Source organism: Bradyrhizobium sp. USDA 3315 (genome assembly GCF_054056795.1).
This window is the reverse complement of the sequence record NZ_JBSRYP010000001.1, coordinates 7298469-7410372: the sequence shown is the minus strand read 5'-3', so window position 1 is coordinate 7410372 and position 111904 is coordinate 7298469. Positions and strand designations below refer to the sequence as shown.

General features: G+C 65.1%; 110 protein-coding genes (1 of these 110 running past the window's edge). 51 read left to right on the top strand and 59 right to left on the bottom strand.

Features of this window, described 5'->3' with window-relative positions; all coding sequences use genetic code 11:
* Window positions 1-109: 109 nt before the first annotated feature.
* Window positions 110-754: a DUF47 domain-containing protein gene (locus ACVIYL_RS34855; protein WP_057019846.1), complete on the top strand. Its 645-nt coding sequence runs from the start codon at window positions 110-112 to the stop codon at window positions 752-754.
* Window positions 755-767: 13 nt separating this feature from the next.
* On the top strand, window positions 768-1772 hold the full coding sequence (locus ACVIYL_RS34850; RefSeq protein ID WP_092088304.1) for an inorganic phosphate transporter: 1005 nt from the start codon (window positions 768-770) through the stop codon (window positions 1770-1772).
* A 59-nt stretch (window positions 1773-1831) separates the two neighbouring features.
* On the opposite strand, the gene sugE is transcribed toward ACVIYL_RS34850, so the two are convergent.
* Window positions 1832-2146 carry a quaternary ammonium compound efflux SMR transporter SugE gene (sugE, locus tag ACVIYL_RS34845; protein WP_016839884.1) on the bottom strand — a complete coding sequence of 105 codons (315 nt, stop codon included), beginning with the start codon at window positions 2144-2146 and terminating at the stop codon, window positions 1832-1834.
* A 153-nt stretch (window positions 2147-2299) separates the two neighbouring features.
* Between sugE and ACVIYL_RS34840 the strand changes: the two genes are divergently transcribed.
* Window positions 2300-3919, top strand: a complete 1620-nt coding sequence (locus ACVIYL_RS34840) for a peptide chain release factor 3 (protein ID WP_028335130.1) — start codon at window positions 2300-2302, stop codon at window positions 3917-3919.
* Window positions 3920-3982: 63 nt separating this feature from the next.
* On the opposite strand, the gene ACVIYL_RS34835 is transcribed toward ACVIYL_RS34840, so the two are convergent.
* The gene (locus tag ACVIYL_RS34835; protein ID WP_456780682.1) at window positions 3983-5128 is read right to left on the bottom strand and encodes an FAD-dependent oxidoreductase; all 1146 of its coding nucleotides are present in this window, start codon (window positions 5126-5128) and stop codon (window positions 3983-3985) included.
* An 87-nt stretch (window positions 5129-5215) separates the two neighbouring features.
* Here ACVIYL_RS34835 and ACVIYL_RS34830 point away from each other — a divergent pair, with 87 nt between their 5' ends.
* The 9 genes from ACVIYL_RS34830 (at window position 5216) to ACVIYL_RS34790 (ending at window position 14183) form a co-directional block, all read left to right on the top strand.
* Window positions 5216-5902, top strand: coding sequence for a TetR/AcrR family transcriptional regulator (locus ACVIYL_RS34830; protein WP_253608943.1), 687 nt, complete (start codon window positions 5216-5218; stop codon window positions 5900-5902).
* A 99-nt stretch (window positions 5903-6001) separates the two neighbouring features.
* Window positions 6002-6613 carry a hypothetical protein gene (locus ACVIYL_RS34825; RefSeq protein WP_225159105.1) on the top strand — a complete coding sequence of 204 codons (612 nt, stop codon included), beginning with the start codon at window positions 6002-6004 and terminating at the stop codon, window positions 6611-6613.
* Window positions 6614-6806: 193 nt separating this feature from the next.
* A complete protein-coding gene (locus tag ACVIYL_RS34820) occupies window positions 6807-7391 on the top strand; it encodes an NnrU family protein (protein WP_092088328.1) in 585 nt (194 codons plus the stop codon).
* Window positions 7392-7393: 2 nt separating this feature from the next.
* Complete coding sequence (gene panB / locus ACVIYL_RS34815; RefSeq protein WP_016839889.1) at window positions 7394-8215, top strand: 3-methyl-2-oxobutanoate hydroxymethyltransferase; 822 nt, start codon at window positions 7394-7396, stop codon at window positions 8213-8215.
* 10 nt (window positions 8216-8225) lie between these two features.
* Window positions 8226-9824: a class I adenylate-forming enzyme family protein gene (locus ACVIYL_RS34810; RefSeq protein ID WP_456780681.1), complete on the top strand. Its 1599-nt coding sequence runs from the start codon at window positions 8226-8228 to the stop codon at window positions 9822-9824.
* A gap of 267 nt (window positions 9825-10091) precedes the next feature.
* Window positions 10092-10748, top strand: coding sequence for a tetratricopeptide repeat protein (locus tag ACVIYL_RS34805; protein WP_456780680.1), 657 nt, complete (start codon window positions 10092-10094; stop codon window positions 10746-10748).
* 37 nt (window positions 10749-10785) lie between these two features.
* On the top strand, window positions 10786-11343 hold the full coding sequence (locus ACVIYL_RS34800; protein WP_225159102.1) for a hypothetical protein: 558 nt from the start codon (window positions 10786-10788) through the stop codon (window positions 11341-11343).
* A gap of 213 nt (window positions 11344-11556) precedes the next feature.
* Window positions 11557-12939: a ribosome biogenesis GTPase Der gene (der, locus tag ACVIYL_RS34795; protein WP_456780679.1), complete on the top strand. Its 1383-nt coding sequence runs from the start codon at window positions 11557-11559 to the stop codon at window positions 12937-12939.
* Window positions 12936-14183: an MFS transporter gene (locus ACVIYL_RS34790; RefSeq protein ID WP_456780678.1), complete on the top strand. Its 1248-nt coding sequence runs from the start codon at window positions 12936-12938 to the stop codon at window positions 14181-14183. The genes der and ACVIYL_RS34790 overlap by 4 nt, the downstream gene beginning before the upstream one ends.
* Window positions 14184-14220: 37 nt before the next feature.
* Here the strand turns inward: ACVIYL_RS34790 and ACVIYL_RS34785 are convergent, their stop codons facing one another.
* Window positions 14221-14613: a nuclear transport factor 2 family protein gene (locus ACVIYL_RS34785; protein ID WP_456780677.1), complete on the bottom strand. Its 393-nt coding sequence runs from the start codon at window positions 14611-14613 to the stop codon at window positions 14221-14223.
* 200 nt (window positions 14614-14813) lie between these two features.
* On the opposite strand from ACVIYL_RS34785, the gene ACVIYL_RS34780 reads away from it, so the two are divergent.
* From ACVIYL_RS34780 to ACVIYL_RS34765, 4 genes are all read left to right on the top strand, one after another.
* Complete coding sequence (locus ACVIYL_RS34780; protein WP_456780676.1) at window positions 14814-15071, top strand: hypothetical protein; 258 nt, start codon at window positions 14814-14816, stop codon at window positions 15069-15071.
* A gap of 168 nt (window positions 15072-15239) precedes the next feature.
* The gene (locus ACVIYL_RS34775) at window positions 15240-15914 is read left to right on the top strand and encodes a TetR/AcrR family transcriptional regulator (protein WP_456780675.1); all 675 of its coding nucleotides are present in this window, start codon (window positions 15240-15242) and stop codon (window positions 15912-15914) included.
* 392 nt (window positions 15915-16306) lie between these two features.
* Window positions 16307-16969 (top strand): DUF3313 domain-containing protein, encoded by a 663-nt coding sequence (locus ACVIYL_RS34770; protein WP_456780674.1) that lies wholly within the window; start codon window positions 16307-16309, stop codon window positions 16967-16969.
* Window positions 16970-17020: 51 nt separating this feature from the next.
* The gene (locus ACVIYL_RS34765) at window positions 17021-17590 is read left to right on the top strand and encodes a DUF2147 domain-containing protein (RefSeq protein WP_456780673.1); all 570 of its coding nucleotides are present in this window, start codon (window positions 17021-17023) and stop codon (window positions 17588-17590) included.
* A gap of 124 nt (window positions 17591-17714) precedes the next feature.
* Here ACVIYL_RS34765 and ACVIYL_RS34760 read toward each other — a convergent pair whose 3' ends face one another.
* The 13 genes from ACVIYL_RS34760 to ACVIYL_RS34700 form a co-directional block, all read right to left on the bottom strand.
* Complete coding sequence (locus tag ACVIYL_RS34760; protein WP_456780672.1) at window positions 17715-18941, bottom strand: ABC transporter substrate-binding protein; 1227 nt, start codon at window positions 18939-18941, stop codon at window positions 17715-17717.
* 149 nt (window positions 18942-19090) lie between these two features.
* On the bottom strand, window positions 19091-20230 hold the full coding sequence (locus ACVIYL_RS34755; RefSeq protein ID WP_456780671.1) for a hypothetical protein: 1140 nt from the start codon (window positions 20228-20230) through the stop codon (window positions 19091-19093).
* 195 nt (window positions 20231-20425) lie between these two features.
* Window positions 20426-21166 (bottom strand): SDR family NAD(P)-dependent oxidoreductase, encoded by a 741-nt coding sequence (locus tag ACVIYL_RS34750; RefSeq protein WP_456780670.1) that lies wholly within the window; start codon window positions 21164-21166, stop codon window positions 20426-20428.
* 152 nt (window positions 21167-21318) lie between these two features.
* Complete coding sequence (gene purF / locus ACVIYL_RS34745; protein WP_456781918.1) at window positions 21319-22845, bottom strand: amidophosphoribosyltransferase; 1527 nt, start codon at window positions 22843-22845, stop codon at window positions 21319-21321.
* 34 nt (window positions 22846-22879) lie between these two features.
* Entirely contained in the window at window positions 22880-23515 is a 636-nt protein-coding gene (locus ACVIYL_RS34740) for a CvpA family protein (RefSeq protein ID WP_026192677.1), read from the bottom strand.
* Between the two features lie 204 nt (window positions 23516-23719).
* On the bottom strand, window positions 23720-25210 hold the full coding sequence (gene radA, locus ACVIYL_RS34735) for a DNA repair protein RadA (protein WP_456780669.1): 1491 nt from the start codon (window positions 25208-25210) through the stop codon (window positions 23720-23722).
* A 96-nt stretch (window positions 25211-25306) separates the two neighbouring features.
* Window positions 25307-25921, bottom strand: a complete 615-nt coding sequence (locus tag ACVIYL_RS34730; protein WP_456780668.1) for a hypothetical protein — start codon at window positions 25919-25921, stop codon at window positions 25307-25309.
* Window positions 25922-26095: 174 nt separating this feature from the next.
* Window positions 26096-26383, bottom strand: coding sequence for a hypothetical protein (locus tag ACVIYL_RS34725; protein WP_253608927.1), 288 nt, complete (start codon window positions 26381-26383; stop codon window positions 26096-26098).
* A gap of 441 nt (window positions 26384-26824) precedes the next feature.
* On the bottom strand, window positions 26825-27550 hold the full coding sequence (locus tag ACVIYL_RS34720) for a sulfite exporter TauE/SafE family protein (protein ID WP_028335150.1): 726 nt from the start codon (window positions 27548-27550) through the stop codon (window positions 26825-26827).
* Between the two features lie 359 nt (window positions 27551-27909).
* Window positions 27910-28680 carry an exodeoxyribonuclease III gene (locus ACVIYL_RS34715; protein ID WP_057020052.1) on the bottom strand — a complete coding sequence of 257 codons (771 nt, stop codon included), beginning with the start codon at window positions 28678-28680 and terminating at the stop codon, window positions 27910-27912.
* Between the two features lie 30 nt (window positions 28681-28710).
* Window positions 28711-30015 (bottom strand): alanine racemase, encoded by a 1305-nt coding sequence (alr, locus tag ACVIYL_RS34710; protein ID WP_310879500.1) that lies wholly within the window; start codon window positions 30013-30015, stop codon window positions 28711-28713.
* Between the two features lie 48 nt (window positions 30016-30063).
* Window positions 30064-31566 (bottom strand): replicative DNA helicase, encoded by a 1503-nt coding sequence (locus ACVIYL_RS34705; protein ID WP_057019871.1) that lies wholly within the window; start codon window positions 31564-31566, stop codon window positions 30064-30066.
* Window positions 31567-31858: 292 nt separating this feature from the next.
* The gene (locus ACVIYL_RS34700; protein ID WP_256520498.1) at window positions 31859-31981 is read right to left on the bottom strand and encodes a hypothetical protein; all 123 of its coding nucleotides are present in this window, start codon (window positions 31979-31981) and stop codon (window positions 31859-31861) included.
* A gap of 184 nt (window positions 31982-32165) precedes the next feature.
* Here ACVIYL_RS34700 and ACVIYL_RS34695 point away from each other — a divergent pair, with 184 nt between their 5' ends.
* Window positions 32166-32336, top strand: a complete 171-nt coding sequence (locus ACVIYL_RS34695; RefSeq protein ID WP_194295401.1) for a hypothetical protein — start codon at window positions 32166-32168, stop codon at window positions 32334-32336.
* Between the two features lie 20 nt (window positions 32337-32356).
* Here ACVIYL_RS34695 and ACVIYL_RS34690 read toward each other — a convergent pair whose 3' ends face one another.
* Window positions 32357-33610, bottom strand: a complete 1254-nt coding sequence (locus tag ACVIYL_RS34690; protein WP_456780667.1) for a class I SAM-dependent methyltransferase — start codon at window positions 33608-33610, stop codon at window positions 32357-32359.
* 258 nt (window positions 33611-33868) lie between these two features.
* Between ACVIYL_RS34690 and ACVIYL_RS34685 the strand changes: the two genes are divergently transcribed.
* From ACVIYL_RS34685 to ACVIYL_RS34675, 3 genes are all read left to right on the top strand, one after another.
* A complete protein-coding gene (locus ACVIYL_RS34685) occupies window positions 33869-34828 on the top strand; it encodes a hypothetical protein (protein WP_253608923.1) in 960 nt (319 codons plus the stop codon).
* 89 nt (window positions 34829-34917) lie between these two features.
* Window positions 34918-35523, top strand: a complete 606-nt coding sequence (locus ACVIYL_RS34680) for a TetR/AcrR family transcriptional regulator (RefSeq protein ID WP_456780666.1) — start codon at window positions 34918-34920, stop codon at window positions 35521-35523.
* Window positions 35520-35981 (top strand): PaaI family thioesterase, encoded by a 462-nt coding sequence (locus tag ACVIYL_RS34675; RefSeq protein ID WP_456780665.1) that lies wholly within the window; start codon window positions 35520-35522, stop codon window positions 35979-35981. Before ACVIYL_RS34680 ends, ACVIYL_RS34675 begins: the two co-directional genes overlap by 4 nt.
* A gap of 49 nt (window positions 35982-36030) precedes the next feature.
* On the opposite strand, the gene rplI is transcribed toward ACVIYL_RS34675, so the two are convergent.
* The 4 genes from rplI to rpsF all read right to left on the bottom strand — a co-directional run bounded on the left by rplI (window position 36031) and on the right by rpsF (window position 38490).
* Window positions 36031-36633 carry a 50S ribosomal protein L9 gene (gene rplI, locus ACVIYL_RS34670; RefSeq protein WP_168856970.1) on the bottom strand — a complete coding sequence of 201 codons (603 nt, stop codon included), beginning with the start codon at window positions 36631-36633 and terminating at the stop codon, window positions 36031-36033.
* Between the two features lie 51 nt (window positions 36634-36684).
* The gene (locus ACVIYL_RS34665) at window positions 36685-37653 is read right to left on the bottom strand and encodes a hypothetical protein (RefSeq protein WP_456780664.1); all 969 of its coding nucleotides are present in this window, start codon (window positions 37651-37653) and stop codon (window positions 36685-36687) included.
* A gap of 126 nt (window positions 37654-37779) precedes the next feature.
* Entirely contained in the window at window positions 37780-38019 is a 240-nt protein-coding gene (rpsR, locus tag ACVIYL_RS34660; RefSeq protein ID WP_016844287.1) for a 30S ribosomal protein S18, read from the bottom strand.
* Between the two features lie 6 nt (window positions 38020-38025).
* Window positions 38026-38490: a 30S ribosomal protein S6 gene (gene rpsF / locus ACVIYL_RS34655; protein ID WP_029083529.1), complete on the bottom strand. Its 465-nt coding sequence runs from the start codon at window positions 38488-38490 to the stop codon at window positions 38026-38028.
* 338 nt (window positions 38491-38828) lie between these two features.
* Between rpsF and ACVIYL_RS34650 the strand changes: the two genes are divergently transcribed.
* The 9 genes from ACVIYL_RS34650 to gmk all read left to right on the top strand — a co-directional run bounded on the left by ACVIYL_RS34650 (window position 38829) and on the right by gmk (window position 47786).
* Entirely contained in the window at window positions 38829-39545 is a 717-nt protein-coding gene (locus ACVIYL_RS34650; protein ID WP_456780663.1) for a TetR/AcrR family transcriptional regulator C-terminal domain-containing protein, read from the top strand.
* A complete protein-coding gene (locus ACVIYL_RS34645) occupies window positions 39542-40567 on the top strand; it encodes a fatty acid desaturase family protein (RefSeq protein WP_456780662.1) in 1026 nt (341 codons plus the stop codon). Before ACVIYL_RS34650 ends, ACVIYL_RS34645 begins: the two co-directional genes overlap by 4 nt.
* Window positions 40568-40950: 383 nt before the next feature.
* Complete coding sequence (gene fabD / locus ACVIYL_RS34640) at window positions 40951-41904, top strand: ACP S-malonyltransferase (RefSeq protein ID WP_456780661.1); 954 nt, start codon at window positions 40951-40953, stop codon at window positions 41902-41904.
* Window positions 41905-41925: 21 nt separating this feature from the next.
* The gene (fabG, locus tag ACVIYL_RS34635) at window positions 41926-42663 is read left to right on the top strand and encodes a 3-oxoacyl-[acyl-carrier-protein] reductase (RefSeq protein WP_076831958.1); all 738 of its coding nucleotides are present in this window, start codon (window positions 41926-41928) and stop codon (window positions 42661-42663) included.
* Window positions 42664-42952: 289 nt separating this feature from the next.
* Entirely contained in the window at window positions 42953-43192 is a 240-nt protein-coding gene (locus ACVIYL_RS34630) for an acyl carrier protein (RefSeq protein WP_002716125.1), read from the top strand.
* Between the two features lie 96 nt (window positions 43193-43288).
* Window positions 43289-44554: a beta-ketoacyl-ACP synthase II gene (gene fabF / locus ACVIYL_RS34625; protein ID WP_092088244.1), complete on the top strand. Its 1266-nt coding sequence runs from the start codon at window positions 43289-43291 to the stop codon at window positions 44552-44554.
* Between the two features lie 225 nt (window positions 44555-44779).
* The gene (gene mltG / locus ACVIYL_RS34620) at window positions 44780-46030 is read left to right on the top strand and encodes an endolytic transglycosylase MltG (RefSeq protein ID WP_076831963.1); all 1251 of its coding nucleotides are present in this window, start codon (window positions 44780-44782) and stop codon (window positions 46028-46030) included.
* Between the two features lie 211 nt (window positions 46031-46241).
* The gene (locus ACVIYL_RS34615) at window positions 46242-47129 is read left to right on the top strand and encodes a YicC/YloC family endoribonuclease (protein ID WP_141343071.1); all 888 of its coding nucleotides are present in this window, start codon (window positions 46242-46244) and stop codon (window positions 47127-47129) included.
* Window positions 47130-47132: 3 nt separating this feature from the next.
* The gene (gmk, locus tag ACVIYL_RS34610; RefSeq protein WP_456780660.1) at window positions 47133-47786 is read left to right on the top strand and encodes a guanylate kinase; all 654 of its coding nucleotides are present in this window, start codon (window positions 47133-47135) and stop codon (window positions 47784-47786) included.
* A gap of 58 nt (window positions 47787-47844) precedes the next feature.
* Here gmk and ACVIYL_RS34605 read toward each other — a convergent pair whose 3' ends face one another.
* The 8 genes from ACVIYL_RS34605 to lptF form a co-directional block, all read right to left on the bottom strand.
* Window positions 47845-48939 (bottom strand): hypothetical protein, encoded by a 1095-nt coding sequence (locus ACVIYL_RS34605; RefSeq protein WP_456780659.1) that lies wholly within the window; start codon window positions 48937-48939, stop codon window positions 47845-47847.
* A 289-nt stretch (window positions 48940-49228) separates the two neighbouring features.
* Window positions 49229-50287 carry an alcohol dehydrogenase gene (locus tag ACVIYL_RS34600; protein WP_456780658.1) on the bottom strand — a complete coding sequence of 353 codons (1059 nt, stop codon included), beginning with the start codon at window positions 50285-50287 and terminating at the stop codon, window positions 49229-49231.
* 19 nt (window positions 50288-50306) lie between these two features.
* Window positions 50307-51161 (bottom strand): 16S rRNA (adenine(1518)-N(6)/adenine(1519)-N(6))-dimethyltransferase RsmA, encoded by an 855-nt coding sequence (gene rsmA / locus ACVIYL_RS34595; protein WP_057019884.1) that lies wholly within the window; start codon window positions 51159-51161, stop codon window positions 50307-50309.
* Window positions 51162-52163 carry a 4-hydroxythreonine-4-phosphate dehydrogenase PdxA gene (gene pdxA, locus ACVIYL_RS34590; RefSeq protein ID WP_456780657.1) on the bottom strand — a complete coding sequence of 334 codons (1002 nt, stop codon included), beginning with the start codon at window positions 52161-52163 and terminating at the stop codon, window positions 51162-51164. It abuts the gene before it with no gap.
* Window positions 52164-52180: 17 nt separating this feature from the next.
* Window positions 52181-53128 carry a SurA N-terminal domain-containing protein gene (locus tag ACVIYL_RS34585; RefSeq protein ID WP_225159077.1) on the bottom strand — a complete coding sequence of 316 codons (948 nt, stop codon included), beginning with the start codon at window positions 53126-53128 and terminating at the stop codon, window positions 52181-52183.
* An 86-nt stretch (window positions 53129-53214) separates the two neighbouring features.
* Window positions 53215-55632: an LPS-assembly protein LptD gene (locus ACVIYL_RS34580; RefSeq protein WP_253608914.1), complete on the bottom strand. Its 2418-nt coding sequence runs from the start codon at window positions 55630-55632 to the stop codon at window positions 53215-53217.
* A gap of 77 nt (window positions 55633-55709) precedes the next feature.
* The gene (gene lptG, locus ACVIYL_RS34575) at window positions 55710-56807 is read right to left on the bottom strand and encodes an LPS export ABC transporter permease LptG (protein WP_028335173.1); all 1098 of its coding nucleotides are present in this window, start codon (window positions 56805-56807) and stop codon (window positions 55710-55712) included.
* Window positions 56804-57970 (bottom strand): LPS export ABC transporter permease LptF, encoded by a 1167-nt coding sequence (gene lptF, locus ACVIYL_RS34570; protein ID WP_456780656.1) that lies wholly within the window; start codon window positions 57968-57970, stop codon window positions 56804-56806. Before lptF ends, lptG begins: the two co-directional genes overlap by 4 nt.
* Window positions 57971-58341: 371 nt before the next feature.
* Between lptF and ACVIYL_RS34565 the strand changes: the two genes are divergently transcribed.
* The 4 genes from ACVIYL_RS34565 (at window position 58342) to ACVIYL_RS34550 (ending at window position 62676) form a co-directional block, all read left to right on the top strand.
* Window positions 58342-59844, top strand: a complete 1503-nt coding sequence (locus tag ACVIYL_RS34565) for a leucyl aminopeptidase (RefSeq protein ID WP_456780655.1) — start codon at window positions 58342-58344, stop codon at window positions 59842-59844.
* Between the two features lie 15 nt (window positions 59845-59859).
* Window positions 59860-60312: a DNA polymerase III subunit chi gene (locus tag ACVIYL_RS34560; protein WP_456780654.1), complete on the top strand. Its 453-nt coding sequence runs from the start codon at window positions 59860-59862 to the stop codon at window positions 60310-60312.
* Window positions 60313-60413: 101 nt separating this feature from the next.
* Complete coding sequence (locus tag ACVIYL_RS34555) at window positions 60414-60968, top strand: hypothetical protein (RefSeq protein WP_083715152.1); 555 nt, start codon at window positions 60414-60416, stop codon at window positions 60966-60968.
* Window positions 60969-61431: 463 nt separating this feature from the next.
* Window positions 61432-62676, top strand: a complete 1245-nt coding sequence (locus ACVIYL_RS34550) for an IS4 family transposase (RefSeq protein WP_456781775.1) — start codon at window positions 61432-61434, stop codon at window positions 62674-62676.
* A 51-nt stretch (window positions 62677-62727) separates the two neighbouring features.
* On the opposite strand, the gene ACVIYL_RS34545 is transcribed toward ACVIYL_RS34550, so the two are convergent.
* The 3 genes from ACVIYL_RS34545 to ACVIYL_RS34535 all read right to left on the bottom strand — a co-directional run bounded on the left by ACVIYL_RS34545 (window position 62728) and on the right by ACVIYL_RS34535 (window position 65355).
* A complete protein-coding gene (locus tag ACVIYL_RS34545; protein ID WP_253608912.1) occupies window positions 62728-64590 on the bottom strand; it encodes an ABC-F family ATP-binding cassette domain-containing protein in 1863 nt (620 codons plus the stop codon).
* Between the two features lie 107 nt (window positions 64591-64697).
* Window positions 64698-64880, bottom strand: coding sequence for a hypothetical protein (locus tag ACVIYL_RS34540; protein ID WP_038377182.1), 183 nt, complete (start codon window positions 64878-64880; stop codon window positions 64698-64700).
* 211 nt (window positions 64881-65091) lie between these two features.
* Window positions 65092-65355, bottom strand: coding sequence for a hypothetical protein (locus ACVIYL_RS34535; protein WP_018271306.1), 264 nt, complete (start codon window positions 65353-65355; stop codon window positions 65092-65094).
* 347 nt (window positions 65356-65702) lie between these two features.
* On the opposite strand from ACVIYL_RS34535, the gene ndk reads away from it, so the two are divergent.
* Both ndk and ACVIYL_RS34525 read left to right on the top strand, forming a co-directional pair.
* Complete coding sequence (gene ndk / locus ACVIYL_RS34530) at window positions 65703-66125, top strand: nucleoside-diphosphate kinase (protein WP_016847423.1); 423 nt, start codon at window positions 65703-65705, stop codon at window positions 66123-66125.
* A 112-nt stretch (window positions 66126-66237) separates the two neighbouring features.
* Window positions 66238-67077, top strand: a complete 840-nt coding sequence (locus ACVIYL_RS34525; RefSeq protein ID WP_076831988.1) for a TerC family protein — start codon at window positions 66238-66240, stop codon at window positions 67075-67077.
* Window positions 67078-67191: 114 nt separating this feature from the next.
* Here ACVIYL_RS34525 and ppx read toward each other — a convergent pair whose 3' ends face one another.
* The 4 genes from ppx to ACVIYL_RS34505 all read right to left on the bottom strand — a co-directional run bounded on the left by ppx (window position 67192) and on the right by ACVIYL_RS34505 (window position 72351).
* Window positions 67192-68694: an exopolyphosphatase gene (gene ppx, locus ACVIYL_RS34520; RefSeq protein WP_225159070.1), complete on the bottom strand. Its 1503-nt coding sequence runs from the start codon at window positions 68692-68694 to the stop codon at window positions 67192-67194.
* 12 nt (window positions 68695-68706) lie between these two features.
* Complete coding sequence (locus ACVIYL_RS34515; RefSeq protein WP_076831991.1) at window positions 68707-70911, bottom strand: RNA degradosome polyphosphate kinase; 2205 nt, start codon at window positions 70909-70911, stop codon at window positions 68707-68709.
* A gap of 131 nt (window positions 70912-71042) precedes the next feature.
* Window positions 71043-71720 carry a P-loop NTPase family protein gene (locus tag ACVIYL_RS34510; protein ID WP_310879486.1) on the bottom strand — a complete coding sequence of 226 codons (678 nt, stop codon included), beginning with the start codon at window positions 71718-71720 and terminating at the stop codon, window positions 71043-71045.
* 88 nt (window positions 71721-71808) lie between these two features.
* Complete coding sequence (locus tag ACVIYL_RS34505) at window positions 71809-72351, bottom strand: CDP-alcohol phosphatidyltransferase family protein (RefSeq protein WP_028332358.1); 543 nt, start codon at window positions 72349-72351, stop codon at window positions 71809-71811.
* A 160-nt stretch (window positions 72352-72511) separates the two neighbouring features.
* Here ACVIYL_RS34505 and purM point away from each other — a divergent pair, with 160 nt between their 5' ends.
* Both purM and purN read left to right on the top strand, forming a co-directional pair.
* A complete protein-coding gene (purM, locus tag ACVIYL_RS34500; RefSeq protein WP_456780653.1) occupies window positions 72512-73585 on the top strand; it encodes a phosphoribosylformylglycinamidine cyclo-ligase in 1074 nt (357 codons plus the stop codon).
* Window positions 73582-74232 (top strand): phosphoribosylglycinamide formyltransferase, encoded by a 651-nt coding sequence (gene purN, locus ACVIYL_RS34495; RefSeq protein WP_456780652.1) that lies wholly within the window; start codon window positions 73582-73584, stop codon window positions 74230-74232. Before purM ends, purN begins: the two co-directional genes overlap by 4 nt.
* A gap of 77 nt (window positions 74233-74309) precedes the next feature.
* On the opposite strand, the gene ACVIYL_RS34490 is transcribed toward purN, so the two are convergent.
* Window positions 74310-74513, bottom strand: a complete 204-nt coding sequence (locus ACVIYL_RS34490; RefSeq protein WP_016847412.1) for a cold-shock protein — start codon at window positions 74511-74513, stop codon at window positions 74310-74312.
* A 360-nt stretch (window positions 74514-74873) separates the two neighbouring features.
* Window positions 74874-76022, bottom strand: a complete 1149-nt coding sequence (gene rnd / locus ACVIYL_RS34485; protein ID WP_456780651.1) for a ribonuclease D — start codon at window positions 76020-76022, stop codon at window positions 74874-74876.
* Window positions 76023-76783: 761 nt separating this feature from the next.
* On the opposite strand from rnd, the gene ACVIYL_RS34480 reads away from it, so the two are divergent.
* Window positions 76784-77254: a hypothetical protein gene (locus ACVIYL_RS34480; protein WP_456780650.1), complete on the top strand. Its 471-nt coding sequence runs from the start codon at window positions 76784-76786 to the stop codon at window positions 77252-77254.
* A 632-nt stretch (window positions 77255-77886) separates the two neighbouring features.
* Window positions 77887-81354 (top strand): ATP-binding protein, encoded by a 3468-nt coding sequence (locus ACVIYL_RS34475; RefSeq protein WP_456780649.1) that lies wholly within the window; start codon window positions 77887-77889, stop codon window positions 81352-81354.
* A 151-nt stretch (window positions 81355-81505) separates the two neighbouring features.
* On the opposite strand, the gene ACVIYL_RS34470 is transcribed toward ACVIYL_RS34475, so the two are convergent.
* The 6 genes from ACVIYL_RS34470 to ACVIYL_RS34445 form a co-directional block, all read right to left on the bottom strand.
* Entirely contained in the window at window positions 81506-82660 is a 1155-nt protein-coding gene (locus ACVIYL_RS34470; protein WP_456780648.1) for an acyltransferase family protein, read from the bottom strand.
* Window positions 82661-82730: 70 nt separating this feature from the next.
* Window positions 82731-83954 carry a chromate efflux transporter gene (gene chrA / locus ACVIYL_RS34465; protein ID WP_456780647.1) on the bottom strand — a complete coding sequence of 408 codons (1224 nt, stop codon included), beginning with the start codon at window positions 83952-83954 and terminating at the stop codon, window positions 82731-82733.
* A gap of 335 nt (window positions 83955-84289) precedes the next feature.
* Entirely contained in the window at window positions 84290-84811 is a 522-nt protein-coding gene (locus ACVIYL_RS34460) for an OsmC family protein (protein ID WP_456780646.1), read from the bottom strand.
* Window positions 84812-85090: 279 nt separating this feature from the next.
* On the bottom strand, window positions 85091-85585 hold the full coding sequence (locus ACVIYL_RS34455) for a YciE/YciF ferroxidase family protein (RefSeq protein WP_092086421.1): 495 nt from the start codon (window positions 85583-85585) through the stop codon (window positions 85091-85093).
* Window positions 85586-85621: 36 nt separating this feature from the next.
* A complete protein-coding gene (locus ACVIYL_RS34450; RefSeq protein ID WP_076832011.1) occupies window positions 85622-85825 on the bottom strand; it encodes a hypothetical protein in 204 nt (67 codons plus the stop codon).
* Between the two features lie 116 nt (window positions 85826-85941).
* Window positions 85942-86841 (bottom strand): LysR family transcriptional regulator, encoded by a 900-nt coding sequence (locus ACVIYL_RS34445; protein ID WP_456780645.1) that lies wholly within the window; start codon window positions 86839-86841, stop codon window positions 85942-85944.
* 101 nt (window positions 86842-86942) lie between these two features.
* On the opposite strand from ACVIYL_RS34445, the gene ACVIYL_RS34440 reads away from it, so the two are divergent.
* A complete protein-coding gene (locus tag ACVIYL_RS34440; protein WP_456780644.1) occupies window positions 86943-87932 on the top strand; it encodes a zinc-dependent alcohol dehydrogenase family protein in 990 nt (329 codons plus the stop codon).
* A 109-nt stretch (window positions 87933-88041) separates the two neighbouring features.
* Here the strand turns inward: ACVIYL_RS34440 and ACVIYL_RS34435 are convergent, their stop codons facing one another.
* Window positions 88042-89514, bottom strand: coding sequence for a protein adenylyltransferase SelO (locus ACVIYL_RS34435; protein WP_456780643.1), 1473 nt, complete (start codon window positions 89512-89514; stop codon window positions 88042-88044).
* Window positions 89515-89714: 200 nt separating this feature from the next.
* Between ACVIYL_RS34435 and aspS the strand changes: the two genes are divergently transcribed.
* A complete protein-coding gene (gene aspS, locus ACVIYL_RS34430; protein WP_253608901.1) occupies window positions 89715-91490 on the top strand; it encodes an aspartate--tRNA ligase in 1776 nt (591 codons plus the stop codon).
* Between the two features lie 117 nt (window positions 91491-91607).
* Here aspS and ACVIYL_RS34425 read toward each other — a convergent pair whose 3' ends face one another.
* On the bottom strand, window positions 91608-93599 hold the full coding sequence (locus ACVIYL_RS34425; protein ID WP_253608900.1) for a hypothetical protein: 1992 nt from the start codon (window positions 93597-93599) through the stop codon (window positions 91608-91610).
* Between the two features lie 232 nt (window positions 93600-93831).
* Here ACVIYL_RS34425 and ACVIYL_RS34420 point away from each other — a divergent pair, with 232 nt between their 5' ends.
* Together ACVIYL_RS34420 and ACVIYL_RS34415 are read left to right on the top strand one after the other, a co-directional pair.
* A complete protein-coding gene (locus tag ACVIYL_RS34420; protein WP_057019906.1) occupies window positions 93832-96141 on the top strand; it encodes an NADP-dependent malic enzyme in 2310 nt (769 codons plus the stop codon).
* A 156-nt stretch (window positions 96142-96297) separates the two neighbouring features.
* Window positions 96298-96750, top strand: coding sequence for a DoxX family protein (locus tag ACVIYL_RS34415; RefSeq protein ID WP_253608899.1), 453 nt, complete (start codon window positions 96298-96300; stop codon window positions 96748-96750).
* A 91-nt stretch (window positions 96751-96841) separates the two neighbouring features.
* Here the strand turns inward: ACVIYL_RS34415 and ACVIYL_RS34410 are convergent, their stop codons facing one another.
* The 5 genes from ACVIYL_RS34410 to ACVIYL_RS34390 all read right to left on the bottom strand — a co-directional run bounded on the left by ACVIYL_RS34410 (window position 96842) and on the right by ACVIYL_RS34390 (window position 101455).
* Window positions 96842-97270 carry a hypothetical protein gene (locus tag ACVIYL_RS34410; RefSeq protein WP_253608898.1) on the bottom strand — a complete coding sequence of 143 codons (429 nt, stop codon included), beginning with the start codon at window positions 97268-97270 and terminating at the stop codon, window positions 96842-96844.
* Window positions 97271-97287: 17 nt separating this feature from the next.
* Entirely contained in the window at window positions 97288-97845 is a 558-nt protein-coding gene (locus ACVIYL_RS34405; protein WP_253608897.1) for a dihydrofolate reductase, read from the bottom strand.
* Window positions 97846-97862: 17 nt separating this feature from the next.
* The gene (locus ACVIYL_RS34400; protein ID WP_253608896.1) at window positions 97863-98864 is read right to left on the bottom strand and encodes a polysaccharide deacetylase family protein; all 1002 of its coding nucleotides are present in this window, start codon (window positions 98862-98864) and stop codon (window positions 97863-97865) included.
* A gap of 171 nt (window positions 98865-99035) precedes the next feature.
* Window positions 99036-99605, bottom strand: a complete 570-nt coding sequence (locus ACVIYL_RS34395) for a glutathione peroxidase (protein ID WP_253608895.1) — start codon at window positions 99603-99605, stop codon at window positions 99036-99038.
* A gap of 128 nt (window positions 99606-99733) precedes the next feature.
* On the bottom strand, window positions 99734-101455 hold the full coding sequence (locus ACVIYL_RS34390; protein WP_253608894.1) for a L,D-transpeptidase family protein: 1722 nt from the start codon (window positions 101453-101455) through the stop codon (window positions 99734-99736).
* Window positions 101456-101678: 223 nt separating this feature from the next.
* Here ACVIYL_RS34390 and ACVIYL_RS34385 point away from each other — a divergent pair, with 223 nt between their 5' ends.
* Window positions 101679-102236 carry a CreA family protein gene (locus ACVIYL_RS34385; RefSeq protein ID WP_253608893.1) on the top strand — a complete coding sequence of 186 codons (558 nt, stop codon included), beginning with the start codon at window positions 101679-101681 and terminating at the stop codon, window positions 102234-102236.
* A 49-nt stretch (window positions 102237-102285) separates the two neighbouring features.
* Here ACVIYL_RS34385 and ACVIYL_RS34380 read toward each other — a convergent pair whose 3' ends face one another.
* Window positions 102286-102510, bottom strand: coding sequence for a hypothetical protein (locus ACVIYL_RS34380; protein ID WP_456780642.1), 225 nt, complete (start codon window positions 102508-102510; stop codon window positions 102286-102288).
* A gap of 212 nt (window positions 102511-102722) precedes the next feature.
* On the opposite strand from ACVIYL_RS34380, the gene ACVIYL_RS34375 reads away from it, so the two are divergent.
* Both ACVIYL_RS34375 and ACVIYL_RS34370 read left to right on the top strand, forming a co-directional pair.
* Window positions 102723-103103 carry a hypothetical protein gene (locus tag ACVIYL_RS34375; protein ID WP_253608892.1) on the top strand — a complete coding sequence of 127 codons (381 nt, stop codon included), beginning with the start codon at window positions 102723-102725 and terminating at the stop codon, window positions 103101-103103.
* Window positions 103104-103142: 39 nt separating this feature from the next.
* Window positions 103143-103550, top strand: a complete 408-nt coding sequence (locus ACVIYL_RS34370) for a hypothetical protein (RefSeq protein WP_057019915.1) — start codon at window positions 103143-103145, stop codon at window positions 103548-103550.
* A gap of 51 nt (window positions 103551-103601) precedes the next feature.
* Here ACVIYL_RS34370 and ACVIYL_RS34365 read toward each other — a convergent pair whose 3' ends face one another.
* The 3 genes from ACVIYL_RS34365 to pdxR are packed head-to-tail and all read right to left on the bottom strand — an operon-like array spanning window position 103602 to window position 105569.
* A complete protein-coding gene (locus tag ACVIYL_RS34365) occupies window positions 103602-103847 on the bottom strand; it encodes a DUF6719 family protein (RefSeq protein WP_210262764.1) in 246 nt (81 codons plus the stop codon).
* A gap of 11 nt (window positions 103848-103858) precedes the next feature.
* Complete coding sequence (locus tag ACVIYL_RS34360) at window positions 103859-104008, bottom strand: hypothetical protein (protein WP_167350431.1); 150 nt, start codon at window positions 104006-104008, stop codon at window positions 103859-103861.
* 46 nt (window positions 104009-104054) lie between these two features.
* A complete protein-coding gene (pdxR, locus tag ACVIYL_RS34355) occupies window positions 104055-105569 on the bottom strand; it encodes a MocR-like pyridoxine biosynthesis transcription factor PdxR (RefSeq protein WP_253608891.1) in 1515 nt (504 codons plus the stop codon).
* 105 nt (window positions 105570-105674) lie between these two features.
* On the opposite strand from pdxR, the gene ACVIYL_RS34350 reads away from it, so the two are divergent.
* Together ACVIYL_RS34350 and ACVIYL_RS34345 are read left to right on the top strand one after the other, a co-directional pair.
* Window positions 105675-106367, top strand: a complete 693-nt coding sequence (locus ACVIYL_RS34350; protein WP_375167144.1) for a pyridoxamine 5'-phosphate oxidase family protein — start codon at window positions 105675-105677, stop codon at window positions 106365-106367.
* Between the two features lie 54 nt (window positions 106368-106421).
* A complete protein-coding gene (locus ACVIYL_RS34345; RefSeq protein ID WP_456780641.1) occupies window positions 106422-107699 on the top strand; it encodes an ArgE/DapE family deacylase in 1278 nt (425 codons plus the stop codon).
* 105 nt (window positions 107700-107804) lie between these two features.
* On the opposite strand, the gene ACVIYL_RS34340 is transcribed toward ACVIYL_RS34345, so the two are convergent.
* The gene (locus ACVIYL_RS34340; RefSeq protein ID WP_253608889.1) at window positions 107805-108593 is read right to left on the bottom strand and encodes a cobalamin-binding protein; all 789 of its coding nucleotides are present in this window, start codon (window positions 108591-108593) and stop codon (window positions 107805-107807) included.
* Window positions 108594-108742: 149 nt separating this feature from the next.
* Between ACVIYL_RS34340 and ACVIYL_RS34335 the strand changes: the two genes are divergently transcribed.
* Both ACVIYL_RS34335 and ACVIYL_RS34330 read left to right on the top strand, forming a co-directional pair.
* The gene (locus ACVIYL_RS34335) at window positions 108743-109141 is read left to right on the top strand and encodes a PaaI family thioesterase (RefSeq protein WP_253608888.1); all 399 of its coding nucleotides are present in this window, start codon (window positions 108743-108745) and stop codon (window positions 109139-109141) included.
* 140 nt (window positions 109142-109281) lie between these two features.
* Window positions 109282-109905, top strand: coding sequence for a GNAT family N-acetyltransferase (locus tag ACVIYL_RS34330; RefSeq protein ID WP_253608887.1), 624 nt, complete (start codon window positions 109282-109284; stop codon window positions 109903-109905).
* 136 nt (window positions 109906-110041) lie between these two features.
* Here the strand turns inward: ACVIYL_RS34330 and ACVIYL_RS34325 are convergent, their stop codons facing one another.
* The 3 genes from ACVIYL_RS34325 to ACVIYL_RS34315 form a co-directional block, all read right to left on the bottom strand.
* Entirely contained in the window at window positions 110042-110350 is a 309-nt protein-coding gene (locus tag ACVIYL_RS34325; RefSeq protein ID WP_016843036.1) for a hypothetical protein, read from the bottom strand.
* An 89-nt stretch (window positions 110351-110439) separates the two neighbouring features.
* Window positions 110440-110739 carry a putative quinol monooxygenase gene (locus tag ACVIYL_RS34320; RefSeq protein WP_024581535.1) on the bottom strand — a complete coding sequence of 100 codons (300 nt, stop codon included), beginning with the start codon at window positions 110737-110739 and terminating at the stop codon, window positions 110440-110442.
* A gap of 107 nt (window positions 110740-110846) precedes the next feature.
* Window positions 110847-111530 carry a DUF2161 domain-containing phosphodiesterase gene (locus tag ACVIYL_RS34315; RefSeq protein WP_253608885.1) on the bottom strand — a complete coding sequence of 228 codons (684 nt, stop codon included), beginning with the start codon at window positions 111528-111530 and terminating at the stop codon, window positions 110847-110849.
* 134 nt (window positions 111531-111664) lie between these two features.
* Between ACVIYL_RS34315 and ACVIYL_RS34310 the strand changes: the two genes are divergently transcribed.
* Window positions 111665-111904: the 5' portion of a GrlR family regulatory protein gene (locus ACVIYL_RS34310; protein ID WP_035634127.1), read on the top strand. Its footprint extends 105 nt past the window's final position; 240 of the gene's 345 nt are visible here — the first part of the coding sequence; it begins with the start codon at window positions 111665-111667; its stop codon lies beyond the right edge, outside the window.

Below are 111904 nucleotides of genomic sequence, written 5' to 3'. Positions count from 1 at the left end.
GACGACCGCCCGCTCGGGCGGTCGATCCCGATGCTTTCCCCGCCAGATGCTCTATGACAGTTCTGTGACAGTCGCTAAAAGGGCTGTCCCGGAATGATGGAACTGAGACATGCTGCGCTGGTTTCGCGCCTTCCTGCCCAAGGAAGAGCGGTTTTTCGACCTGTTCGCCCGACACGCCCGGACCTCCGTGCAATGCGCATTGGCGTTGCAGGACATGCTGAAGGGCGGGGAGGAGACTCCGGTCTTTTGCCAGCGCGTCAATCAGTTCGAGAACGACGCCGATAGCGTCACCCGCGAGGTCCTGACCGCGGTTCGCCGCACCTTCATCACCCCGTTCGATCGTGGCGATATCAAGAACCTGATCACCTCGATGGACGACGCGGTCGACCAGATGCAGGCGACCGCAAAGGCGGTCATGCTGTTCGAGGTGCGCGAGTTCGAGCCGCCGATGCGCGAGATGGGCGGCCTGATCGTCGAATGCGCCAATCTGGTCGGCCGCGCGCTGCCCCTGTTGCAGTCGATCGGCCACAACGTCTCGATGCTGACCCAGATCACCGAGGAACTGACCAAGCTCGAGGGCCGGGTCGACGATCTCCAGGATATCGGGCTCAAGGAGCTGTTCCTGAAGCACCGCGACGCCAACACGATGGACTACATCGTCGGCGCGGAGATCTACGACCATCTCGAGAAAGTGGCCGACCGTTTCGACGACGTCGCCAACGAGATCAACTCGATCGTGATCGAGCAAGTGTAGAGCGGGGCATCACGTGGACGCCACGCTGGGTCTTCCAATTCTGACCATCCTGATCGCGGTCGCGCTGCTGTTCGATTTCCTGAACGGCCTGCACGATGCCGCGAACTCGATCGCGACCATCGTCTCGACCCGCGTGCTGCGGCCGCAGTATGCGGTGTTCTGGGCGGCGTTCTTCAACTTCGTCGCGTTCCTGGTGTTCGGCCTGCACGTTGCCAACACGATCGGCACCGGGATCATCGAGCCGTCGGTGGTGGATGCGACCGTGATCTTCGCAGCATTGGTCGGCGCGATCGTCTGGAACGTGATCACCTGGGCGCTGGGCATTCCGTCGTCGAGCTCGCACGCGCTGATCGGCGGCCTGGTCGGCGCCGGCATGGCGAAGGCGGGGATTTCGGCGGCGGTGTGGAGCGGGCTCTCCAAGACCTTGCTCGCGATCGTGCTGTCGCCGCTGGTCGGCTTCCTGCTGGCGCTGGTGCTGGTCGCGATCGTGTCCTGGCTCTCGGTGCGCTCGACGCCGTTCGCGGTCGATCGCGCATTCCGCATCCTGCAATTCGCCTCGGCGTCGCTCTATTCGCTCGGCCATGGCGGCAACGACGCGCAAAAGACCATGGGCATCATCGCCGTGCTGCTCTATTCGCAGGGCCATCTCGGCGACACCTTCGAAATTCCGTTCTGGGTGGTGCTGGCCTGCCAGGGCGCGATGGCGCTGGGTACCCTGATGGGGGGCTGGCGGATCGTCCGCACCATGGGGCTGCGGATCACCAAGCTGACGCCGATGCAGGGTTTCTGCGCCGAAACCGGCGGCGCCGTGACGCTGTTCATGGCGACCTATCTCGGGGTTCCCGTATCGACCACGCACACCATCACCGGCGCCATCGTCGGCGTCGGCGCCGCACGGCGGCTCTCCGCCGTGCGCTGGAATGTGGCGAGCTCGATCGTCTACGCCTGGGTGATCACGATCCCGGCGTCGGCCGCGGTCGCAGCCGCGAGCTATTGGGCGGTGCAGATTCTGAAGTAGCGTTTTGAGCGAAGTGGAAGCCGGTTCGCGTTAAGAAAACGCGTCTCAAAAAGGAGCAATCAGCCAACCAGCTTCAGCCCGACGATGCCGGCAACGATCAGTCCGATGCTGGCAAGCCGCATCGCGGTCGCGGGTTCGCCGAGCAGGATGATGCCGAGCGCCGCGGTGCCGACCGCGCCGATCCCGGTCCAGACCGCATAGGCGGTTCCAATCGGCAGCGTCTTGAGCGCGAGGCCGAGCAGGATGACGCTGCCGGCCATCGCCGCCAGCGTCAGCACCGACGGCACCAGCCGCGAGAAACCTTCGGTATATTTCAGCCCGATCGCCCAGCCGATCTCGAGCAGGCCAGCGGTGAACAGAATGGTCCAAGCCATCACGAACCCTCCAGATAAGGCAGGGTCGTCCCCGCGAACGGTATGGTGAGGAGAAGGTCGTCCTTCCGGTGCCTATATGGGGATGGTGCGGGCGTTCCGCATTGCGACAAAACGCCCTTGATTGCGCCCGTTTTCCCTGCCAAATGCCCCGCCATGTCCGACATTTCAGTTTCAGCCGAATCGCCGTCCCGCTCGCCGCTTTCTGAGGAAGTGGCGCGACGGCGCACCTTTGCGATCATCTCGCACCCGGACGCCGGCAAGACCACGCTGACGGAAAAGCTGCTGCTGTTCGGCGGCGCCATCAACCTTGCGGGCCAGGTCAAGGCCAAGGGCGAGCGGCGCAACACGCGCTCGGACTGGATGAAGATCGAGCGCGAGCGCGGCATCTCGGTCGTCACCTCGGTGATGACCTTCGAGTTCAACGACCTCGTGTTCAATCTCTTGGACACGCCGGGCCACGAGGACTTTTCGGAAGATACCTATCGCACGCTGACCGCGGTCGACTCCGCCGTGATGGTGATCGACGCCGCGAAAGGCATCGAGGCGCGCACGCGAAAGCTGTTCGAGGTGTGCCGGCTGCGTGACATCCCGATCATCACCTTCATTAACAAGATGGACCGCGAGAGCCGCGACACGTTCGAGCTTCTGGACGAGATCGAGAAGACGCTGGCGCTCGACACCACGCCGATGACCTGGCCGGTCGGCCGCGGCCGCGACTTCCTCGGCACCTATGACGTCGTCAATGGCGGCGTGCGGCTGCTCGAGGGCGGCGGCGCCAAGACCGGCGCCACGGAGCAGATCGATATCGCCGATCTCGGCAAGCGCAACCCCAATCTCGACGTCGCCGAGGTCAAGGACGAGCTCGCGCTGGCGTCGGAAGCCTGCAAGCCGTTCGAGCTCGCGGCGTTCCGCGAGGGCCACCTGACGCCGGTCTATTTCGGCAGCGCGCTGCGCAATTTCGGCGTCGGCGATTTGCTGGAAGGCCTCGGCAAGTTCGCGCCAGCGCCGCGCGCGCAGGACTCGGATTTGCGCAAGGTCGAGGCATCGGAGCCGCGCATGAGCGCGTTCGTGTTCAAGATCCAGGCCAACATGGATCCGAACCACCGCGACCGCATCGCCTTCGCCCGGCTGTGCTCGGGCAAGCTCAGCCGCGGCATGAAGGCCAAGCTGGTGCGCACCGGCAAGAACATGAGCCTGTCGAGCCCGCAGTTCTTTTTCGCGCAGGACCGCTCGGTCGCCGACGAGGCCTTTGCCGGCGACGTCGTCGGCATTCCGAACCACGGCACGCTCAGGATCGGCGACACCCTGACCGAGGGCGAGGATCTGACCTTCGTCGGCGTGCCGAGCTTCGCGCCGGAAATCGTCCGCCGCGTTCGGCTGACCGATGCGATGAAGGCGAAGAAGCTGAAGGAAGCCTTGCAGCAGATGTCGGAGGAGGGCGTCGTGCAGGTGTTCCGCCCGCGCGACGGCGCGCCCGCGCTGGTCGGCGTGGTCGGCCCGCTGCAGCTCGACGTGCTGAAGGCGCGGCTCGATGCGGAATATTCGCTGCCGGTCGAGTTCGAGATCTCTGAATTCTCGCTGGCGCGCTGGATATCGTCCGACGACCGCAAGCAGCTTGACGCCTTCATCTCCGCCAACAATTCCGGCATCGCCGACGACGTCGACGGCGATCCCGTGTTCATGGCCAAGAACGAGTTCTATCTCGGCTACACCCGGGAGCGCGCGGAGGGCATCACCTTCTCCAACGTCAAGGACGTGAAGAAGAAGGCGTAGTGGCGCTTGCTCCTGTGTCGTCCCCCGGGAAGGCGGGGGGCCCGGTACGCCGCGGCTTCTCCGTCATTCGCTACGGTTCTCGGCGGGGAGGTGACTGCCCAAAAAGTCGATCAAGCTCTGCGGCGCGTTAGCGCCGTAGCACAACTCGAGGAGTTCCGCCGCATCAGCGGCTTCGGACGCGCTGCGGGGAAACAGTTCCTCTTCATAGGCGGCGAGCGCGGCCTCGACATTGCCGGGGTTGGCGACGATCGCCGCTGCTAGTTCGGCGCCATCGTGCATTGCGAGATTGGCGCCTTCGCCCGATGGAACCATCAGATGCGCTGCATCGCCGAGCAGCGTGACGCCGGGCACGCGGTCCCATTGATGCGCGACCGGAAGCGCATGGATGAGGCGCAGCACCGGCGCCGTCTCGCCGTCGGTGATCAGCGCGGTCAGCGCCCGGGCCCAGCCATCGAATTCCTCGGCGACGCGGGCGAGGGCGCTCGTAGGGTTGGAGAAGTCGAGGTTGGCAAACCATTCCTCAGGCTTGGTCAGCGCCACATAGGTGTGCAGCACGCCGTTCGGCTCACGATGCGCGGCGATGCCCTTTCCCGGCGCCAGCGCGAACATCGCGCCGCCGCCAACCGCTTCCGCGCTCGCTCGGTGACGGACATCGGCGTCGAACAGATATGTCTCGATGAACGAAGTGCCGACATAGGCCGGCTTGTCTGCGGAGAGAAGCGATCGCACGCGCGACCAGGCACCGTCGGCGCCGACCAGAAGCTCAGTCGTCACCGTCGTGCCGTCGGCAAAGCTCAATAGGTGCCTTCCACCGCCGAGCGGAGTGGCCGCGGTGACCTTAGATCCCCAATGCACCGTGCCCTCGGGCAGCGAGTTGAGCAGGATCCGACGTAGCTCGCCTCGGGGTACCTCGGGGCGCCCGCCCGTGCCGTCATCTGGATGATGCAGCAGGACATTGCCTTGGGTATCGAGCGCGCGGGTTTCCTGGCCGCCGGGGTGGATCAGCTCGCGGAACTCCTCAAAGAGGCCTGCGGCCTTCAGCGCGCGTTGGCCGTTGTGCTCATGGATATCGAGCATGCCGCCCTGCGTTCGTGCCTCTGCGGAGGCTTCCGCTTCGTAGACGATCGTTGCGATCCCGTGGACGTGGAGGACGCGGGCAAGCGTCAGGCCGCCGAGGCCGGCACCGACGATCGTGACGGGAGATTTCATGCGGAGTCCTTCCGGCGCGGAGACTGAAAGTTATGGAACGTCGTTCCATATACTTGGAATGCCGTTCCAGACGTGTCAAGATGCGGCATGGTCAAGAAGGCGCGCAGCAGCCAGCGACGCGAGGACTCGCTCTCGCGGGATCGCATCATCGAGGCTTCGATCGAACTCCTGGACGAAAGCGGCGAGGACGGTCTGACGTTCCGCGCCCTGTCCGAACGGCTCGCGACCGGTCCCGGCGCGATCTACTGGCATATCGCCAACAAGAGTGATCTGCTGGTCGCCGCCTGCGACGCCATTGTCGCGCGCATGGTGGATGCGCACGCGATCAGCGGATCGCCGAAGGCCACCATTCGCGCCCTTGCGCTCGGCATGTTCGACGCAATGGAGGCGCATGCGTGGGTCGGGACAGCGCTGATCCGTGCCGCCGGGCAGTTGCCGACCGTGCGCGTTCTGGAGTGCATCGGCCAGCAGGTTCGCGCGCTTGGCGTGGCTGCCGACACGCAGTGGACGATCGTCTCGGTCCTGCTGAACTACATCCTTGGCGTCGGTGGCCAGAACGCAGCCAACGCGCAGTTCGCGCGGACGCATGGCCTGGACCGATCGAGCTTCCTGGATGCGGTGGCGACCGACTGGTCCGCGCTCGACGCAAGCGACTACCCGTTTGCACGCAGCGTGGCCGGCGCGATGCGGGACCACGACGACCGTGTCGACTATCTCGCCGGCATCGATCTCATCCTCGCCGGTATCAAGGGGACACGAACCGGCCGAACCTAGGTTTTAGTATTGACAAGCGCGAGGAATTGAACGCCGCCCCGCTTGATGCGGTCCGGCCGCGGACCCATTTTCTCCGGAGTGCAATCCGGGTCCGCCTGCATGCTCCGACGCGTCGCCATCTGCCTCGCTTTTGCCGTGCCGGCCTTTGCGCTCGCGAGCGCGGCCTCTGCGCAGCAGCGGCAACAAACCAACCCGGCGCCCTTCGCACACACGCCTTGCAGCGTGCTCGACGAAGGGCCTTGCATCCCGTCCTATTGCAGCGTGTTCAACCACGGGCCATGCCTGCCCGAGATGGATTATCCGTACGGCGAAAATCTCCAGCTCACGATCCTGACCGTGCCACCGCAGGATCAGGCCGAGAAGTACCGCAAGCCGGATCATGATCTCAATACCATCGGCGATCTGTTCGCCGCGCTGCGCGCCTGCTGGGCGCCGCCACCGCCGGACGACGCGCGCGCGGGCATGCAGATGTCGGTGCGATTCAGCTTCAAACGATCGGGCGAGATGATCGGCGCGCCGCGCCTGACGTTTTCGACGCGGGGCATCCCGGCCGACACCCGCACCACCTACCTCAACGCGATCAACGCCTCGCTGGATGCCTGCCTGCCGCTGAAATTCACCGGCGGATTGGGCGGCGCGCTGGCCGGCCGGCCGATCATGATCCGCTATGTCGACAACCGGGAGCTGGCCAAATCGGCCAACAAGCCGTGAGACACGTCATTCCGGGGCGCGCTGGAAGCGCGAACCCGGAATCCCGGGATTGGCTTGCGCGCCCGGCAACCTCGAGATTCCGGGTCTGGCCCTGCGGGCCATCCCGGAATGACGGAGTCGTGGCGTGACGCATTGCCACCCGCCCGGCGAAGGTGATACGCGAAGGCATTAATTCGATCAGGGGAGGAACATCGTGGGACTGCTCGTCATGATCCTGGGTCTCGTGCTGTTCCTCGGCGTCCATGTGCTGTCAAGCCTGCGCGAGATGCGCGCCGGCCTGATCAAGGCGATGGGCGAGGGCGGCTACAAGATCGCCTATTCGCTCGCCTCCGCGGCCGGGCTCGTGCTGATCATCTGGGGCTTTGCGCATTATCGCGCGAGCGGATGGATCGACGTCTGGACCCCGCCGACAGCGTTCAAGCACATCACGGTGGCGCTGATGCTGCCCGCCGTCATCCTCGTCGTCGCCTCCTATATCCGCGGCCGCATCTACACCACGCTGAAGCATCCGATGCTCGCCGGCGTGAAGCTGTGGGCGTTCGCGCATCTGCTCGCCAACGGCGACCTCGGCTCGATCATCCTGTTCGGCTCGTTTCTCGGCTGGGCGGTCTATGACCGCATCTCGCTGAAGCGCCGCACGGATGCCGGCGCGCCGCCGATTCCGGTGGGCGGCCCAACCAACGACCTGATCGCGATCGCGGTCGGTGTCATCGTCTATCTGGCGCTGGCGTTTGCGTTCCACCCGGTCGTGATCGGCGTGCCTGTCATGGGAGCCTGACTATGTCTGTTCAATCCGCCATCAAGCGCAAGACCGCGCCCGATCTCCGCGCCCGCAAGAACGGCGAGCCGATCGTGATGCTGACGTCCTATCATGCGCACACCGCGGCGCTGGTCGACCGTCATTGCGACGCCATCCTGGTCGGCGATTCCCTCGGCAACGTCATGCACGGCTTCGAGACCACGGTGCCGGTCACGCTCGACATGATGATCCTGCAGGGCCGCGCGGTGATGCGCGGCTCGCAAGCTGCGCTCGTCGTGGTGGATATGCCGTTCGGCTCCTATGAGGGCTCGAAGGAGCAGGCGTTTCAATCCGCGGTGCGGATCATGAAGGAGACGCTGTGCGGCGCGGTCAAGCTCGAGGGCGGCGCGCGGATGGCGGAGACGGTGGCGTTCCTGTCCGAGCGCGGCATTCCGGTGATGGGCCATATCGGCCTGACGCCGCAGTCGATCAACACGCTCGGCTCGTTCCGCGCGCAGGGCCGCGAGGAGGAGACCTGGGCGCCGATCGAGAACGACGCCAGGGCGATTGCGGAAGCCGGCGCCTTCTCGATCGTGGTCGAGGCGGTCGCCGAGCCGCTGGCGCGCAAGATCACGCAGTCGATCGCGGTGCCGACCATCGGCATCGGCGCCAGCGCGGCCTGCGACGGCCAGGTGCTGGTGCTGGAGGACATGCTCGGCCTGTCGCCGCGGGCGCCGAAATTCGTGCGCCGCTACGGCAATCTCGGTCCAATGATCGAGGAGGCGATCGCGGGCTATGCGCGCGACGTGAAGAGCCGCGCCTTCCCGGGGCCGGAGCACGTCTACGGCATGAAGAAGAGCTGACGGGGCGCGCATGGACTGGTCGCAGCACGCAATTCCACCGATGCGGCTTGAGCCGCGGTTCGGCGACCGCGTCGTGCCGGCTTTCCCGGAGCGGCCGGGCAGCCTGTGGGGGATGATCGCTGACGCCGTCGCGCAGAACGGCGACGGCGAGGCGCTGGTCTGCGGCGCGACGCGCCTGAGCTGGCGCGAGGTCGCAGAGAAATCGGCCAAGGTCGCGGCGGGCTTTGCAAACCTCGGCCTTGCGCCCGGCGACCGCGTCGCGATCCTGCTCGGCAACCGGATCGAATTCGTGCTGACGATGTTTGCCGCCGCGCATGCCGGGCTGGTCACGGTGCTGCTCTCGACGCGCCAGCAGAAGCCCGAGATCGCCTATGTGCTGAATGATTGCGGTGCGACGCTGCTGGTCCATGAGGCCACGCTTGCCGACCGCATCCCTGATGCGGCCGACGTTCCCGGCCTCAAGCATCGCATCTCGGTCAGCGATGACGGCGCATCGCAATTCGCTGGTCTCGCCGACAACGCTGCGGCCCAGGCGCCGGCGGAGGTGAGGGAAGAGGACACCGCGATGATCCTCTACACCTCGGGCACCACGGGCCGGCCGAAGGGCGCCATGCTCGCCCATTGCAACATCATCCACTCCTCGATGGTGTTCGTGTCGTGCCTGAAGCTGACCAAGTCGGATCGCTCGATCGCCGCGGTGCCGCTCGCGCATGTCACCGGCGCGGTCGCCAACATCACCACCATGGCACGCTGCGCCGGCGCGCTGATCATCATGCCGGAGTTCAAGGCCTCGGAATATCTGAAGGTCGCGGCGCGCGAGCGCGTCAGCTACACGGTGATGGTGCCGGCGATGTATAATCTCTGCCTGATGCAGCCGGATTTCGACAGCTACGATCTGTCGAGCTGGCGGATCGGCGGCTTCGGCGGCGCGCCGATGCCGGTCGCAACCATCGAAAAACTCGACGCCAAGATTCCCGGGCTGAAGCTTGCGAATTGCTACGGCGCGACCGAGACCACGTCGCCCTCGACGCTGATGCCGGGCGAACTGACCGCCGCCCATATCGACAGCGTCGGCCTGCCGTGCCCCGGTGCCGAGATCATCGTGATGGGCGCTGACGGCCGCGAACTGCCGCGCGGCGGGATCGGCGAGCTCTGGATCCGCAGCGCCTCGGTCATCAAGGGTTACTGGAACAATCCAAAGGCGACAGCCGAGAGTTTTACGGCCGGCTTCTGGCATTCCGGCGATCTCGGCTCGATCGACGCGGCAAACTTCGTCCGTGTGTTCGATCGCCAGAAGGACATGATCAACCGCGGCGGCCTGAAGATCTATTCCGCCGAGGTCGAGTCTGTTCTGGCCGGCCATCCCGCCGTGGTCGAGAGCGCGATCATCGCCAAGCCGTGCCCGGTGCTCGGCGAGCGCGTGCACGCCGTGATCGTGACCCGCACCGACGTGAATGCGGAGAGCCTGCGCGCCTGGTGCGCCGAGCGGCTCTCGGACTACAAGGTGCCGGAGACAGTGGCGCTGACAGCAGAGCCGCTGCCGCGCAACGCCAACGGCAAGGTGATCAAGCGCCAGATCAGGGAGAGCCTGTCCGCGATAGGCGCGTAGCGCGGCGTGGACGTACCATCCGCGAATTCGGTGCACCGCTCCCGCTTGCGGGGGTCGAGACAGCGAAGCTCGCTCTTAGGTCGGCACGTGCAGCGCGGGCTGGGGGCCTGTTGCGGCAAGTCGCAAACGTCCCCCGTTAACGCTTTGATCCACCTCGCTTTGCCTTGCCTCCGCCACACCATTAGGGTAACGCCGCCGCGATGTGGGGATCGGGTAGGGCTGGGCCCCACCGATAGCAGCGGTCCCGAGGGGATGGGATAGCCTTAAGTGTCTGAATTATTTGACGAAGTCGACGAGGAAGTCCGTCGCGATCAGCTCAAGAAGCTGTGGGACAAGTACTCGCTCTTTATCATCGCCCTGGCGATCCTGATCGTTGCGGGCGTCGGTGGCTGGCGCGGCTACCAGTATCTTGAGGCCAAGAAGGCCGCCGAGGCCGGTGCGGCGTTCGACCGTGCCGTCGAATTGTCCGATCAGAACAAGCACGCCGAGGCCGAGGCTGCGTTCGCCGCTCTCATCACCAAGGCACCGTCCGGCTACCGCAATCTGGCGCGGCTGCGCATGGCCGCCGAGGTCGCGACCCGCGATCAGCCGGCTGCCGCGAAGCTCTATGACGAGATCGCAGCCGACCGCAGCGTCGGCGGTCCCGAGCACGACTTGGCGCGGATCCGTGCCGCGCAGCTCGCGATGGAAACCACCACCTATCCGAACATGCTGCAACGGCTCGAGGCCACGGCAACGGCGAAGGACTCGACGTTCCGTCACTCAGCCCGCGAGCTGCTGGCGCTGTCGGCCTGGCGCGCCAACGATGCCACCGCCGCGCGGCAGTGGCTCGACCAGATTGCCAATGACGGCGAGACGCCGCCGAGCCTGCGCTCGCGTGCCGAAGCGCTGCAGGCCTTGTTGCCGCCGGTCGCGAAAAGCTGACTTGGCGCGAAACCCGAGTTTGAGTGAGAGATCGACCATGCGCCGCTCGCAACGCCTGATCGCAGCCGCAGTTCTGACAGCGCTTTGCAGCGTGCTGGCGGGGTGCGGCGGTGGCGGCATGTCCAATTTCGATCCGAGCGACCTGCTCGACTTCCTCGATTCCAAGAAGAAGCTACAGGGCGACCGCAAGCCCGTATTCCCCGAAGGCGTGCCCGGCCTGGAGCAGGGCGTGCCGAAGGAATTGTACAAGGGCTCGCAGCAGGAACAGCTCGATCAGCAGAACGCCGCGGCAGCCGCCGCTGCCCAGCCGGCCCCGCCGCCGGAGCCGCCGAAGGGCGCCAAGAAGCACGCCAAGGGTAGCGCAGCGCCGGCCGCGGATCAGGCGGCTGCTCCCGATGCCGCAGCCGAGGAGGGCGCGCCCGCCGCGCTGCCGCCGGAGCCGAAGCCGAAGAAGATCGTCCGCCGCCGCACCACCGCGCCACCCGCCGACGATCAGCAGGCGCAGCCTGCAGCGCCGGCTCAGCAGACCCAGACCACGCAACAATCCGGCGGCGCCTTCCCCGCACCGCTACCGAGCGGCGGATTTTCACGCTAATTGCGAGCGGGATTCTACCTCGCCCCGCCTGCGGGGAGAGGTCGGAATTCAAGCACAGCTTGAATTCCGGGTGAGGGGGAGTTTCAACCCTCTCCCCGTAAGAGCGGGGAGAGGGAGAAGATGCTCCATCATTTGCTTCGACCGCTCCCCATTCCTGCTGTAGTTCTTTCCAGCACCTTGACCCGCGGACAACAGACCGCGCCTGGATGATCCATGCCTTTCACCATCGCCATTATCGGCCGGCCCAATGTCGGAAAGTCGACGCTGTTCAACCGGCTGGTCGGCCAGAAGCTCGCGCTGGTCGACGACGAGCCCGGCGTGACGCGTGACCGTCGCGAGGGCCAGGCCAGGCTCTACGACCTCGACTTCACCATCATCGACACCGCAGGTCTGGACGAAGGCGCCAAGGGTTCGCTGACGGCGCGGATGCAGGAGCAGACCGAAACCGCGATCGAACTCGCCGACGCCCTGATGTTCGTGATCGACGCCCGCGTCGGCCTGACGCCGACCGACCGAGCCTTCGCCGACTTCGCGCGAAAAGCCAACAAGCCGGTGGTGCTGGTCGCCAACAAGGCCGAGGGCAAGCATGGCGAGATCGGCGCGATGGAATCCTACGCGCTCGGGCTCGGCGATCCCGTCCAGATCTCGGCCGAGCATGGCGAGGGCATGGGTGACCTCCACGAGGCGCTGAGCGCGCTGGTGCCGGAGACGCCGGAGGAAGACGACGAGCTTGAGGACGATGAGGAGATCTCGGAGGAGGAGGCCGCGCAGCGCCCGATCCGCGTCGCCATCGTTGGCCGGCCGAATGCCGGCAAGTCGACGCTGATCAACCATCTGCTCGGCGAGGAGCGGCTGCTGACCAGCCCCGAGGCCGGCACCACGCGCGATTCCATCGCGGTCGAGATCACCTGGCAGGGCCGCCAGTTCCGGGTGTTCGACACCGCCGGCCTGCGCCGCCGATCGCGGATCGAGGAGAAACTGGAGAAGCTCTCGGTCGCCGACGCGTTGCGCGCGGTGCGCTTTGCCGAAGTCGTCGTGATGATGATGGACGCGCAGAACAAGTTCGAGGAGCAGGACCTGCGCATCGCCGACCTGATCGAGCGCGAAGGCCGCGCCATCGTGCTCGCGGTCAACAAATGGGACCTGGTCGAGCGCAAGCCCAACCAGATCTCGCAACTGCGCACCGATGCCGACCACTGGCTGCCGCAGGTCAAGGGCGCGCCGATCGTGGCCGTCTCCGGCCTGATGGGCGAGGGCATCGACCGCCTGATGACGGCGATCCAGGAGGCCTACGCGGTCTGGAACCGGCGCTTGCCGACCTCGGCGCTCAATCGCTGGTTCGAGCAGGCGATCCAGGCCAACCCGCCGCCGGCGGTCTCGGGCCGCAGGCTGAAGCTGAACTACATCACGCAAGTGAAAGCGCGCCCGCCGAGCTTCGTGCTGTTCTGCTCGCGCGCCGATGCGATCCCGCGATCCTATCTGCGCTACCTCATCAACTCGCTGCGCGAGACGTTCGATCTGCCGGGCACGCCGATCCGGATCACGCTGCGCGAGAAGGCCAATCCGTTCGCCCACAAGCGCAAACGCCCGTCGTGAGCGAAAGGTCGGAGGGTGACACGGTTGCTGTAGCGCAACCGCGCAGCGGCGCGGTGATCTTCATCTTCATCACGTTGCTGCTCGACATGCTTGCGCTCGGGATCATCATCCCGATCCTGCCGAAGCTGATCGAAGGCTTCGTCAACAACGACACCGCAAATGCGGCGCGCATCTTCGGTGTGTTCGGCTCGATCTGGGCCTTGATGCAGTTCGTCTGCTCGCCGATCCTCGGCGCGCTGTCCGATCGCTTCGGCCGCCGGCCGGTGGTGCTGCTGTCGAATTTCGGCCTTGCCGCGGACTATGTGCTGATGGCGCTGGCGCCGAACCTGATCTGGCTGTTCATCGGTCGGGCGATCTCGGGCATCACCTCGTCGAGCATCTCGACCGTGTTCGCCTATATCGCCGACGTCACTGCGCCGGAGCAGCGCGCCGCGATGTTCGGCAAGATCGGCGTTGCCTTCGGCGCCGGCTTCATCCTCGGACCGGCGCTCGGCGGGCTGCTCGGCGAGATCGACCCGCGGCTGCCGTTCTGGGCGGCGGCGGGTTTGAGCTTCGTCAACGGGCTGTATGGCCTGTTCATCCTGCCGGAATCGCTGCCCGTGGAGCGGCGCGCGCCGTTCAAATGGAAGAGCGCCAATCCGATCGGCGCGCTGCATTTCCTGCGCTCGAACCGGACGCTCGCCGGCCTGTCGCTGGCGACGTTCTTCGGCCAGCTCGCGCATGTCGTGCTGCCCTCGGTGTTCGTGCTCTACGCCACCTATCGCTATGGCTGGGACACCGGCACCGTCGGCGCGACGCTGGCGCTGGTCGGGCTCTGCGGCATGATCGTGCAGGGCGCGGCGATCGGCCCGATCGTGCAGCGCCTCGGCGAGCGCAACGCGCTGTTCCTCGGCCTCGTCTGCGGCGCCCTGGGCTTCGTGATCTTCGGCGCCGCGCCGACCGGCCAGCTGTTCTGGATCGGCATTCCCGTGATGGCGCTGTGGGGCCTCTCGGGCGCTGCGACGCAGGCGCTGACGACGCAGCTCGTCGCCGCCGATCAACAGGGCCAGTTGCAGGGCGCGACTTCAAGCGTGCAGAGCATGTCGGAATTGATCGGCCCGTTCCTGTTCACGCTGACGTTTGCGTATTTCATCGGCGACAACGTGCCGGTGAAGATGCCCGGCGCGCCGTTCTATCTGGCCGGCGCGCTGCTGCTGCTCGCGCTCGCCATCGCGTGGCGCGCGACAGCGGCGAAGCAAGCCTAGGGCGGGCAAGCCGCCGACGGATCCACCACGAGACGTTCTATTCCGTCGCCGGCACCGAATGGTGCTCGTGCGTGACGCGCCACGCGCCGTCGACCTTGCGGAATCCGATCGTCAGCCTGAACTGGAACGCGGCATCAGGCGGGCCGCACCGCATCACCGCGACCGCGAAGGCCACATCATTGCCGGCCGTGATCGCGATCTCCTCGATGTCGAAGGCGTAGGAGGGGCGGTGATACCTGAAGAACAAGTCCCACGTCTTCCGGTACTCATCCAATCCGCGTGACTGCAATGGCGGCGGAACGTCGAACATCACGATGTCCGGATCGTGATGGGCGAAAATGCCCGGATAGTCCTGCCTGCGGACGGCGTCCGTCCAGGCATCGATGAGCGTCCTGATTTCGGTTTCCGCCGTCTGTTTCTGGTGTGTCATCGCTCGCGTACCTCCGAGTGCTGGCTGATGCTTCGAGGACGAATGCGAGCGCGCCGATCCGACACGATGATGCGTCCGGCCGCACCTGCCGGGTTGCGTCATATTGTCCATTTGCAAACCATCCGGTTGGTTTGTATAAGAACTGATACCAGTTGGAGACGCGCGCCTCGCTCCGGGGGCGCTCTGCCAGGAGCAGCATGGTGACCGACGAGGCCGTTGATATCTGCGATGAGTTGACCCGCTTCAGCGCCGCGCAGGCGGCGCTGCTGACGTCGCGCGGCGTTGTCTACCTGACCGACCTGAAGCTCGATGGCGGCAGGCACGGGACAATCGTCGCCGCCAGTTATGCCGAGGCGCAGGCCATCGCCCGCGCACGCGGTCGAGGGGAACGGGTCGTCGGCCGAATGGCCTACGGCTTCCTTCATGGCCTGCTGCAGAAGGTTCGCTTGTGTGCGTGAGCGATCGGATAGCTTGATGACCGATTCCTAAATTGATGCGTCTTCCGACGGCGACACCGCCATTCCGGGGACGCCGTTCGCGCTGCCTCGCAGATCAGATGCAGCGCTTGAGATTGACCGAAGCCGCTGAGATACTGTGATCTCAAGCGACTCCTTCCTGAGTACACCATGGACAATCCTTCCCGCTCGGAACGCTCCCGCAACGCCGCACTCGACGCCGCGATCACCATCGTGACGCGCGACGGTCCGGGGCGCCTGACGCTGGACGCGATCGCGCGCGAGAGCGGTCTCAGCAAGGGCGGCGTGATGCATCAGTTCCGCACCAAGGAAGCGGTGCTGCGCGCCTTGCTTGAGCAGCAGATGGCGCATTTCGAGGAATTCTCGAACCGCTACATCGAAAAGGTACGCGGGACCACGGACCAGCCCGAACTGTCGGCGCAGATCGCGACGCTCCGGGAGGCGATCTCAACGCCGCGGGCAGGGGCGTTCGCACTGCTGGCGGCGATGAACGAGAACCCCGAATTGATGGCGATGCCGCGCGATGTCGACATCAAGAAGGTCGCGCTGATGAAGGCCGAGGCGAGCGATCCCGATCTCGCGCTGCTGCGCTGGGCGGCGGCGCGGGGGCTGCTGCTCAGTTCGTTGTTCGGCATGTTGTCGCTGACCGAGGCGGAGCGGGATCGCCTGTTCGAGCGCTTGCTCGACGACAGCAAGTGGACCGCGATGGAGCAGGGCGCGACGGAGGCAGTAAAGCCAGCCAAGGCGACGGCGGCGCGCACGGCATCTTCGCCTCCGGCCGGCGCGCGCGCGGCAAAGCCGGCATCGGCGCGCAAGCGCGGCTGAATTTCCGGCGCTGCCGAAAGCACAACGCCGCCCAAGCGGAATATGGATCGCTTGGCGGCGTTGGATCGGCACCGGGCCCCTGAAATCCCCCGGCGATTTCTGCCGTACCACACGAGATGTCGCGGGTTTGTGACAACGCGCGGCCGCCATTCGCGAAGCCGCCTCGCCAGCCAACACGACATTTCGACCGCCGCATTTTTCTGACGCGTTTCCTGCGATTGCAACTTTACAAACCAACTGGTCGGTTTTATAGTTGATCGTACTGAGGCAAGATCTGGCGGCGCCGCGACGGCGAGCTAGGTCGGCAGTGACGGCCGCAGCCGTACTTTCAGCCCCGGACGCGGCTGCGGCCGAGCTGCTCTTCCGCTTTAGGGTCGGATGAGGAGGTTGGAATGGAGAGCTCGATCGCCGCGCGCGGTCTGGGAGCGATGGCGCTTTGCGTCCTCGCGGGAGGATGTGCCGCCGTCACGCCGGTGGCCTATTCGGAGGTGGCATCGTCGGCCTACATGACGCCGGATACGTCTGATTCTTCGGGACGTGTGCCGTATCGCTATGCGCCGCCGGTCGACTGGCGCAGCTACAACAAGGTGGTGATCGATCCGGTCGTGATTTATCGCGGCGCGGATCATCAGTTCGGCGACATGTCCGAGAAGGACAAGCAGACGCTCGCCGCCTACATGCAGACCCGCTTTGCCGACAAGCTGCGCGGCCGCTTCACGCTGGTGAACACGCGCGGGCCGAACACGTTCCGCCTGCGGCTGACGCTGACCGGCGCGGTCACCAACACGCCGGTGCTCGGCACGCTGTCGCGTTTCGACCTGGCAGGCGCGGTCTACAACGGCGTGCAGGCCGCGCGCGACGGCGAGGGAACGATGACTGGCTCCGTCATCTATGCCGTCGAGATGTTCGACAGCTCGACCTCGCGCCTGCTCGGCGCCTATGTCAGCAAGCAATATCCCAATGCCTACGACATCAAGGCCAGCGTCGGCGATCTCGCCGCGGCCACCGCTGGCATCGACAAGGGCGCTGATGCTTTCATAGCGCAATTGAAGTGAGGCGCGCCGCGCGCGTCCGCAAACCATCCCGACACTGAAAGGTCCCTTACCATGAACTTTCTGGTTCGCATGTTTCTGCGCAGCCTCGTCGCTGCCTTGCTGATGAGCTCGACCGGCCGCGCCGAAACGATCGCCCCGGCCGATCCCAGCGGCACCTGGCTGACCGAAGACGGCCGCGCACGCATCCGCCTCGAGCGATGCGGCACGGCGCGTGACCGCGTCTGCGGCTTCATCGTGTGGATGAAGGATCCGCTCGATTCACACGGCCAGCCGCTCCGCGACAGCTTCAATCCCGATCCCGACAGGCGGACGCGTGCGCTGCTCGGCCATCAGCTGATCCTCGGATTGAAGCTGACGCCGGAGGGCAGGTTCGACGGCGACATCTACAACGCCGAGGACGGCAAGTCCTATGCGGTCTCGCTGTGGCGCGACAAGTCCGACCGGCTGAAGCTCAAGGGATGCCTGCTCAAGCTGCTGTGCCAGACCCAGACCTGGACGCAGACGCTGGACGTGCAGCCGGGCCAGCTCGTCGGCCTGACCGGCGATGTCGGCGGCCCCCGTGCCGACAGGGAATCGGCATCGTTGCCGCCGCCCGTCAAGGCGAAGTCGGCGGCGAAGTAAGAAGATGCAAAAAGTCATTCCGGGGCGATGCGCAGCATCGAACCCGGAATCTCGAGAGTCCCCGATGCGCAATTGCGCATCTGAGGTTCGCGCGTTGCGCGCCCCCGGAATGACCGCTACGCGGTCACTTCTTCAGCAGCGGACAGTCGCTGGCCTCAAGCGGCTTCGCGGCGTCCTCCGGTGCGATCGTGGCGATCAGCTTGTAATAGTCCCAGGGATATTTGGACTCTTCGGGCTTCTTCACCTCGAACAGATAGGCCGGAATCAGGCGCCGGCCGTCGGCGCGCAGCGGGCCCTTGCCGAACAGCGGATCGTCGGTCGGCAATTCCTTCATCTTGGCGACGACCTTGGCGCCGTCATGCGGATTGCCGCCGAGCGCTTCCATTGCCTTGAGATAGTGCAGCACCATCGCGTAGTTGCCCGCCTGGGTCATCGACGGCATCGCGTTTTTGTTGGCCAAAGCGGAGAACCGCTTCGACCAGGCGCGGGTCTGGTCGTTCATGTCCCAGTAGAAGGACTCCGTGAACGTCAGGCCTTGCGCGGTCTTCAACCCGAGCGAATGCACGTCGTTGATGAACAGCAACAGCGCCGCGAGCTTTTGGCCGCCGGAAACGATGCCGAATTCAGCCGCCTGCTTGATCGCGTTGGTGGTGTCGCCGCCGGCATTGGCGAGGCCGACCACCTTGGCCTTGGACGATTGTGCCTGCAGCAGGAACGAGGAGAAATCGGCGGTGTTGATCGGATGCTTGACGCTTCCGAGCACCTTGCCGCCATTGGCGTTGACGACCGCGGTGGTGTCGCGCTCGAGCGCGTGGCCGAATGCATAATCGGCCGTCAGGAAGAACCAGGTGTCGCCGCCGGCCTTCGTCAGGGCCTTGCCGGTGCCGTTGGCCAGCATGTAGGTGTCGTAGGTATATGAAATCGTGTTCGGCGTGCAGGCCTTGCCGGTGAGGTCGGCGGTCGCCGCGCCCGAATTCAGCAGGACGATGTTCTTTTCCTTGACGAGATTGTTGACCGCAAGCGCCACGCCGGAGTTCGGCGTGTCGGCGATCGCATCGACCTTCTCGTTGTCGACCCATTGCCGAGCGATGTTGACGCCGACGTCGGGCTTGTTCTGGTGGTCGCCACTGAGGACGTCGATCTTCCAGCCCTTCTTGAGCAGGCCGGAATCCTCGACGGCCATCTTGATCGCGACCACCGAGTTCGGGCCGCCGATGTCGGCATAGAGGCTCGACATATCGTTGAGCACGCCGATCTTGACGGTCTTGTCCTGCGCGAACGCAGAAGTTGAAAGGCCGAGTGCGGCGCAAGCAAGAAGCGCGGCGCAGCGCCGCGCAAACGTCGTTGTCATGAAATTCCCTCCACTGTCTAAAGCCCGGGCAGCCCTCTTGCGGAGCCTTTTTGCCGGTCGCTCAAGTTCCCGCTTACCCTTTCCCGGGGGACGCGGCAATCCGCCTAAAGCCGGGTGGGCCTGCGTCGAAGCGTCATCCGGTGAAACCCTTACTTGAGCGCGTCGGAGGTCAGCTTGAATTTCTGGATCCTTTTTCCGGTGTCGACCTCGGCGGTATAGACGTTGCCCTTGGCGTCGACCGCGAGCGCGTGCACCCAGTGGAATTGCCCGGCGTTGCGGCCGTTGCGGCCGAAGTTGCCGACCACCGCGCCGTCGTCACGCCTGATGACGCGGATCTCGTTGTTCTCGCCGTCGGCGGAGAGTAGGTAGGTCTGCTTGGGATCGGGCCACAGCGCGATGTCCCACACCGCGCCGTTGCCGAGCGTGCTCTTCTCGAAGAAGAACTCCTTCACGAAGCCGCCGTCCTTCCTGAACACCTGGATGCGGTTGTTGATGCGGTCGCAGACATAGACCAGTCCGTCATTGGCGATCTTCACGCAGTGCACGGGATTGCCGAACTGTTGCGCGACCTGCGCCTTCGGATCGTAGGGCGGCTGCTTGGCGTCATCGGGCTTGTTGCCATAGGCGCCCCAGTGCCGCTTGTAGGCGCCGGTGGTGGCATCGAACACGATGACGCGCCGGTTGCCGTAACCGTCGGCGACGTAGATCTCGTTGGCCTCCTTGTCGATCGCGGTCTCGGCGGGCTTGCCGAGCTGCGTGGTGTCGTTCGACCCCTTGCTCGGTGCGATCGAGCCGATCTGTGAGACGAACTTGCCGTCGAGGGTGAACTTGAGGATCGCATTGTCATTGTCGGCGTTGCCGCCGATCCAGACGAAGCCGCGCTCGTCGACCTCGATGCCGTGCTCGCGGCCAACCCACTCATAGCCGTCACCCGGACCGCCCCAGGACCGCAGCAGATTGCCGTCAGCGTCGAATTCGAGCACCGGCGGCGCCGAGACGCAGCATTTCGAGCGAGGCGGATTGAGGCTCGCGCCCTTCTCGTCGTCGGTCAGCGAGCGCGGCCGGTGAATCATCCAGATGTGGCCCTGCCAATCCACCGTGATGCCGCCGACCTGGCCGAGGATCCAGTTGTTCGGCAGCGGCTTTGGCCATGATGCATCCACGGTGAAGGTCGGGATGTCGCCGGCTTTCGCGGGGGTTGGTGTAGCGAAGAGGGCTGATGATGCGATGCAGGCGGAGAGAAACAATCCGGACAGAATGGAGCGCGCGCGATTGAACGTCGGCGTCATTGGTTGCCTCCCGAGATTTTTCTTGGCGGTCGTCCCGCTGGGGAGCGTAGTCAATCGTGGGGATGCGAGCGAGTCAATCGCAAGGAGGTGCGTAGCCCGGATGGAGCGAAGCGAAATCCGGGGCCGGTTTCTCCGCGTAGAGATTATCCCGGATTGCGCTTCGCTCCATCCGGGCTACGGGAGAGAGAGCCGCGCTCACGCCGGCGGCTGGAAGCTGCGCAGCGTGCGCGCCTTGTAGTCGTAGAGCTTGCCGGTCTCGGTCCATGCGGGCAAACACATCGGCACGATGAATTCGGCGGCCATGTCGGGCGTATCCAGCGTCATCGGGTCTTCGCCGGGAAACACCTGCGCGCGCATCCGGGTGCGGATCGGGCCGGGGCTGAACAGGTTGACGCGGAGCTTTGTGTTGGCGGTCTCGTTGGCCCAGGAGCGCACCAGTGCCTCCAGCGCGGCCTTCGAGGCCGCATAGGGGCCGAGATAGGCGTTGGCCTTGTGGGCCACGCCCGACGTCACGAACACCGCGCGGCCGGCGTCGGATTGCCGCAGCAGCGGGTCCATGCAGCGGATCAGCTGGAAATTGGCGGTGACGTTGATCGCGAACACGTCGTTCCATGGCTTCAGCTCGATATGGCCGAGCGGCGACGACGGCCCTGCGGTGCCGGCATTGCCGACCAGGATATCGAGCTTGCCGTGGCGCTCATGCAGCGCGAGGCCGAGCCGCGCGATGCCGTCGTAATCGGTGAGCGAGAGCGGCACCAGGGTGGCGCTGCCACCCGCCTTGCGGATCTCGTCGTCGAGCTCTTCCAGCCCGCCTTGCGTGCGCGCCACCGCCACGACATGCGCGCCGGCCTTGGCCAGTGCGACCGCGGTCGCAAAGCCGATGCCGCGCGAGGCGCCGGTCACGAGGGCGATACGGGAGGCGAGGGGTGTTGTCATGGAAGGGACTCTAACAAATCGTCGTCCCTGCGAAAGCAGGGACCCATACGCCGTGACGGCGGTAATGGAAGTTCGTGTCTAACACTGTCGCCAGCCAGATAGGCCGGTGGTTATGGGTCCCTGCTTTCGCAGGGACGACAGCGCGGATGTGGCTAGCTCGCCTCCGCCAGCAGCGAGAGCTGGCGCGGCGGGGCCTCGGTTTCGCTCTGGTCGGTGAGGTGGGTCGGGTAGGCGCCGGTGAAGCAATGGTCGGCGAATCTCGGATTTGCCGGGTCGCGCCCCTCATAGCCCATCGCGCGGTACATGCCGTCGATCGACAGGAAGGCGAGCGAGTCGGCGCCGATGATGTCGCGCATCTCCTCGAGCGAATGGGTCGCGGCGAGCAGGCCGCCGCGGTCCGGCAGGTCGATGCCGTAATAGTCGGGATAGAGGATCGGCGGCGAGGCGAGGCGGAAATGCACCTCGCGGGCGCCCGCATCGCGCATCATGCGCACGATCTTCTTCGAGGTGGTGCCGCGAACCAGACTGTCGTCGATCAGGATGATGCGCTTGCCTTCGATCGCGGCGCGGTTGGCCGAATGCTTCATGCGCACGCCGAGCTCGCGCACGCTCTGGGTCGGCTGGATGAAGGTGCGGCCGACATAGTGGTTGCGGATGATGCCGAGCTCGAACGGCACGCCGGAATACTGGCTGTAGCCGACCGCGGCGGGCACGCCGGAATCCGGCACCGGCACCACGACGTCGACCTCGGGATGGCTCTCGCGCGCCAGCTGGGCGCCAAATGCCTTGCGCACGTCGTAGACCGAACGGCCGCCGACGATCGAGTCCGGGCGCGCGAAATAGATGTATTCGAAGATGCAGGGCCGGGCCGGCTTCGGCGGGAACGGCTTGTGGCTGTGAGCCCCTCGCTCGTCGAACACGATGATCTCGCCGGGCTCGATGTCGCGGACGTATTTCGCGCCGATCATGTCGAGCGCGCAGGTCTCCGAGGTCAGGATCGGACAGCCGTCGAGATCGCCGAGCACCAGCGGGCGGATGCCGAGCGGGTCGCGCGCGCCGACCAGCTTCTTGTTGGTCAGCGCGACCAGCGCATAGGCGCCCTCAATGGTGCGCAGCGCCTCGATGAAGCGGTCGATGAAGCGGGTGCGCTTGGACTGCGCCACGAGATGCAGGATCACCTCGGTGTCGGTGGTCGACTGCATCATGGCGCCGCCCTTGACCAGCTCGCGGCGCAAGGTCAGGCCATTGGTGAGGTTGCCGTTGTGGCCGACCGCAAATCCGCCGGCGCTGAGCTCGGCGAACAGTGGCTGCACGTTGCGCAGGATGGTGCCGCCGGTGGTGGAGTAGCGGACATGGCCGACCGCGGCGTTGCCCGGCAAGCGCTCGATCACCTCGCGGCGGGAGAAGGCGTCGCCGACCAGGCCGAGGCGGCGTTCACTGTGGAAGCGGCTGCCGTCGAAGGAGACGATGCCGGCGGCTTCCTGGCCGCGGTGTTGCAGGGCGTGCAGGCCGAGCGCGGTGATCGCGGCGGCCTCGGGATGGCCGAAGATGCCGAACACACCGCATTCCTCGCGGAGCGTGTCGCCATCGAGGTCGGGGTGGTATCTGAGAGGGTCTTGCAGTTCGATCGGGCCGAGGTCGAGATCCATTTGGTCGGTATGATCCGAAGGGGTCTGCATCTCGTTCATCGCCTCTCGTAAGGGCCCAAATAGTTTATCGGCCCGCGGGTTTCTCGATCAGCTTCTTCAAGCTGTCACGCGCAGGTTTGCTATAGCCATCACCCGACGCCGGCGTCGCCTGATCATTGGTATCGGCCGCAGAATCGTCGTCTGGCTTATTCTTCTTGAACTTCTTTAAGATGGTGTTCTCGGGGTCGTCAGGCAAGAGCGACATCAGCCAATCCCCGGTTCCCTGCAGCACCACGCGGGACTTCGCCCCGGTCACCCAATCGGGCCGCTGCTTGTCCGGAACCAGCCAGGTGAAGAACATGAACGCCACGACCACGATCAGGAGGCCGCGGGCGAGCCCGAACAGGAAGCCGAGGGTGCGGTCGAGCGCACCGATCCGGGAATCCAGGATCATGTCCGAGATCCGCACCGTGACGATCGAGACCACGATCAGCGTGCCGATGAAGACGCCGGCCACCACGACGACGGCCGCGACCGTGTCGTTGTTGAAGTAGGTCTTGGCGGTCGGCAAAAGCTTCGAGAACGCATACAGCGTGACCAGCGCGGCGGCGCCCCAGGCCGCGATCGACAGGATCTCGCGCATGAAGCCGCGCACCATCGCGAGCAGGCCCGAAATCAGCATCACGCCGAGCAGGACGAGATCAAGTATCGTTATGGGCATCGGCTGGTCAGGTCCGCTGGTACGTTTCTGTACGCTGTTAAGGGCTTACGTTGTTAAGGGCCTACGCTGCTAAGTGCTCTCGCGAATCGGCGAAGTCGGTGCCGTCCTAACTGAGGCGCATTGGGGGCATCCGGCAAGGCCAGAGCGCCACCTGTCCCGCGCGGCGGATGTATAGCGGCGGGGGGCTGATACGTCACGCCCGCTTTAGCTGGTCTCGCGACGGAATCGGGCCGGTGTGGCATTTTTCTCAGCCGCATCAGGGCCTCCGGAGCTGCCCGGGTCGCGCCGGTCGCCTCGCGGTGTTCCCCGGTCGCCTCTTGGCGTACCGCGTGCCGCAATTTCGGCGACCAGCGTGGTGAGATTGCCGACGCTGTTGAGGGTGAGCCCTGAATCGCCACCGCTCTCGCCGCGGGCCGATTCGGGCAGGATGGCGCGGGCGAAGCCGAGCTTGAGGGCCTCCTTGAGCCGGGCCGGGGTCTGCGCCACCGGGCGGATCGCGCCCGATAGCGAAATCTCGCCGAAATAGACCGCATCCGTCGGCAGCGGCGCGTTCACCAGCGAGGAGACCAGCGCGGCCGCCGCGGCAAGGTCCGCGGCCGGTTCCTGGATGCGCAGGCCGCCGGCGACGTTGAGATAGACGTCATGTCCGGACAATTTGACGCCGCAATGCGCTTCGAGCACCGCGAGCACCATCGACAGCCGGCTCGGGTCCCAGCCGACCACGGCGCGGCGTGGCGTGCCGAGCGAGGTCGGCGCCACCAGCGCCTGCAACTCGACCAGCACCGGACGGGTGCCCTCGATGCCGGCGAACACCGCCGTGCCGGGGCTGCCGAGCTCGCGCTCGGAGAGGAACAATTCCGAGGGGTTGGTGACCTCGCGCAGGCCGAGGCCGGTCATCTCGAATACGCCGATCTCGTCGGTCGCGCCAAAACGGTTCTTCACCGAGCGCAGAATGCGGAACTGCTGCGAGCCTTCGCCCTCGAACGACAGCACCGCATCGACCATGTGCTCGACCACGCGGGGACCGGCGATCTGGCCGTCCTTTGTCACATGGCCGACCAGGATGATCGCGGCACCCGTCTTCTTGGCAAAACGAATGAGGGCCTGCGCCGAGGCGCGGACCTGGGTCACCGTTCCGGGCGCGGATTCCACCGTGTCGGTCCACATGGTCTGGATCGAGTCGATCACGATCAGGCGCGGCACCGCGCCTTCCGACAGCGTCGCGACGATGTCCTCGACCGAGGTTTCCGAAGCCAGCTGCACCGGCGCGTCCGCGAGGCCGAGCCGTTCGGCGCGCAGCCGCACCTGGGCGACCGCCTCTTCGCCGGAGATATAGACGGCGCGGTGGCCGGCGCGCGCCATCATGCTGGTCGCCTGGGTCAGCAGCGTGGATTTTCCGATGCCGGGATCGCCGCCGACCAAAAGCACCGAGCCGCGGACGAAGCCGCCGCCGGTGACGCGGTCGAGCTCGGCCATCCCGGAGGACAGCCGCGGCGCGTCCTGGGTCTTGCCGGACAGCGATTCCAGCGCAAACGTCCGCCCCTTGCGCTTGCTGCGGATCGAGACCGGCACCGAGCCTGTGATGTCTTCCTCGGCCAGCGTGTTCCACTCGCCGCAGGAATCGCACTTGCCCTGCCAGCGATTATACGCCGCGCCGCAGTTCTGGCAGACGAAGGAGAGGGTAGATTTGGCCATGGAGCAGGTGAGTCGCGCTATCGCGCACGATGCATAGCACGGTTCGGCCGCCGCGCACGATCCATCGAAGACGGAGCGGCAGATCGCGGGGCCGGCTCAGCGCGAGAACACCCGCGTTCCGCCCGGCCAGCGCGGCTTGTCGCCGACCGGGCTTGCGCCGATTTCCCAGCCGACGCCGCCCCAAAGCACGTCGACGGCACCAAGCTCTCCGGCGCTGTCGCGTACGTAAAACACGTTCGGCTTGGCGTTGACCTCCAGCGGGCCATTGCTGCCGCTGGGCTGTCGCCTCAACGCGCACCAGACGTCGGCCAGCCTGCTCTCGTGGCTCTGACCCAGTTTGGCGAGGATCTCCTTGTCGCTCGAGGCTGCGCTCAGGATGAAGGTCTGCAACGATGCGCCGCCGCTATCGTCCTCGATCTTGTCCGTGAAGCGCTGCGCGAAGGTCGCGCCTAACCAGGAAATCCTGACCGGCGCGCTCGAGGCGATGTCCTCCTTGAAATGTTCCCGCGCGACGAATTTTTCGGCGTGGGGAATTGCCGAGGTCGACGACGGATCAGACGGTTCCTCGCTTTTTGGCTGCAGGGAACATGCAACGCGGTCAGCGGCGGCAACGGCACCCGGTTGGCCCGGTCTTGTCTCGTCTGCCGCGACGCTCAAACCCTGCGTCGCCAGAACAACGGTCAACCACAGGGTGAAGCTTGGTTGGCGCATATTGTTGTTGTCCCTGAATCCGCTGTGCTCGCGGAGACAAGGTAAACCGCATCTTGCAGATGTAAATCAAAGATCAGGTTTCTGGTTAAGGATAAAAAGTAAGTTCAACTACAGCGCGAATTTGAATCAAATGCGCTTCGCGCAAGGGAACTGCTCTCTCGTTTGTACGCGCGGTCAAACGTGGATGTCCCGCCGCGACAGCAGCAGCGGCGGTTTCTCGCGCGGCGTCAGACTCGTCGGCAGAGCGCGGCAGCATCTCGCCTGCGCGCGCAACGGATCGCTCCAGCTCCAGCGAACCCGCCACGACGGATTGTTGGCGTAGACCGGAATTCGCCAGACCCAGATCGTCTCGTAGACGCTGTCGCCGAACTGCGCGACATCGGGCCTTGCCGTCGGCCAGAACGCCGAGCCGGCAACGGCGAACGTCACAATCGCCGCAGTCGTGATCATCATCTTGCGCATCGCGCGCCTGCCTTTCCCGCCTGTCGTGGGCTTTGACGACCCGCGACTCCCAATGCTTCGACTTGCGATCCCGCATTCGTCAGGCCGACATCGGCGACATCAGGCGCCGGGCTCTGCGCCCGATCTGCACGCCATGTGTCGCTGAACCTCGTCGTCTGAACTCTCGGGACTCGCATCCGGGTCGTCGATCAACCCTGTGATGCCTGCTGGAGCAAAGTTCTTTTCCGCAAACGATCAAGTGCAAGTAATGAGATTGTCATAAACGCAGCGGCCGGACGATGGCAATCCGGATAACAACGGAAGGTGAGCGCTCAACAAAACTCTTTCGGGGTACACGCCACCCGATGCGCAAAGCCCCGTAGAATTACGACACCATCGGGAGGATGTTGGTGTTCGTCACGGTGAAATCCGTTTGCCCAGGGCCTGGTCGATGTCGGAATTTTACTGCGTCATTGCAGACCACAATAGCGCCGTGCCCGCCGCCAGCATGATGCCGTCCATGATCAGGCGGAACGACTCCGGCTTCAGCTGCAGCACGAAGCGCTTGGCGATGAAGGCGCCGGCCATCAGCGAGGCGCCGGCGATCAGGCCCTTCAGCGCGATGTCCGGCGTCAGCGCGCCGAAGCGCTCGAACGTCACCGACTTGCTGACATAGAGCCCGAGCGAGCTCGCCGCCTCGGTGGCGAGGAACGCGCCCTTGCTGAGACCGTAGAACAGGAACAGCGGCACGCTGAGCGGGCCGGTCGAGGCCACGATGCCGGTGAGGTAGCCGATGAGCGCACCGCCGATTGCGAGATGCCAGAGATTGGCCTTCAGCCTGTGCCGCGCCAGCCAGTGCCGCACCGGCACCATCGCGATCAGGAATACGCCGATCGCTATATCGACCGCATGCGAGGGCAGCGCGAGCAGGGTGCGCGCGCCGAGCGCGGCGGCCGGGATGCCCGTGATCGAGTAGGCGATGCAGGCACGCCAGTCGACCTCGCGCCACCAGGCGAGGATGCGCGACAGATTGGCCATCACGGCGGCGACGGCCATGATCGGTACCGCCTGCTTCGGCCCGTACTGATAGACCAGCACCGGCATCAGCATGATCGACGAGCCGGTGCCGACGATGCCGGAAATGGTGCCGGCGACTAGGCCGACGATGAGGACGAAGAGGAAGCCCACCTGCGCGCTCCGGTGAGGTGATCCCGAGCCATGCTGAATGCGTGCCCCGGGAGAGGGGCTCAGTGTGACCTCATGGCTCGAGACGGCGCAAGGGCGCCGCCGAACCATCGACACGCCATCGTGCGCAGCGCAGCAAGACTTGGACAAATCATGTCGCGAGAATGCGGAGGTATGACTCATAGACCGCGCAACACATTTGTTGTCGACCCTGCGAAAGCAGGGACCCATAACCACGAATGCGGATTATTGCGCGCCGCCGGAACGACAAGTCCCGTTCACAACATCGGCCGCGGAGTATGGGTCCCTGCTTTCGCAGGGACGACAGAGTGATTGTGGCGCGAGCGCGACACGCAAACCCGTCACCTCAACACCACCCACGCCGGCGCGTGATCGCTGGCGCCGTCCTCGCCGCGGATGGCGCGGTCGACGCCGGCTTTCACGAGCCGCGGCGCCACTGCGGGGCTGAGCAGGAGATGATCGAGCCGCAGGCCTGCATCGCGTGGCCAGCGCTGGCGCTTGTAGTCCCAGAAGGTGAACATCGGCGCGTCCGGATGCAGGGCGCGGATCGCATCGCACCAGCCCTGATCGACCAGCGCCTTGAAGGCGGCGCGGCTCTTCGGCTGGATCAGCGCATCCTTGTCCCAGGACCGCGTTGGGTAGATGTCGAACGGCGTCGGCGCGACATTGTAGTCGCCGGCGAGCACCACCGGGACGTCCTGCTTGAGCAGCTTGGCGGCATGGGCGCGCAGCCGCTTGAACCAGGCGAGCTTGTAATCGAATTTCGGCCCGGGCTGCGGATTGCCGTTCGGCAGATAGAGGCTGGTGACGACGATGCCGCGCACCGCGGCCTCGATGTAGCGCGCTTCGTGATCGCCGGCATCGCCGGGCAGGGCGGTGCGGATCAGCACCGGCTCGGCCTTGCGCGCGAGGATGGCGACGCCGTTCCAGGTCTTCTGTCCCTGCCACACCGCGCCGTAGCCGGCCTGCTCGATCGCGGCCGCGGGAAACTCGGCGTCGCTGGCCTTCAGCTCCTGCAGACTGACGATGTCGGGCCTGGCCGATTTCAGCCAGCGCAACAGGTTGGGCAGGCGGCGGTTGACGTTGTTGATGTTGAAGGTCGCGATCTTCATGCGCACCGGCAATCGCGAACCTTGATCATGTCAGGTGGACGTCGCTGTTGGCTCGGCGGCCGGCAGTGGCGGCGGCGCAGCGGGCGCTGCTGTTGGCAAGGCTGGCGGTGCTGCGGGCGTGGCAGCCGGCTCGCTCGTCTCGGCGACCGCGTCGCTTCTCGCGGCGACGGCATCGCCGCCCTTGTAGATGCGCACGAAGCGGCGGCCGAGGCTGGTCAGCACCTCGTAGCCGATGGTGCCGAAATGATGCGCGACCTCGTCGACCGTGATGCCTTCGCCGATCAGCGTCACCATGTGGCCGCGCCGCACGGCATTCTTGTCGAGGTCGGTGACATCGACCGCGATCAGGTCCATCGAGACGCGGCCGGCGATCGGGCAGCGCTTGCCGGCGACCACGACCTCGGCGCCGCGGGTGCCGTCATTGGCGCTGGCGGCGCGGAAATAGCCGTCGGCATAGCCGGCGGCGACGATCGCAAGCCGGGTCGGCCGGCGCGCGGTCCAGGTGCCGCCATAGCCGACGGTCTCGCCGCGGTCGATGTTGCGGATCTGCACGATGCGCGCCTTGAGATCGACCACCTGCTGCATCGGGTTGTCGGCCTCCGGCGTCGGATTGACGCCATAGAGCGCGCAGCCCGGCCGCACCATCTCGAACTGGAATTGCGCGCCGAGAAACACGCCGGAAGAATTCGCCAGCGAGGCCGGCACGCCGGTGAACAGGCTCGCGATCTCGCGGAAGCTCGCAAGCTGCTTGGCGTTGGCGGGATTGTTGAGCAATTCGGCGGAGGCGAGGTGGCTCATGACCAGCGTGATGCCGTGGTCGCCGGCATTGATCCGCGGGATGATGCCCTGCGCCTCGCTGACCGTGAGCCCCAGCCGGTTCATGCCGGTGTCGATATGGATGCCGGCGCCGCCGGACCAGCCGGAGCGGCGGCAGAACACGTCCCATTCGGCGAGCTCGTTGAGATCGCCGATCACCGGCTTGCAGTCGATCCTGGCGTAGGCGTCGCCGGTGTTCTGGAAGAAGCCGCCGAGCGAATACACCGTCGCCTCGGGAGCGGCCGCGCGCACCGCGGCAGCCTCCTCGACGCTGGCGACGAAGAAGGTCTTGCAACCGGCCCTGGCGAGCGCCCGCGAAACCTGCTCGGCGCCGCAGCCATAGGCATTGGCCTTGACCACGGCGGCGCATTCGGCCGGCACCGCGGTCTTCTCGAGCTTGCGCCAGTTGGCGATGATGGCGTCGAGGTCGATGGTGAGGATACCGCTGGCGGTCGGGTGGGCCGCCAGCAAACTGGCCTCGGGTGTCAGCTGCGATTTCGCGTCAGTCACGATGTTCATGGCTCAGTTGTACGCGGGTGCCTTGCGTCGTTCAACCGAGTCCGGATCTCAGTGGCCGTGATCTGGAACCTGACCGTCGGGTGCGAGGTCGCCGAAGCGCGTGACGCTGGCCTCGAAGTGCAGATCGACCGTGCCGGTCGGGCCGTGGCGCTGCTTGCCGATAATGACTTCGGCCTTGCCGTGGGCAAGGTCCATGTCCATCTGCCACTTCTCATATTCCGGCGTGCCCGCGCGCGGCTCCTTGTTGGCGAGGTAGTATTCCTCGCGATAGACGAAGATCACGACGTCGGCGTCCTGCTCGATCGAGCCGGATTCACGCAGGTCGGACAGCTGCGGCCGCTTGTCGTCGCGGTTTTCGACCTGACGCGACAGCTGCGAGAGCGCGATGATCGGAACGTTCAGTTCCTTGGCCAGTGCCTTCAGGTTGGTGGTGATCTCGGTGATTTCCTGCACGCGGTTGTCGTTGCCGCGTTTGCCCGAGCCCTGCAGCAGCTGGATGTAGTCGATCACGATCAAGTCGAGGCCCTTCTGGCGCTTGAGCCGTCGCGCCCGCGCGGTGAGCTGCGAGATCGAGAGGCCGCCGGTTTCGTCGACGTAGAAGGGCAGCGATTGCAGCTCGATCGAACAGTCGCGGATCTTCTCGAAATCGAGCTCGGAGATGCCGCCGCGACGGATCGAGCTCGAGGGAATGCCGGTGCGCTCGGCGAGAATACGGGTGGCGAGCTGTTCGCCGCTCATTTCGCAGGAGAAGAAGCCGACACAGCCGCCATTGACTGCCTTGGTGGTGCCGTCCGCCTGGACTTCGGGCACATAGGCTTTGGCGATGTTGTAGGCGATGTTGGTGGCGAGCGATGTCTTGCCCATGCCGGGACGGCCGGCGAGGATGATGAGGTCGGACGGCTGCAGGCCGCCCATCTTGGCGTCGAGGTCGCGCAGACCGGTCGAGATGCCCGACAGCTTGCCGTCGCGCTGGAACGCCTTCGCCGCCATGTCGACGGCGATCGTCAGTGCCTGTGCGAAGCGCTGGAAGCCGCCATCATAGCGGCCGGTTTCAGCAAGGCCGTAGAGCTGCCGCTCGGCGTCCTCGATCTGGGCGCGCGGCGCGAAGTCGACCGGCGCGTCGTAGGCGACGTTGACGATGTCCTCGCCGATCTGGATCAGGTTGCGGCGCAGGCTGAGATCGTAAACGGTGCGTCCGTAGTCCTGCGCGTTGATGATGGTGGTCGCTTCGGCGGCAAGCCGGGCGAGGTACTGGCCGACCGTCATGCCGCCGATGTCGAGCTCGGCCGGCAAGAACGTCTTCAGGGTCACGGGGTTCGCGACCTTGCCCATCCGGATCAGGCTTCCGGCGGTCTCATAGATTTGCTGATGGATGGTTTCGAAGAAGTGCTTCGGCTCCAGGAAATCGGAGACCCGGTAGAAGGCGTCGTTATTGACCAGGATCGCGCCCAGCAGGCCCTGTTCCGCTTCGATGTTGTGCGGCGCACTTCGGTAGGCCGGGGATGCGGCGTCGGGCGCGAGCTTGTGGACGTTCGAATCAATCAAGGCCATGGACGAGCTTATTCTTCTGATTTCGTCGTTACTGAGATTTTCGGCTGTGGGGCGGCGATGAAGCGCCAGCCCGGCACGAAGCGAAAGGACGGATGTTTCTTATGCACGATTCACACAACGCGAGGTGTGAATCCGAAACAGCCGGATGCATTCCGCTTGACTGGGGTTTTGTCCGAAACCGGGCGGGAGCCGGCCGATCAGCACGGTCGTTGGCAAAAATTGGACGCCGCCTGAACCTTTTGCCAGGCGAGCGGACCCATGGAGAGGCGAGGCGGCTGTTGGCGTCGATTTCTCAGACCAGGATGAGGAAGGCCAGCGCGATCAAGGCGGCCACCACGCCAGTGGCGATCAGGGCGTAGTCAGTCGCGATATCGCGCTGCGGGTCCAACATCGTCTGGTGTGTTTCTCGGGTCATTCCGGACCACTACGACAGTCCGGGACAGACCTCTGTGAAGCAGATCACATGCGCCGCACTTTTTTTGCGGCAGGTTCGCGGGAACGACCCGGCGGATTCCAGGTTGTCTACGCTCAGGCAAGATACGGCGGCGATGGCTCGAGAGTTTCAGACAGCGCGATCAAGGCTTGGCCGGGCAGATGGCATGGATCGCCGCTGGCTGGCGGCGCTTGTCGATGCCATGGAGCAGGCGGCGCGTCCCGAGGTCCGCAATGTTCCCTGCGATGCCAGCTTGATTTCGGCCGCCGCGGCCCATCTTGCGCGTCCGGCGCCGACCTTTGGCCATTGCGGGTCGGCCTACAGCCTGCGCAACTAGCCGCACCCGTTCCTTCAGACCTATTCGCCGGCCAGTTGCAGCCGGGGCTTGGCCGCGCCGGCCTCCTTCAGCCGCAGGCGGGCTTCTTCGCCGCCGATATAGTCGCGGGTTATCGGGACGATGCCCTGGCGCTTGGTGAGCTGGAGCTGGAAGTTCATCATGTTCTGCACGCGGAACGACATCTCCGAGGCAGCCAGGTAGAATTCCCACATCCGGGCAAAGGTCTCGTCGTAGAGCCGCACGGCCTCCTCGCGCCGCGCCATGAAGCGCTCGCGCCATGCCTTCAGCGTCTCGGCATAGTGCAGGCGCAGGATCTCCATGTCGCAGATCAGCAATCCGGCCTTCTCGATCGCCGGCATGACCTCGGACAGCGCCGGAATGTAGCCGCCGGGGAAGATGTATTTGCGGATCCAGGGGCTGGTGACGTCGGGGCCGGTCGAGCGGCCGATCGAATGCAGCACCATGACACCGTCGTCGCTGAGCAGTTCGGCGCAGCGCGCGAAGAAGGTTTCATAGTAGGCGACCCCGACATGCTCGAACATGCCGACCGAGACGATGCGGTCGAACGGCCCGGGGATGTCGCGGTAGTCCTCCAGCAGGAAGCGCGCCGATTGCGCCAGGTTCCGCTCCGCCGCCCGGGCGTTGGAAATTTGCAGCTGCTCGGTCGACAGCGTGACGCCGGTGACGTCGGCGTCGCTCATCTCGGCGAGATAGAGCCCAAGGCCACCCCAGCCGGAACCGATGTCGAGGATGCGGTGCCCGGGCTTGATCAGGAGTTTTGCGGCGAGGTGACGCTTCTTGGCGAGCTGGGCATCGTCCAGCGTCGCGTCCGGCGTCTCGAAATAGGCGCAGCTGTATTGCTTGTCCGCGTCGAGGAAGAGCGAATAGAGGCGGCCGTCGAGATCGTAATGACGGGCGACATTGCTTCTGGATCGGCCGCGCACATTGATCTGCTGGGCGCGGCGTCCGAGGAAGCGTACCCAGGCCTGCAGCCTGGCAAAGTTCGGCAGCATGGCTGCCTGACCCATAAGCACCGCCAACACGTCGGCAACGGTGCCTTGCTCCACCACGAACGTGCCGTCCATGAAGGCTTCGCCGAGATAAAGCTCGGGATCGACCAGCACGCGGAGTTCAGCCCCTCGCGTCATGAAGCGCACGGCAACCGGTACGCCCGTGCCGTCACCGCAGGTGAACTGAGCGCCGCTCGCGGTCGTGAACGTGATCGAACCGCGGCGGATGAAGCGCCCCAAGAAGTATCGCAACAATCGGTCCATCGAAACACCAACGGAACGGCAAGCTGCACACCGACACCACCGGAGTTGATCACTCCAATGTGTCCCCAACCTCAAGATAGGCAGGGAATTAGATCGCGCTATAGCGTTGTGGTCAAAGCCGATATTCCAAAATGTGACAATTGCGTGGATGCGTCATGGGCGCGCTTCCATTCGCGCGATAATCGGCTAAAAGGTGACCGCCGCGGCCGATCCATCAGGCGCTGGCGGCGATTTTTCCGGAATCTGGAGACTTAAGGAATGTTGAGCCGAGCCCTCAGTCTGGCGACGGTGGCGCTTCTGATTGGCTGCCTGTCAGCCGTATCGGCGCAGGCGCAAAACCTCGAGGCCGGCAAGAGCCCCTCCCAGATCTTCGCAAGCACCTGCACAGCTTGCCACAAGAGCCCGCGCGGCCTGCTGAAATCGGTCCCGGCCGGTTCGCTGCCGGGCTTCCTGCGCCAGCACTACACGACGTCCAGCGACATGGCCGGCGTGCTTGCCTCCTATCTGATTTCGAATGGTGCCAACGACCCGCGCTACCAGGCCAAGGATCAGCCCAAGGGGACTAAGGGCGGTAGGGAAGGCAGGCAGGAGGCGAACCAGTCCCCGGAGCAGCCGTCCGAGCGTCCGGCCCGCCGACGGCACCAGGATGCCGCGCCGCAGGAAGGGGCCAAACCCGATGGCGATGGCTTGAATCCCGAAGGACGTCCAGCTCACCGCGGCAAGCGGATGGCCCGCCCGAGCGAGACGCCGGAAGGCGCGAAGCCGGATGACGGCCAGACGCCGCAGGCCTTGGGCGAGGGCAAGCCGTCGCGTCAGAAGCACGGCCGTCGCGGCAAGCCCGTCGAGGAGCCGAAGTCCGAGGAGACGCCCAAGGGCGCGGCGACCAGCGACGAGCCCAAGACAGACCCCAAGACATCCACCCGGCATGATGACAAGGGTGAAGCCGAGAAGCCGGCGAAGCCTGCCGCCGAGCCCGACACGGCAAAGGTCGACGCGCCCAAGAGCAATGGCGGCGGCGAGCCGGCTGCCGTGCGATCCGATCCGGTTCCGCAGGTCACACCGGCGCCTGCCGCGGCTGCGCCTGCGGCGTCCGAGCCGGCAGCAGCCGCATCTCCCGCTCCGGCGCCAGCCGCGCCGCCGGTGACTGCGACGGCGCCGCCGCCGCCACCGCCCACGACGCCAGGCTCCGGCCCGCCGGAAGCTCCGACCTCGAAGTAATCGCCAACGCCGGGCCGCAAGGTCCGGCGTATTTGTTTGACCATCATTAGAGCAGTGCTCTAGAGTGTTAATCTAGTCAGGAGGACGACTTGAGCACGGCGCGCGAAGATCTGCTGGCAGCGGGACTGGAGGTGTTCGACCGCGACGGATTTGAGGGCGCGACGGTGGCCGAGATTCGCTCCCGCGCCCGCGCGTCCAACGGCAGCTTCTTCCACTTCTTCACCTCGAAGAAGGCGCTCGCCGGCACCCTGTTCCTGGAAATCCTGCAGGCCTATCACGCCGCCATCATCAGCTCGGTCGACGCCAGCTGCGGGGCGGGCGAGGGCGTTGAGCGGCTGATCCACGCCCATCTCGATTGGGTCGTGAGCAACCGGCGCGAGGCGCGCTTCCTGTTCGAGATTTCGCGCAGCGAGTGGGTCGAGGAGGTGCGCGGCGCGCAGCGCAGCGAGAATTCGCGGCTCACCGATGGCATCGAGCGCTGGCGCGCGCCACTGCTCGCGCGCGGCGAATTGCTGCCGATGAGCGCCGTGCTGTTCTTCAGCCAGATCGTCGGGCCGGCGCAGATCTTCTGCCGCGCCTGGCTATCGGGCCGCCATACCGGCGATCCGCGCGAACAGGTCGAGACGCTGATCGCCTGCGCGGTCCGCGCGGTGGTGGCGCCGGGTGCGCCAGAACGAACAGGAGAGACTTCATGAGCGAGACCGATTCGGACTTTGCACCGATCGCGACGCGAATTCGCGACAATGTCGGCCGGCAGGGCTTCATGGGTCTTGTCGGTGCCGAGGTAGCCGAGCTGTCGCGCGGCACCTGCACGCTCGCGGTCGACCGCCGGCCGGAGCTGTTGCAGCAGCATGGCCTGTTTCACGGCGGAGTGACGGCGTTTCTGGTCGACAACGCCACCACGATCGCAGCGGCGACGTCGCGCGGCCAGCCGGCGCTGACGGCGGAATACAAGCTGAACCTGCTGTCGCCGGCCTCGGGCGATCGTCTGATCTGCCGGGCGCGCGTGATCAAGCCGGGACGTCAGGTCGCCGTCGTTGCAGCCGACGTGTTCTGCGTCATCGACGGCAAGGAGAAGCACACCGCGACCGCATTGGCGTCGATCGCCATGCTCGACGACAAGGCGGCGGCACGAATCCAAAGCCCGGCCTGATCGAGGCCGGGCTTCGTAGCGTTTAGTCGGTTGGACGATGGAGAGAAGCTTACTTCTCTTCGGCGGCCGGAGCCGGCGCGGCTTCCTCGTCCTGCTGGGCTTCCGGATCGAAGAATTCGCCGGCGGCGGCGAGCGCCTCGGCGGCAGCGTCCTGGTCTTCCTGGCGGGTCGAGATGTCCTCGCCGCGCTTGATCCGCTCGGCCTCTTCGGCGGAGCGGGCGACCGTCACGGTGACGCTGGTCTCGACCTCGGGGTGGACGGCGATCGTCACCTTCTGCGCGCCGATTACCTTGATCGGCGAGTCGAGCCAGACCTGCGGGCGCGACACCGTCACGCCGTCGGCAGCCAGCGCGGCGACGATGTCGCGCACCGTCACCGAGCCGAACAGCTGGCCGGATTCGGAGGCCTGGCGGATGATGACGATGTCGCGGCCGTCGATCTTCTCGGCGACCTTGGCGGCTTCGCCCTTGGCCTGGATGTTGTTGGCCTCGAGCTCGGCCTTCATGCCGTCATACTTGGCGCGGTTCGCCTCGGTGGCGCGCAACGCCTTGCCGCGCTTCAGCAAGAAGTTGCGGGCGAACCCGTCCTTGACGCGCACGACTTCGCCCATCTGGCCAAGCTTGGCGACGCGTTCGAGCAGAATGACTTCCATTTTCGTTCTCCTTTAGATGCAAAGTACGGGTTTAAGTGGTTGGATCGAATCTCAAGCCGCGGGCAAAGGCGGCGGTCTTGTCTGCAGATAGCGCTGGCGCAGCCCGAACACGGCGTCGGCGATGCCGAGCGCGAACATCGCCACGATCGGCCAGCCGAACATGACGACGACCGCATAGATGCCACCGAGCCAGAAGCCGCGATTGGTGAGCGACAGCGTCAAGGTGTGCAGAACGGCGAAGCCGACGAGCGCATAGGCGATTACGAGTGCCGCGGTGACGATCTGCGCCAGCAGCGCAAGCATGCCGCCGATGAAGCTGACGGCGACCGCCGCCAGCAGCGCGACCAACGTCACGGCGGGAAGCGCCGTGGTGCGGAAATCCGGCCACGGCCGATTCAACCGCCCCGAGGTTTGCGTGATCTTGCCGGCGAGCCAAAGGTTCAGCGTCAGCGTCACCATGGAGATGACCGTTGCCGCGAGCGGCGCGAAGATCACCAACGCGTCGACCAGCCGTTCGATGTCACCGCTGGGCTGGGCTTCGCCGGCGCTGAGCATCTTGAGCAGGCCACGCCGCAGCGTGCCGGTGATCGTGTCAGTATCGGTGCCGAGCGTGAGCAGTGCGACGGTCGTGATGATGATGGCGAAGGCTGCAATCCAGAGCAGGATGCGGCCGACGGGGTACCATTCAAGTGCAGGCGGCTGCTGCTTGGCGCTGTCGCCGGCTGCGCCTGCGATCGGCCGTCCGAGCAGGGCGAGGTGGCCGAGCCACCAGCCGGGTACGGCGACCATCATGGCAAACGCGATGCTGTAGGGAAGGCCGAAGATCGTGCCGAGCACGGATGCCGCACCCACTCCACCAATAGCGGCGGTGAGGGGACCCCAGCCGAGCGCCGCCACCATGATCGGCAGCGATGCGAGATAGAACAGCAATATCGAGATCAGCGCGCCCGAACTGATCGAGGCGAACATCAGCGCCGACGCGGCGCCGGCGGCAAGTGCAACAATGAGTATCCCGATCATCAGCTGTCCCGCCCCCTTTGAGCGGTTAGGGGTCCTGCTTCGAGAACCCCAACCATCGGCGACCGGACGACCCGGAAGCCTTATGAGAATGAGCGGCCGGCGACGTATGCCGCCGGCCGGAAACGATTACCTGATCACGTAAGGCAGCAAGCCGAGGAAGCGCGCGCGCTTGATGGCGCGGGCGAGCTCACGCTGCTTCTTGGCGGACACGGCCGTGATGCGGCTCGGCACGATCTTGCCGCGCTCGGAGACGTAACGCATCAGCAGCTTGGAATCCTTGTAGTCGATCTTCGGCGCATTCGCGCCCGTGAACGGGCAGGACTTGCGACGGCGGAAAAACGGACGGCGGGCACCAGCATCAGCCATGATTCATTACTCCTCGGTCGCAGCTTCTTCTTCACGCGGACGGCGCGGGCCACGGTCGCCACGGAAACCACCCTCGCGGTCGCCACGGAAGCCGCCTTCGCGGTCGCCACGGAAGCCACCACCACGGTCATCGCGCTCGCGATCGCGGTCGGCCTTGCGCATCATCGCGGACGGGCCTTCCTCGTGCTCTTCAACGCGCACGGTGAGGTAACGGATGACGTCTTCGTTGATCCGCTCCTGGCGCTCGATCTCGGTGACGACAGCCGACGGTGCGTCGATGTTCATCAGCACGAAATGCGCCTTGCGGTTCTTGTTCATGCGGTAGGTGAGGGAACGCACGCCCCAGCTCTCGGTCTTGGTGACCTTGCCGCCGCCCTGTTCGACGATCCCCGTCATCTGGGCCGTCAGTTCATCCACCTGCTGGGTGCTCGCATCCTGGCGCGCGAGAAAAACATGCTCGTAAAGAGGCATGGTTGTCCTTTCCTGTGTTGGCGCGGTTTCCGGCGACAAGCCCTTCGAGACCTTCGGAAAGGACTCGAGCTGCTCAGAAGGCGGGAGCACGGGACGACGGGCCGACTGGCCCTGCCACATCAAAATCAACGGGTGAGTTTGCTGAGACCGTCCGTTCAGCTCCCGGCCGGAGCCCACGAATGGCGCGCTTATACGGATTTTGGCCGCGAAAGCAAGGGTTCTCGGCCCCCGGATGTGCGAGGCGTCGTAACCCTCCAGCCCGTTTGACACAACCTCAGGCGTTTTCCCGTTGATTTCTTTGTTTGTATGTCATACAAATATCTTTGGGAGGACGAGATATGGGTTCGGAGACCGCCAGCGGCATGTCTGCGCCCGATCCGAAGCACGCGGTCCGCGCGACGCGGTCGGCGGGGCGCAAGATGCGCTCGCTGCTGCTCGATGCCGCCAGCCGCCTGTTCAAGGAACGCGGGCTCTCGGGCACATCGATCTCCGATATCGCCGCGGCCGCGGACGCCTTTCCGAGCCAGATCACCTATTACTTCCGCACCAAGGAAGCGCTGTTCGTCGAAGCCGCCAGCCGCGACATGCTCTATCTCGCGCGCGCGACCGAGCAGGCCGCCCTGAATGCGCACACCCCGCGGGACTACACCCACGCTTTGGCCGAGACCGTGACCGCGACCGACACGGTCGCCTTTTTCGCGGAGGCCTTGACCCTCACGCGGCGCCGGCAGGACCTCGCACCCCTCGTCGAGCGCACCATCGAACGGCTGCACAGCGAGGGCGCGCGCGCCTATGCGGGCCAGGTCGAGCGGCACGGCTGGCGTTCGCTGCGCGCGCCCGAGGAGAGCTCGCGGCGGTTCTGGGCGATCGCGATCGGCGTGATCGTCGAAGGTTTCGCCATGGGCCGCGCTGCCGACGAGATGTGCCGCGAATTGCTGCGCGCGCTCGGCGAGCAGGCGACATCAACTTCGACGTCGGCTAATGACGGGACGCGGCTGCGCCTGGTCGGCGATCACAGCACTTCATCCTCAACGGACGGGGAGACAAGCACATGACCGCGCTTCGCATGCGAGCCCGCGATTTCCTCACCGAGGACGAATTGGTTGCTGTGCGCGAGCGCACGACGTGGAAGGGCGCGGCCCTGATCGTGCACGCCTGGGCGCTGATCCTGGGCGCGATCGCGCTGGTCGCGTGGTGGCCCAATCCGCTGACCTATCTGCTCGCCGTTGCGATCATCGGCTCGCGCCAGCTCGGGCTTGCGATCCTGATGCATGACGGGGCGCACGGCTGTCTGTCGGCGGACGAGAGGACCAACCTGACGCTGAGCCAGTGGTTCTGCGCCTATCCGATCTTCGCGGAGACCCGCGGCTATCGCCGCTATCATCTGCAGCATCATGCGCGGACGCAGCAGGAGGATGATCCCGATCTCGTGCTGTCGGCGCCGTTTCCGATCACGAAGCTGAGCTACCGCCGAAAGTTCTTCCGCGACATCACCGGGCAGACCGGCTACCAGCAGCGCAAGGCGCAATTGCTCAATGCGATCGGGCCGAAGGAGTGGCCGTTGTCGCGGCGCGCCGCCAACTTCTGGCAGAAGCTCGGGCAGCAATGCGTCACCAACGCGCTGCTGTTCGCGGGCCTTGCCGCCGCCGGCGTGTGGTGGGCCTATCCGCTGTTGTGGCTGGTGCCGCTGCTGACCTGGATGATGGTGATCACGCGCATCCGCAACATTGCCGAACACGCCGTCGTGCCCGACAGCTCCGATCCCCTGCGCAACACCCGCACCACGCGGGCCAACGTCCTCGAGCGTCTCTTCATCGCGCCGTACTACGTGAACTATCACCTCGAGCATCATTTGCTGTTCTACGTGCCCTGCTACAACCTGCCGCGCGTCCACCGCATCCTGAGCGAAAGCCGCTATGCGGATCGGATGGAGGTGCAGCCGGGCTACGCCGCGGTGCTGCGGCTGGCGACCGCCAGGCCCGCCAGCGAGGATCGTCCGGGGCAGCTGGTCAACAGCGCACGCCGGGCGAGGGCCGGCGCCGAGGTTAACGCCGACCAGAATGCCGGCGGGTTCTAGTGTGCTGAATGCGAAGTTCGTGCGATTTCGCGGCAGCCACTTTCACGAACTTCGCATTCATAAAGCACACTAGAATCATAAGTTTGCTAGTGTCCTTATCGAATCCGAAGTTCGCTCCGAAGGTGCGGCAAATGATGCGAACTTCGGATTCGGGACACTAGCCCGGAGCCGGACCGGCATTCCCAGGGTTCCTCCGGCGCGGCTTGACAGCACCGCCTCCGTCAGTGTCTTACGGCCGGGTCCGGGGCCGGTTGCAAGGCTTGGTTGCAAGGGATTGGCCCGGACCCGCTGTGGCGCGTTTTGCGCGGCGCGGATACCGTTTCCCCTGCGGCAGGCGTAAAGCGCCTGCGCGGAGATCACGCTCAACAAGGTAGGGATCGCCGATGACGGCAGCATTTACGTTTCCCGGGCAGGGCTCGCAGGCGGTTGGCATGGGCAAGGCCCTGGCCGACGCCTTTCCGGCGGCCAGGGCGGTGTTCGACGAGGTCGATTCCGCGCTGGGCGAGAAGCTGACCGCGATCATCTGGGATGGCCCCGGCGAGACATTGCAACTCACCGAAAATGCCCAGCCCGCCCTGATGGCGGTGTCGATCGCCACATTGCGCGTGCTCGAGAGCGAAGCCGGCTTTTCGGTCGGCCGCAACGCGGCCTTTGTTGCCGGGCACTCGCTCGGCGAGTATTCGGCGCTGGCCGCCGCCGGAAGCCTCTCCGTCAGCGACACCGCGCGGCTGCTCCGCACCCGCGGGCTCGCGATGCAGAAGGCGGTGCCGGTCAGCGTCGGCGCGATGGCCGCACTGCTCGGTCTCGATTACGAAACCGCCGTGGCGGTCGCCAACGAGGCGGCGCAGGGACAAGTCTGCCAGGCCGCCAACGACAATGGCGGCGGCCAGGTGGTGGTCTCCGGCGACAAGGCCGCCGTCGATCGCGCGGTCGAAATCGCCAAGACCAAGGGCGCCAAGCGCGCCATGCTGCTGCCGGTGTCTGCGCCGTTCCATTGCAAGCTGATGCAGCCGGCGGCCGATGCGATGGCAGAGGCGCTGTCGGGGGTGACCATCAAGGCGCCCGCGGCGCCGCTGGTCTCCAACGTGCTGGCCTCCGCCATCACCGATCCCGACGAGATCCGCCGCCGCCTGATCGAGCAGGTCACGGGCACCGTGCGCTGGCGCGAGTCGGTTGCCTATATGGCAGGGCAGGGCGTGACGCGGTTCTTCGAGATCGGCGCCGGCAAGGTGCTGAGCGGCCTCGTCAAGCGCATTGCCGACGGCGCGGTCGGCGTGTCCGTCGGCGGTCCGAACGATATCGCTGCGGCCAAGGACGCGCTCGCAGCTTCGGCTTGAAGCAGCCGGAAGGAGAATTCGATGTTTGATCTGACTGGCAAGACGGCGCTCGTCACGGGCGCAACCGGCGGCATCGGCGGCGCGATCGCGCAGGCGCTGCATGCGCAGGGCGCGACGGTAGCGATCTCGGGGACGCGGCGCGAGGTGCTGGACGGCTTCGCGGCCAAGCTCGGCGAGCGCGTGCACGTCCTGCCGTGCAATCTCTCCAGCAAGGATGATGTCGAGGCGCTGGTGCCGGCAGCGGAAGCTGCGATGGGGCAGGTCGACATCCTGATCGCCAATGCCGGCATCACCCGCGACAACCTGTTCGTGCAGCTGCGCGACGAGGATTGGGACGACGTGATCGCGGTCAACCTGACCGCGACGTTCCGCCTGGCGCGCGCCGCGACCAAGCTGATGATGCGCAAGCGCTTCGGCCGCATCATCGCGATCACCTCGATCGTCGGCGTCACCGGCAATCCGGGGCAGGGCAACTACACTGCGTCGAAGGCCGGCATCATCGGCCTGATCAAGACGCTGGGCGCCGAATACGCCAAGCGCGGCGTGACCGCCAATTGCATCGCGCCGGGTTTCATCAAGACGCCGATGACCGATGCGCTCAACGACAAGCAGCGCGAATCCATCCTGGCGAAGGTTCCTGCGGCGCGGCTCGGAACGCCCGAGGACATCGCCGCCGCGGCGGTCTATCTGGCCTCGAACGAGGCCGCCTACGTCACCGGACAGACGATCCACGTCAACGGCGGGATGGCTATGATTTGAGCTACTGGCCGGCTCTCGCAATGCGGCGAAAAGCCGTTTTCGGGAGCCGGTTCAGGCGTGTAGTCAAGGCTTTGGAAGTATGGTAGCTGAAGCCCCCGTGGATGGGCGAAGAACGCCATTGCAGGATTTTGAAACCCTGTATATTGGCGTGGCGACGCCTGCCGTTCGCCGGGGCTTTAATCGGCTACGACCGGGCCGAATCAAGACTATGCGCGACTGAGTAATCGAGACGACCACGATGGCTCGTATCGTCTTGGGGTCGGGTCCAATGGAACAACGAGGTTGAACGATGAGTGAGATTGGCGAGCGGGTTAAGAAGATTGTGGTCGAGCACCTTGGTGTCGAACCCGAGAAGGTGGTCGATAGCGCGAGCTTCATCGATGACCTCGGCGCCGACAGCCTCGACACCGTCGAGCTCGTGATGGCATTCGAAGAAGAATTCGGTTGCGAGATTCCCGACGACGCGGCGGAGACGATTCTGACCGTTGGCGACGCGACCAAGTTTCTCGAGAAGAACGCGAAGAGCTGACGCCGATCGCGAAGTTGACGGGGCCGGACGGACCGTGATCGAGCGGTCCCCCGGCTTCTTATTATCAGCCGCGCATTGCTGGCCGGAGACGTGGAAATGAGACGAGTTGTCGTCACGGGGCTGGGCATGCTTACACCGCTCGGCTGCGGCGTTGACGCAACTTGGGCGCGCATCCTCGCCGGAGACAGCGGCGGCAAGAAGATCGACACGTTCGACGTGTCCGACCTGCCGAGCCAGGTCGCCTGCTACATTCCGCGCGGCGACGGCACTGGCGGCACCTTCAATCCCGATCAGTGGATGGAGCCGAAAGACCAGCGCAAGGTCGACGACTTCATCGTCTATGCGATGTGCGCGGCCAAGCAGGCGCTGGACGATGCCGACTGGCATCCGAAGTCGGACGAGGACCAGTTCGCCACCGGCACGATGATCGGCTCCGGCATCGGCGGCCTCACCGGCATTGCCGAGACTGCGGTGCTGCTGAAGGAGCGCGGACCGCGCAGGGTCTCTCCGTTCTTCATTCCGGGCCGCCTGATCAATCTGGCCTCCGGCTATGTCTCGATCGAGCACGGCCTGAAGGGGCCCAATCATGCAGTGGTCACGGCGTGCTCGACCGGCGCGCATGCGGTCGGCGACGCGGCGCGGCTGATCGCGCTCGGCGACGCCGAGGTGATGGTCGCGGGCGGCGCCGAATCGCCGATCTCGCGCATCGGCATCGCCGGCTTCTGCGCGGCGCGTGCGCTGTCCACCGGCTTCAACGAGACCCCGGAAAAGGCATCGCGGCCGTACGACAAGGATCGCGACGGCTTCGTGATGGGTGAGGGCGCCGGCGTCCTCGTGCTCGAGGAATACGAGCACGCGAAGCGCCGCGGCGCGAAGATCTATGCCGAGGTCACCGGCTATGGCCTGTCGGGCGATGCCTTCCACATCACCTCGCCGCCGCCGGACGGCAATGGCGGCTTCCGCAGCATGACCATGGCGCTGAAGCGCGCCGGCCTTGCGGCATCCGATCTCGACTACATCAATGCGCACGGCACCTCGACGCAGGTCGGCGACGAGATCGAGCTCGGCGCGGTCGAGCGCCTGCTCGGCAATGCGGCATCGAAGGTTTCGATGTCGTCGACCAAGTCCGCGACCGGACATCTGCTCGGTGCGGCCGGCGCGATCGAGGCGATCTTCGCGATCCTGGCGATTCGCGATAACGTGGTGCCGCCGACCATCAATCTCGACAATCCGTCGGTGCAAACGGCGATCGATCTTGTGCCGCATACGTCGCGCAAGCGTGACGTCAATGTGGCGCTGTCCAATTCCTTCGGTTTCGGTGGCACCAACGCTTCCGTGATCGTGCAGCGCGTGACCAATTAGTAGGTCGTTAGAGCGTTTTCGAGCGAAGTGGGTGCCGGTTCGCGTGAAGGAAACGCGTCGAAAAAGAGAATCCAAAGTCCCGTTCCGATTCGATCGGGACGGGACTTTGGAACTAGTCCACCATTTTGCCGTATTCCGCGGTGACTCCTAATAGCGGGCGTATGCTATTGGCAGGGCAGGGTTTGTCCGGCCACGATTCAACCGGCAGGATATTGGTTTGCATCGATGAGTGAGAGGCCGCCCATTTCACCGAGGAGCCCACGCGCCGCGCTGGAGCCCGAACAGCTTCCGCCGCCGCCCAAGCGCTCGGATCGCGCCCGCAATCCCTTCGTGATCGTCGGCAATGCCATCTTCACCATCCTGATCATCCTGATGATCGGCGCCGGCGCGACGTATTACTACGGCAAGCAGGCGCTGGAATCGCCGGGACCGCTGCAGGAAGACAAGATCGTCAACATCCCGGCGCGCGCCGGCAAGCGTGACATCGCCGACGTGCTCTCGCGTGAGGGCGTGATCAACGTCAATCCGTGGGTCTTCATCGGCGGGGTGTTCGCGCTGAAGGCAAGTTCCGATCTCAAGCCCGGCGAATATTCGTTCCAGAAGAACGCCAGCCTGCGCGACGTCATCGCCACCATCGTCGATGGCAAGGTGGTGCAGCACGCCATCACGATACCGGAAGGCCTGACTTCCGAGCAGATCGTGACGCGGCTCTCCGACAACGACATCTTCACCGGCTCGGTGCGCGAGATCCCGCGCGAGGGCACGCTGCTGCCGGAGACCTACAAATTCCCGCGCGGCACCACGCGCGACCAGGTGATCCAGCGCCTGCAGCAGGCGCAGAAGCGCGTGCTCGCCGAAATCTGGGAACGCCGCAACACCGACACGCCGCTGAAATCGCCGGACCAGCTGGTCACGCTGGCCTCGATCGTCGAGAAGGAAACCGGCCGCGCCGACGAGCGCAGCCGCGTCGCCGCCGTGTTCGTGAACCGCCTGCGCCAGCGGATGAAGCTGCAGTCCGATCCGACCATCATCTACGGACTAGTGGGCGGCAAGGGAACGCTGGGCCGTCCGATCAAGCGCAGCGAAATCACGCAGCCGTCGCCCTACAACACCTATGTGATCGACGGCCTGCCGCCCGGACCGATCGCCAATCCCGGCCGCGCCTCGCTGGAGGCGACCGCCAATCCGGCGCGCACCCGCGACCTGTTCTTCGTCGCTGACGGAACCGGCGGCCACGCCTTCACCGAAACCTACGACCAGCACGCGAAGAACGTCGCCAAGCTGCGCGCGTCGGAAAAGCAGATCCAGAACGACACCGTCGAGCCCGCGGATGATCCGGCGCCCGCCGCCGCGACGCCCGGCGCCGACACCAATCCCACGGCGACGACGCCGAAGCCCACCAATCAAAAGAAGCCGCCGCGCGGTCGGCAGGGCGCAGCCCAACAGACCAATTCGCCACCGGTGGTGCAGCGCTAAAGCGCGATCGTCATCGCGCTTTAGCTTCTTGTTTGAGCATGATCTTTCGGAAAACCGCCATACACTTTTCCGGATCATGGTGTAGCTCTGCATTTTCCGGTGGTGAACGTAATTCCACTTTCACGGAATCCGTTTTAAGGTCGCACCGGCCCCCCACGAGTCTCGCAGGCTCCGGGTGAGTCCCATATCCTTCTGTTGGAGAGTTCACGCGATGGCGCTGTCGAGCATGACTGGCTTTGCCCGAAGCCATGGCGCAAGCGGTCCCTATACGTTCGAGTGGGAGCTGAAATCGGTCAATGCCAAGGGCTTTGACCTGCGGTTGCGGCTTCCGCCGGGCTGGGACGAACTGGAAGCGCTTGCCAAGAAGCGGGCCGGCGAGCTGCTGTCGCGCGGCACGGTCTACGCCAATCTCAGCGTCAAGCGCACCGACGCGGCGCAGACGATCCGGATCAATGAGGACGTGCTCGCCGCCGTGGTGAAGGTCGCCGGCACGCTCGCGCAGCGGATCGACGCGGTGGCGCCGAGCATCGACGGACTGCTCGGCATCAAGGGCGTCATTGAGGTGGTCGAGCCCGAGAGCAACGAGGACGAGGACAAGGCGGCGCGCGAGGCGGCGGCGATGGCCTTCGAGCAGGCGCTCGGCAGCCTTGTCGAGATGCGCCGCCGCGAGGGCGATGCGCTGGGGCAGATCCTGATGCAGCGGATGGACGAGGTCGAGCGGCTCGCCAGGCGCGCCGAGACCGCTCCCGGCCGCAAGCCCGAGGCGATCAAGGCGCGGCTGGCCGAGCAGATCGCGGCCCTGCTCGAGACGTCCGACCGCTTCGATGCCGACCGCCTGAACCAGGAGGCGATCCTGATCGCCACCAAGGCCGACATCCGCGAGGAACTCGACCGCATCGCCTCGCACATCGCCCAGGCGCGCGAGATGATCGGCAAGGGCGGTCCGGTCGGGCGCCGGCTCGACTTCCTCGCCCAGGAATTCAATCGCGAGGTGAACACCTGCTGCTCGAAGTCGAACGACGTCGAGCTGACCAACACCGGGCTTGAAATGAAGAACGTGGTCGAGCAGTTCCGCGAACAGGTCCAGAATCTGGAGTGAATGATGACGGCGCAGGGTTTTGACGGCGTAGAGCGGCGCGGACTGATGTTCGTCCTGTCGTCGCCGTCGGGCGCCGGCAAGACGACGCTGTCTCGCATGCTGCTTGAACGCGAGCCGGGCCTGAAGATGTCGGTGTCGGCGACCACGCGGCCGATGCGGCCGGGCGAGGTCGAGGGCCGCGACTATTTCTTCGTCGACAAGAAGAAATTCGAGAAGATGGTCGAGCAGGGTGAACTGCTCGAATGGGCCACCGTATTCGACAACCGCTACGGCACGCCGCGTGCGCCGGTCGAGGCCGCCCTAGCGGTGGGGCAGGATGTTCTGTTCGATATCGACTGGCAGGGCACGCAACAGCTCCACCAGAAAGCCAGCGCCGATGTGGTGCGGGTGTTCATCCTGCCGCCGTCGGCCGCCGATCTCGAGAGGCGGCTGCATACCCGGGCGCAGGATTCGGAAGAGGTCATCCGCGGACGGATGAGCCGCGCCAGTCATGAGCTGAGCCATTGGGCGGAATACGACTACATCGTCGTCAACCACAACGTCGACGATGCCTTTGCCGAGGTGCAGTCGATCCTGAAGGCCGAGCGCCTCAAGCGCGAGCGCCGCACCGGCCTTACCGAATTCGTGCGCGGCCTGCAGCGTCAGCTCGAGAAGTAGCGCGTTGCGGACGTGATGCGAGCGCATCACGTCCGTTTGCATTTTTCCTAAGCGGACCTTAGTTCGTCGCGCTGCGCGCAAGCCGCTGCAGCATTGCGGCGATCTGCTTGTTGTCCTGCTCCCTTTGATCCCGATCACGCGTAGCCTCGCGACGTGGAGCTGGCTTCTCGGCCCGGCGTGGAGCGGGCGTCTCCGCACGGCGCGGAGCGGGCGTCTCCGCACGGCGCGGAACGGGCGTCTCGGCGCGGCGCGGCGCAGCCTCGGACAGCCGCAGCGGACGGTCCCGGCTGACAACCGCCATCGGGGGCGCCGGCTCGGTGTGCAGCGAATCCCACGGCGCCTGCCACTCATCCTTGGTCTCGTAAGGCGGCGTACGCGTGCGAGTCAGCCGGAAAACCAGCGTGCTGACCAGGCCGGCCAGCGCCAGGGCTCCAACCATCACGATCAGCAGCATCTGCGTCGACGACGGTGACTTCTCCACGGACGCTTCGGCCGTGGCGGGGGCGGCAGGCGCCGGCGCGGCCGCCGGTTGCGGCGTCGTGTCTGCCTGCGCAACCGCGGTCGGCTGGTCTGCGGCGCGTCTGGTTCCGTTGGTTCCGGCCATGCTCGATGCATCCAGCCATCTGGCGTTCACGTCGGACGGCTGCGCGTTGGTACCGGTGGGCGTGGCTGCCGGGTCGGGCGTCGCTGCCGTTCCGCCGGCCTGGCCGGCGTCGGCGCTTGGCGCAGGTACGGCTGCGACCTGGGGCGAGGGCCATTCGGCATGGGCATCGGCGACTGATCTGCGCATCGCCGGCTGCTGCGGCGCGGGCTGGCTCTGCGGCGTCGGCTGGCTCTGTGGCGGCGTCGCGTCGGCCGTTGTGGTATCGGGCGCTGCTGCCGCCGGCGGCTGCTGCGTGCTCGTCGTCGCCGTCTTGGCGGCCTTGTTCTTGGCCTCGCCGAGATACCAGCACTTCTTCTTGCTGCGATCGAGATGGTAGAACCAGTGGCTTCCCGCAGGCGCGGTTCCCTTGGGCGCGGCCAGGCAGGTGTCCGCCGTGTTGTTGGTGCTATTGGCCGTATTGGCGGCGGTCTGGGCCATGGCGCTGCAACTGGCGCCGGCCAGGATGCTGGCGGCAAGCGCCGCAGCGAATTTCGCTGAACGATTTGACATACGCGTCCCCGGTATCTCTTTTTTAACGCAAACGCTGGAGATCCCAATCTCGGCAAAGAGTTGGGTCGCAATGCGCCGCAAATCCGGAACGGGTGGGGCTTAATTGGGGCTCGCGGCGTGCCGCAATTGCGGCGAGCCCGAGGCCGCGGAACGTGAACCGAACGATGGCTTGGTTCGACCGTCAGGTTCCATCGGAGCGGCCGCGTCCCGCCGGCGGTAGCAGCACCGGCGGGACGTCATGTCTCAGCGTGATCTTTCGGAAAAACGCGTCACGCTCTTCCGGAATGCTCTAGTTCTTCAGGACGATGCGTCCGACGACCTTGCCGGCGCGCAGCTCGTCGATCCATTTCTGGACGTCGGCCATCGGCTCTTCCTTCATCGGCGTCGGCTTGATCTTGCCATCGCGGGCGAGCGCCATCAATTCCTGACCTTCGGCCAGCGTGCCGACCATGAAGCCTTCGATGGTCATGCGCTTGTACACCCACTGCACCATCGGCAGCGTGAACTGGCCGCCCATCAGGCCGGACACCACGATCTTGCCGCCGCGCGCGACCGTCGACACCGCAAACGCCATCGACTTCTCGTTGCCGGCAAAGTCGACGACGCCGTCGAAGCCGCCGTCGCTCTCCTTCAGCATGCGCTTGACGACATCGGGCTCTGCCGGGTCATAGGCGGCCGCCGCGCCGTTCTTCAGCGCGGTCTCGCGCGCCGCGGGGCTGAGATCGGCAACCGTGATCGGCTGCTTGAACATCGCCTGCGCGAATGACAGGCCCATCATTCCGACGCCGCCGAGACCGATCAGCAGCAGATTGCGCTGGCGCGGACGATCGACCAGGCGCTTCAGCGCGCCATAGGCGGTGACGCCGGAGCACATCAGGGTGGCGGCCTGGTTGACCGGCAGCGCATCGTAATCGAGCAGGTATTTTGCGTCGGGCACCAGCACGTGGGTGGCGAAGCCGCCGTCGATCGAGACGCCGAGGAAGCGCTGCTTGACGCAGAGATTCTCGTCGCCGGCGAGGCAGTCGCGGCACTGGCCGCAGCCGATCCAGGGGAAGACGGCCTTCTTCGTCCCGATCAGATCCTTCGGCGCATCGGGGCCGACCTCGTCGACCACGCCCGCGATCTCATGGCCGAGCGTGAAGGGCAGGGTCATGCCGCGGGTGGTGTCGAGCTTCTTGCCGCCGCCGAGATCGGCGTAGCCGTCCTGGATGTGGAGATCGGAATGGCACAGGCCGCAGCGCTCGATGCGCACCAGCACTTCGCGTCCCTGGGGCTTCGGCGTGTCGACGATGGTTTCGCACAGCGGTGCATCGAATTTGACGAGGGATTGGCGAACCATACGCGCCATTACGTTTTCTCCTGTTGTTCTATTTTGTGGCCCGTATATCGGCCAATTCCCGGGCCATGGCAACAAAGCCCGCGACCGGAATGGTTTCGGCGCGCCGTGTCGCGTCGATATCGGCTGCGGCAGCAAGCCGCGCCGGATCGACCGACAGCGATTTCAAACTCTGGCGCAGCATCTTGCGGCGCTGGCCGAAGGCGGCGGCTGCGACCTGCTCGAGCATGCGGCGGTCGCACGGCTCGGGCGCGGCGCGCGGTATCAATCGTACCACCGAGGACGTGACCTTCGGTTGCGGCACGAAGGCCGCGGGCGAGATGTCGAACAGGATCTTGGTCTCGGCGCGCCAGTTGGCGAGCACCGCGAGCCGGCCATACGCCTCCTCGTCCTCATGGGCGACGATGCGCTCGGCGACCTCGCGCTGGAACATCAGGACCATCATGTCGTACCAGGGCGGCCACGGCTCGATCGACAGCCAGTCGACCAGCAGCTGGGTCGCGATGTTGTAGGGCAGGTTGGCGACGATCTTGGCCTTGGCGCCATCGAGCAAGGGACGCGGGTCAAAGCGCTGCGCGTCGCCATGCACGATCTCGATGCGGCCGGGATAGCGCTTGGCGATATAGTCGAGCGCAGCCAGCGCCCGCTCGTCGCGCTCGATGGCGATCACGCGCTTGGCACCCAGCGCAAGCAGCGCGCGCGTCAAGCCGCCGGGACCGGGGCCGACCTCGATCACGGTGGAGTCTTCCAGCGGGCCCGCGGCGCGGGCAATGCGCGCGGTGAGGTTGAGATCGAGCAGAAAATTCTGGCCGAGCGATTTGCGCGCCGACAGCGAATGCTCGCGAATGACGTCGCGCAGCGGCGGCAGATCGTCGATCGTGCTCACTTAGCTTGATGCCGCGGCCATGCGCGCGGCGAGCCGGAGGGCGGCGATCAGGCTCGACGGATTGGCCTTGCCGGTGCCGGCGATATCGAATGCGGTGCCGTGATCGGGCGAGGTCCGGATGAAGGGCAGCCCCAGCGTGACGTTGACGGCGTCCTCGAACGCGACGGTCTTGATCGGGATCAGCGCCTGGTCGTGATACATGCAGATCGCGCAGTCGTAGGTCTTGCGCGCGGCTGCGTGGAACATGGTGTCGGCCGGCAGCGGGCCTCGGACGGCAATGCCGTCGCGGCGCAGGATCTCGACCGCGGGCGCGACGATCTCGACGTCTTCCATGCCGAGCGTGCCGTCTTCGCCGGCATGCGGATTGAGGCCGGCAATGGCGAGCCGCGGCGCTGCGAGGCCGAACCGCGCCTTCATGTCCGCGACCACGATCCGCGCGGTCGACACGATCAGGTCGGTCGTCAATTGCGCCAGCGCCTCGCGGACCGACACATGGATCGTCACCGGGACAACGGCGAGCGCCGGTGACCACAGCATCATCACCGGCTGCGGCGCGCGCCCGCCGCTTGCGGCAAGCTCGGCCAAGAACTCTGTATGGCCGGGATGTCGGAAGCCGGCGCGGTACAGCACGTTCTTGGCGATCGGATTGGTGACGACGGCGCTGGCCTTGCCGGCGGCGACATCGGCGACGGCCTGCCGGATCGATGCCAGCGCCGCATCGGCACTCGTGCCGTCGGGCTGGCCCGGTCGCGCCGTCGCTGTCTTGCCGGTCGCAACCACGGGGAGGGCGCGTGCGAACGTCGCGGATGCCTCCGCGGCGCTGACCTCGGCCAACTCGACGGCAAGCCCGAGCGTCTTGGCGCGTTCGGCAAGCGCGGCGCGGTCGCCCAGCAGATAGAACGGCGGGAGATCGAGTTCGCGGCGGCGCAGCCATGCGGCGAGCGTGATGTCGGGGCCGATGCCTGCGGGCTCGCCGGATGTAAGTGCGAGAGGTTGAGCCATGCGTCAACGATAGTCGATCATCGCCCGCCTGGATATTCGATCATCGCGGCTTTTCGGACTTCCTGCAGGTAGGCCTTCGACTTCGCCTCGTACTTCTGCACGTACATCTTGTCGCGCATCTCACGCTTCTTCGGCGTGTCGACGGTGGTTGCCTTCCTGCCGCAGAGGGCGACCATTTCAACGCCCTGCTTGGTGACCTCGGGAGGGGTGAGGTGGCCGACCGGGGTCTTGTCCAGGATGTCGCGCAGCGACTGCGGCAGGTCAGCCGAGGTCTTCACGACGATCTCGCGGATCGCGGCGTTGCGCATCGACTTGAAGAAGGTGTTGGCTTCCTCGCAACTGGTAACGCGCTCGCGCAGGCTGTCCGCTTCCTTGCGGCGTCCCTCGAACTCCGACTGCGGCGCGCCGCGGGGCACGATCAGAACGACCGGCTGCATCCTGTATTCGAATGCCTCGGCCTCAGCCGCGCCTCCGGTCTCCTTGACCGCGTTGGCCACGTCCTTTTCGCCAACCTGCAGGCTTTCCTTGAAGCGGCCGCGGACCAGGCTGGTCCAGACCATGTCGGCCCTGATGCGTTGCTTCAGCGTGTCCGGGCGGATGCCCTTGCCCTCGAGCACCTTGGTGAGTTGGTCGCCGGAAAGCCGCATCCGCTGCGCCATGCCGCCGAAGGACTGGTCGATATCGCCGGCGGAGGGATCGACGCCGAATTTCTTGGCTTCCTTGATCTTCAGCTTCTCATCGATCAGCTCGTCGAGGACGGTCTTCCGATCAGGCGTCTTGCCGCCGGTCAGGGCGTTCAGCTTGGCGCGCTGCTCGATGTCGTAATTGGTGATGGGCTCGCCATTGACCATCACGGCGATGGTCTGGGCATGCAGTCGCGCGCCGCCTCCGAACAGGAGGAAAAGAGCCAGCAGGGAACTCAACACTAGCTGATGGCGGCGCGTTGGCAGGCTAGCGGTCGTCATTATCGTCATGTCAGCCGTTTAAACCAATTCAAGCCGGAGCCACAGGCCCGCAGGCAATCCAAGCACCCCGCCAGACCGCTCGCTCGCTACTGCATGCCAGCCGAACTGCTGGACGTGGAGGTCTGCGCGATCGTCCGCAGCCCGATCTGGAACATGAACGCGTGGCTGAGGACGGGCGGCGTCGAGCCGGCCTGATAGGTATAGGACGTGACATAGTTGGCGGCCAGCACGAAGCAGTCGTCCACATAGCCCGCGCCGAACGCGTACTGGTTGATTTTGTTCGCTTCAAGGTCCCAGCGCGCCGCGCCCTGAACCACCCAGTTCGCCGCCACCTTGATCGATCCGCTGGCGAGGATGCCTTCGCGGCGCGTCAAATAGCCAAGCTCCGGCTGCGCGGCATAGTCGCCGTACATCAGGCTGACCGACCAGCGGTCGAAGTTCGCGCTGGCCTGGGCCTCGAACCGGTTGATGTTCCAGGTCGCCTCGTCCATCCGCGAGCGGACGCTGAACGTGTAGGTGCGGTTGGGCGAGTAGGCAAGGCTCGCGACATAGTCCGAGCGCGGATTCTGCAGGCCGGAATCGATGCCGGTGTTGGTGACGTCCGCGACTGCGAACGAGTTCAACCCGAACATCTGATAGGACTGTCCGAACATCGCCTTGACGCTGCCGCCGCGATCGAACTGCGTGGTGGCCTGCACGCCGACATTGGCGCGGCTGCCGCCTTCGACGCGGTCGTAGCCGGAGAACTTGTCGATCGCGAACAGGTTCGAGGTATCGAACACCAGGCTCTGCGCGTCCTCGTTCGGAAGCTTGCCGGCGCTGGGTTCGTCGGGCCGGATGATGACCTGCGCAATCGGCTCGATGGTCGTCGTGCCCCACGGCTGCACGTTGATGAAGGGGTAGCGGTATTCGAAGCCGACTGTCGGCATCAGGCGGACCGTCTGGGTGTCGCCGACCGGCAGGAAGTTGGAAACGCCCGGCTGGTTCGAAATGTCGGCGTTGATGGCATCGGCGCGGACGCCGACGAACGGCGTCCAGATCTGGCCGAGCGGGTCGGTATAGGATTTACGCCACTGCGCCTCGGCGGTCAGCCTTGTGTAGGTGCCCGGCATGCCGCGCAGCAGGCACTGCGACGGCGTGCGCGCCATCGGGTCCGCGGATGTGGTCAGGCACAGGCCGTTGGTGTTGGCCGTCGTCGTGATCGGGTCGAACACCGCGGTTTCGCGGGTCAGGTTGGTGAAGTTCACCTTGTAGCTGAACTCGCCACCGAAGATCGGGCTGTTGATCACGTTGTTGTAGTCGATAACGGGCGCGACCACCGGAACCTGGTTCTGGTTGCCGGAGTAGCTGAGATAATAGATCGCGCGTGCGTCGAAGAAGCTGCGGTTGCCGACGCCGGTCAGATAGAGCTGCGAGATCGCCTCGGTCGGCAGCGACAGGAACGATCCGAACGGATCCTTGTACTGGGCCAGCCGGTAATCGGACATGAAGTAGTAGTCGGACAGCAGCACGCCGTCCCAGCCCCAGGTCCATTTGTCGTTCAGCGCGAACTGACCCTTGGTCTCGATGCCGCCGCGGAACTGGCGGTCACCGGGCTGGCCGGCGAAGGCGCCTTGATCAAGCTGGTCGATGCCGTAGAGCCGGATCTGATAGGCGCCGTTCGACAGGCGCTGACGGAATTCGCCCTGGAACAGCACGCCCTGCTTCGAGGTGATGCGCGGATTGAACGTCGCGTCGAAGTCCGGCGCGAGCGCGAAGTAATAGGGGATTTCGACGCCGACGCCGAACGCCGAATACGTGGTGAAGCCCGGCATCAGGAAGCCGCTCTTGCGCTTCACGGTCGGATCGGGCGTCGAGAAGTAGGGCAGATACGCCATCGGAACGCCGAAGAATTCGAGCTGGGCGTTCTCGAAATAGAGCATCTTCTCGGTCTGGTTATGGATGATGCGCGCGCCCTTGACCTGCCAGAGCGGCGGCTTCTTCGGATCATCCTTACAGGGCGCGCAGGCGGTATAAACGCCGTTGTCGAACACCGTGTAATTGCCGCTGGACCGATCGGCGCGGGTCGCCGCCATGCGGGTCTGGTCTTCGGTGTCGACGCGCAGCGAATCGACGAACCCGTCGCGGTAGTCGTCGCTGAGATCAAGGATGTTGGCGTAGGTGATCTTGCCTTCCGCATCGGTCATGCGGATGTTGCCTTCGGCATGAAGACGCTTGGTCTTCTGATCGTAGATGACCTTGTCGGCCTCGACGCTGGTGCCGTTGTAGAACATCTGGACGTTGCCGACGGCCGAGATGCGCTGGTTGTTGTAGTCGTAATCGACCTCGGTCGCCTGAACGAGCATCTGCCCGTCATTCTTGGCCGGCGGGCGGGGCGGCTTCGGCGGACGCGGATTGTAGGTGAAGGCCTGCGCGGCAGCCGGCGTCGACGCGACAACGTCGAGCGCGCTGACCACGACGAACGCGGCGAGGAGAGCTGAGATCGAAACGCCAAACGCGGCCATGCGGCTCCGTTGACGGCGCAGGACACTGCGCCGCCCGAGAGCAGGCGACCTCAACTGGCGGGCGGCGACGATAGCCACTACCCGTCCTCCTGGTACAGCAAGGCTAAGAAACCGGTGAGGCTGCCCACAACGACAGGCAACCACGCCGCAGCGATGGGATGCATCAACTCAGCCTTGCTCAAATCTTCAGTTACTTTCGACAGCACGTAGAGCAGAAAGCCCGCGCCCACGCCACTCAAAACCATCTTCTGCACGCCGCCCATCCGAAAGAAGCGGAGGCTCACAGAAGCCGCCAACATCACCATCGCAGCCAGCAAAAACGGCTGTGCGATGAGCTTGTGATACTGCAAGCGATAGCCAGCCGTCGCGAACCCTGAGCTCTCCGACGAACGGATGTAGTTCGGCAGTTGCCAAAAGGACACAGTTTCCGGGGTGGAGAAACTGTTGCGCACCTGTGCCGGGGTAAGGGTGGTGGTCAGGTAGAAGGTGTCCTGATCCACCGGAGGCTTATCGAGGGTGAATCGGCGCACGCCCTTGAACACCCAGCGGCCGTCTTCGAGCGCCGCTTCGCGCGCTTCGATTCGCTCCTTGAACTGGAGCGCCGTATCGAATCGGAACACGGTGAGGCCGGTCAGCCGGACGCCCTGCTGCTCGCTGCGGGCCGCATTGATGATCGCCTGACCCTCGTCGTTGATCTGGTTCAGCCAGAAGCCGGACGCGTCCTGAATGCCGCCGCCGGGCGCCGAGCCGAACAGCTCGGCTTCCATCCGTTTGGACAGCTCGCGCAGATTGGCCGATACCGGATTGTAGGCGGTGGTCGCGAAGATGCCGAGCATGATCGCACTGGCCAGCGCCGGCGAGATGAATTGCCAGGCCGAGACGCCGGCGGCGCGGGCCACGACGAGCTCCAGCCGACGCGACAAAGCGAGGTAGCAGGTCATGGCGCCGATCAGCACGCAGAACGGCATCAGCTTCTCGAGCAGCTGCGGCACCCGGAATAGCGAAGTTTCCGCGACCGTGATCGCGGAGGCCGAGACGAGGCCCGACGTCTTGCGCACCATCTCGATGTAATCGACCAGCACGAGCAGCACGAAGATGCCCGCGAACACGCCCACCGCCGCGACCACGAAGCGGCCGGCGAAATAACGCCCGAGCGTGTTTGTGACCATGCTCATGCGGTTGCCGGCCTCCGGAAGAGGCGCGCAATGCGCTCGTTATTCCTGTCGATCGCTTCCATCAGCCGCGGCGGCGGTTCGACGACCACGCCGCCGACGATCATCCAGATGCCGATGCCGATGCCGCCGAACAGCATCAGATACTGCACCAGCGCCGCGAGCGGCGTCTTCACCGCCATGACCGAGCAGGCGAACCCGACCATGCGCAGGCCGAACACCGCGAATACCGAGCCGCCGATCGAGAAATTGCGGCTCTGGCGCGTGGTGCGCGGCGCGCCGAGGAAGGCGAAGGTGAGGGCAGCGAACGCGAACGGATAGATCGGCGCCATGAAGCGATCATGCAGCTCCGCGAAGAACTGGCCCGACAGTTGCTGATAGGTCTTGTCTTCCTCGTCCGGCCACATCAGCTCCCAGAGATAGCGCTCGCGAATCCCGAGCGTGACGTCGCGGCCCTGCGAGAATTTCGACATGTCAAAGGCGTAACGGGCGAACGCGACCAGCGCCGGATCACGCTTGCCAACCTCGAACCGTTGCAGATTGCCGTCATAGAGCACGAGGTACGAGCCTCGGTCGGTCTTCTGCACGGTGCCGTGGTCGGCGATGATGGTGACGCGCTCCTGCGGATCGCGGCGATCGTCGACGAAGACGCCGCCGAGCACGCCGCCGGGCAGGCGCTCGCGGATCCGGATCGTCAAGTTCTGGTCGAGCTGGGCGAAGCGGCCGGGCTGCAGGATGTTGGTCAGCACGTCGGCGGTGATCTCGGCGTCCCACTGCTTGATTCGGCGCATGCCGTCGGGGGCGAGATAGGCGCCGATGAAGGCGACCAGGGCCGCCACCACGCAGGTGGCAAGGAAGAACGGCCGGAACAGCCGGATCGGCGAGAAGCCCGCCGCGTTCATGACGATGATTTCGGAATCGGTCGCGAGCTTGTTCAGCGTATGGGAGATCGCGATCATCAGCGCGATCGGGGCGATGATCAGCACCAGGGCGGGAATCACAAGACCGGTGATGCCAAGGAAGGTGAGGATGGTCTGACCCTGGCTGGTCATCAGGTCGATGCCGCGCAGCGCCTGCGTAATCCAGATCACGCCGGTGAGGCTGACCAGGACAAGCGCAAACGACGCCAGCGTCGTCTTAAAGATGTACTTGTCGATCGACCCCATCGCTACCGCACGACCCCCAAAGGCCCCCTGCACGCAACCAAACGCACGGCTCTCGACCATCCCCGTCAACCCGGGTTCCCCTATGGTCGAGCCGCGGACCCGTCCGGCTCACTCTCTAGTCACTCTCTCACTACCATCCCTTTGATCCGTCAACAAAATGGCCGGGCCAAGGCACGCTTAATTTATGGTTAATTAATCGCTTTTGTGGCCTTCCGGCCACTCCGGCGCTTGGCAGCGGCGCAGCCGGCAGGTCATAGTGTATGACAAGCCCGGTCCGGACTGGTTCCGGACCGCCATCGCAATGCTCACCCCGCGTGCCGGAAGGACCGCCTCAGGTCCGAGCAACACCCTGAGTTCTGGAGGATTTTCCTATGTCCGACGCCGTCAAGGTCGGCTTTGTTCCGATCTCCGCGTCCGCTCGCGGTATTCTGGTGGTCTTTTGCGACGACCAATTGAAGCTGGGAGCCGCCGCCCGGAAGGCGCTGGGAGCCGCCGCCGAGACGGTCAAGCGGGCCGCGGCCGCCAACCAGTTCAAGGGCAAGAGCGGGGCGGTCCTCGACATCCTGGCGCCGGAGGGAATCAAGGTCGAGCGGCTGATCGTGATCGGCACCGGCAAGGCGGCCGACCTCAAGGAGAAGGATTTCCTCAAGTTCGGCGGCGTGGTGGCCGGCAAGCTCAATGCCGGCAGCGGTTCGATGACCGTGGTCGCGGAACTGCCCGATGCCGCGATGGCCGCCGGCCAGGCCGCCGCGATCGCCACCGGCATCCGTCTGCGCGCCTACAAGTTCGACCGCTACAAGACCAAGAAGAAGGACGGCGAGGACGGCGCCCTGCGGGCCGACGTCTCGATCGCCGTCGACGATGTTGCCGCCGCCAGGAAGGCCTATGCGCCTGAAGCGTCCGTCGTCGACGGTGTGAATCTGGCGCGTGAGCTCGTCAACGAGCCGCCGAACGTGCTGTATCCCGAGGAATTCGCACGCCGCGCCAGCCAGCTTCGCAAGCTCGGCGTCAGCGTCGAGGTGCTCGACGTCAAGGCGATGACCAAGCTCGGCATGGGCGCGCTGCTCGGCGTCGCGCAGGGATCGGCACGGCCCGGCCGCACCGTGATCATGCGCTGGAACGGCGGCAAGAAGAGCGAGGCGCCGGTCGCGTTCGTCGGCAAGGGCGTCTGCTTCGACACCGGCGGTATCTCCATCAAGTCGGCCGGCGGCATGGAGGATATGAAGGGCGACATGGGCGGTGCGGCCTGCGTGGTCGGGCTGATGCACGCGCTCGCGGCGCGCAAGGCCCGCGTCAATGCGGTCGGTGCCATCGGCCTTGTCGAGAACATGCCCGACGGCAATGCGCAGCGTCCGGGCGACATCGTCACCTCGATGTCCGGCCAGACCATCGAAATCATCAACACGGACGCCGAGGGACGCCTCGTGCTCGCCGACGTGCTCTGGTACGTCGCCAAGAAGTTCAAGCCGAAATTCATGGTCGATCTGGCCACGCTGACCGGCGCGATCATGGTCGCGCTCGGCACCGATCACGCCGGCATGTTCTCCAACAACGACGAGCTCGCCGAGCGCCTGGCCAAGGTCGGCCTCGAGACCGGCGAGAAGGTGTGGCGCATGCCGCTCGGCCCCGAATACGACAAGCAGATCGATTCGCAATTTGCCGACATGAAGAACACCGGCGGGCGCAACGGCGGCTCGATCACGGCAGCGCAATTCCTGCAGCGTTTCGTCGACGGCACGCCGTGGGCGCATCTCGACATCGCCGGCACCGCGATGGGCGCGCCGAAGACCGAGATCAATCAGAGCTGGGGTTCGGGTTATGGCGTCCGGCTGCTCGAGCGGCTGGTCTCCGACTATTATGAAGCCAGGAAATAGAGTGTCGGCCGGCGCATGACCGAGGTTCTGTTCTACCACCTGCAGAACATGACGCTGGAGAGCGTGCTGCCGCCGCTGCTCGAGAAGTCGCTCGAGCGCGGCTGGCGCGTGGTGGTGCAATCGACGTCGCGGGAGCGTGCCGAGACGCTCGACGCGCATCTGTGGACCTACAGCGACGATTCATTCCTGCCGCACGCGACCTCGCGCGTTGCCGACGCGCAGGACCAGCCGATCATCCTGTCGATCGAGGAGGGCAACCCGAATCGGGCCAATGTCCGCTTCCTGGTCGACAATGCGGCGCTGCCGGCCGACTGCGACAGCTACGAGCGGGTGGTCCTCGTGTTCAACGGCGACGACCCCGACGCGGTGGCCTCGGCCAGGGAAAGCTGGACCGCTTGCAAGGCGCGCGGCTTCGAGGTCACCTATTGGCAGACCGACGAGCGGGGACGCTGGCAGCGGCGCCAATAGCGATAGCTACTAATTAATGATAATTCGACGTTTCTTGGGGCGGGCCACGGTCATGCCGCAAAGTGATGTTCGGACAAGCCCTTAGGTAAGGGGTAGGAGCTTTGTCGATCGTGCGGGACGGAACATTCAGTCGGAAGTCGCTGCTGGCGTTGCTGGTGCTTGCACCGGGACTTGCCGGCTGTTCGGGCGCCGGATCCGACTTGTTTTCGCGCGATGCGGAATGGTTCTCGCGTCCCGGGCGGGTGTTCATCCGCAACATCTCGATCGAATCGCCGCCACTGACGCCGGACAAGCCGGTAACGAACGACGATCTCGTCAGTGCCGACGGCAGCTGTCCAGGCATGGCACCGCCGCCGGGCGCCACCGATGCCAACGCGCAGGCCGGCGGTGCACCGCCGCCGCAGCCAACGGGCGGCAGCGTTGCACTCGGCCACACTGAATGCGACGTCGTGCGCGGCATCGGCGCGCCCGACAGCGTCAACCTGTCCAGTGCTCCGGGCGGCGGGCGCGTTGCGGTCGTGACCTGGTCGCGTGGCGCGCGCGCCGGCATCTACACCTTTACCTCGGGGCGCCTGTCGTCCGTCGAGCGCGGCCCGGATCCCGTGCCCGAGCCGAAGCAGGCGAAGCCGAAGAAGAAAAAGACCTCGCACGGCTAGAGCGTTTTCGCCGCAGCGGCAGGCCAATGCCTGCATGCGCGGGCATGATACCGGACGCGCGGACATCACACCGGACAGAATGAGAGCCTCGGCTCCCTCCACGGGTCGTCCCTGCCTAGTGCGCAATTGCGCACGGGAGCAGGGACCCATACGCCGCGGCCGATGTGGTTGAGCGGACTCGTCGTTCGACGATCGCGCAGCAACGACCATCTGTGGTTATGGGTCCCTGCTTTCGCACTAGCGTGTCTACACGGTTTTGGGGCGCGACAGATTGACTCGGTGCAGCAAGAAGTGGCGTCTCTGCAGCATGTTGTATGATTCTCTCACTGGCGCTTTGATTCGAAGGAGCGCCAGCGATGCAGCCGGATTTGTCTTTGGGTGAGTTCGGGGACGTTCGTCTCGACAAAAGGGGGCGACGCTTCTGCGGGCTATGCTTTGCACGCGCAGCGTCTGCTTGCGCCAGATGGCCCGGGGCGATTGGGCTGCCAATATGGCGTTCTGGCGGTTTGTGAACAACCCCCAAGTCACGATCGATAAATTGATTGAGGGCTGGAGCGCGCAGACGCGGACTGCGGTCAGCGGGCGTCATGTGCTGGCGATCCAGGATACGAGCGAGGTCAAGTTCCAGACCCAGGCGGGACGGCGGCGCGGGCTGGGCAAAGTCGGCAAGGGCAATGCTCGCGGCGTGCTGTTGCATGCGATGATGGCGGTGGATGCCGACAGCGGGGTCTGTCTTGGCCTTACTGGCGGCAACGTTTGGACGCGCAAAGGCAAGGTAAAAATCCCGCATGAGCGGCGCGCCTTGGCCGACAAGGAGTCGGCGCGCTGGGTGACGGCCGCCGAGCAAGGCCGCGACGTCCTGGCAGATGCCCGCATGATCACCGTCGTCAACGACCGCGAGGGGGATTTCTTTGCTCACTGGGCGCTGACGCCAGCTGAGAATGTCCATCTTCTGTCGCGTGCCATGCACGACCATGCGCTGGTCGATGGCGACACACTTTATCAGGCGGTCGAGCGGAGCCGCTTCTGCGACAACGCGGTGATCGATCTGCCGCAGCGAATGGATCGGCGCGGCCGGCAGGCCCATCTCTCGATGCGCTTCGGAACCGTCGTGCTCAAGCGGCCGCAGAGGCCCGGCGTCACCGACTTGGCGGAGGGCATCAAACTCAGCTTCGTAGAAGTGGTCGAGTTGCATCCGCCGAGAGGTGCGGAGCCCATTCGCTGGCTGCTCCTGACCACTCATCCGGTCGCCACCGTTAAAGACGCCTGGCAGATCGTCTCCTGGTACCGCCAGCGCTGGATCATTGAGCAACTCTTTCGCTCGCTGAAGAGCCAGGGTTTGCGCATCGAGGATAGTCAGATCGAGAGCGCCGAAGGCCTGATCAAGCTCGTGGCGGTCGCCACCAGAGCGGCATGTATCGTCATTCAACTCGTTCAGGCCCGCAACAGTGGCGAAGAATTGCCGGCTGAATTTGTCTTCACCGCAGAAGAGATCGAGACGCTCAGGGCCATCAACAAAACCATGAAAGGTCGCACCGAGCTTCAGAAAAACCACCATCGCCCCAACACTCTTGCTTGGGCGGCATGGATCATCGCAAAACTCGGCGGATGGACCGGCTACGCCTCCCACCGTCAACCTGGACCAATCACCTTCCACACCGGAATGGCCCGCTTCCAAATCCTCGCAAATGGCCCGACAAACGTGTAGATGCACTAGTGCTTTCGCAGGGACGACATCGGATATGTGGCTCCGCCCGGTCTAACTCGCCGCTTCGTCGAGTTCGGCGCTGGCTTCCAGCCAGTCTTCCTCTGCGCGCTGTAACGCGCTCTCGGCGCCGGCGCGCGCCTTGGTCAGTTGCGCGGCCTGCTTGGGGTCGCGGGTAAAAATATCGGGCAATGCGAGTGCGGTATCGATCTTGGCGATGATGGCGTTGATGCGCTCGATCTCGGCCTCAGCTTGCGCGACCCGCTGCCTGGGTGAAGCACGCTTCTCGTTGCGGATGCGCTCCGGCTTCGCGGCCTCCTTGACGCGCTCGCGCGAGGCCGGCCGGCCGTCATTGGCCGACAGGATCATGCGTCGATATTCGTCGAGATCGCCGTCATAGGCCGTGACGGTCTGGTTGGCCACGACCCACAGGCGGTCGGCGCAGGCCTCGATCAGATAGCGATCATGCGAGACCATGATGATGGCGCCGGGGAATTCGTTGATCGCCTCCGCGAGCGCCGCACGGCTGTCGATATCGAGGTGGTTGGTCGGCTCGTCCAGGATGATCATGTTCGGGCCGTAGAACGTGGCAAGCCCCAGCAGCAGCCGCGCCTTCTCGCCGCCCGACAGGCTCTTCACCAGCGTGTCGCCGGCCTTGCCGGAGAAGCCGATCGCGCCGACGCGGCCGCGCACCTTGCTCTCCGGCGCCTCCGGCATCAGCTTGCGGATGTGATCATAGGGCGAGCCGTCGAGATTGAGCTCGTCGACCTGGTGTTGGGCGAAATAGCCGACCGACAGCTTGTCGGCCCTCGTGATCCGGCCGGCAAACGGCGCGAGCTTGCCCGCCAGCAGCTTGACCAGCGTCGACTTGCCGTTGCCGTTGGCCCCTAACAGCGCGATGCGGTCGTCGGTATCGACGCGCAGCGTCACGCGATTGAGCACCGGCTTGCCGGGCTCGTAGCCGACCGAGACGTCATCGACCGCGATGATCGGCGGCGACAGCAGCTTCTCCGGCGCCGGGAACGAGATCTCATGAACATCCTGGGTCACCAGCGCGGTGATCGGCTTCATCCGCTCCAGCATCTTCACGCGCGACTGCGCCTGCCGCGCCTTCGAGGCCTTGGCCTTGAAGCGGTCGACGAAATCCTGCAGGCGCTTGCGCTCATCGGCCTGCCGCTTGGCGTGCTTGGCGTCGAGCAATTCGCGCGCGGCGCGCTGTTCCTCGAACGAGGAATAGGTGCCCTTGTAGAGCGTCAGTCTGCCGCGATCGAGGTGCAGGATCTGATCGACCGAGGTGTCCAGCAGGTCGCGGTCGTGGCTGATCACGATCACCGTGCGCGGATAGTTGGCGAGGTGGTTCTCGAGCCACAACGTGCCTTCGAGATCGAGATAGTTGGTCGGCTCGTCCAGCAGCAAGAGGTCGGGCGCGGAGAACAGCGTCGCCGCCAGCGCCACGCGCATGCGCCAGCCGCCGGAAAATTCCGCGCACGGCCGCGCCTGGTCTGATGTCGAGAAGCCGAGGCCGGAGAGGATCGCCGCGGCACGGGCGGGCGCGGAATGGGCGTCGATGTCGACCAGCCGGGTCTGGATTTCGGCAATCCGGTGCGGATCGTGCGCCGTCTCGGCCTCGCGCAGCAGCGCGTCGCGCTCGAGATCGGCCTTCAGCACGACGTTGATCAGGCTTTCGGGCCCGTCGGGCGCTTCCTGCGCGAGGCTGCCGATACGCCAGCGCGGCGGAAGCGCGATGCTGCCGCTCTCGGTCGGGATGTCGCCCCGGATGGCGTGAAACAGCGTCGATTTGCCGACGCCGTTGCGGCCGACAAATCCGACGCGGGCTCCGGGTACAATTTGCACCGAACTGTGATCGATCAACAGCCGTCCGGCGATCCGGACCGAGATGTCAGTGATGGAGAGCATGCAGCGTTGTCACCGGACCCGCCGCCAAACGCAACCCCGTCTGTTCGCAAAATCTCTCCCGGGGCTGTTGCAAAAACGCAATTGGGCTGCTGTTCAGCCCTCAACACCTAATGGCGATCGCCTTCCCGTCGTTGCATCTCGTCGAGGAGTTGCTGCAGGCGAGACGAAAGTGCGGGCTCTGGCCGCATGCTTTGCTGAAGCCGTTCGCCTACGGCATCGCAGATGTAACGGCAGGTCTTGTGATCAATCTGATCGGCGTCCTTGTCGATCTTGCTCATTGTCATCGTCATGGCATGTCTCTTGGCGAGTTCCACCTCGCATGTTCGAGTAGCTCCTCGCCATGACAAGTCGCGACCCCGAATTTGGTTTCCGCGCCTTGCTCTCGCCTTGAGGTAGTGGGTCCCATCATATGCCCGGGTTCCCCCGGCGGACCCGAAAAAAGCCCCGGCGCGAGGGCCGGGGCGAGAAGCAAGTCAGGGGAGCAGTCGTAGATTCGATGGATCAGTAGCAGCGGTTGACCAGGCGCCAGCGGGGCCCCCACGGGGTCGGCACCACGCGGCGCACGTAGCAGCCGCCGCCGTAGCCATAACCGCCGTAATAGGCCGGGCCGCCGACGATGACGCGCGGACCGCCCCACCAGCCGTGGTGCCATCCACCGTGCCAGCCGCCATGCCAACCACCCCACGCAGAAGCGGAGGTCGGGGCGAGCGCGGCGGCACCGAGCGAAACCGCGGCGACGGCGGCAAGCGAGAGTTTGCGTAACATGATCGTCTCCTCGAGGTATGGGCGCGCGCGACGCGCCCGCGGTGACATTTCCCGAGACGTCCTGTGAGGCTTGCGGATGGGGGGGCCAGCAAGGCGTCCGATCGCTGCAGAGCCTATGTGACTTGAGCTGAACGGCAGCGGCACGGCGCTGACAGAATGGGTTCACCTAGGTGAAATCGCGGTAAGTTGGCCGAGCCGGCCGCTGTCCGGAGGGCGCCCTAACGACGGTTTTCGTCGTGAAAATGCGTCAAAACTAAAGGCTAACGCGTCACAGGGTCGCTTGCCGTTATCCCATCGCGCCGATATAAGCCCCGGCAACTCCCAGCCAAGTTTACAAGGACGAAATCATGGCGATTGAACGCACCTTTTCGATCATCAAACCCGACGCCACCGAGCGCAACCTGACCGGCGCGGTCAATGCGGTGATCGAGAAGGCGGGCCTGCGGGTCGTGGCGCAGAAGCGCATCCGCATGACCCGCGGCCAGGCCGAGACCTTCTACGCCGTCCACAAGGCGCGTCCGTTCTTCGGCGAGCTGGTCGACTTCATGACTTCGGGCCCGGTTGTGGTCCAGGTGCTGGAAGGCGAGGGCGCTATCCTGAAATATCGCGACGTGATGGGCGCGACCGACCCGTCGAAGGCCGCTGAAGGCACCATCCGCAAGCTCTATGCGAAGTCGATCGGCGAGAACTCGGTGCACGGTTCGGATGCGCCGGAGACCGCGGTGATCGAGATCGCGCAGTTCTTCGCCGGCAACGAGATCGTCGGCTGACACCGTATTGCTGAAAGTGGCGCGGTCTCCCGAGGAGACCGCGTCGAAGTAGAACCGGGGAGCGGCGGACGACCGCCGCCAGGGGCGGCCGCAAGGCCGAATAGGACTCGCTGTGGACTGGCTGTGGCAGATCTTTGATCCGGCGTACATCGGCGCGTTCTTCACCGAATTCAAGAACGAGATGGCGACGCCGACGTTCTGGGTCGCCGTCGGCAAGATCATCTGGATCAACGTCCTGCTGTCGGGCGACAACGCGCTCGTGATCGCGCTCGCCTGCCGCGGGCTCGCGCCGCGCCAGCGCCTGTGGGGCATGATTCTCGGCGCCGCCGCGGCAGTGCTGCTGCGCGTCATCTTTACCGGCATCGTCGCCAGCCTGATGGAGCTTCCCTATTTGAAGCTGGTCGGCGGACTGGCGCTGATCGTGATTGCCGCCAAGCTGCTGGTGCCGGAGCAGGAGGACGAGGACAGCGTGCACGCGGCCGCGCATCTGTGGGCCGCGGTTCAGATCGTCGTCGTCGCCGACATCGTGATGAGCCTCGACAATGTGATCGCCGTGGCTGCCGCCGCTAATGGCAGCGTGCCGCTGCTGGTGCTCGGACTTGCGATCAGCGTTCCCCTGATCGTTGCCGGCGCGGCGCTGATCATGGCGCTGCTCACCAAGCTGCCGGTCCTGGTCTGGGCCGGTGCCGCGCTGCTCGGCTGGATCGCGGGTGACGTCATCGCGACCGATCCCGCCGTGCATCCGAAGCTGGACGCGCTGTTCGCCGGACCGCTCGGTACCAAGCTCGATTCCTGGCTGACGTCGGTCGGGATGTCGCCGCAATTCGCCCATGGCGGCAATGGCGGCGAGATCGCGCTCGCGGTGCTCGGCATCATCGTGGTGCTGGTCGTGGGGTCGATCTGGCGCCGCCACGCACTCCGCAAGGCCAAGCACGCCGCCAAGGCGGCGTGAGCCCTAAATCGCGATGCGATTGGGTCGAGCTCGTTGTTTGAGCATGATCTCCGCGCAAACGCATTCCGCGTTTGTCGCGAGGGAAAACCGCTTCGCACTTTTCCGGATCATGCCCTAGCGCCGCACGATCGAGCCGGCGCGCCCGACCAGCCGCGCCAATTGCTTGAAGCGGCTGCCGACGCGGTCGGCGACCAGATCCACCATCCGGTGCTCGAACACCAGCATCAGCTTGCGGCCCTGGGTGCGGAAATGGGTTGCCGGCAGCACGCCGGTGCGCGCCGCCGTGATCAGATGCGCGACGCGAAATGCGGCGCCGAGCACGCGGGCGCGCTCGTCCATCGCCGGCGTCACCAGCGCGCGGATCTGCGGCGGCGGCTCGTTTTCCTCGCTGAGCCCGGCGTAGCGATAGAACACCGAGAGCGCGACGAAGGCGCGGCCCTGATGCGTGATCGAGCCGAAATTGCCGTTCATGATCAGGCTGAGGGTTTCCTCGCCGCGATGATCGGGATGCACCCGCCAGCCGATGTCGGAGAGCAGGCAGGCGACGTGCCGCAGCCTGCGGTCTTCCTCGGTCTCGCGTAGCCTGACGACGCGCACCAGCCGGTCGGTCCACGCCGTCAGCTCCTGGGCGTGGCGGGCCGAGCGCGACAGCAATTCGTTGAGATTCTGCGCGGCGCAGAGCAGTCCGTCCTTGGCGCGTTCGGCCTGCGGCAGCATCTCGTAGAGCAGGCCCTCGCGTACGCCGAAGGTCGAGAACACGATGGTCTTCGGCTGGGCCACGCGGATGATGTATTCGAGCACGAGCGCGGCATAGGCCAATAGCGGCCGCCGCGCGTCGGCGACCGACTCGATATTGGCCAGCATGTTGGTGGCCGCCAGCCGTCGCAGCCGCTGCGCGAAGTCGAGTGCGTCGGCCGCCGGGATCGAATAGCCGTGCATCACCTTGAGCGGGTAGCCGCTCTGGATGATGTGAATGCGCGCCAGCGCACGCCAGGTGCCGCCGACGGCATAGAAGGTGCGGCCGCGGCCGGTCTTGAGCTGGGCGACGCCGAGCAGCTCGTTCTTGACGATGCGTTCGGCGCGCTTGAGCGATTTGTTGGAGAGGTCCTGCAGCGCGAGGCTGCCGAGCGGCAGCGTCACGCCGCTGCGCACGCGGCTGCCCTTGACATCGATCAGTTCAAGCGAGCCGCCGCCGAGATCGCCGACGATGCCGTTCGGATTGTGCACGCCCGAGACGACGCCGAGCGCGGATAGCTTCGCTTCACGCGGCCCGGTGAGGATCTCGATCTTGGCGCCGCAGATGCGCTCGGCCTTGGCGATGAAGTCCGGACCGTTCTTGGCGTCGCGGCAGGCCGCGGTCGCGATCGCGTAGACGCGGCCGACTTGCTGGATCTTGCACAGCGCACGAAAACGGCGCAGCGCGGTGAGCGCCTTGTTGACGGCATCGGTTGCGAGCAGGCCGGTGCTCTGCACCTCGCGCCCGAGCCCGCACAGCGCCTTCTCGTTGAAGATTGTGATGAGGCTGCGCGCCATCGCCTCGTAGACCACGAGACGAACCGAGTTCGAGCCGATATCGATGACAGCGACGCTGGAAGCGCGCTTCCGCGGCCGCTTCACCGTAAGGCCCCCTTAAGACGATGGCTGCTGACGCTCGTTGCGACGCGTGAGACGGCGCGGTGAAGATTCCTTGAGAGACTTACCACGGCCGGACAGACTCGGATTTGTCATAAAGTAGTCATGCAGATTGAAGGGCTCTTCGCCTTTCGCGGCCTTCATACGCGTTGACGACCCATCCGGCAACAATTGCCAGCTTTGCTCGGTGTCCTTCAGGTTCGCGACCATGATCTGTTCGAGAACCTGCTGATGCACCGTGGGATTTTGCAGCGGACAGAGAACCTCGACGCGGCGGTCGAGGTTTCGCGGCATCATGTCAGCGGACGAGATATACACAGCAGCTTTTGTGCTCGGCAGGCCCTGACCCATGCCGAAGCAATAGATTCGGCCGTGTTCCAGGAACCGGCCGATCACCGATTTGACGCGGATGTTCTCCGACAGTCCCGGCAGCCCCGGCCGCAGGCAGCAGATGCCGCGCACCACGAGCTCGACCGAGACGCCGGCCTGCGAGGCCTCGTACAGCGCGTCGATGATATCAGGGTCGACCAGCGCATTCATCTTCATCCAGACCGCGCCGGGCCGGCCGTGCTTGACGTGGGCGATCTCGCCGTGGATGTGCTCGATGATCCGCTTGCGCAGCGTCAGCGGCGACACCGCCATCTTCTCGATGTCGCTCGGCTCGGCATAGCCGGTGATGTAGTTGAAGACCCGCGCGACGTCGCGGCCGATGATCGGATCCGAAGTGAAGTAGGAGAGGTCGGTGTAGATGCGCGCGGTGACCGGGTGATAGTTGCCGGTGCCGGTGTGCACATAGGTCGTGAGATTGCCGCCCTCGCGGCGCACCACCATCGACAGCTTGGCATGCGTCTTCAATTCGATGAAGCCGTAGACCACCTGCACGCCGGCGCGTTCGAGGTCGCGGGCCCAGCGGATATTGGCTTCCTCGTCGAAGCGCGCCTTCAGCTCGATCAGCGCGGTCACCGACTTGCCGGCCTCGGCGGCTTCCGCCAGCGCGCGCACGATCGGCGAATTGTTCGAGGTGCGATAGAGCGTCTGCTTGATCGCGACCACGTCGGGATCGCGTGCCGCCTGCTGCAGGAACTGCACCACGACGTCGAAGGATTCGTAGGGGTGATGGACCACGAGGTCCTTCTGGCGGATGGCGGCGAAGATATCGCCGCCATGATCGCGCACCCGCTCGGGGTGGCGCGGCACATAGGGCGGGAATTCGAGGTCGGGGCGATTGAGGCGGGTGAGCTGCGACAGCTCGTTCATCGCCAGCACGCCGTCGACCAGGATCACTTCGTCGTCTGCGGCCGACAAGGCGTGCTGCACGAAGATGCGCAGCTCTTCGGGCATCGTGGCCTCGATCTCGAGCCGGATCACCGACCCGCGGCGGCGCCGCTTGAGCGCGGTCTCGAACAGGCGAACGAGATCTTCGGCCTCTTCCTCGATTTCGAGTTCGGAGTCCCTGATGATGCGGAATGCGCCTTGGCCCTTGACGGTGTAGCCGGGGAACAGGCGGCCGATGAAGAGACCGGTGGCCTGCTCCAGCGTGATCAGCCGCGCCGGCGCGCCTTCCTTGGTGGAGGGGATGCGGATGAAGCGGTCGATCTTGCCGGGCATGCGGATCAGCGCGTTCATCGCCTTGCCGTCGGAGATCCGCGACAATTGCAGCGCCACCGTGAAGCCGAGATTCGGGATGAACGGGAAGGGATGCGCCGGGTCGATCGCCAGCGGCGTCAGCAGCGGGAAGATGCTGTGGAGGAAGTGATCCTCGATCCAGCTGCGCTCGGACTTGGTGACGTCGCGGCCGTCGACCAGCTGGATGCCGACCTTGGCCAGGATATCCCGCAGGTCGCTCCAGATCGCCTGCTGGTCGGAGGCGAGCTGCGAGACGGTCTTGTTGATCATCACGAGCTGATCGGCCGGCAGCAGGCCGTCCGGGCTGCGCTCGGTAATGCCCTCGCGGACCTGCGCCTTGATGCCGGCGACACGGACCATGAAGAACTCGTCGAGGTTATTCGCCGAAATCGACAGGAAGCGGACCCGCTCCAGCACGGGATGGCCGAGATTGACCGATTCCTCGAGCACCCGCCGGTTGAAGTGCAGCCAGGAGAGCTCCCGGTTGATGAAGCGTTCGGGGCTGGTCGCGATTGCGGGAATGGCGGGAAATTCCGCCTCTTTTTCTTTGATTTCAGTAGCTTGTGCCGAGTCCATAAAGTGCTGGTCCAATTCAGGGCAGGGGCCGGGGCGGTGTAGCCGAGAGCCGCAGAGACCATGTGATATTGCGATGACGTTTCGATGACATTGATGTTCCGCTCGCCTGCGCCGTCAAGCCGCGGGATGGATCAGGCGTCGCGCAACAGCTCCGCCGCCAGCGCCCGCGTGACGGGACGGCCGAGCCGGAGTGCCTCGGTATCCAGGAGCTCGACCGCCTGCCGGACGGCAACGTAGGAACGCTCGATCCGGTTGCTCAGATAGCTGACCAGCGGTTCGTCCACGCTCATCTGGCGGTCGGCGCAGAACTTGACAATCAGGCCGCGGAACAGCTGGTCGTCCGGCGGCAGCAGCGTCACGGTCGGCACCGCGCGGAGCCGCGACCGCAGGTCGCGCAATTCGATCTCGAACGCCGAGGGCGGAATGCGCGCCGTGATCAGCACGTAGGCATCGTCCTGGCGCGCCAGATTCATCAGATGAAACATTGCGCGCTCGTCGAAATCCGCCGGCCTCAGGTCTTCGACGACGAGCGCACCGGTCGCAAGCGCGGTCGGCACCGTGTCGGCGGTCAGCGCATGCGCCGCGGTCGAGCGCGCGCCGGCGCTCTCGGCCCAGATCGCGGCGAGGTGGCTTTTGCCGGAGCCGTCAGGCCCGACCAGCAGCATGATTCGGTTTGGCCAGTCCGGCCAGCCGTCGATCAGCGCCAGCGCCGCCTCATTGGCAGGGCCCTCAAGGAAATCGTCGCGGGTCAGCTTCTCCTCGTGCGGCAGGGCCAAGGCCAATTGACGAGGTTGAACGCTACTGGCCACGCAGGTCTCCAAACCACTTCATTTTAGCCATGCGCAAACGCGTCGCGTTTGTCGCGGGAAAACCGGCTTCCACTTTTCCGGATCCCGCCTACCGAGCTTCGATGGTGCTCATGTGCCGCACCCACTCCACGAGATAGAGGGACACCGAACCCAAAGTAAAGATCGTGACCAGGCCCATCAGGATCAGGTCGTAAGGATGTGGCTGAAAGCCGAAGCCGAGCGAGGCCAGCACCAGCGCTGCGAACGCGACCTGCGCCACCGTGTTCAGCTTCGACACCATCAGCGGCTTCATCTCGACCGGCTTGTCGAACAACCATGACACAATCACGGCGGAGACGATCATGATGTCGCGTGACACCACGAGAATCACGATCCAGCGCGGCACCGCGCCCCAGATTCCGAGCGCGACATAGATCGACACCAGGAGCGCCTTGTCGGCGAGCGGATCGAGCAGGGCGCCGAGCTCGCTCGTCATGTTGAAGCGCTTGGCGAGGAAACCGTCGACCGCGTCCGAGACGCCGGCGATCACGAAGATCGCGAACGCAATCTCCATCTGGCTGGACACGATGGCCCAGACGATCACCGGCACCAGGATGATGCGGCCGAGGGTGATGATGTTCGGAATGCTCAACTTGGATCGCTTCCCGGCTAGAAGCCTGATTTTACTCGATATCCGGCTCTTTTGCGCAGCCGCCTTGTGTTATCTACATAGTATCGCGGCGGCAGCGCCGCGAGCCATTGCGCGGGGGCGGAATTCCTCGTAACCAGCCCCTGATCATCTGGAATTGGGCATGACCGAGCGCAAAAACGGGCTCACTTACGCGGATTCGGGTGTCGATATCGACGCCGGCAATCGACTGGTCGATTTGATCAAGCCGATGGTGCGGGCCACCGCGCGGCCTGGCGCGGACGCCGAGATCGGCGGTTTCGGCGGGCTGTTCGACCTCAAGGCCGCCGGCTTCAAGGATCCGGTCCTGGTGGCCGCGACCGATGGCGTCGGCACCAAGCTGAAGATCGCGATCGAGACCGGCATTCATGGCGGTATCGGCATCGATCTGGTCGCGATGTCGGTCAACGACCTCGTCGTGCAGGGCGCGGAACCGCTGTTCTTCCTCGACTATTTCGCCTGCGGCAAGCTGCACCCGGAGGCCACCGCGCAGATCGTCGCTGGTATCGCCGAGGGCTGCCGCGAATCCGGCTGCGCGCTGATCGGCGGCGAAACCGCCGAGATGCCCGGCCTCTACAAGGATGGCGATTACGACCTCGGCGGCTTTGCGGTCGGCGCGGCCGAGCGCGGCACGCTGCTGCCGACCGCGAATATCGCGGCGGGCGATGCCGTGATCGGGCTGGCTTCCTCCGGCGTGCACTCCAACGGCTATTCGCTGGTGCGCAAGATCGTCGAGCAGTCCGGCGTCGCCTATGACGCGCCGGCGCCGTTCGCGCCGGTCATGACGCTTGGCGCAGCGCTGCTGACGCCGACCAGGCTCTATGTGAAATCCTGCCTGCGCGCGATCCGCGACACCGGCGCGGTGAAGGGGCTCGCCCACATCACCGGCGGCGGCTTCACCGACAACATTCCGCGCGTGCTGCCGAAGCATCTCGGCGTCGGCATCGATCTGGCGCGGCTGCCGGTGCTCCCGGTGTTCAAATGGCTGGCCGAGCAGGGCGGCATCGCCGAACTCGAACTGCTGCGCACCTTCAACTGCGGCATCGGCATGATCGCGATCGTCAAGGCTGATGCGGTCGACGCCGTGACCGAGGCGTTCACCGCCGGCGGCGAGACCGTGACGTTGCTCGGCGAGGTGATCGAGGCCAAAGGCGAGCATCGCGTGATCTATAACGGTCATCTCGATCTCTCGCGATGAAGCGCCGCGTCGCCATCCTGATCTCCGGCCGCGGCTCCAACATGGCCGCGCTGATCGAGGCTGCGAAGGCTGCGGATTTCCCAGCCGAGATCGTGGCCGTGATCTCGAACCGCGCCGATGCCGCCGGGCTCGAGAAGGCGGCCGCCAGCGGCATTGCGACCATCGTCATCGAGAGCAAGCCGTTCGGCAAGGACCGCGCCGGCTTCGAGGCCGTGCTGCAGCGCACGCTCGATGACAGGCAGGTCGAGTTGATCTGCCTCGGCGGCTTCATGCGGCTGTTCACCGCCGAGTTCGCGCGGCACTGGTACGGGCGGATGCTCAACATCCATCCCTCGCTGCTGCCTTGCTTTCCGGGTCTCGATCCGCACGGCCAGGCGTTGCGTGCAGGGGTCAAGCTGTCCGGAGCGACGGTGCATTTCGTGATCCCGGAGACCGACGCCGGACCGATCGTGATGCAGGGCGCGGTCACGGTCGCTGACGACGACACCGCCGAGACGCTCGCCGCGCGCGTGATCACCATCGAGCATCGCATCTATCCGGAGGCGCTGCGGCTGCTGGCAAGCGGCCGGCTCAAGCTCGAAGGCGATCTCTGCAAGACCCTGGGCAGCGGCGCAACCGACCATACGCTGATCGCGCCGGCGCCCTAGCGCGCGGTTGCAGGAGACATCCCCCGGGGTGATGCGGCCGGGGGAGGCATCAGGATGAATTCCGCTGGCAGCGGCGTTCAGTGAACCTTGAGGTTCTCTGCCGACGCCTTGCCGCGGTTCTCCACCAGCTCGTACTCGACGGACTGGTTCTCGTTCAATGTGCTGAGGCCCGCGCGCTCGACCGCCGAGATATGGACGAACACGTCCTTGTCGCCGACGGCTGGCTTGATGAACCCGTAACCTTTGGTCGGGTTGAACCATTTGACGGTACCCTTCGGCATCGTCTCTCTCCCAGTTTAGACATAAAAAAGACGCGGCCACGTTTTCCACGTGCCACGCCACAAGCGGACTTTGCGCTGTCTGTTCACTTCCCGGGTCGTCAGATCCAAAGTCTTCAAGTCCGAAGTTTCGCCTATCGAAGCCCTGTACATCGAAGCCTTGGATATCAACGTCGCGAAACGCACAGTCGAACGGCCGCAATCCGATTGTGAGGGGATTGCAACACGAAAATTGCGCCTTAGCAAGCGCGGTGGTTTTGCGTGACGCAACCTCAGCCTGTGCCGGTCAAGCTTCGGCGCAACCTGTTCGGCCACTGGCCGACTGCCGGTGGAACCTGGGGCGCACCAGGCGAACGGCGCGCGCTAACCCCGGTCCACCCGCACCACGCGGCCCTTGTCGATCGCGAGCGCGAGCTGGCCGTGCTTGAGCTTGAGCGCGGCCTCGCCGAACAGTTCGCGGCGCCAGCCGTGCAGGGCGCCGACCTCGGCCTGATCGCTGGCAGCGATCTGCTCGAGGTCGTCGACGGTGGCGATCACCTTGCTGGCGACGCCGTGCCGCTCCGAGGTCATGCGCAGCAGCACCTTCAATAGTTCGACGGTCGCCGCACCGTTGGAATTGTTTCTCGGCTTTTCCAGCTTGGGCAGCGTGGCCTGGTCGCGGGCGAGCCCGCGCTGCACGGCAGCAATGATGTCGGCGCCCCATTTCGAGCGCTCAAAGCCCTTCGGCAGCGAGCGCAGATTGCCGAGCTTCTCCAGCGAGGTCGGCGCATGGGTGGCGATATCGCCGACCGCATCGTCCTTGAGCACGCGTGAACGCGGCACGTCGCGGCTCTGCGCCTCCTGCTCGCGCCAGGCCGCGACCTCGATCAGCACCGCGAGCTCGCGCGGCTTGCGGACGCGGGTCTTGAGCCGCTCCCAGGCGCGCTCGGGATGGAAGTCGTAGGTCTTCGGCGAGGTCAGGACCTCCATCTCCTCGCTGACCCAGTCACTACGGTCGCGCTTCTTCAGATCGGCATCGAGGGCTGCGAACACTTCGCGCAGATGGGTCACGTCGGAGACGGCGTAGTGGAGCTGCTCGTCGGTCAGCGGCCGGCGCGACCAGTCGGTGAAGCGATGGGTCTTGTCGGGGCGGTGGCCGGTCACGCGGTCGACGAGCTGGTCATAGGCGATGCTGTCGCCATAGCCGAGCACCATGGCGGCGACCTGGGTGTCGAAGATCGGATGCGGGATCGTGCCGGAGAGGTGCCAGACGATTTCGATGTCCTGCCGCGCGGCGTGGAAAACCTTGAGCACGGCCTCGTTCGACATCAAGTCGAAGAACGGCTTGAGGTCGATGCCGGGTGCCAGCGCGTCGACCACGACCGCTTCTTCCGCGCTCGCCATCTGCACGACGCAGAGCAGCGGATAGTAGGTCGTCTCCCGCAGGAACTCGGTGTCGACAGTGATGACCTTGTGTTTGGCGAGCCGGTCGCAGGCGGCGGCGAGGTCGGAGGTCGTGCTAATCAAATCCATGAAGTGTCCATAACGGCTTGACCACACGCGTTCTGCCGAAAGGGCAGCTATGTCAAGGGTCTTGCAGGGATTTTGGCCCTGCGCGGGGTGAGGGACGGGCCGTTTTTGAATTGATTGGGCGTGATTCGAGGGTGTTTTCGGCCCGGTCGTGCCGGCAGTTCGTCGGTCGTCCGCCATCTTCGGTGTCACCGCCCGGCTTGACCGGGCATGACGAACGGGGGCTGAGCGCCACAGGCGATAGCCCGCTGGCGCCGGGACGCACGACCAAAATATCGAAAACAACCCCATGCAAAGGAGCCGACAGCTAGCGGTGTTCGACACGGCAAGTTCGACACGGCAACTTGACACGTCGGGCAAATCAGCGATATTTTTCCATTATTCCGAAGTCATGCGTCGCCACGCTTGGGGCTGTGACATTTGCGGACTTCTGCAACCGACCCGTCATGGTGACGAGGCGCACCGCGCCGTCATTGCGTCCCCACTTGCAGCTTTGATCGCCCGGCTCGACCGGTTGAATCCGCCCAGTATTCCAGAGACAGTTGTGCTCGAACCGAGAGGCCGCGGCGTACTGGATCGCCCGCTTTCGCGGACGATGACAGTCGTAGTGGGGGCGCGCCGCTGCGGGAGCCTGCGCCGTCGGGATGGCGATTTGGGTCAACCGGAATGCTGAGCTTTCTCGGGGGCCGGCTTGCCTGGCCGATCATGGGTGCCGTACTCTGCCAAAGCAACCTGAAGTCGATGACCAACGAGGAGCCGCTATCGTGATCGCGACGCAGCCCGGGGCTGTCACCAGCGAGCTGTTTCAAATCGCCTCTGAAGTCCCAGAACAACGCCGCGATGCAGTGCTCGAGAGCATCAACAGCATCATCGACACGAATTGGCTGACGGAGGAAAAGTTCTGGTCCCACGAACACTCTCCGTTCAAGCCCGACCACGGCATTGTCCTGCTCCATCACGGCGGTGAATGCGTGGCTTACCTCATCATTCAGCGCCTCGCCCTTGCCGGCACGTCGGTGATCTATCTCTCGGGTACCGCCGTCAGAGACACGCATCGTGGTCGCGGCTCTTTCAAGCGGATGTTCGATACCGCTATGACGGCGGAGTTCGGTCACCCGGCGGCGCCGGCTGAATTCTGCTTGTGCTGGCGAACGAGAAATCCCGTCATCTACGTGCTGGGTCGCGCGCAGTGCCGCAGCGTCGTGCCGGCTATCTCGGACGACGCGCGCGGATGATCTCGACGATCTCTGTCTCAAACTGGCTGCAACCCTGTACCCTCGTCAAACCGTCGAGAAGACGACGATGGTGATGCGGAGGGCCTATGGCCGGCTTCGCTATCGCGATGAGCCGACGACCCAAACCTCGCCGGATGTCGACCGATGATTCGCGCAGACCATCCCCAACAGCGCTGATGCGGTGTTCTGTGCCGGATTGGCGAGCAATCGCTGGTCACGGCGCTGAGCAGCGTTGCCAACGACTGGATAACCCAGGACGGGCAACTCAGTGGCAGGGGCTGCCCGCCATAGCGCGCAAAATCGAATGGCTCCGCGCGCAAATTCGTACGTCACGCCATCGTTCGCCGGGCGCCTTTGTCGCGCCGAGTGCCGAGCATGCCGGAGGTCGGATGGTGGCGCCCGAGGGGGCGACTCTGGTTTCGCCTACAGCGCCATCGCAGTCGGCGAAGGGCCAAAATACCGGCGCGTGCGCTATCTCGAATATCTGAGCGACCGAGGGCAGAGTGCGTCTTCGATCGGTCTGCTCCTTGTTTTCGCACTTTGTGAACGCGTCCAGTCTGGGGTAAACAGGTCCCTTGGCATCGTCGAACGAGGCCCATTGTCGCCAATGGCCCGCAGTCGGACGGATCACAATGCCGGAGAAACAGCCAAGCGCCGATATGGAGGCTGCTCTCAAGCACTGGCTCGAAACCGTTGATCTCGGCCAGTACAGCGACCTCTTTGTCCTGCATCGCATCGGTTTGGACATCCTGCCCGATTTGACCGAGCAGGATCTGGTCGAACTTGGACTTCCGCTGGGAGACCGCAAGCGCTTGCAGCGCGCGGTTGCTTCCCTGACCCGTTCGGCAAACGGTCCCGCCGGCGGCAGGAGCGTCGCGGAAGGCGCAGCGGTGAGCGCCGAGCGGCGCCAGCTGACCGTGATGTTCTGCGACATGGTTGGTTCGACCTCGCTGTCCGAACAGTTCGATCCCGAAGACGTCCGCGACATGATCGCGAGCTTCAGGGAAAAGTGCGTCAGCGTGGTCAAGCGGTACGAAGGCTTCGCGGCCCGCTACCTCGGGGACGGCATTCTGGTCTATTTTGGCTATCCGAATGCCCATGAGGATGACGCCGAGCGGTCGGTGCGTGCGGCGCTCGAAATTGTACGGAGCCTGTCGTCGGCGAGAGCGAGTGACGCCCGCGACGTTGCAAGTCATGGGCCCAGTGTGCGCATCGGGATTGCGACCGGCCTTGTTGTCGTCGGAGACCTGGTTGGACAGGACACTGAGGAGCACGATTCCGCAGTCGGCGAGACGCCAAATCTGGCTGCCCGTCTGCAGGCCTTGGCGCCTCCGGACGGCGTCGTCATTGCGTCTTCGACGCAATCCCTGCTGAGAGGAAAGTTCGACTACCAGGACTTCGGATTTCACGCGCTGAAGGGGATATCCGCGAAGGCCCAGGCCTGGCTCGTGGTTCGGCCCTGCCGCGCCGAGACGCGATTTGCCGCGGCCATGGGCTCCAGATTGACGCCGCTGGTCAACCGCACCGAAGAGGTGGCGTTGCTGCTCACGCGTTGGCAGCAAGCGAAAGCCGATGAGGGGCAGGTCGTGCTGCTGACGGGCGAGCCGGGAATCGGAAAGTCCAGGATCGTTCAGGAATTGCGGGAGCGGATCGCGGGTGATCAGCACGGACAAGTTTCGTTCCAGTGCTCTCCCTATTACAGCAGCACCGCTTTTCACCCCTTCATCGAGCATCTCAAATTCGCGCTCGGCCTTGACGGCGAGAACGCGTCTGCGCTTTGGCTGACAAAGCTTGAAGCCGGTGTCGCCGCCTCGAACGGCGAGGCGGCGACAGTGGTGCCGATCCTTGCGGCGTTGCTTTCAATTCCCACCGGGGACCGCTACGCGGCCCTGGATCTCTCGCCGCAACAGCTGAAGGATGCGACGATCGCCACGCTCGTCAACCATCTGCTCGCGCAAGCGCGCGAGCAGACGCTCCTGATCGATTTTGAGGACGCACATTGGATCGATCCCACCTCGCGGGCCGTGCTCGATCTGCTGGTGGAGAACGTTCGCACCACGTCGATCCTTGTCGTGATCACCTGTCGTCCGGAGTTTCAGCCGGGCTGGAAGGATCACGCGCACACCATCAGTGCGAACCTCAAGCGTCTCGGCCGACAGGTCCGCACGATATTGGTCGAACGTGTGGCTGGAGAAAAGGAGCTTCCCCGAGAGGTGATTGAGGACATCATCGTCAAAACCGATGGCGTGCCGCTCTTCCTTGAAGAGCTGACCAAGGCCGTTCTCGAATCCGACGTCTTGACTGAGCAACATGGACGTTACGTCTTGTCCGGTCCGTGGCGTCAGCTCGCTATTCCCGCGACATTGAACGATTCCCTGATGGCCCGCCTCGACCGGATGGGATCGTTCAAGAAAATCGCGCAGATCGGCGCCACCATCGGCCGCGAGTTTTCTTATGAGATCCTTCGCGAGGTTGCCGAAGCGCCGGCGGACCAGATCGAAGCCGCCCTGAACCATCTGGAGGCAGCCGGATTGATCGTCCGCTTCGGCTTTCTGCCGGAGGCGCTGTACTCGTTCAAGCACGTGATGATCCAGAATGCGGCGCATGAAAGCTTGTTGCACAGGGAAAGACGGACGCTGCACGCCAAGATCGGACGCGTGCTGGCCGAAAAATATCCGGAAAAGATCGAGCGCGAACCGGAGCTTCTCGCCTACCACCTGACCGAGTCTGGACAAAGCGAGCCGGCTGCGGGTTTCTGGCTCAAGGCCGGAAAGCAGGCCGCGATGAAGGGTGCGACTCTGGAGGCGATCGGTCATTTGCGTCGTGGGCTCGGGGTTCTGCAAGCCTCACCCGGCATGCAGGGCCGAAACGAGTCCGAGCTTGAGCTTCGCATCGCCCTGGGTACCGCCCTGATCGCGGCAAAGGGATACGCCGTGCAGGAAGTCGAGGAGAACTATGTTCGCGCGCTCGAACTCGGCCGGAATCTTGGCAACATGGCGAAGGTCTTTGCGGCGACGCGCGGACTTTGGGTGTGCCACTTCATCCGCGGCGATCTCGCACGGGCGCATGAGCTGAGCGCGGAGCTCCTGCAGTTCGCAAGGCGCGAGGCATCGAACCAAAGTTCGTCCGCGACGCAACAGACGGGATATCTGATCGAGGCGCATCGGGCGATCGCGATGACCATGCTGTACCGCGGGCGGTTTGTCGCCGCCGAACATCACCTTCATCGCTTCAGGAATCTGTACAGTCCTGATCTACACGGCGCCCTGACGGCAACGCATGGCATCCATCCTGGCATCGTCTCGCTCTCGTATCTCGGGTACGTGTCGTGGTTTCTGGGCCGTCCTGACGCGGCGCGCCGATATAGCCAGCAGGCTATTTCGGAAGCGGAAGACCTTCGCCACCCCTTCACGCTGTCATTTGCGCTGACATTCGGCGCTTACGTTTGCCAGCATCTCCGCGATGTCGAAGGGACCCACGACTACACCAACAGGGCACTGGCTCTCTCATCGGAACACGGCTTCCTGCATTGGAAGCATCAGACGACCATCCTGCGAGGATGGGCGATGACCGAGCTCGGGAATGTCGATGAGGGATTGAACCAGATGCGAATGGCTATCGACGGCTATGAGGGCATGAGCGCCCGGCTAGCCAGTTGCTGGTTCAGAAGCCTGCTCGCGAAGGCTTATGCAAGTGCCGGCTTGCCGGATGCTGCCTTGCACGAACTCGACAGCGCACTGGCGATCGGGAGAAGAACGGGAGAGCATTTTTACGAAGCTGAGATCTATCGTCTGCAAGGTGAGATGACGCTCAATGATTCGAGATCATCGTCCGTTGAATCCGCCGAGCGAATGTTCCTCGCCTCGATCGAGCTGGCGCGCAGGCAAAGCGCGCGGTCCTTTGAATTACGGTCAGCTGTCAGCCTGGCGCGCTTATGGCGACATTCCGGCAAACAGGCGCGAGCAGCCGAGCTGCTGCTACCCGTTGTCCGAACATTCACGGAAGGTCTGCTTGCGCCTGACGTCAAGGAAGCGCTCGAGCTTGCGAATGAACTGGCAATGGAAATGCCCGGAGATCATGAATGGAGCGGGCGGGTCTGAGGATAGCGAGGCCCCCCGGCGCCATCCGCCCCCTTACGCCTGATCGTCGTCACCACGCATCGCAGATGAATGATGGTGTTCGCTTCGGCCCAAGGTTCGCTAGGGCGGCAACGTTGGGTGGATGCTGTTCCGGCGGTTTGCGCCGGATTGATCAGCGGTTGGCGATGCTGCTGGCCTCGATTGGCGAGGCAACGTCGTCCCGTTCGATCCGGGCTTCGTTCGCGCGAATGCGTGACGGCCATCCGTGCCGCGAGGCCAGCGTCGTCAGCCTGTCCCTGACGAGATAATGCGCGGGGCCTTCGAGGAAGCGCCAGACGAGCCATGCCAGCACCACCATGCCCGTCACGACCAGCGCGGTCGACAGCGCGTCCGGCGTTGGCGTGATCAGGAGCAGGATGACGTAGCCGAGCTGCAGATGCAGCAGATAGAGCGGATAGGTGATGCCGCCGACGGCCCTGACGAGGCCTGCAGGCAGGGCTACCGACTTGATGCGAGTGGCGGCGAACACGATGCCGAGCGATACGATGCAGATCACCGTCACGACGCGGGGATCGAAGCTGCCATGGGTGTGGACGCCGAGCCGCTCCAGCTTGTGCACGGCCTGGAACGTCGCCGTGCCGATCGCCAGCGTCAGCAGGCTGTAGAGCCTGGTGTCGCGCCGTCCGCGGTAATGCTCATAGATCAGGAGCCCGACGGCGAAGAAGCCGCTGTCGTCGGCCATGAACAGCTTCTCGAACAGCGGAACGTCGAGGGTCAGCTCGTTGGCGAAGGTGATTGCGATCCACGCCACGATGATCGTGTCGATGCGCCGCGGAAAGATGCCCCAGGTCAGGAACAGCGCGATCCAGACGTAGAACACGACCTCGATCACCAGCGACCAGTAGGCGTCGTCCATGTAGGGCTGACCGAGCATCGGGGCCGCGATGAACAGGTTTGTCAGCCATTGCCCCCACGTCACGTGGAAGTACGCGTGGCCCAACAGCAGCGTCGCGAGGAAGGTCAGCGTCATGCAGATGACGAAGGTCGGATAGATCCGGCTGAAGCGGGCGATCGCGAAACCGACCGGCGTGCGGCCTTCGGCGGAATAGGCGATGACGAAGCCGGAGATCGCGAAGAACACGGGGACGCCGAGGAAGCCGTATTGCGCGACCGGGGCGAGGTACGGCATTGCCACCTTTTGCACGCCGTTCGATGCCACGCCCCAGAAGCCGTAGTGATACAGGATCACGGCCCCGACCGCGGCAAGCCGCAGCAGGTCCAGCACGGGAACCCGGGTCGGATCCGGTTGTTTAGAAGCGCTCGGCATATATCCGCTATCGTGGCGGCGAGGCATGAAGGCGTTCTTAATCCACCCGGCGAAACGACCGCGCGGTCGTTCACGATTGCAGGAGCCCCGTGGCGATGCCGCCAGCCGCGCTGAGCACGACCACCACGAGCGGCGGCGCGCGCCATGCCGTGAGCAGGACGAAGCCGGCCAGCGCGATGCCGAAATCGAGCGGACGGTGGACGCTGCTGGTCCACACCGGATTGTAGAGCGCGGCCCCCAGAAGGCCGACGACGGCGGCGTTGACGCCGCGCATCATGGCCTGCGCCGCCGGCCGTTTGCGAAAGCTATCCCAGAACGGCAGCGCCGCGAGCAGCACGAGAAGTCCCGGCAGGAAGATGCCGACGAGGCCGACGATCGCGCCCGGAAGGCCGCCGATCACGGCGCCGAGATAGGCGGCAAAGGTGAACAGCGGACCCGGCACCGCCTGCGCGGCGCCGTAGCCCGTCAGGAACGCATCGTCGCCGATCCAGCCCGGCGTCACCACGGCTTCGCGCAGCAGCGGCAACACGACGTGGCCGCCGCCGAACACCAGCGCGCCCGAGCGGTAGAAGGCCTCGAACAGGCCGAGGCCGGGCCATGTCCGCGACAGCAGCGGCAGTCCGACCAACAGCGCGACGAACAGGATCAGCGCTGCGACGCCAACGCGGCGCGATACCGGCATCGCGATATGGGTGACCCCGTTGGCCTGTTGCGCCTGGCAGAACCAAAGCCCGGCGACAGCGCCGAGAATGATCGCGCCGATCTGCGCGATCGACGACGAACTGGCGAGGATGACGAGTGCTGCGACCGTCGCGATCGAGGCGCGTTCGCGATCGGGGCAAAGCGAGCGCGCCATGCCCCAGACGGCCTGGGCGACGATCGCCACCGCAACCAGCTTGAGGCCATGCACCAGGCCGCTACCCGCAGGGCCGCTCAATCCGCTGGCGCCGAAGGCAAACAGCACGAGCGCGATCGCCGAGGGCAGCGTGAATCCGGTCCAGGCGGCCAGCGCCCCCAGGTACCCGGCGCGCATCAGGCCGAGCGAAAAGCCGACCTGGCTGCTCGCAGGGCCCGGCAGGAATTGGCAGAGCGCGACCAGATCCGCATAGGCCTGTTCGTCAAGCCAGCGCCTGCGGGTGACGAACTCGTCGCGGAAATAGCCGATATGGGCGATCGGGCCGCCGAAGCAGCTGACGCCGAGCTTGAAGAAGATGAGCAGCACCTCCAGCGGCGAATGCGTCGAGCTCGCGGTGGCGGGCGGTGTGCCGGGCTGCGGGACGTCGGTGTTGTTCAAGCGTCGTCAATTCCCGCAACTTGTGTCCAGGTCAGGACTTGTCAGCGCGAGTATATCGCCATTCGATGACGTTTGAGCGCGTTATTTCTCGCGGCTCTCACTCGTAGCGGATGTTCTTCGACGGCCGGCGCGCGGCGGGCATCGCCAGCACGACGAGACAGAGCGCGATCATCGCCAATCCCATAAATTCGAATGCAAATGCGTCCACGGGCCATTCTCCCCCATCAGAAACAGTTAGACTTGTTGGGGGAGCGTTGACGCGCTGTTAAGCCTTATGGTTACCGCTGCCGGCCTCGGCGCATGGTGGAGAGTGAGTTAACGCTCACATCGCGAAGCTAGGCGGCTACGCTGAGCGGTCCGGTGCGCAGCTTCAGATCCACCGGCGTCGGGTTGCGCAGGATGTCCAGCACGGGGCAATGACGGTCGACGGTTTCCTTCAGCCGGGCGATGTCGGCCGCGGAGGCCGGGCTGTCGATGGCGACCTCGGCCTCGATCTGCCGGAAACCGGCTCGCACGTTTGGATCGACGCTGAAGAAGCCACGCAGATCTATGGCGCCCGACAGCTTGACGGAGACGCCGTTGAGAGGAATGCCGATCGCGTCGGCATAGAGCCGATAGGTGATCTCCTGGCATGAGCCGAGCGCGGCGAGAATGTACTCGACAGGGTTCGGTGCGGTGTCCTTGCCGCCCAGCGCCGGCGGCTCGTCGACGCTGACGTTGAATTGCCGGACCGTGACGCTGCTGTTGATGCCGTCGCCGAGTTGCGAAGTCGCCTGGAACACGGCCTGCGCCTGCGCCGGATCGGCGCCGAGCTCCTGTTGGGTGTCTGCGAAAACCTGCTTGAACCTGAAGCTCATGTTCGTCTTCCCCACGGCATCGATCATGAGAGGCTGATCGAATGGCTCATGCAGGGCAATAGTCGCGAGATAAAAACGACACCAGCCCCGCGAAGCGCGAAATTTGCAGCAGCATTTTTCCCGCGCGCGTAGATGCGTAGGATGAGTAGAGCCAACGGGGCCGCGCAAGGCGCGGCCCGATGATAGAACTCCGCGAAACCCATAGTGGTGCCGCTCGCGAGATGAGCTGATGGGTTTCGCTGCGCTCTACCCATCCTACGGGCTACCCATCCTGCCGTGTCACGCGGCGAGGGCGTCCTGGTTGATCTCGCCCTTGGCGAGCGCCGTCAGCAGCGTGTCGACGTGTCGCTCTTCGTCGAGACTGTCGTGCAGCAGCCGCTGGTCGTCGCGCAGATTGAGCTGACCGGCGAGGGCGGCCGCGCTGCCATAGGCGGCGATCTCGTAATGCTCGAGCTTCTGCGCCGACGCGACGAGGCCGGCATCGCGCAGATTGTCGTCGGGCAGCAGCGAAACCATCTTGGCGGTCTCGTGGATCAGCGCCTGCATGGCCTGGTCGGTGTGCTCAAGCGGATCGGCCCCGTGCATCCGCAGCAGCGACTTCAACCGCTCGCCCTGCACGATGGTCTCGCGGTGATGGCGGCTGAACGCATCCTTGAGCGACGGATGCGAGGCGATCTCCGCCATCCGCGCTAGCGCCACGGCGAGCTGATCCTCGACGCTTGCGAGTTCCTGAAGCTCGGCGACATACATGTCCTTGAAGCTGGTGATCCTCATCGTGAAACCTTTCTTGTTTCTTCGTTGTTTCGGCGTTCAGGCGGTGTGGCCGCCGGAACCGGAATCGACCGGCGTCTTCTTGGCGCGTTGCGGCGTCATCTTCGCCGGGTCCGGTTGCCCGGGCACGCCGCGCGGCCCGAGTTGCCGGCGCTGCAGATCGTCCTCGGAGAAGGGCGGCTCGACGCCGTTCGGGTTGCTGCGCTCGATCGCGGTTTTCAGGTCGTCATCGCGCTGGTTCATGCTGGCGCTCCATCAACAGGCGGCACGGAACCTGGATCGGACGAGGCCGCACGTTCCGCGCTGACCGGCCAACGATGCGCGCGCGAAATCGTTGCAAACAAATCGGGGGCGCGGCGCTACGCCACGAGCTTCGGCAGCGCGGCCGCGAGCGCATCCACCGCAAAGCGGATCTTGAGTGGCAGTCGCGGCGTCGGCAGCCACAGCGCGTGGCAATCGTAGGGAAATTCCCCGCTGTCGCCGAGAACGCGGACCAGCGCGCCGGTGTCGAGGCGTTCGCGCACCAGCCAGGAGGGCAGCCACGCCAGCCCCATGCCGCGCGCTGCGGCATCCGCGATGGCTTCGAGGTCGTCGAGCCTGAGCCGCCCGGCCGGCCAGACCTCGTGCGGCGCAAGACCGTCGCGCGGGAACAGCCAGGGGCGAACGCGGCCCGAGCGGCGGTAGACGATCGCCTGGTGCCGGCCGAGCTCGTCGAGCGTGCGCGGCCTGCCATGGGCCTTCAGATAGGCGCGCGAGCCGCACACCACCATGCGCTGGCGCGCGATGCGCCGCGCGATCACGCCGGATTGCTCGTTAAGCTCGCCGGTCCTGATCGCAAGGTCGTGACCGCCCTCCATCAGATCGGCGATCGGATCGCCGAACGCGAGATCGAGCTCGAGCGCCGGATATTTCTGCGCGAGCTTCAGCAGCGTGGGGACGATGCAGTAGCGGCCGAGCAGCGCCGGCATCGTCACCCGCAGCCGCCCGCGCGGCTGCGACGATTGATCGGAGGCGAGCGCGTCGGCGGCCTCGGCCTCGCCGAGCACGATGCGGCAGCGCTCGTAATAGGCTTGCCCTGAATCGGTCAGGCTCTGCCGCCGCGTGGTGCGATGGAGCAGGCGGACGCCGAGCCGTTGTTCGAGGAAGCGCACATGCTTGCCGACCATCGGGGCCGACATCTCGAGGGCATCGGCGGCGGCCGCGAACGAGCCGAGATCGACCGCCCTGACGAAGACGGCCATGCTGCTGAGGCGATCCAATTCAAAACTCCTGGTTTCGATTGTCGGAGCTACCGGGTGATTTATCCGGCGATCGCCGCCGGGCATAGCGGCATTCCATTCAATTGTTTTGGAGTTCGCCCATGGCCCGCGTCGTCCGCTTTCACCAGCATGGCGGTCCCGAGGTGCTGTGTATCGAGGAGATCGCGGTTGCGCCGCCGGCGCCCCGCGAGGTTCAGATCCGAGTCAAGGCGCTCGGGCTCAACCGCGCCGAGGCCTCGCTGCGCCGGGGCAGCTATATCGAGACCGCGACGCTGCCGTCCGGCCTCGGGCTGGAAGCCGCCGGGATTGTCGCGGCGATCGGCGAAGGCGTCGAAGAATTTGCGCCGGGCGATCCCGTGAGCATCGTGCCGCCGGTCTCGATGGTGCGCTGGCCGGCCCATGCCGAGCTCGCGACCTTTCCGGCGGAGCTTGTCGTCAAGCATCCGCCCGCGCTCGGTTTTGAAACGGCCGCTGCGGTGTGGATGCAGTATCTCACCGCGTTCGGTGCGCTGGTCGATCTTGCAGGGCTCGGGCGAGGCGAGTTCGTCGTCATCACAGCGGCGTCGAGCAGCGTCGGGCTCGCGGCGATCCAGAGCGCCAACCGTATCGGCGCGGTCCCGATTGCGGTGACGAGGACATCGGCCAAGGCGCAGGCGCTGCGTGAGGCCGGCGCGGCGCACGTGATCGCGTCGGCGGAGCAGGATCTGCAATCAAGGCTGGAGCAGATCGCGGGACCGAACGGCGTGCGCGTGGTGCTCGATGCCGTCGGTGGCCCCGCCTTCGTGCCGCTGACGGCGGCGATGGCACCCGGCGGCATCCTGATCGAATATGGTGGACTCAGTCCTGAGCCGACGCCGTTTCCGCTCGCCAACGTGCTCGGCAAGAGCCTGACCCTGCGCGGCTACCTCGTGCACGAGATCGTGCGCGATCCCGCGCGGCTTACCGCGGCGAAGGCGTTCATCCTCGACGGGCTTGCCGATGGCACCTTGAGGCCGATCATCGCCAGGACGTTTCCGTTCGAGGAGATCGTCGAGGCGCACCGGTACCTGGAGTCGAACACGCAGTTCGGCAAGATCGTGGTGACGGTGTGAGGGTCGCACCAGCGTCATTGCAAGCGAAGCGAAGCAATCCATCGGCTCGCATGCACGGAGGTATGGATTGCTTCGTCGCTGCGCTCCTCGCAATGACGGCGGAAAGACCTCACGTCCCGCAGAACGTCTGCGTCACGCGCTGCTCGGGGAGCGGCGGATCGGCGTAGGCCGCGAACTGCGGCTCGTCCTCATAGGGTTTTGCCAGCACCGTCAGCAATTCCTCGAACGGCGTGTAGTCATCCAAGTTCACCGCAGCCGCAATCACCGCCTCGATCCGGTGGTTGCGCGGGATGAAGGCCGGATTAACGGCACCCATCGCGGCCTTGCGATCGGCCGGCGTTTGCGGCTCCAGCGCGAGGCGGGTGCGCCAGCGGGCGGCCCATTCGTCGAACGCCGCGGGATCGGTGAACTGCGCGCGGACGTCGGCGGCGTCATCGCTTGCGGCCTCGCCGAGATGGCGGAAGGTCAGCGTGAAGTCGGCCGCGTTCTTGGCCATCGCGTCGAGCAGGTCCTGGATCAGCGCCTCGTCACCGTCGCGCACGGTGAACAGGCCGACCTTGGCGCGCAGGCCGGTATTGTAGGCTGTGGTGAACTTTTCGGGGAATTCGCCGAGGATCACTTGCGCCTGTTCGATGGCCTTCTCCTGCTCGTCCGCGAACAGCGGCAGCAGGCATTCGGCGAGCCGGGTCAGATTCCACAACGCGATGCGCGGCTGGTTGGCATAGGCGTAGCGGCCCATCTCGTCGATCGATGAGAACACCTGCGCCGGGTTGTAGGCATCAAGGAAGGCACAGGGACCGTAATCGATGGTTTCGCCCGAGATCGAGGTGTTGTCGGTGTTCATCACGCCGTGGATGAAGCCGACCAGGAGCCAGCGCGCGACCAGCGCGGCCTGCCGCGCCACGACGCCGGCGAGCAGCGCGTGATAGGGCTGGGCGGAGTCCGTCAGCTCGGGATAGTGCCTGGCGATGACATGGTCGGCGAGCGCGCGCACGCCGTCGGTGTCGCCGCGGGCGGCGAAGAACTGGAAGGTGCCGACGCGGATGTGGCTCGCGGCGACGCGGGTCAGCACCGCGCCGGGCAGCGCGGTCTCGCGCATCACGGGCTCGCCGGTGACGACGGCGGCGAGCGAGCGGGTGGTTGGGATGCCTAAAGCGAACATCGCCTCGCTGACGATGTATTCGCGCAAGACCGGACCGAGCGCGGCGCGGCCGTCGCCGCGGCGGGAGAACGGGGTCGGGCCGGATCCCTTGAGCTGGATGTCGCGGCGGACGCCGTCCTTGTCGATGACCTCGCCGAGCAGGATGGCGCGGCCGTCGCCGAGCTGGGGAACAAAGTGCCCGAATTGATGGCCGGCATAGGCCATGGCAATCGGGTCGGCGCCGTCAGGCAGCCGCTTTCCGGCAAGGATTTCGGCGCCTTCCGGCGCCGACAGCAGGTCCGGGTCCAGCCTGAGCTGGACCGCGAGCGGCCGGTTCAGCTTGATCAGGCGGGGGGCGGCCACCGGGGTCGGCGCGACGCGGGCGAAAAAGTTCGCCGGCAGCGCCGAATAGGTGTTTTGGAACGGGAAATGAATGGTCATATCCCGAAGATAGGCCTGCGGGCCGAATAGGCAAACGATTGGCGCCCATCTGGCGCCGGATCGCAGCAAAATCTGCAGTTTCGGGCCAAAAGCGGGCGTTCCCTTGGTTGCCGCCCCGAGCGGGCTCGGGTAAACCCAGCGCCTTCGGATAGGAAGTTTCCTATCGCGATTCTCCTCCGACATCAGTTTTTGGAACGACTATGCATCGCTACCGGTCACACACATGCGGCGCGCTCCGAGAGGGCGATATCGACCAGACGGTCCGGCTTTCGGGTTGGGTTCACCGGGTCCGCGACCATGGCGGCGTGCTGTTCGTCGATCTGCGCGACCATTACGGCATCACCCAATGCGTGGCCGATCCGGACTCGCCGGCGTTCGCCGAGGTCGAGAAGTTCCGCTCCGAATGGGTGGTGCGGATCGACGGCAAGGTGCGCCGCCGTCCCGCCGGCACCGACAACCCCGAACTGCCGACCGGCATGGTCGAGATCTACATCAAGGAGATCGAGGTGCTGGGCCCGGCGGCCGAGCTGCCGCTGCCGGTGTTCGGCGAGCAGGAATATCCTGAAGATATCAGGCTGAAATACCGCTTCCTCGACCTGCGTCGCGAGAAGCTGCACCAGAACATCATGACCCGTGGCGCGGTGGTCGATTCCATGCGCAAGCGGATGAAGGAGCAGGGCTTCTTCGAATTCCAGACCCCGATCCTGACGGCGTCCTCGCCGGAAGGCGCGCGCGACTTCCTGGTGCCGTCGCGCATCCATCCCGGCAAGTTCTACGCGCTGCCGCAGGCGCCGCAGCAGTACAAGCAGCTGTTGATGATGTCGGGCTTCGACCGCTACTTCCAGATCGCGCCGTGCTTCCGCGACGAGGACCCGCGCGCCGACCGTCTGCCGGGCGAGTTCTATCAGCTCGACGTCGAGATGAGCTTTGTCACCCAGGACGACGTGTTCGCGGCGATGGAGCCTGTGATCACCGGCGTGTTCGAGGACTTTGCCAAGGGCAAGCCGGTGACGAAGAACTGGCCGCGGATTCCGTTCGCGGAGGCCGTGCGCAAATACGGCTCCGACAAGCCCGATTTGCGCAACAAGATCGTGATGCAGGAAGTCTCCGAGCACTTCCGCGGCTCCGGCTTCAAGGTGTTCGCGCGCATGCTCGAAGACCCGAAGAACCAGGTCTGGGCGATCCCGGGCACCGGCGGCGGCAGCCGCGCGTTCTGCGATCGCATGAACTCGTGGGCGCAGGGCGAAGGCCAGCCCGGCCTCGGCTACATCATGTGGCGCGAGGGCGGCGAGGGCGCAGGTCCCCTGGCGAACAACATCGGCCCCGAGCGCACCGCTGCGATCCGCGACCAGCTCGGCCTCAAGGAAGGCGATGCGGCGTTCTTCGTCGCCGGCGATCCCGAGAAATTCTGGAAGTTTGCGGGTCTCGCGCGCACCAAGCTCGGCGAGGAATTGAACCTGATCGACAAGGACCGGTTCGAGCTCGCCTGGATTGTCGACTTCCCGATGTACGAGTATGACGAGGAGAACAAGAAGGTCGACTTCTCGCACAACCCGTTCTCGATGCCGCAGGGCGGCCTCGACGCGCTGAAGTCGCAGGACCCGCTGACCATCAAGGCGTTCCAGTACGACATCGCCTGCAACGGCTACGAGATCGCCTCCGGCGGCATCCGCAACCACAAGCCGGAAGCGATGGTGAAGGCGTTCGAGATCGCAGGCTATGGCGAGCAGGAGGTCATCGACCGCTTCGGCGGCATGTACCGTGCGTTCCAGTATGGCGCCCCGCCGCACGGCGGCATGGCGGCCGGCCTCGACCGTATCGTGATGCTGCTCTGCGGCACCAACAATCTGCGCGAGATCTCGCTGTTCCCGATGAACCAGCAGGCCATGGACCTGCTGATGGGCGCGCCGTCGGAAGCAACCCCGAAGCAGCTCAAGGAGCTGCACATCCGCACCAACCTGCCGGCGAAGGGTTAGGCGGGCAGGAGAGGTGCGTAGCCCGGATGGAGCGAAAGCGAAATCCGGGGCGGTCCCTCCTGCGGCGACGCTGTTCCCGGATTGTGCTTCGCTCCATCCGGGCTACGGGCGGGAGAATCACAACCCCGTCGAGGCCTCGATCCGGAACTGCGCCAGCGCCGATTGCGGATCGGTCTTGAGGAGCTGCATCAGCTGAAGCGCCGGCGCCTTCGCGCGCGGAGTGAGCTTGATGACCAGCGTCTGTCCCGGCGTCTCGATGAACTGGCCGATCGCGGTGACGAGCGCGGTGGCGTCGGGATTGCTCCCGCCGATCTCGCCGCCCTGCGCCTTGATGGCGTCGAGGATGACCTTGCGCGCCTCGTCGCGGCTGATGTTCCGGGTGCGCGCAAATTGAGCGACCGCGAGATCGATGACGCCGAGGTCGTGGACCGTGAGCTGGATCGTGCCGGCTTCGATCTGCGCGGCAGCGCCCATCGCTTCCGCGGCGCTGGTCGAGAATGCCTCGCGCGGCACGTTGCCGAGCGTGACCTTCGCCGACGCGCTCAGCACGCCCGCCATGTCGAGCTTGACCGGCTCGAGTGCGAACGCGCGCGAGGTCTCGGTCCAAACGGCGCCGAGATCGGCATCGACGGCCATCCGGTCGATCCCGGCAGCGACGAGCGGTTGCTGCCGCGGATCGGCCGCATCGAGCGGCGCCGCCAGCTTGGCGGTCAGCCGCAGCTTGCTCGGGATCGATCCGACGAACTGACCCCAGTCGAGACTGAAGACGTCGATGTTGACCGGCTTGCCGGTGGCCTTGTAGGGCGACGCGACGCCCTTGATCTCGACGCCTTCGATCAGCGGGAATAGCGCCAGCGCCTGTTCGGCCGACGGCTTCTGCGCAGCGAATTGTGCCGACAGCCGCATGAAGTTGGCGACGTCGAGCGACTTCAGCGCGAAGCGTCCGACCTTGATGGGACCATTCGGCGCACGGGTATCGAGTCCCTCGACCGCAAGCTCGCCGATCTTGCCGTGTTCGAAGTTGAACCGCACCGAGGCGAGCTTGAGCGGGCCCTGCGGCGTCTCGAGCGAGAGCCCATGCATTTCAGCATTTGCAATTCCGATGCCCGAATAGAGGCCGGCGACCTTGTCCAGCAGTTCGCGCGCCTGGACGGCAGACGGCGGTGGGCTCCCTTGCGGCGGGATCATTGCCAGCAGTGCCGGCAGCTGCATCCGTGACGGATTGATCCTGGTGTCGTCGACGGTCACGCCCCCGATCCGCATGTTCACGCCGGGCGCAGCGGTGATGACATAAGGACCGGCCGAAACGTGTCCCTGGACCCGGTACTCCCTGTCATCGTTGGCCTTGCCTGGATCGAACATCGCCGCCATCGCGCCGACGTCGATATCGGTCGCGGCGATGTTGGCGAGCTCGCCGGTCATTTTGATCGGCTTGCCGGCCGCCTGCTGGTTGATCGTGAACACAACCTTGTCGGTTTTGCTGGACGCGATTTTTCCGTCCTTCATGTTTTCGATGGCGATGCCCGAATAGGCGAATTCGCCGCCGGCGCCGTCGCCGGCTTTTGCGGCGGCGCTGAAGGTCATCGTTCCGGTCAGGCTAGGCGCAGCGACCGATGATGCGTTGATGCTCGCGAGCAGTCCGAACGCGGACCGGTACAGCTCGAAGATCGACGACGACGCCGGAAGCTGGGGCAGGCTGGCGGGGCCGGAAAAATCCTTCACAGTGATCCGCGGCGCCTTGTAGGTCAGTGAGGTGATCGTCGGGGTAGGTCCTGCCACGCCGATCTCGACATCGCTGAACTCGACATTGCCGGCGGAGACCCGTGCCGCGTCGGTTTGACCGAGGCCGGTCATCGTGAGACTGGCAATCTTGACGCTGACCGGGGATTGCGTCCCCGACTCGGTGGCGACGTCGGCGATCGTCAGGGTGCGGCTCTTGACGTCGAACGTGATCTTGCCGTGGCTCGCCTTGGCGCCAGTGGCACGGACCTGCTCGAAGGCGGCCTCGACGTCGCGCGTGACCCGGCGCTGGGCGTAAAAGTCGAAACCGAAGAAGCCGGCGGCCGCGATCACAACCACGGCGATCAGGCCGAGCAGAATTTTCTTCATTCGGTCAACTCCGGATCATCAAGGGAAAAAAATTGCCAATCCCGGCCGAAAGGCGCGGGGAGGGGCAGGCGTCGATGAACGGCCGGCCCGGGCCTGTTGACGGGGACATTATCGGATGTTGCATCCAAGTGGTTGGACATGCTTCACATCCGGCTCGATTTGCCGGACAACTGACTTTTGCCTGGATTAGCACAGAAACAAGAAATTTGGGCCGGAAACGCGGGGAGCACGCATGTCGTCATCGTCTGAAGAACTCCACAACGCGGCGCTCGCCTACCACCGGCTGCCGCGGCCGGGCAAGCTCGAGATCCAGGCGATCAAGCCGCTTGCCAACCAGCGTGACCTGGCGCTGGCCTATTCGCCGGGCGTGGCCGCCGCCTGCACCGAGATCGCCAAGAACCCGGCCGAGGCGGCGACGCTGACCGCGCGCGCCAATCTGGTCGCCGTGGTCTCGAACGGCACCGCGGTGCTCGGTCTCGGCAATATCGGTCCGCTGGCCTCGAAGCCCGTCATGGAAGGCAAGGCGGTGCTGTTCAAGAAATTCGCCGGCATCGACGTGTTCGACATCGAGATCAAGGCCGACACGATCGAGCGCGTAGTCGAGACCGTTGCCGCGCTGGAGCCGACCTTCGGCGGCATCAATCTCGAGGACATCCGCGGACCTGAGTGCTTCGAGATCGAGGCGCAGCTCAAGGAGCGCATGAAGATCCCGGTCTTCCACGACGACCAGCACGGCACCGCCATCATCGTCGCCGCGGCGATCGTCAACGGGCTGTTGTTGAACGGCAAGCAACTGTCTGACGTGAAGATCGTCTGCTCGGGCGCCGGCGCCGCCGCGATCGCAACCCTCAATCTGCTGGTCTCGATGGGGGCGCAGCGCAAGAACATCTGGGTCTGCGACATCGACGGTGTGGTCTATGAGGGCCGCAACACCACGATGGATCGCTGGAAGGCGGTCTATACCCAGAAGACCGACGCACGCGTGCTCGCCGACGTCATTCCGGGCGCGGACATCTTCATCGGCCTGTCGGCGCCGGGTGTGCTGAAGCCCGAAATGGTCAAGCAGATGGGCGACAAGCCGCTGGTGATGGCGCTGGCCAATCCGGTGCCGGAGATCATGCCGGATGAGGCGCGTCTGGCGCGTCCCGACGCGATGATCTGCACCGGACGGTCGGACTTTCCGAACCAGGTCAACAACGTGCTCTGCTTCCCCTTCATCTTCCGCGGCGCGCTCGACGTCGGCGCCACCGCGATCAACGAGGCGATGAAGCATGCCGCGGTGGACGCGATCGCGCAGCTCGCGCGCGATCCGCCGTCGGATGCGGTGGCCCATGGTTTCGAGAGCGGCGAGACCCAGGGGTTTGGCCCCGGTTCGCTGATCCCGAGCCCGTTCGATCCGCGCCTGATCCTGCGCATCGCGCCGGCGGTGGCCAGGGCCGCGATCGAGTCCGGCGTCGCGACCCGGCCGATCACCAATTTCGACGAATACGCCGCCAATCTCGAACGCTTCGCCTTCCGCTCCGGCCTCACCATGAAGCCGGTGTTCGCCAAGGCGAAGACCCAGCCGGTGCGCGTGATCTACGCCGAAGGCGAGGACGAGCGTGTGCTGCGCGCGACGCAGGTGGTGCTCGAGGAAAAGCTGGCGCGGCCGATCCTGGTCGGCCGTCCGTCGGTGGTCGAGACCAGGATCAAGCGCTTCGGCCTGTCGATCAAGGCCGGCCGCGATTTCGACCTGATCAATCCCGAGGACGATCCGCGCTACCGTTCCTATGTGCAGTCCTATATCGACGTCGCCGGCCGGCGCGGCGTGACACCGGAGGCCGCGCGGACCGTGGTCCGCACCAACAATACCGTGATCGCGGCGCTTGCCGTGTCGCGTGGCGAGGCCGACGCGATGCTGTGCGGCGTCGAGGGCCGCTACATGAGCCATCTGCGCCATGTCCGCGAGATCATCGGCTTCCTGCCGGGGGTCAGCGACTATGCCGCGCTGGCGCTGATGATCACCTCCACCGGAGCCCATTTCCTCGCCGATACCCAGGTGCGGCCGAACCCGAGCGCGGAGGAACTCGCTGAAGTGGCATCGCTCGCGGCGATCCACGTCCAGCGCTTCGCCTTCAAGCCGAGGGTCGCCTTCGTGTCACATTCCGACTTCGGCAGCTATGACACGGATTCCTCGCGCAAGATGCGGCGAGCGACCCAGCTCTTGAAGGACAAGCATCCGGAGATCGAGGCCGACGGCGAGATGCAGGGCGACACCGCGCTGTCGGCGGCGGCGCGGCGCCTGGTGCTGCCGCAGTCGCGGCTGGAAGGCGAGGCCAACATCCTGATCATGCCGAACCTCGATGCCGCCAACATCGCCTATCAAATGATCAAATCGCTGGCCAACGCGTTGCCGGTGGGGCCGATCCTGATCGGTCCGGCGCGCCCGGCGCACATCCTCACCCCCGGCGTGACGGCGCGCGGCATCCTCAACATGACGGCGGTGGCCGCCGTCGAAGCCCAGGAACGCGCCGGCCGCGCGCAGCCGACGCTGTTCGGCTGACGGCCGTTGTTTGAGCACGTTATGTTCGGATAACCGCAGCGCGGTTTTCCGCATCGTGTTTGAACCGAGATGGATTCGATTTGATCGAGGCAGGTGGAGCGACCATAATCGCTTCGCCTGCTTCGTCCGATTTCTGCCATCCAGTGAGGCCGACCCATGCCAGCGTTCATCACCTTCGGGCGGATCCTGTTCGCCGTGCTGTTCCTCTATTCGGGAGCGAGCAAGCTGTTCGGCATCCAGGCGACGGCGGATCTGCTGGCGGCCAAGGTGACGATCCCGGCCGTGGTCGCGCCCTATACGCAGCAGATCGAAACCGCCGTCGGCATGCCCCTCATGCAGCTGCTGGCGGTCACGATCGGCGGCTTCGAGATCGTCGCGGGGCTGATGATCGCGGTGAACGTGCTGGCGCGGTTCTTCGCGATTCTCCTGATCATCTTCGTGTGCTTCGCCACCTTCTACTTCCATGACTTCTGGAATCAGCCGGCGCCCGACAACCTCAGGACGCTGATCGATGCGCTGAAGAACCTGTCGTTGATCGGCGCGCTGTTCATCATCGCCGGCTACGGCCGCGGCCCGCGCCGCGACGACCCGGCCTATGGGGACGTGTAGGTCACGGCAGACCGCCGGGCGATCTACGCTGCGCTAGCTCGTCCGACGAGTTATTGCCGGCTTGTCACGCATCCATGCGCCACTGTGAGGTTCAGAAAAGTGGTCCCCACATCGGTACGCTCTCAAACCTTTCTAGCCTGATCGTTTTCCCGCCAGCCGATGACGTGTCGGTGCCAAGTCGCATGATATCCCGGTCTTTGGTATCGACGCGCAGTTCGAGTTCGCCTGGACAGTCTTTGGGCTGATCGATTTCCAGGGCGAACGGAATGGGAAGCGTCTCGCTCGTGTTGGGAACCACGAACGATTGAAAGAGCTTCTCCGGGCCCGTCGGGCCCTCCGTCGTCATTTCGACGAGGTAGAAGTACAGGAATTCCCCGACATAGGCCTTGCGGTCGCCGGGCGCTTGCACGAGTTCGCCGCGCAGGGTGGTTTTGCAGGCGCCGACTGCGCTGGTTGCGACCAGCGACGCCATCGCCACAAGAGCTACGGCCTTCGCCAGGGAGGTCATGCCGTTGTTCATCGCAAGCTGCTCGGGATCTATGCGCTTCGCCGCCACGGCGTAACGCTGACGTCCTGCGCAGCATCGATCAGCTGCGGCGCGCCGGCGTGCAGGCCGTGCGCTGACAGCACCTGCTGCGGGGTGCGGGCGGGGACGCCGGGAAAGCACGGCTCGCCGTCGGGGATGCGCACCCGTGGCGCGACCGAGAGCCAGAACGTGTCGTAGCGATCCATGAACATGCCGAACACGCCGGGGCCGCCGATGATCGCGACCATGCCCGAGGTCACGCCGGCCTCGCGGCTCGCGGTCTCGAACGGGCAGCCGGCGGGATTCCACAACAGCGCCTTCGGATTGTCGGGGTCGGGCGCGGTCGCCGCAACCTTGCTGGTCAGGATCAGGCGCCGCCGCTTCGGCGCGTTCGGCTGCTCTTCCTGGGAGTTACGACCATGCACGACGAGGTCGGCGCGGTCGAGGGCCGCGGTGAAGAACCGCTTGTCGCCCTCGATCTTGAGGTCGTCGGGCATTACGTTCCGCGCATTCGCCAGCCGGCCATCGGCGGAGACGATGACGAAGCCTTCGATACGCAGCGCCGGCACCAGGATTGTCGCCGGCGTTATTGCTGATCGACGGTGGTGACGACGCTGTTCACCGGGCGCGAGCTTACAGTCGGCAGCTTGACGTCCTTGGCGAGCTCCTGCTCGTATTGCGGCAGCACCGTCACCGGGAACTTGGCGCGCATCGCGACCACCTTGTAGCCGCCGGCCTTGAGCTGCGTCAGCAGCGTGGGTAGCGCTTCCGCGGTGTGCTTCTGGAAGTCGTGCATCAGGATGATGCCCTTGCCGAGCTTGTTCAGCTTCTTCATCACGGTGTCGATCACCTGCTGCGGCTTGCTCGCCTTGAAGTCGAAGGAGTCGAGGTCGCAGGAGAAGATCGCGATGTTGCGGTTGCCGAGATAGGTCACCATCTCCGGCGGATGCTGCAGCGCCGGGAAGCGGAAGAACGGCGAGGGTGAGGTCTCGAGCGCCCACTTGACCGCAGCGTAGCCGCGCTCGATCTCGTCCTTCTTCTGATCCTCGGTCAGCTTCTTGTTGTTCAGATTGGCGTGCGACCAGGTGTGAGCGCCGACCGTGTGGCCGGCGGCATAGACCTGCCGCAGGATTTCGGGGTGATAGGTCGCGTGCTTGCCGATCGGGAAGAAGATGCCCGTGGTGCATTCATCCGCGAGCGCCTTCAGCACTGCCGGCGTGTTGCCCGGCCACGGGCCGTCGTCGAAGGTCAGCACCACCTCATGGTCGCGAAGGAAGTCGAGCTGCTTGAAATGCTCGAAGCCGAAGCCCGGACCGCCGGTGGTATCGATCTCGACCGTGCGGCCGACGCCGAGCGCGTTCGGATTGTTGCAGGCGGCGCGCGCCGGCTGTGGCGGTTGCTTCGGCGGAACCGGGGCTGCGGTTGCGGTTGCCGGGGCCGGTGCTGCGGCGGCGGGCGCGGGAGCCGCGGCCGCTGGTGCCGCCGGTGCCGCAGTAGCGCCCTTGGGGGGCGACGTCTGCGACCAAGCTGCGCTCGACGCGAGCAACGATACGGTCCCCGCAAAAATCAGACCTGTCGCAATGCGCATGGCGTGTTCCCTGCTGCTCGCGCTCCCGGCGCCGGCATTGCCGCGACCGGGTCGCTTCGCCCCCAACCGATCGTACCCTAGTCGCAGTGGCGACGCCAAGGCAATGAACGTGGCGAGCGCGTGTCCAAAATCCTCGTCGGATCAGTTAATTCCGGGGATTATCGTCATATCTCACGCGGCCGCCGATGCCCGTGCGATCCCGGTCTTGATGCGCGTGTCGTCGGGCGCAACCGACTCAGCGAAAACGTCGGCGATGTAGCCGTCGCGGCCGATCAGGTATTTGTGAAAATTCCAGCGCGGCACGTCCTTTGGCCGAGCCTCCGCCGCCCAGCGGTAGAACGGATGCGCGCTCGCTCCGCGGACGATTGCTTTCGCCGCGATCGGGAAGGTGACGCCATATTGATGCTGCGCAGTCTCGGCGATATCGGTTGGGCCGCCGGGCTCCTGGCCGCCGAAATCATTGGAGGGGACGCCAATGATGACGAAGCCGCGATCGCGGAATTCGGTCCAGAGTTGCTGCAGGCCGGCATATTGCGGCGTGAAGCCGCAAAGCGAGGCCGTGTTCACGATCATCAGCGGACGGCCGGCATAGTCGGCAAGTCTGATATCGCCGCCGCCGAGTGCCGGAAATGAGAAGGCGTAGGCGGTGATCCGGCTTATCGCGGGCTGCTCGGCATGCAGCGGGCGGGATGCCGCGGCTGCGGCGATCGCGGTCACGATCAGGGTCCTGCGGTCCATCATGGTCTCGTCCCCGGAACAGATGTTCGTCGGGATCATAATCCGGAGGGGACGCGCAGGCTTTCAAGAAGGCGTTATTGCCGGAGGCGAGTAGCCCGGATGGAGCGAAGCGAAATCCGGGATCGATCGCCTCAACGCAGCGGCAGGATGAAGTCAGTGCCTTCGCCGGTCTCGCCCTGGTTCACACCGAGGTCGGAGACGATGATCGATCCGCCGGTGCCGAGCGCTTCGCTGATCCGCGCCATCACGTCGGCCGGAATCGAGATGCGGTCGAGCGCCTCGGCCGGACTGTTGGTCACCGGCTGCGGCCTGGCCTCGGCCACTGCTGCGGCCGCGACCTTGCGGCGATGCGAGGCACGCTCCTCGACGTCGATGCGGGCGACGTTGCGGGTCGGCAGCGTCACCACCGACCAGCGCAGCAGGTTCGTATCGGTCTTGTCGGCTTGTGCGGTGAACACATGGGTGCCGAGCGGCCGGTCGCTTGCCGCGATCGTCACCGGCACCTCGAACAGAGGTGCAAAATTCTGCCGCACGTAGAGCTTGGAATCCTTGCGGCTGATGAACACCGCAATCTGGCCGGCGCGCTTCGGCACGTCGATCCTGGCGGTGCCCGGCAGCCGCGCCGGATCCTTCTTGGCGTCGGGCCCATCAGCTGCGATCGCTGCCTCGGCGGGCTTGTCAGCGGCCTTCGATGCATCGGCCTTCGGTGCATCGATCTTGGGCGCCTCGGCAACACCAGGCTTGGCGGCGTCCGCCTTCGGCTCGTCGGCCTTGGCTTCCGCCTTCACCGGATCGCTTGCGGAGACCTCGCTCTTTGGCGTGTCGGTGCTGGCGGTGGTTTCGCCGACCGTCTTGTCATCTGTGGTCGCGTTGCTGTCGTGGCCGGCGGAATTGGTCTCGGCCGGCTTGTCGGCGGCGGCCGTCTCGGGCTTCACGGTCTCGGACTTGTCCGCTGCGATCTTCTCCGCGATGGCGTCGCGCGCCGTGGAAGAGGACGCATCGGACATTGTCACTGACGCACTCGCTGCCGGCATCGCGCTGCTGGCGTCGGCGGTGTGGGTGTTGTCGCGCAGCGACGCGGCGGCATGACCGACGCTGCTGCGCAAATCGAGACTGGACTGCTTGTCGGCGCCCTTGTCGCTCTTCACGCCGAGCGGCGCATCCATCTTCAGAATGTCGTCGGCAACCGGCTGCTGCGGCGCCACCTTCTGCGTGACCAGCAGCGGGTGCGAGAAACTTTCCGGCGAGATCGTGCCCGGCGTGACGAAGACGCGGGCGCCCATCCGCGTCCAATTGTACATCTTGACCGCGAACGACATCGGCATGCGGATGCAGCCGTGGGACGCCGGATAGCCGGGCAGCACGCCGGCGTGCATGGCGATGCCCGACCAGGTGATGCGCTGCATATACGGCATCGGCGCGCCGCTATAGATGTTGGACTGGTGGTACTTCTGCTTCTGGATGACGCTGAAGACACCCATCGGGGTCGAATGCCCCTTCATGCCCGTTGACACCGGGCTCTCGGCATAGAGGCCGTTGGCGTCGTAGAGGCTGACCCGCTGCTGGTCGATCGAGACCGAGATGATCAGGGGACCTTGCGGCTTGCTGCCGGCCTCCTTCTCGATCGCCGGATTCTTCTTGGCTGTGCTGCGCTTCGGCTTTTGCCGGTGCGGCTGTGGCAGCGGCATCGGCTCGTAGTCGCCGTAGAAGGCGGAGTCGCGGTTCCAGTAATAGAGCGCTGCATCGGCCTGCGTGGAGGCGGCGACGGTGCCGGCGGTCGTCAGAATTGCCAGCTGCCAGAACCGCTCATTCGCGAAGTCAAAAACCGAAATCCGCCGTCCACCTGCGCGCATATTCCGAATCCCAGTCCAAACTACATGTTGGTTGTCGCAGACGCACAACGCGTTCACCAGCGCAAGCGATCTAACCCTTCCGTGAGGGCGGTATTTTCGACGAAAGAGTAACAAAAAAGCCTCACAAGAGGTTAAAGCGCCGCGTTCGATCACCGAACTGTCAGCGCCTTCCTGTGCGGCGTTTGCGCACTACATAGGCGGGACCCACCCCGCGGAGACCTCAATGACATCGAGAACTGTGAGCTTGTGTGACCTGCGACGGTTGTCTCGATGGGGATGCGCGGTGCTGCTGATGTTGCTGGCTTTGGGGCAGGCGGGTCCTGCGGTCGCGGCCGACGAGCCGGACCTGATCTTCCGCCGCTCCACCGTGTTCAAATGGGTGAGCCCCAACGACAAGCTCGCGACCTATGGCGTCGACGATCCCGAGGTCGAGGGCGTCGCCTGTCACTTCACGGTGCCGGAGAGGGGCGGCTTCAAGGGCTGGCTTGGCCTTGCCGAGGAAGTCTCCGATATCTCGCTGGCTTGCCGGCAGATCGGGCCGATCCGCTTCAAGACCAAGCTCGGGCAGGGCGATGACATGTTCAGCAAGCGCCGGTCGCTGTTCTTCAAGAAGATGCAGATCGTGCGCGGCTGCGACGCCAAGCGCAATGTGCTGGTCTACATGGTCTATTCGGACCGCCTGATCGAGGGCTCGCCAAAGAACTCGACGTCGTCGGTGCCGATCATGCCGTGGGGCGCGGCCGATACTGCCGTGCAGAAGTGCGGCGAGTTCATTCAATAGCTGGAGCAGGGGCAGGGGCTTGGCCCAGGCGGCTGAGGCGGTGGGCGAGCTAGCGCTCGGTTTGCCCGAACCGCTTCGCGCTGATGCCAAGGCCCGGTTTGACCTTCGAGTCGCGGCAGCCGACGAGGCGGACCAGCTTCTGCGGCGCGCACTCATTGTCGCCCATCACGTAGGCGCCTTGCTGCGGCATCGCGGCCGTCATCTGCTGCTGGCCGGATTTGCTCGCCGCGGATTCATTGCCAACACCGATGTTGCCATTGCCCACGACTGACATCCTTCGTTGGATCGGGAGGGATTACGACAACGTGCCACCGCGAAGATGGTTGCACGGCGCCCAGACATGAGTCGACGAAACCGCCGCCCGGTTCACCGCAGCCCTTGCTGTGCTGCTTCTCCTCTCAGCAGAGGAAAGTTAACAAAGCGCGGTAGCTCGTTCAGTTTGCACGCATAATTGGCTGTCGCTCCGGCAGTGGCCGGGGGCCGGCATTGTCGCGCGAAGTTTTCAACAGCTTTTCAGTCACGCTGCTGCCGCTGAAATCATTGGTGTTTTCCGCCGAATGTTTCGTGGACCGCTGGTCGACGAAACAATTCGAGTTCCGACGAAACCATTTTCGGCTTGTTCCGCAGAACTCCGGAAACGGCAGATCGTTATCAGACCGTCACACAACGGCGCCGGACGCCGACGAGCGGAATAACGGAGACTTTCAGATGCGAACCATGAGCCTGATCCTCGCCTTCGCCTTTGTGATGGCCGGTTCGTCGATGGCAGGCTCGCCGGACAGCGGTTTGCCCGGGATTGGCACCTTCTCCTATAACGGCTCGCCGGTAGTCACCCCGGTCCCGATGGTGCTGGCGCAGGCCAACTGAGCGCGACGCAAAAAACAGAACTGCCGGTAAAGGCTCCCCATGCTGCTCCGTATCTGTTCCGCCGCGATGTTGGCATCGCTCGTCCTGATGGGGCCCTTGGCGGGCGCCGCGCAGGCCCAATCCCAGCTCCCCCTCGAATCGATGCAGATCCGCTCGCTGTACCGCGTGCCTGAACCGCGCGACGAGTTCGTGCGGCAATGCGCGCCGCATATGCTCGGCCGCTGGGCGCATCCCGAGGCCGTGTGCGGCTGCCTGCACGACCACGCCGCCGCGACCGTGGACGATCCCGACCTACGCCAGGCGCTGCTACGCGGTATCAGCGAGACCGGCGTGCCGACCATCGAGACCGATTGGGTGCCGCCGTCCAAGCAGGGCGAGATCGGGCCGACCTTCACCAAGATCGCCAAGCCGACCCTGCAATGCATGTTCGAGCCGGTCTCGAACTGAGCCGCGCCTCAAAGCAATGAGGACCGCAGCGCCTCGCGTCAGCGGGGCGTTTTACTTTTTGGCGAGGCGCGGCACGCAGCTGCTGGTCCGCACCACGCCGTTCTGGCTCAGCCTGGAGCCGACGACCTGCTTGATCTGCCCGGCCGGGCACGAGCCGTCATCGACAAGGACGCGCTGGCCGACCCGCAGATCGACGATGTCGCCCTCGCGCATGTAGGACTGCTCTGCTGCGGCGGATTGAGTCATCGCGCCAAGAGCTGCGACGCTGACCAGCGCGACGAATCCCAAGCGCAGCATCGCAGCCTCCTTCACTTGTTCTGGATCTTGAGCCCGTCGGGGCCGACATTGATCTGAAGGCCTTCGGGCTGCTTGTTCGCCTGATAAAGATTGTAGCCGAGCATGCCTGCGATCACGACCAGCGCGGCGATCACGAGATACAGGACGTTGCGATTTGGCATCCGGTATCTCCGTAAGCGGACACTGACTGAACGCGGGCGACCTTAGTCAGGTGACTGCGATTCTCCTAGAGCGCTGCGGCTTGGCGGATGGCTTGACCGATGTCTTGCGCGTCGCGCGCAGCGCGGCGAGCGTTGTCTTCGCCAATCGTTCCGCCGATGCAACGAGTTGCGGAGCCGGATGCCCGGAAAATCCCAGCACGAAGCCAGGCAATGGGCGCGCGCGATGATAGGTCTCGGCGAGCAACCAGCCGCCGACGCCGGCATTAGCCTTTGCCTGCGCGGCAATCAGCGGATCGGTCGCGGGATCGAGCCGCGCCACGAGGTGCAGGCCCTGCGAGGGCACGGGAACCGTGAGCTCGCCTTCGGATGCGCTCACAAGCGTCGACGCCAGGACGTCGCGCGCCTCGCGATAGAGTTTGCGCGATTTGCGTAAGTTGGCCGCAAAGGCGCCGGAGTTCAGCATGTCGGCGACCGCGCCTTCCATCAACGTGGCGGGAAAGCGGTCGAGCGCGGCGCGCGCCGCCGTCACCGGTCCGATCAAGGCTTCGGGCAGGGCGCAATAGCCGATCCGCAATCCGGGAAACAACGTCTTCGCAAACGTGCCCATGTAGATCACGCGGCGCAGATGATCGATGCCGGCCAGCGACAACAGCGGCGCGCCGTCGTAGCGGAACTCGCTGTCGTAGTCGTCTTCGAACACGAAGGCGCCGGCATCCCGTGCCCAGTCGAGCAGCTCGAGCCGGCGCGGCATCGACATCTGCACGCCGAGCGGAAACTGGTGCGAGGGCGTGACATAGGCAGCGCGCGCTTGCGGCGCGGACGCGCGCCCCTTGTCGATGCGCATGCCCGACATGTCGACCGGCACCGACACCGGACGATAGCCGCAATGCTCGATCGCGCGCCGCGCCGCCGGATAGCCGGGGTCTTCGCACCAGACCTGGTCGCCGGGCTTGAGGATCGCCCCGAGCACGATGCGCAGGGCATGCAGCGTGCCGGACGCCAGCATGATTTGGTCGGGGTCGCAGCGCAGCCCGCGCGCCGACAGCAGATGGTCCGATATCGCCGCGCGCAGCTCGCTGCTGCCGCGGGGATCGCCGTAATGCAGATGCTCGGACCCGAAGGCGCGCAGCCTGCGGCCGGCGAAGGCGCGGAAGCGCTGCAATGCGCGCTCGTCGATATGGGTGCAGCCGAGCGACAGCGCATTGTGCTGCGGCGGCTCGATCGCGATCCTTGCGCGGCGCGGCGCGGCGGCCTGCGCCGGAATGCGCGCCGCGACGAAAGTTCCGGAGCCCGTGGTTGCCACCGCAAAGCCGTCGGCGATCAGCCGCTCATAGGCCGTGGTGACCGCGTTGCGGCGGAAGCCGGTCTGCTTGGCGAGCGCGCGCGACGGCGGCAGCGGCTCGCCCGGCTTGACGAGGCCGCCGACGATCGCGTGGCACAGCGCCTGATAGAGCCGCTGCTGCGAGGCCGCGCCGGGGGTGACGTGCGGGCCGGCGAGATCGAGCGGCAGCTCGGCCTTGCGCGCCGCGGGCTCCCGGGAATTGGTCGGAATTTTTCGCATGGAATTGGCACTATCGCAGACCAAATGAGCCGCTACAATTCTGGACAGATTCCAGATTTCGAAAGGCTCACCGTGACCGAAGGCGCATCCGCTCCGTCCTATCCCATGTCGTCCCGCAGCCGCGTGAAGCGCCGCCACGACCGCGGCTTCTACGACCACGCCACCGTGCACAAGATCCTCGACGCCTCGATGCTGTGCCACGTCTCCTACGTGATCGACGGCCAGCCCTATTGCACGCCGACCTTCTTCTGGCGCGAGGGCACCAGGCTCTACTGGCACGGCTCGAGCGCGAGCCGGATGCTGGAGAACCAGTCCGAAGGGCAACGCGTGTGCCTGACGGTCGCCCATCTCGACAGCCTGGTGCTGGCGCGCTGCGGCTTCAACCACTCGGCCGACTATCGCGCGGTGATGGCGTTCGGGTCAGCCTATCTCGTCACCGACCCCGCAGAGAAGGAACGCGCGATCGTCGCGATGGTCGACCGTTTCTTCCCCGAGCGCACCGCGAGCCTGCGTGCCAGCAACAAGCAGGAGATCAAGGCGACCTCGTTCATCGCGATGGAGATCGAGGAGGCCTCGGCAAAAATTCGCGCCAAGGGCGTCGCCGACGATGACGAGGATTACGAGTTGCCGATCTATGCCGAGCGCATTCCGGTGCGCGCCGTGCTCGGCGCGCCCGAGCCGTGCCCGCGGCTGCTCGACGGCGTGACGCGGCCGAAGACGCTCGATGGCTATTCGGAAGGCCGGCTGCTCGAAGATGCATTGCGGGACGCCTATTTTGCGCAATACCCCGCGGAGTGAAATCGGGCTACGCTGCGGCTCCCGCCTGATCTGTTTTCCCGATGGAGCCAAAGCATGACTGCCGAGACGCAACAACGAATCCTTGCCGCTGTTGATGAGGGATTCGATGCGCAGCTTGCGACGACGCAGGCCTTTGTCGCGATCCCCTCGACCCGCGGCGCCGAGGGGCCGTGCCAGGACATGATCGGCGATCTCCTGCGCGAGCGCGGCTACGAGGTCGACGACTGGCACATCAATCTCGACGAGCTGAAGGATTTGCGCGGCTTCGGCCCGATCGAGCATGATTTCTCGAAGGCGCGCACGGTGGTCGGCACTTACCGCCCGGCCAGCAATGCCGGCAAATCGCTGATCCTGCAGGGCCACTGCGACGTGGTGCCGACCGGTCCGCTCGAGATGTGGGAGACGCCGCCGTTCTCGCCCGTCATCAAGGACGGCAGGATGTATGGCCGCGGCGCCTGCGACATGAAGTCCGGCACCATCGCCGCGCTCTATGCGCTGGATGCGATCAGGAAGGCCGGGCTGAAGCCGACAGCGCGGATTCACTTCCAGTCCGTGATCGAGGAGGAGAGCACCGGCGTCGGCGCGCTCTCGACCTTGCAGCGCGGCTATCGCGCCGATGCCTGCTTCATCCCGGAGCCGACCAACGGCACGATGATCCGCTCGCAGGTCGGCGTGATCTGGTTCCGCCTGAAGGTGCGCGGTTTCCCGGTGCATGTGTTCGAGGCCGGCGCGGGCTCGAACGCAATCATGGCGGCGTATCATCTGGTGCATGCGCTGGAGAAACTCGAGATCGCCTGGAACGAGCGCGCCAAGGCCGACCGCCACTTCAAGGACGTCAATCACCCGATCAATTTCAATCCGGGCATCATCAAGGGCGGCGACTGGGCCTCCAGCGTGCCGGCCTGGTGCGACGTCGACTGCCGCATCGCGGTCTTGCCGGGCTGGTCGATCGCCGAGTGCCAGAAGGAGATTCTTGCCTGCGTGTCGGCGGCGGCGCGCGATCATCGCTTCCTCTCCAATAATCCGCCGCAGGTCGAATGGTCGGGCTTCCTGTCGGAAGGCTACGAATTGGTGAACTCCGAGGCACCGGAAGCTGCCTTCGCCAAGGCGCACTCGGTCGTCTATGGCGGCGCGGTGGAAGACCGCGCCTTCACCGCGTTGACCGACACGCGCTTCTACGGTCTGAACCACAACATCCCGAGCCTCTGCTTCGGCGCCACCGGCGCGGCGATGCACGGCTTCAACGAATATGTCGAGCTGGAGTCGCTGCGCAAAGCGACCAAGGCGATGGCGCTGTTCATCGCGGAATGGTGCGGCGTAGAGAAGGCGTAGGTAGTCTCTCCGTGATTGCGAGGAGCGAAGCGACGAAGCAATCCATTTCTCGGCAAGCGGTGACATGGATTGCTTCGCTTCGCTCGCAATGACGATGGCGAGAGCTTAAGGGGGCTCCGGCCACAACGCCTTCACGATCGCATCGAGCCCATCCGTCAGCGCGGCAGGCCCGGGCTGCAGAATGATCGGCGACTTGATCTCGACGATGCGGTCGTTGCGCACCGCCGGGATTTCGCTCCAGCCCTCACGCTTGCGGATGCGGTCGGGCACGACCTTCTTGCCGCACCAGGACGCCAGGATCACGTCGGGCATCGCCGCGCGCACCGCGTCAGGCGTGACGATGCGATCCTTGGCCGCCTTGTGAACGCGCAAATGCGGCAGCGCGTCCTCGCCGCCGGCGATCTCGGTCAGTTCGGACACCCAGCCGATGCCGCTGATCAGCGGATCGTCCCATTCCTCGAAATAGACCTTTGGCCGCGGTGCCGGACGCGGCGTTGCCGCGATCGTCGCCAGCCGTTGTTCGAGGTTTTGCGCGAGCCGATCGGCGCGGTCGGCGGCACCGACCATTGCGCCCAGACTGCGGATCATCGCGAGGATGCCGGCGACGTCGCGCTGGTTGAAGACGTGGACGGCGACGCCGGCGCGCACGAGATCGGCGACGATGTCGGCCTGCAGATCGGAGAAGGCGAGCACCAGATCGGGGTCGAGCGCCAGGATCTTTGGCATGTCGGCGGAGATGAACGCCGACACGCGCGGCTTCTCCCGGCGGACCTGCGGTGGCCGCACCGCGTAGCCGGAGACGCCCACGATGCGGTCCTGCTCGCCGAGCAGATAGAGCGTCTCGACCGTCTCTTCGGTCAGGCAGACGATCCGGCGGGGAGGGAAGTCGCGCATGGCAGGCGGTATGCAGGCTCGGAGGCACATTGTCACTCATGTCATGACGTCATTCGCGCCATTACCTCAGACGTCATTGCCGGGCCCGCTCTGGCAATCCATCATGCCCGATATCAACCTCGAAGAAGGCCACAAAGCAGGGAGTGCCCATGACGCCGCTCGAAAAGATCCAGTCGATGAAGATGCCGTTTGCGGAACTGAAGGGCGTTACGTTCATCGAGGCCGATCAGGACCGGGTGGTCGCGAAAATGGTGGTGCGGCCGGACCTCTGTACCCTCCGCAACACGATCCATGGCGGCGCGGTAATGGCCTTTGCGGACTCGGTCGGCGCCGCCGCGACCGTGATCAACCTGCCCGGGGACGCCAAGGGCACCACGACGCTGGAGAGCAAGACCAACTTCATCGGCGGCGCCAAGGAGGGGACGACCGTGATTGCGACCGCAACACCGGTTCACCGCGGGCGACGGACCCAGGTGTGGCAGACCAGGCTGGAGACCGAAGACGGCAAGCTGGTCGCGGTGGTGACCCAGACACAGCTGGTACTATGATGGGGCGATAATGTGATTTTCCAATCACCACATGCCTTAATTGAATGAATCTCGGTACTTGAATTTTATGGTGCGTCGCACAATATAGGTATTGCTAGGGACTCGACGCCTCCTCGAGGGCTACCAAGAGGAGTTATGAAATGAACTATGATTCCATTTGTTCGACGGCCGCCAAGGGCACCGTGCGGACGTTGAGCCAGCAGGAAGAGCTTCCGCTGCTGCGCGATCACCTGCTGCGGCTGGATCGCACCAGCCGTCATGATCGTTTTCATGGCTTCATCGACGACAGTTTCATCCGCCGCTACGCCGAGCGCTGCGCCAATGACGGCACGGTCATCATCGCCTATTTCGAGGACGGCGTGGTCCGCGGCGCGGCCGAGTTGCATCCGCCGGAGCAGTCACCGGATGCCCAGCCCGAGATCGCTTTCAGCGTCGAGCGGTCGGCGCGGCGGAAGGGCGTCGGCAGCACCCTGTTCCGCAAGCTGATCGCCGAGGCGCACGCCAAGGGCTACGGCAGCCTGCGCATCACCACTGGCGCACAGAACGATGCGATGCGGGCGCTCGCTACCAAGTTCGGTGCCCAGCTGACCTTCCGTCATGGCGAGTCGACCGGCAGCATCGACCTGAGCGAGCGGCAGCAGCCCGAAGCGGCGCCGGCTGTCGCCGCGGTGACGCCGGTCGAGGCTGCGCACGCGATCGTCGAAATGAACCGCGCGTATTGGCGCATGGTGATGCAGATCTCCGGCTGGGGCCGGGCGGCCTGAATCGGCAGCGTTTCCAAGCGAAGTGGATACCGGTTCGCGTGAAGGACACGCGCCCAACAAGAATCTCGGATCAAACGAAAAAGGGCAATCCACTCAATGGATTGCCCTCTTTCTTTCAGCAATTGGATGGTGCGTCTCAGGTGCCGGTGCGCTTGTCGGTCGCAAAGCGGCGGACCACGCGGCGCTCGACTACCACGGAGCGCTGCGCGCCCTGTTCGCCGGCGATGACGCGGGTTGCCGTGCCGGTGCGGGCACTGACGCGCGCGGTCTTCTTCACCTCGGCGAGCACGTCGTCATAGGGCAGTCCCATCAGGGCCGACGCGATCTCGGCCTGGGCCTCCACGTCATCGGTGATGCCGATGGCAGCGAAGATTGCTTCTTCCAGCGTCGGCGGATCATGCCGCACGCGCCGGGTGCCATACTTGGTGTTCCAGTCTCCGCTCATCGCCGCCTCATCATTGAATCGCGGGAGATACGTAAGGTCCCCAATGTTGCATTGCAATATGAATGTGAGATGGCAATCCAGCCATGCAGCTAGAGTCTCTCAATCTTGTGAGCGTCATAAAGTTCGATGGTGGTCGCCGCGGCCGCGAGAGATTGCAGCGAGCGGACGAAATCGCGCGACGCAGGGACCGCAAAATGCGCCGCCAGCGCGGCGCGGTCGGCCCATTGCTCGAAGAACACCAGTCTAAGCGGATTCTCGCAGTCGACATGGACCGCGTGGGAGATACAGCCGGGCTCGGTGCGTGAGCGATGAACATGTTCAAGGCTCAGCCGCCGCACCTCGTCGAACGAGTCGGGGCGGGCGGTGACGCTGCCGGTGACGACGATCATGATTTCCCCCTCCAATGCGCGATGAAGCCAAGTCATCATCGCGCTTTAGGTTCTTGTTTGAGCATGATCTTTTCGGAAAACCGCTTCGCACTTTTCCGGATCATGCTCTACGGGGCGGCTTCTGCCCCGGATGCACTCGTCTGTTGCTGCGGCCAACGCTTCAGCGCGGCGCGACCGGCATCGGTCAGCACATAGATGCCGCGCTCGGCGCGATCGAACCAGCCATAGACATTATGCAGCAGGATCTTGCCGGCGTCGGGAATATCCGCGCGAAGGTCGCGCACCCGCCGCGGCCCATCCGAAAGCGCACAGGCGCAGGCCAGCGCCTGCTGCCGGTAGGCGGTCATGATCGGCGCCCGCGTCGATCCGCCCATTGCGGGATCGCCCTTGCGCTTCTGGTGCTCGGTGATCAGCCGCGAACGTTTCTTCGGATTGCGGCGGGGCGCGGCGGTCGGCGGCGGCACCAGCACCTCGACGTCGCCGCGATCGGTGACGCCGAGCATGCCGAAGCCGAGCCGCCGGCACAGATTGCGATAGCGCGCGTCGCTCTCGCGGCCCTTGCCGCGGGCCGACACCTTGGCCGCGATCCACACCTCGTCAGCGGCGCCGGCGCGATCGACCGCCTGCAGGATCAGTTCGAGATTGAAGGCGAGCTTGAGTTCGCCGATCACGACGACCGGTGGATCATCGCCGCTCAGCGCTACGAGATCGCAGCCGCCGATCTCGCCCTTCACCGTGAAGCCGAGCTTTTCCAGGAAGCGTTTGACGGGCAGATAAAGCGCGGTTTCCAACAGGCAGGCTCCTGCGGCATCGGCCGCGACTCGGTGCGCCAGCATAGCGCGGAATTGGGCCCGCCGAGGGCGGATGGAATTTGCGCAAGGCACGGCTGAACGGCTATTGTCGGAACCGGGACCAGGCGCAGCTCATGATCCGGAACGGGCTCTATCACATCACCGTCGAATTTCTCGACGGCGTCTCTGGCGGCAACCAGGGCGTCATGGTGCTGCGCGACGGACAGATGCGCGGCGGCGACTCGTTTTTCTTTGCCTACGGCAGTTACACCGCAGCCGATGGCAAGTGGAAGGGCGAGGTCACCAACGAGGAGCATTCGCCGACCTATGGCGAGCGCCCGGTGTGGGAACGCAAGGTGGTCACGATCGGATTT

What these genes read in the sequence shown, in the direction of transcription:
- fabG (WP_076831958.1), top strand. Translation starts at nt 41,926, where the DNA reads ATGTTTGATCTGACTGGCAAGACGGCGCTCGTCACGGGCGCAACCGGC.
- ACVIYL_RS34515 (WP_076831991.1), bottom strand. Translation starts at nt 70,911, where the DNA reads ATGGACTCGGCACAAGCTACTGAAATCAAAGAAAAAGAGGCGGAATTT.
- ACVIYL_RS34470 (WP_456780648.1), bottom strand. Translation starts at nt 82,660, where the DNA reads ATGCCGAGCGCTTCTAAACAACCGGATCCGACCCGGGTTCCCGTGCTG.
- ACVIYL_RS34825 (WP_225159105.1), top strand. Translation starts at nt 6,002, where the DNA reads ATGCTCCGACGCGTCGCCATCTGCCTCGCTTTTGCCGTGCCGGCCTTT.
- fabF (WP_092088244.1), top strand. Translation starts at nt 43,289, where the DNA reads ATGAGACGAGTTGTCGTCACGGGGCTGGGCATGCTTACACCGCTCGGC.
- ACVIYL_RS34565 (WP_456780655.1), top strand. Translation starts at nt 58,342, where the DNA reads ATGTCCGACGCCGTCAAGGTCGGCTTTGTTCCGATCTCCGCGTCCGCT.
- ACVIYL_RS34715 (WP_057020052.1), bottom strand. Translation starts at nt 28,680, where the DNA reads ATGAAGATCGCGACCTTCAACATCAACAACGTCAACCGCCGCCTGCCC.
- ACVIYL_RS34785 (WP_456780677.1), bottom strand. Translation starts at nt 14,613, where the DNA reads ATGACACACCAGAAACAGACGGCGGAAACCGAAATCAGGACGCTCATC.
- ACVIYL_RS34650 (WP_456780663.1), top strand. Translation starts at nt 38,829, where the DNA reads ATGGGTTCGGAGACCGCCAGCGGCATGTCTGCGCCCGATCCGAAGCAC.
- ACVIYL_RS34390 (WP_253608894.1), bottom strand. Translation starts at nt 101,455, where the DNA reads ATGCGCGCAGGTGGACGGCGGATTTCGGTTTTTGACTTCGCGAATGAG.
- ACVIYL_RS34400 (WP_253608896.1), bottom strand. Translation starts at nt 98,864, where the DNA reads ATGCGCATTGCGACAGGTCTGATTTTTGCGGGGACCGTATCGTTGCTC.
- panB (WP_016839889.1), top strand. Translation starts at nt 7,394, where the DNA reads ATGTCTGTTCAATCCGCCATCAAGCGCAAGACCGCGCCCGATCTCCGC.
- ACVIYL_RS34385 (WP_253608893.1), top strand. Translation starts at nt 101,679, where the DNA reads ATGACATCGAGAACTGTGAGCTTGTGTGACCTGCGACGGTTGTCTCGA.
- alr (WP_310879500.1), bottom strand. Translation starts at nt 30,015, where the DNA reads ATGAACATCGTGACTGACGCGAAATCGCAGCTGACACCCGAGGCCAGT.
- ACVIYL_RS34545 (WP_253608912.1), bottom strand. Translation starts at nt 64,590, where the DNA reads ATGCTCTCCATCACTGACATCTCGGTCCGGATCGCCGGACGGCTGTTG.
- ACVIYL_RS34615 (WP_141343071.1), top strand. Translation starts at nt 46,242, where the DNA reads ATGGCGCTGTCGAGCATGACTGGCTTTGCCCGAAGCCATGGCGCAAGC.
- der (WP_456780679.1), top strand. Translation starts at nt 11,557, where the DNA reads ATGCCTTTCACCATCGCCATTATCGGCCGGCCCAATGTCGGAAAGTCG.
- mltG (WP_076831963.1), top strand. Translation starts at nt 44,780, where the DNA reads ATGAGTGAGAGGCCGCCCATTTCACCGAGGAGCCCACGCGCCGCGCTG.
- ACVIYL_RS34700 (WP_256520498.1), bottom strand. Translation starts at nt 31,981, where the DNA reads ATGACCCGAGAAACACACCAGACGATGTTGGACCCGCAGCGCGATATC.
- ACVIYL_RS34585 (WP_225159077.1), bottom strand. Translation starts at nt 53,128, where the DNA reads ATGACGACCGCTAGCCTGCCAACGCGCCGCCATCAGCTAGTGTTGAGT.
- rplI (WP_168856970.1), bottom strand. Translation starts at nt 36,633, where the DNA reads ATGGAAGTCATTCTGCTCGAACGCGTCGCCAAGCTTGGCCAGATGGGC.
- ACVIYL_RS34325 (WP_016843036.1), bottom strand. Translation starts at nt 110,350, where the DNA reads ATGAGCGGAGACTGGAACACCAAGTATGGCACCCGGCGCGTGCGGCAT.
- ACVIYL_RS34685 (WP_253608923.1), top strand. Translation starts at nt 33,869, where the DNA reads ATGTTGAGCCGAGCCCTCAGTCTGGCGACGGTGGCGCTTCTGATTGGC.
- ACVIYL_RS34675 (WP_456780665.1), top strand. Translation starts at nt 35,520, where the DNA reads ATGAGCGAGACCGATTCGGACTTTGCACCGATCGCGACGCGAATTCGC.
- ACVIYL_RS34350 (WP_375167144.1), top strand. Translation starts at nt 105,675, where the DNA reads ATGTCGTCCCGCAGCCGCGTGAAGCGCCGCCACGACCGCGGCTTCTAC.
- ACVIYL_RS34740 (WP_026192677.1), bottom strand. Translation starts at nt 23,515, where the DNA reads ATGCCCATAACGATACTTGATCTCGTCCTGCTCGGCGTGATGCTGATT.
- pdxA (WP_456780657.1), bottom strand. Translation starts at nt 52,163, where the DNA reads ATGGCTCAACCTCTCGCACTTACATCCGGCGAGCCCGCAGGCATCGGC.
- ACVIYL_RS34410 (WP_253608898.1), bottom strand. Translation starts at nt 97,270, where the DNA reads ATGAACAACGGCATGACCTCCCTGGCGAAGGCCGTAGCTCTTGTGGCG.
- ACVIYL_RS34750 (WP_456780670.1), bottom strand. Translation starts at nt 21,166, where the DNA reads ATGACAACACCCCTCGCCTCCCGTATCGCCCTCGTGACCGGCGCCTCG.
- sugE (WP_016839884.1), bottom strand. Translation starts at nt 2,146, where the DNA reads ATGGCTTGGACCATTCTGTTCACCGCTGGCCTGCTCGAGATCGGCTGG.
- ACVIYL_RS34360 (WP_167350431.1), bottom strand. Translation starts at nt 104,008, where the DNA reads ATGCCAAATCGCAACGTCCTGTATCTCGTGATCGCCGCGCTGGTCGTG.
- ACVIYL_RS34725 (WP_253608927.1), bottom strand. Translation starts at nt 26,383, where the DNA reads ATGCGCAAGATGATGATCACGACTGCGGCGATTGTGACGTTCGCCGTT.
- ACVIYL_RS34770 (WP_456780674.1), top strand. Translation starts at nt 16,307, where the DNA reads ATGGAGAGCTCGATCGCCGCGCGCGGTCTGGGAGCGATGGCGCTTTGC.
- ACVIYL_RS34415 (WP_253608899.1), top strand. Translation starts at nt 96,298, where the DNA reads ATGCCAGCGTTCATCACCTTCGGGCGGATCCTGTTCGCCGTGCTGTTC.
- ACVIYL_RS34775 (WP_456780675.1), top strand. Translation starts at nt 15,240, where the DNA reads ATGGACAATCCTTCCCGCTCGGAACGCTCCCGCAACGCCGCACTCGAC.
- ACVIYL_RS34690 (WP_456780667.1), bottom strand. Translation starts at nt 33,610, where the DNA reads ATGGACCGATTGTTGCGATACTTCTTGGGGCGCTTCATCCGCCGCGGT.
- ACVIYL_RS34435 (WP_456780643.1), bottom strand. Translation starts at nt 89,514, where the DNA reads ATGACCATTCATTTCCCGTTCCAAAACACCTATTCGGCGCTGCCGGCG.
- ACVIYL_RS34695 (WP_194295401.1), top strand. Translation starts at nt 32,166, where the DNA reads ATGGATCGCCGCTGGCTGGCGGCGCTTGTCGATGCCATGGAGCAGGCG.
- ACVIYL_RS34630 (WP_002716125.1), top strand. Translation starts at nt 42,953, where the DNA reads ATGAGTGAGATTGGCGAGCGGGTTAAGAAGATTGTGGTCGAGCACCTT.
- ACVIYL_RS34705 (WP_057019871.1), bottom strand. Translation starts at nt 31,566, where the DNA reads ATGGCCTTGATTGATTCGAACGTCCACAAGCTCGCGCCCGACGCCGCA.
- ACVIYL_RS34800 (WP_225159102.1), top strand. Translation starts at nt 10,786, where the DNA reads ATGCGCCGCTCGCAACGCCTGATCGCAGCCGCAGTTCTGACAGCGCTT.
- ACVIYL_RS34425 (WP_253608900.1), bottom strand. Translation starts at nt 93,599, where the DNA reads ATGAAGAAAATTCTGCTCGGCCTGATCGCCGTGGTTGTGATCGCGGCC.
- ACVIYL_RS34320 (WP_024581535.1), bottom strand. Translation starts at nt 110,739, where the DNA reads ATGATCGTCGTCACCGGCAGCGTCACCGCCCGCCCCGACTCGTTCGAC.
- ACVIYL_RS34475 (WP_456780649.1), top strand. Translation starts at nt 77,887, where the DNA reads ATGCCGGAGAAACAGCCAAGCGCCGATATGGAGGCTGCTCTCAAGCAC.
- rnd (WP_456780651.1), bottom strand. Translation starts at nt 76,022, where the DNA reads ATGGATTTGATTAGCACGACCTCCGACCTCGCCGCCGCCTGCGACCGG.
- ACVIYL_RS34600 (WP_456780658.1), bottom strand. Translation starts at nt 50,287, where the DNA reads ATGGCGCGTATGGTTCGCCAATCCCTCGTCAAATTCGATGCACCGCTG.
- ACVIYL_RS34550 (WP_456781775.1), top strand. Translation starts at nt 61,432, where the DNA reads ATGGCCCGGGGCGATTGGGCTGCCAATATGGCGTTCTGGCGGTTTGTG.
- ACVIYL_RS34840 (WP_028335130.1), top strand. Translation starts at nt 2,300, where the DNA reads ATGTCCGACATTTCAGTTTCAGCCGAATCGCCGTCCCGCTCGCCGCTT.
- lptG (WP_028335173.1), bottom strand. Translation starts at nt 56,807, where the DNA reads ATGAGCATGGTCACAAACACGCTCGGGCGTTATTTCGCCGGCCGCTTC.
- ACVIYL_RS34365 (WP_210262764.1), bottom strand. Translation starts at nt 103,847, where the DNA reads ATGCTGCGCTTGGGATTCGTCGCGCTGGTCAGCGTCGCAGCTCTTGGC.
- ACVIYL_RS34345 (WP_456780641.1), top strand. Translation starts at nt 106,422, where the DNA reads ATGACTGCCGAGACGCAACAACGAATCCTTGCCGCTGTTGATGAGGGA.
- ACVIYL_RS34730 (WP_456780668.1), bottom strand. Translation starts at nt 25,921, where the DNA reads ATGCGCCAACCAAGCTTCACCCTGTGGTTGACCGTTGTTCTGGCGACG.
- ACVIYL_RS34490 (WP_016847412.1), bottom strand. Translation starts at nt 74,513, where the DNA reads ATGCCGAAGGGTACCGTCAAATGGTTCAACCCGACCAAAGGTTACGGG.
- ACVIYL_RS34755 (WP_456780671.1), bottom strand. Translation starts at nt 20,230, where the DNA reads ATGACGCCGACGTTCAATCGCGCGCGCTCCATTCTGTCCGGATTGTTT.
- rpsF (WP_029083529.1), bottom strand. Translation starts at nt 38,490, where the DNA reads ATGCCTCTTTACGAGCATGTTTTTCTCGCGCGCCAGGATGCGAGCACC.
- ACVIYL_RS34835 (WP_456780682.1), bottom strand. Translation starts at nt 5,128, where the DNA reads ATGAAATCTCCCGTCACGATCGTCGGTGCCGGCCTCGGCGGCCTGACG.
- ACVIYL_RS34380 (WP_456780642.1), bottom strand. Translation starts at nt 102,510, where the DNA reads ATGTCAGTCGTGGGCAATGGCAACATCGGTGTTGGCAATGAATCCGCG.
- ACVIYL_RS34560 (WP_456780654.1), top strand. Translation starts at nt 59,860, where the DNA reads ATGACCGAGGTTCTGTTCTACCACCTGCAGAACATGACGCTGGAGAGC.
- ACVIYL_RS34760 (WP_456780672.1), bottom strand. Translation starts at nt 18,941, where the DNA reads ATGACAACGACGTTTGCGCGGCGCTGCGCCGCGCTTCTTGCTTGCGCC.
- ACVIYL_RS34455 (WP_092086421.1), bottom strand. Translation starts at nt 85,585, where the DNA reads ATGAGGATCACCAGCTTCAAGGACATGTATGTCGCCGAGCTTCAGGAA.
- gmk (WP_456780660.1), top strand. Translation starts at nt 47,133, where the DNA reads ATGACGGCGCAGGGTTTTGACGGCGTAGAGCGGCGCGGACTGATGTTC.
- ACVIYL_RS34330 (WP_253608887.1), top strand. Translation starts at nt 109,282, where the DNA reads ATGAACTATGATTCCATTTGTTCGACGGCCGCCAAGGGCACCGTGCGG.
- ACVIYL_RS34605 (WP_456780659.1), bottom strand. Translation starts at nt 48,939, where the DNA reads ATGTCAAATCGTTCAGCGAAATTCGCTGCGGCGCTTGCCGCCAGCATC.
- ACVIYL_RS34830 (WP_253608943.1), top strand. Translation starts at nt 5,216, where the DNA reads ATGGTCAAGAAGGCGCGCAGCAGCCAGCGACGCGAGGACTCGCTCTCG.
- ACVIYL_RS34340 (WP_253608889.1), bottom strand. Translation starts at nt 108,593, where the DNA reads ATGCGCGACTTCCCTCCCCGCCGGATCGTCTGCCTGACCGAAGAGACG.
- aspS (WP_253608901.1), top strand. Translation starts at nt 89,715, where the DNA reads ATGCATCGCTACCGGTCACACACATGCGGCGCGCTCCGAGAGGGCGAT.
- purN (WP_456780652.1), top strand. Translation starts at nt 73,582, where the DNA reads ATGAAGCGCCGCGTCGCCATCCTGATCTCCGGCCGCGGCTCCAACATG.
- ACVIYL_RS34335 (WP_253608888.1), top strand. Translation starts at nt 108,743, where the DNA reads ATGACGCCGCTCGAAAAGATCCAGTCGATGAAGATGCCGTTTGCGGAA.
- purM (WP_456780653.1), top strand. Translation starts at nt 72,512, where the DNA reads ATGACCGAGCGCAAAAACGGGCTCACTTACGCGGATTCGGGTGTCGAT.
- radA (WP_456780669.1), bottom strand. Translation starts at nt 25,210, where the DNA reads ATGGCCAAATCTACCCTCTCCTTCGTCTGCCAGAACTGCGGCGCGGCG.
- ACVIYL_RS34370 (WP_057019915.1), top strand. Translation starts at nt 103,143, where the DNA reads ATGCTGCTCCGTATCTGTTCCGCCGCGATGTTGGCATCGCTCGTCCTG.
- ACVIYL_RS34810 (WP_456780681.1), top strand. Translation starts at nt 8,226, where the DNA reads ATGGACTGGTCGCAGCACGCAATTCCACCGATGCGGCTTGAGCCGCGG.
- purF (WP_456781918.1), bottom strand. Translation starts at nt 22,845, where the DNA reads ATGCAGACCCCTTCGGATCATACCGACCAAATGGATCTCGACCTCGGC.
- pdxR (WP_253608891.1), bottom strand. Translation starts at nt 105,569, where the DNA reads ATGCGAAAAATTCCGACCAATTCCCGGGAGCCCGCGGCGCGCAAGGCC.
- rpsR (WP_016844287.1), bottom strand. Translation starts at nt 38,019, where the DNA reads ATGGCTGATGCTGGTGCCCGCCGTCCGTTTTTCCGCCGTCGCAAGTCC.
- ndk (WP_016847423.1), top strand. Translation starts at nt 65,703, where the DNA reads ATGGCGATTGAACGCACCTTTTCGATCATCAAACCCGACGCCACCGAG.
- ACVIYL_RS34645 (WP_456780662.1), top strand. Translation starts at nt 39,542, where the DNA reads ATGACCGCGCTTCGCATGCGAGCCCGCGATTTCCTCACCGAGGACGAA.
- ACVIYL_RS34855 (WP_057019846.1), top strand. Translation starts at nt 110, where the DNA reads ATGCTGCGCTGGTTTCGCGCCTTCCTGCCCAAGGAAGAGCGGTTTTTC.
- ACVIYL_RS34450 (WP_076832011.1), bottom strand. Translation starts at nt 85,825, where the DNA reads ATGAACCAGCGCGATGACGACCTGAAAACCGCGATCGAGCGCAGCAAC.
- ACVIYL_RS34580 (WP_253608914.1), bottom strand. Translation starts at nt 55,632, where the DNA reads ATGGCCGCGTTTGGCGTTTCGATCTCAGCTCTCCTCGCCGCGTTCGTC.
- ACVIYL_RS34440 (WP_456780644.1), top strand. Translation starts at nt 86,943, where the DNA reads ATGGCCCGCGTCGTCCGCTTTCACCAGCATGGCGGTCCCGAGGTGCTG.
- ACVIYL_RS34765 (WP_456780673.1), top strand. Translation starts at nt 17,021, where the DNA reads ATGAACTTTCTGGTTCGCATGTTTCTGCGCAGCCTCGTCGCTGCCTTG.
- ACVIYL_RS34535 (WP_018271306.1), bottom strand. Translation starts at nt 65,355, where the DNA reads ATGTTACGCAAACTCTCGCTTGCCGCCGTCGCCGCGGTTTCGCTCGGT.
- ACVIYL_RS34460 (WP_456780646.1), bottom strand. Translation starts at nt 84,811, where the DNA reads ATGAGCTTCAGGTTCAAGCAGGTTTTCGCAGACACCCAACAGGAGCTC.
- ACVIYL_RS34395 (WP_253608895.1), bottom strand. Translation starts at nt 99,605, where the DNA reads ATGATGGACCGCAGGACCCTGATCGTGACCGCGATCGCCGCAGCCGCG.
- ACVIYL_RS34540 (WP_038377182.1), bottom strand. Translation starts at nt 64,880, where the DNA reads ATGACGATGACAATGAGCAAGATCGACAAGGACGCCGATCAGATTGAT.
- ACVIYL_RS34420 (WP_057019906.1), top strand. Translation starts at nt 93,832, where the DNA reads ATGTCGTCATCGTCTGAAGAACTCCACAACGCGGCGCTCGCCTACCAC.
- lptF (WP_456780656.1), bottom strand. Translation starts at nt 57,970, where the DNA reads ATGGGGTCGATCGACAAGTACATCTTTAAGACGACGCTGGCGTCGTTT.
- fabD (WP_456780661.1), top strand. Translation starts at nt 40,951, where the DNA reads ATGACGGCAGCATTTACGTTTCCCGGGCAGGGCTCGCAGGCGGTTGGC.
- ACVIYL_RS34665 (WP_456780664.1), bottom strand. Translation starts at nt 37,653, where the DNA reads ATGATCGGGATACTCATTGTTGCACTTGCCGCCGGCGCCGCGTCGGCG.